Source organism: Bacillota bacterium (assembly GCA_013178125.1).
Classification (GTDB): Bacteria; Bacillota; SHA-98; order Ch115; family JABLXJ01; genus JABLXL01.
Window position 1 is genome coordinate 1 of record JABLXJ010000002.1, and the last position, 115,343, is coordinate 115,343.

96 protein-coding genes, 2 tRNA genes, 2 pseudogenes and 2 riboswitches are annotated in these 115,343 nt (G+C 52.7%); of the genes and pseudogenes, 68 read left to right on the forward strand and 32 right to left on the reverse strand.

Annotated features, from left to right (window positions below; genetic code table 11):
- Positions 1 to 322 precede the first annotated feature (322 nt).
- The 13 genes from HPY71_02305 (at position 323) to disA (ending at position 17,902) form a co-directional block, all read left to right on the forward strand.
- Positions 323 to 1,351, forward strand: coding sequence for an undecaprenyl/decaprenyl-phosphate alpha-N-acetylglucosaminyl 1-phosphate transferase (locus HPY71_02305; GenBank protein NPV52338.1), 1,029 nt, complete (start codon positions 323 to 325; stop codon positions 1,349 to 1,351).
- A gap of 124 nt (positions 1,352 to 1,475) precedes the next feature.
- The gene (gene wecB / locus HPY71_02310) at positions 1,476 to 2,666 is read left to right on the forward strand and encodes a UDP-N-acetylglucosamine 2-epimerase (non-hydrolyzing) (GenBank protein ID NPV52339.1); all 1,191 of its coding nucleotides are present in this window, start codon (positions 1,476 to 1,478) and stop codon (positions 2,664 to 2,666) included.
- On the forward strand, positions 2,666 to 4,027 hold the full coding sequence (locus HPY71_02315) for a radical SAM protein (protein NPV52340.1): 1,362 nt from the start codon (positions 2,666 to 2,668) through the stop codon (positions 4,025 to 4,027). The genes wecB and HPY71_02315 overlap by 1 nt, the downstream gene beginning before the upstream one ends.
- 552 nt (positions 4,028 to 4,579) lie before the next feature.
- Entirely contained in the window at positions 4,580 to 5,956 is a 1,377-nt protein-coding gene (locus tag HPY71_02320) for a TldD/PmbA family protein (GenBank protein NPV52341.1), read from the forward strand.
- Between the two features lie 2 nt (positions 5,957 to 5,958).
- Positions 5,959 to 7,290 (forward strand): TldD/PmbA family protein, encoded by a 1,332-nt coding sequence (locus tag HPY71_02325; protein ID NPV52342.1) that lies wholly within the window; start codon positions 5,959 to 5,961, stop codon positions 7,288 to 7,290.
- 251 nt (positions 7,291 to 7,541) lie between these two features.
- A complete protein-coding gene (locus tag HPY71_02330; protein ID NPV52343.1) occupies positions 7,542 to 8,018 on the forward strand; it encodes a CtsR family transcriptional regulator in 477 nt (158 codons plus the stop codon).
- A gap of 45 nt (positions 8,019 to 8,063) precedes the next feature.
- On the forward strand, positions 8,064 to 8,594 hold the full coding sequence (locus HPY71_02335) for a hypothetical protein (protein NPV52344.1): 531 nt from the start codon (positions 8,064 to 8,066) through the stop codon (positions 8,592 to 8,594).
- 67 nt (positions 8,595 to 8,661) lie between these two features.
- Positions 8,662 to 9,717: a protein arginine kinase gene (locus tag HPY71_02340; protein ID NPV52345.1), complete on the forward strand. Its 1,056-nt coding sequence runs from the start codon at positions 8,662 to 8,664 to the stop codon at positions 9,715 to 9,717.
- 202 nt (positions 9,718 to 9,919) lie between these two features.
- On the forward strand, positions 9,920 to 12,364 hold the full coding sequence (locus tag HPY71_02345) for an ATP-dependent Clp protease ATP-binding subunit (GenBank protein NPV52346.1): 2,445 nt from the start codon (positions 9,920 to 9,922) through the stop codon (positions 12,362 to 12,364).
- 199 nt (positions 12,365 to 12,563) lie between these two features.
- On the forward strand, positions 12,564 to 13,871 hold the full coding sequence (locus HPY71_02350) for a homoserine dehydrogenase (protein NPV52347.1): 1,308 nt from the start codon (positions 12,564 to 12,566) through the stop codon (positions 13,869 to 13,871).
- On the forward strand, positions 13,872 to 15,290 hold the full coding sequence (locus tag HPY71_02355) for a homoserine kinase (protein NPV52348.1): 1,419 nt from the start codon (positions 13,872 to 13,874) through the stop codon (positions 15,288 to 15,290). It begins immediately after the preceding gene.
- Positions 15,277 to 16,656 (forward strand): DNA repair protein RadA, encoded by a 1,380-nt coding sequence (gene radA / locus HPY71_02360; GenBank protein ID NPV52349.1) that lies wholly within the window; start codon positions 15,277 to 15,279, stop codon positions 16,654 to 16,656. Before HPY71_02355 ends, radA begins: the two co-directional genes overlap by 14 nt.
- Before the next feature lie 163 nt (positions 16,657 to 16,819).
- Positions 16,820 to 17,902, forward strand: a complete 1,083-nt coding sequence (disA, locus tag HPY71_02365) for a DNA integrity scanning protein DisA (protein ID NPV52350.1) — start codon at positions 16,820 to 16,822, stop codon at positions 17,900 to 17,902.
- Between the two features lie 119 nt (positions 17,903 to 18,021).
- On the opposite strand, the gene HPY71_02370 is transcribed toward disA, so the two are convergent.
- Entirely contained in the window at positions 18,022 to 18,417 is a 396-nt protein-coding gene (locus tag HPY71_02370) for a DUF1573 domain-containing protein (GenBank protein NPV52351.1), read from the reverse strand.
- Between the two features lie 241 nt (positions 18,418 to 18,658).
- Here HPY71_02370 and HPY71_02375 point away from each other — a divergent pair, with 241 nt between their 5' ends.
- From HPY71_02375 to rlmB, 11 genes are all read left to right on the forward strand, one after another.
- A complete protein-coding gene (locus HPY71_02375; protein NPV52352.1) occupies positions 18,659 to 19,135 on the forward strand; it encodes a CarD family transcriptional regulator in 477 nt (158 codons plus the stop codon).
- A gap of 271 nt (positions 19,136 to 19,406) precedes the next feature.
- Positions 19,407 to 20,477, forward strand: coding sequence for a PIN/TRAM domain-containing protein (locus HPY71_02380; GenBank protein ID NPV52353.1), 1,071 nt, complete (start codon positions 19,407 to 19,409; stop codon positions 20,475 to 20,477).
- 97 nt (positions 20,478 to 20,574) lie between these two features.
- Positions 20,575 to 21,285: a 2-C-methyl-D-erythritol 4-phosphate cytidylyltransferase gene (ispD, locus tag HPY71_02385; GenBank protein NPV52354.1), complete on the forward strand. Its 711-nt coding sequence runs from the start codon at positions 20,575 to 20,577 to the stop codon at positions 21,283 to 21,285.
- Positions 21,263 to 21,748: a 2-C-methyl-D-erythritol 2,4-cyclodiphosphate synthase gene (locus HPY71_02390; protein ID NPV52355.1), complete on the forward strand. Its 486-nt coding sequence runs from the start codon at positions 21,263 to 21,265 to the stop codon at positions 21,746 to 21,748. The genes ispD and HPY71_02390 overlap by 23 nt, the downstream gene beginning before the upstream one ends.
- Positions 21,749 to 22,032: 284 nt before the next feature.
- Positions 22,033 to 23,289 (forward strand): UDP-N-acetylglucosamine 1-carboxyvinyltransferase, encoded by a 1,257-nt coding sequence (gene murA, locus HPY71_02395; GenBank protein ID NPV52356.1) that lies wholly within the window; start codon positions 22,033 to 22,035, stop codon positions 23,287 to 23,289.
- Positions 23,290 to 23,397: 108 nt separating this feature from the next.
- Positions 23,398 to 24,867, forward strand: coding sequence for a glutamate--tRNA ligase (locus HPY71_02400; protein ID NPV52357.1), 1,470 nt, complete (start codon positions 23,398 to 23,400; stop codon positions 24,865 to 24,867).
- A gap of 358 nt (positions 24,868 to 25,225) precedes the next feature.
- Complete coding sequence (gene cysE, locus HPY71_02405; protein ID NPV52358.1) at positions 25,226 to 25,882, forward strand: serine O-acetyltransferase; 657 nt, start codon at positions 25,226 to 25,228, stop codon at positions 25,880 to 25,882.
- The gene (locus tag HPY71_02410) at positions 25,878 to 27,443 is read left to right on the forward strand and encodes a cysteine--tRNA ligase (GenBank protein ID NPV52359.1); all 1,566 of its coding nucleotides are present in this window, start codon (positions 25,878 to 25,880) and stop codon (positions 27,441 to 27,443) included. Before cysE ends, HPY71_02410 begins: the two co-directional genes overlap by 5 nt.
- A gap of 31 nt (positions 27,444 to 27,474) precedes the next feature.
- On the forward strand, positions 27,475 to 27,849 hold the full coding sequence (locus HPY71_02415) for a ribonuclease III (protein ID NPV52360.1): 375 nt from the start codon (positions 27,475 to 27,477) through the stop codon (positions 27,847 to 27,849).
- A 68-nt stretch (positions 27,850 to 27,917) separates the two neighbouring features.
- Positions 27,918 to 28,556 carry an FAD-dependent thymidylate synthase gene (gene thyX / locus HPY71_02420; protein NPV52361.1) on the forward strand — a complete coding sequence of 213 codons (639 nt, stop codon included), beginning with the start codon at positions 27,918 to 27,920 and terminating at the stop codon, positions 28,554 to 28,556.
- A gap of 166 nt (positions 28,557 to 28,722) precedes the next feature.
- Positions 28,723 to 29,520: a 23S rRNA (guanosine(2251)-2'-O)-methyltransferase RlmB gene (gene rlmB / locus HPY71_02425; protein ID NPV52362.1), complete on the forward strand. Its 798-nt coding sequence runs from the start codon at positions 28,723 to 28,725 to the stop codon at positions 29,518 to 29,520.
- A gap of 33 nt (positions 29,521 to 29,553) precedes the next feature.
- Here the strand turns inward: rlmB and HPY71_02430 are convergent, their stop codons facing one another.
- The 5 genes from HPY71_02430 to HPY71_02450 all read right to left on the reverse strand — a co-directional run bounded on the left by HPY71_02430 (position 29,554) and on the right by HPY71_02450 (position 36,053).
- Positions 29,554 to 30,687, reverse strand: coding sequence for an ADP-ribosylglycohydrolase family protein (locus HPY71_02430; protein ID NPV52363.1), 1,134 nt, complete (start codon positions 30,685 to 30,687; stop codon positions 29,554 to 29,556).
- A 359-nt stretch (positions 30,688 to 31,046) separates the two neighbouring features.
- On the reverse strand, positions 31,047 to 31,850 hold the full coding sequence (locus tag HPY71_02435) for a carbohydrate ABC transporter permease (GenBank protein ID NPV52364.1): 804 nt from the start codon (positions 31,848 to 31,850) through the stop codon (positions 31,047 to 31,049).
- Between the two features lie 35 nt (positions 31,851 to 31,885).
- A complete protein-coding gene (locus HPY71_02440) occupies positions 31,886 to 32,797 on the reverse strand; it encodes a sugar ABC transporter permease (protein NPV52365.1) in 912 nt (303 codons plus the stop codon).
- A gap of 117 nt (positions 32,798 to 32,914) precedes the next feature.
- On the reverse strand, positions 32,915 to 34,240 hold the full coding sequence (locus HPY71_02445) for an extracellular solute-binding protein (protein NPV52366.1): 1,326 nt from the start codon (positions 34,238 to 34,240) through the stop codon (positions 32,915 to 32,917).
- Positions 34,241 to 34,406: 166 nt separating this feature from the next.
- Complete coding sequence (locus tag HPY71_02450) at positions 34,407 to 36,053, reverse strand: helix-turn-helix domain-containing protein (protein NPV52367.1); 1,647 nt, start codon at positions 36,051 to 36,053, stop codon at positions 34,407 to 34,409.
- Positions 36,054 to 36,644: 591 nt separating this feature from the next.
- Here HPY71_02450 and sigH point away from each other — a divergent pair.
- Together sigH and HPY71_02460 are read left to right on the forward strand one after the other, a co-directional pair.
- Positions 36,645 to 37,295: an RNA polymerase sporulation sigma factor SigH gene (gene sigH, locus HPY71_02455; GenBank protein ID NPV52368.1), complete on the forward strand. Its 651-nt coding sequence runs from the start codon at positions 36,645 to 36,647 to the stop codon at positions 37,293 to 37,295.
- 204 nt (positions 37,296 to 37,499) lie between these two features.
- Positions 37,500 to 37,575 (forward strand) — tRNA-Thr (locus tag HPY71_02460).
- A 43-nt stretch (positions 37,576 to 37,618) separates the two neighbouring features.
- Here the strand turns inward: HPY71_02460 and HPY71_02465 are convergent.
- Entirely contained in the window at positions 37,619 to 37,966 is a 348-nt protein-coding gene (locus HPY71_02465) for a hypothetical protein (protein NPV52369.1), read from the reverse strand.
- Positions 37,967 to 38,474: 508 nt separating this feature from the next.
- Between HPY71_02465 and HPY71_02470 the strand changes: the two are divergent.
- A pseudogene (locus tag HPY71_02470) lies at positions 38,475 to 38,570 on the forward strand (PadR family transcriptional regulator).
- A gap of 11 nt (positions 38,571 to 38,581) precedes the next feature.
- On the opposite strand, the gene HPY71_02475 reads toward HPY71_02470, so the two are convergent.
- Positions 38,582 to 39,055: a DUF134 domain-containing protein gene (locus HPY71_02475; protein NPV52370.1), complete on the reverse strand. Its 474-nt coding sequence runs from the start codon at positions 39,053 to 39,055 to the stop codon at positions 38,582 to 38,584.
- Between the two features lie 454 nt (positions 39,056 to 39,509).
- Here HPY71_02475 and HPY71_02480 point away from each other — a divergent pair, with 454 nt between their 5' ends.
- The 8 genes from HPY71_02480 to dhaL all read left to right on the forward strand — a co-directional run bounded on the left by HPY71_02480 (position 39,510) and on the right by dhaL (position 48,267).
- The gene (locus HPY71_02480) at positions 39,510 to 40,337 is read left to right on the forward strand and encodes an IclR family transcriptional regulator (GenBank protein NPV52371.1); all 828 of its coding nucleotides are present in this window, start codon (positions 39,510 to 39,512) and stop codon (positions 40,335 to 40,337) included.
- 182 nt (positions 40,338 to 40,519) lie between these two features.
- On the forward strand, positions 40,520 to 41,602 hold the full coding sequence (locus tag HPY71_02485; protein NPV52372.1) for an ABC transporter substrate-binding protein: 1,083 nt from the start codon (positions 40,520 to 40,522) through the stop codon (positions 41,600 to 41,602).
- A 125-nt stretch (positions 41,603 to 41,727) separates the two neighbouring features.
- A complete protein-coding gene (locus HPY71_02490; protein NPV52373.1) occupies positions 41,728 to 43,209 on the forward strand; it encodes a sugar ABC transporter ATP-binding protein in 1,482 nt (493 codons plus the stop codon).
- Positions 43,210 to 43,280: 71 nt separating this feature from the next.
- A complete protein-coding gene (locus tag HPY71_02495; GenBank protein NPV52374.1) occupies positions 43,281 to 44,282 on the forward strand; it encodes an ABC transporter permease in 1,002 nt (333 codons plus the stop codon).
- Between the two features lie 31 nt (positions 44,283 to 44,313).
- Positions 44,314 to 45,747, forward strand: coding sequence for an L-fucose/L-arabinose isomerase family protein (locus HPY71_02500; protein ID NPV52375.1), 1,434 nt, complete (start codon positions 44,314 to 44,316; stop codon positions 45,745 to 45,747).
- 192 nt (positions 45,748 to 45,939) lie between these two features.
- Positions 45,940 to 46,401 (forward strand): ribose 5-phosphate isomerase B, encoded by a 462-nt coding sequence (gene rpiB / locus HPY71_02505; protein NPV52376.1) that lies wholly within the window; start codon positions 45,940 to 45,942, stop codon positions 46,399 to 46,401.
- Positions 46,402 to 46,559: 158 nt separating this feature from the next.
- A complete protein-coding gene (gene dhaK / locus HPY71_02510; GenBank protein ID NPV52377.1) occupies positions 46,560 to 47,564 on the forward strand; it encodes a dihydroxyacetone kinase subunit DhaK in 1,005 nt (334 codons plus the stop codon).
- A 55-nt stretch (positions 47,565 to 47,619) separates the two neighbouring features.
- Positions 47,620 to 48,267 carry a dihydroxyacetone kinase subunit L gene (dhaL, locus tag HPY71_02515; protein ID NPV52378.1) on the forward strand — a complete coding sequence of 216 codons (648 nt, stop codon included), beginning with the start codon at positions 47,620 to 47,622 and terminating at the stop codon, positions 48,265 to 48,267.
- Between the two features lie 348 nt (positions 48,268 to 48,615).
- On the opposite strand, the gene HPY71_02520 is transcribed toward dhaL, so the two are convergent.
- The 11 genes from HPY71_02520 to HPY71_02570 form a co-directional block, all read right to left on the reverse strand.
- Positions 48,616 to 48,975, reverse strand: coding sequence for a DUF192 domain-containing protein (locus HPY71_02520; GenBank protein NPV52379.1), 360 nt, complete (start codon positions 48,973 to 48,975; stop codon positions 48,616 to 48,618).
- Positions 48,976 to 49,021: 46 nt separating this feature from the next.
- The gene (locus HPY71_02525) at positions 49,022 to 49,969 is read right to left on the reverse strand and encodes a type II secretion system F family protein (protein ID NPV52380.1); all 948 of its coding nucleotides are present in this window, start codon (positions 49,967 to 49,969) and stop codon (positions 49,022 to 49,024) included.
- A 63-nt stretch (positions 49,970 to 50,032) separates the two neighbouring features.
- A complete protein-coding gene (locus HPY71_02530; GenBank protein ID NPV52381.1) occupies positions 50,033 to 50,995 on the reverse strand; it encodes a secretion system protein in 963 nt (320 codons plus the stop codon).
- Positions 50,996 to 51,015: 20 nt separating this feature from the next.
- Entirely contained in the window at positions 51,016 to 52,296 is a 1,281-nt protein-coding gene (locus tag HPY71_02535) for a CpaF family protein (GenBank protein ID NPV52382.1), read from the reverse strand.
- Between the two features lie 161 nt (positions 52,297 to 52,457).
- Complete coding sequence (locus tag HPY71_02540) at positions 52,458 to 53,651, reverse strand: response regulator (GenBank protein ID NPV52383.1); 1,194 nt, start codon at positions 53,649 to 53,651, stop codon at positions 52,458 to 52,460.
- Between the two features lie 10 nt (positions 53,652 to 53,661).
- Positions 53,662 to 56,247 carry a BON domain-containing protein gene (locus HPY71_02545; GenBank protein ID NPV52384.1) on the reverse strand — a complete coding sequence of 862 codons (2,586 nt, stop codon included), beginning with the start codon at positions 56,245 to 56,247 and terminating at the stop codon, positions 53,662 to 53,664.
- On the reverse strand, positions 56,244 to 57,194 hold the full coding sequence (gene cpaB, locus HPY71_02550; GenBank protein ID NPV52385.1) for a Flp pilus assembly protein CpaB: 951 nt from the start codon (positions 57,192 to 57,194) through the stop codon (positions 56,244 to 56,246). The genes HPY71_02545 and cpaB overlap by 4 nt, the downstream gene beginning before the upstream one ends.
- Positions 57,195 to 57,265: 71 nt before the next feature.
- Entirely contained in the window at positions 57,266 to 58,198 is a 933-nt protein-coding gene (locus HPY71_02555; protein NPV52386.1) for a Tad domain-containing protein, read from the reverse strand.
- 26 nt (positions 58,199 to 58,224) lie between these two features.
- Positions 58,225 to 58,650, reverse strand: a complete 426-nt coding sequence (locus HPY71_02560; protein NPV52387.1) for a pilus assembly protein — start codon at positions 58,648 to 58,650, stop codon at positions 58,225 to 58,227.
- Between the two features lie 81 nt (positions 58,651 to 58,731).
- Entirely contained in the window at positions 58,732 to 59,274 is a 543-nt protein-coding gene (locus HPY71_02565; GenBank protein ID NPV52388.1) for a peptidase A24, read from the reverse strand.
- 235 nt (positions 59,275 to 59,509) lie between these two features.
- On the reverse strand, positions 59,510 to 59,692 hold the full coding sequence (locus HPY71_02570; protein ID NPV52389.1) for a Flp family type IVb pilin: 183 nt from the start codon (positions 59,690 to 59,692) through the stop codon (positions 59,510 to 59,512).
- A 109-nt stretch (positions 59,693 to 59,801) separates the two neighbouring features.
- Positions 59,802 to 59,899, reverse strand: a riboswitch (cyclic di-GMP riboswitch).
- 178 nt (positions 59,900 to 60,077) lie between these two features.
- Here HPY71_02570 and HPY71_02575 point away from each other — a divergent pair.
- The 3 genes from HPY71_02575 to HPY71_02585 all read left to right on the forward strand — a co-directional run bounded on the left by HPY71_02575 (position 60,078) and on the right by HPY71_02585 (position 63,580).
- Positions 60,078 to 60,611, forward strand: coding sequence for a phosphatase PAP2 family protein (locus HPY71_02575; GenBank protein NPV52390.1), 534 nt, complete (start codon positions 60,078 to 60,080; stop codon positions 60,609 to 60,611).
- 417 nt (positions 60,612 to 61,028) lie between these two features.
- On the forward strand, positions 61,029 to 62,375 hold the full coding sequence (locus HPY71_02580; GenBank protein NPV52391.1) for an FAD-dependent oxidoreductase: 1,347 nt from the start codon (positions 61,029 to 61,031) through the stop codon (positions 62,373 to 62,375).
- A 224-nt stretch (positions 62,376 to 62,599) separates the two neighbouring features.
- A complete protein-coding gene (locus HPY71_02585; GenBank protein NPV52392.1) occupies positions 62,600 to 63,580 on the forward strand; it encodes a radical SAM protein in 981 nt (326 codons plus the stop codon).
- Positions 63,581 to 63,633: 53 nt separating this feature from the next.
- Here HPY71_02585 and HPY71_02590 read toward each other — a convergent pair whose 3' ends face one another.
- Positions 63,634 to 63,819: a hypothetical protein gene (locus tag HPY71_02590; GenBank protein NPV52393.1), complete on the reverse strand. Its 186-nt coding sequence runs from the start codon at positions 63,817 to 63,819 to the stop codon at positions 63,634 to 63,636.
- A gap of 237 nt (positions 63,820 to 64,056) precedes the next feature.
- Here HPY71_02590 and HPY71_02595 point away from each other — a divergent pair, with 237 nt between their 5' ends.
- From HPY71_02595 to HPY71_02635, 9 genes are all read left to right on the forward strand, one after another.
- Positions 64,057 to 64,506 (forward strand): ADP-ribosylglycohydrolase family protein, encoded by a 450-nt coding sequence (locus HPY71_02595; GenBank protein ID NPV52394.1) that lies wholly within the window; start codon positions 64,057 to 64,059, stop codon positions 64,504 to 64,506.
- 284 nt (positions 64,507 to 64,790) lie between these two features.
- Positions 64,791 to 65,021 carry a helix-turn-helix domain-containing protein gene (locus tag HPY71_02600; protein ID NPV52395.1) on the forward strand — a complete coding sequence of 77 codons (231 nt, stop codon included), beginning with the start codon at positions 64,791 to 64,793 and terminating at the stop codon, positions 65,019 to 65,021.
- Complete coding sequence (locus HPY71_02605) at positions 65,008 to 65,358, forward strand: hypothetical protein (GenBank protein ID NPV52396.1); 351 nt, start codon at positions 65,008 to 65,010, stop codon at positions 65,356 to 65,358. Before HPY71_02600 ends, HPY71_02605 begins: the two co-directional genes overlap by 14 nt.
- Positions 65,359 to 65,564: 206 nt before the next feature.
- A complete protein-coding gene (locus HPY71_02610; protein NPV52397.1) occupies positions 65,565 to 67,820 on the forward strand; it encodes a DUF4185 domain-containing protein in 2,256 nt (751 codons plus the stop codon).
- A gap of 63 nt (positions 67,821 to 67,883) precedes the next feature.
- Positions 67,884 to 68,936: a DUF2961 domain-containing protein gene (locus tag HPY71_02615; protein ID NPV52398.1), complete on the forward strand. Its 1,053-nt coding sequence runs from the start codon at positions 67,884 to 67,886 to the stop codon at positions 68,934 to 68,936.
- Positions 68,937 to 68,948: 12 nt separating this feature from the next.
- The gene (locus HPY71_02620; protein NPV52399.1) at positions 68,949 to 69,986 is read left to right on the forward strand and encodes a LacI family DNA-binding transcriptional regulator; all 1,038 of its coding nucleotides are present in this window, start codon (positions 68,949 to 68,951) and stop codon (positions 69,984 to 69,986) included.
- A gap of 224 nt (positions 69,987 to 70,210) precedes the next feature.
- Positions 70,211 to 71,473 (forward strand): sugar ABC transporter substrate-binding protein, encoded by a 1,263-nt coding sequence (locus tag HPY71_02625; GenBank protein ID NPV52400.1) that lies wholly within the window; start codon positions 70,211 to 70,213, stop codon positions 71,471 to 71,473.
- A gap of 179 nt (positions 71,474 to 71,652) precedes the next feature.
- Positions 71,653 to 72,543, forward strand: coding sequence for a sugar ABC transporter permease (locus tag HPY71_02630; GenBank protein NPV52401.1), 891 nt, complete (start codon positions 71,653 to 71,655; stop codon positions 72,541 to 72,543).
- A gap of 32 nt (positions 72,544 to 72,575) precedes the next feature.
- On the forward strand, positions 72,576 to 73,400 hold the full coding sequence (locus tag HPY71_02635) for a carbohydrate ABC transporter permease (protein ID NPV52402.1): 825 nt from the start codon (positions 72,576 to 72,578) through the stop codon (positions 73,398 to 73,400).
- A gap of 191 nt (positions 73,401 to 73,591) precedes the next feature.
- Here HPY71_02635 and HPY71_02640 read toward each other — a convergent pair whose 3' ends face one another.
- Positions 73,592 to 73,936: a P-II family nitrogen regulator gene (locus tag HPY71_02640; GenBank protein NPV52403.1), complete on the reverse strand. Its 345-nt coding sequence runs from the start codon at positions 73,934 to 73,936 to the stop codon at positions 73,592 to 73,594.
- 34 nt (positions 73,937 to 73,970) lie between these two features.
- Positions 73,971 to 75,185 (reverse strand): ammonium transporter, encoded by a 1,215-nt coding sequence (locus HPY71_02645; protein ID NPV52404.1) that lies wholly within the window; start codon positions 75,183 to 75,185, stop codon positions 73,971 to 73,973.
- A gap of 294 nt (positions 75,186 to 75,479) precedes the next feature.
- Here HPY71_02645 and HPY71_02650 point away from each other — a divergent pair, with 294 nt between their 5' ends.
- Entirely contained in the window at positions 75,480 to 75,860 is a 381-nt protein-coding gene (locus tag HPY71_02650) for a MerR family transcriptional regulator (protein NPV52405.1), read from the forward strand.
- Positions 75,861 to 76,037: 177 nt separating this feature from the next.
- On the opposite strand, the gene HPY71_02655 is transcribed toward HPY71_02650, so the two are convergent.
- From HPY71_02655 to HPY71_02670, 4 genes are all read right to left on the reverse strand, one after another.
- Positions 76,038 to 76,113: transfer RNA gene (locus tag HPY71_02655), tRNA-Arg, on the reverse strand.
- A 473-nt stretch (positions 76,114 to 76,586) separates the two neighbouring features.
- On the reverse strand, positions 76,587 to 77,600 hold the full coding sequence (locus HPY71_02660; protein ID NPV52406.1) for an aldose 1-epimerase: 1,014 nt from the start codon (positions 77,598 to 77,600) through the stop codon (positions 76,587 to 76,589).
- Positions 77,601 to 77,668: 68 nt separating this feature from the next.
- Entirely contained in the window at positions 77,669 to 79,480 is a 1,812-nt protein-coding gene (locus tag HPY71_02665) for a PIG-L family deacetylase (protein NPV52407.1), read from the reverse strand.
- 184 nt (positions 79,481 to 79,664) lie between these two features.
- A complete protein-coding gene (locus tag HPY71_02670; GenBank protein ID NPV52408.1) occupies positions 79,665 to 80,321 on the reverse strand; it encodes a GNAT family N-acetyltransferase in 657 nt (218 codons plus the stop codon).
- A gap of 336 nt (positions 80,322 to 80,657) precedes the next feature.
- On the opposite strand from HPY71_02670, the gene HPY71_02675 reads away from it, so the two are divergent.
- The 14 genes from HPY71_02675 to HPY71_02740 all read left to right on the forward strand — a co-directional run bounded on the left by HPY71_02675 (position 80,658) and on the right by HPY71_02740 (position 99,433).
- Positions 80,658 to 81,884 (forward strand): ROK family transcriptional regulator, encoded by a 1,227-nt coding sequence (locus tag HPY71_02675; protein NPV52409.1) that lies wholly within the window; start codon positions 80,658 to 80,660, stop codon positions 81,882 to 81,884.
- A gap of 319 nt (positions 81,885 to 82,203) precedes the next feature.
- On the forward strand, positions 82,204 to 83,226 hold the full coding sequence (locus HPY71_02680) for a Gfo/Idh/MocA family oxidoreductase (protein ID NPV52410.1): 1,023 nt from the start codon (positions 82,204 to 82,206) through the stop codon (positions 83,224 to 83,226).
- 168 nt (positions 83,227 to 83,394) lie between these two features.
- Complete coding sequence (locus tag HPY71_02685; GenBank protein ID NPV52411.1) at positions 83,395 to 84,753, forward strand: sugar ABC transporter substrate-binding protein; 1,359 nt, start codon at positions 83,395 to 83,397, stop codon at positions 84,751 to 84,753.
- Between the two features lie 426 nt (positions 84,754 to 85,179).
- Positions 85,180 to 86,088, forward strand: coding sequence for a sugar ABC transporter permease (locus HPY71_02690; protein NPV52412.1), 909 nt, complete (start codon positions 85,180 to 85,182; stop codon positions 86,086 to 86,088).
- 154 nt (positions 86,089 to 86,242) lie between these two features.
- Entirely contained in the window at positions 86,243 to 87,046 is an 804-nt protein-coding gene (locus HPY71_02695; protein ID NPV52413.1) for a carbohydrate ABC transporter permease, read from the forward strand.
- 411 nt (positions 87,047 to 87,457) lie between these two features.
- On the forward strand, positions 87,458 to 88,495 hold the full coding sequence (locus HPY71_02700; protein ID NPV52414.1) for a LacI family DNA-binding transcriptional regulator: 1,038 nt from the start codon (positions 87,458 to 87,460) through the stop codon (positions 88,493 to 88,495).
- 62 nt (positions 88,496 to 88,557) lie between these two features.
- Positions 88,558 to 90,087: a hypothetical protein gene (locus HPY71_02705; GenBank protein NPV52415.1), complete on the forward strand. Its 1,530-nt coding sequence runs from the start codon at positions 88,558 to 88,560 to the stop codon at positions 90,085 to 90,087.
- Positions 90,088 to 90,531: 444 nt separating this feature from the next.
- A complete protein-coding gene (locus HPY71_02710; GenBank protein NPV52416.1) occupies positions 90,532 to 91,842 on the forward strand; it encodes an extracellular solute-binding protein in 1,311 nt (436 codons plus the stop codon).
- A gap of 83 nt (positions 91,843 to 91,925) precedes the next feature.
- Positions 91,926 to 92,795, forward strand: coding sequence for a sugar ABC transporter permease (locus HPY71_02715; GenBank protein NPV52417.1), 870 nt, complete (start codon positions 91,926 to 91,928; stop codon positions 92,793 to 92,795).
- Between the two features lie 20 nt (positions 92,796 to 92,815).
- The gene (locus HPY71_02720) at positions 92,816 to 93,673 is read left to right on the forward strand and encodes a carbohydrate ABC transporter permease (GenBank protein NPV52418.1); all 858 of its coding nucleotides are present in this window, start codon (positions 92,816 to 92,818) and stop codon (positions 93,671 to 93,673) included.
- Between the two features lie 42 nt (positions 93,674 to 93,715).
- Positions 93,716 to 94,702, forward strand: coding sequence for a hypothetical protein (locus HPY71_02725; protein NPV52419.1), 987 nt, complete (start codon positions 93,716 to 93,718; stop codon positions 94,700 to 94,702).
- A 15-nt stretch (positions 94,703 to 94,717) separates the two neighbouring features.
- Positions 94,718 to 95,851, forward strand: a complete 1,134-nt coding sequence (locus HPY71_02730; protein ID NPV52420.1) for a hypothetical protein — start codon at positions 94,718 to 94,720, stop codon at positions 95,849 to 95,851.
- Between the two features lie 55 nt (positions 95,852 to 95,906).
- The gene (locus HPY71_02735) at positions 95,907 to 98,552 is read left to right on the forward strand and encodes a hypothetical protein (protein ID NPV52421.1); all 2,646 of its coding nucleotides are present in this window, start codon (positions 95,907 to 95,909) and stop codon (positions 98,550 to 98,552) included.
- Between the two features lie 200 nt (positions 98,553 to 98,752).
- Positions 98,753 to 99,433, forward strand: a complete 681-nt coding sequence (locus tag HPY71_02740) for a D-lyxose/D-mannose family sugar isomerase (protein NPV52422.1) — start codon at positions 98,753 to 98,755, stop codon at positions 99,431 to 99,433.
- A gap of 220 nt (positions 99,434 to 99,653) precedes the next feature.
- On the opposite strand, the pseudogene HPY71_02745 reads toward HPY71_02740, so the two are convergent.
- Positions 99,654 to 99,836, reverse strand: a pseudogene (locus HPY71_02745) (PhoH family protein).
- A 517-nt stretch (positions 99,837 to 100,353) separates the two neighbouring features.
- A riboswitch (SAM riboswitch) is annotated at positions 100,354 to 100,483 on the forward strand.
- Between the two features lie 161 nt (positions 100,484 to 100,644).
- Between HPY71_02745 and HPY71_02750 the strand changes: the two are divergent.
- From HPY71_02750 to HPY71_02760, 3 genes are all read left to right on the forward strand, one after another.
- Positions 100,645 to 101,706, forward strand: coding sequence for a methionine ABC transporter ATP-binding protein (locus tag HPY71_02750; protein NPV52423.1), 1,062 nt, complete (start codon positions 100,645 to 100,647; stop codon positions 101,704 to 101,706).
- The gene (locus tag HPY71_02755; protein ID NPV52424.1) at positions 101,669 to 102,328 is read left to right on the forward strand and encodes an ABC transporter permease; all 660 of its coding nucleotides are present in this window, start codon (positions 101,669 to 101,671) and stop codon (positions 102,326 to 102,328) included. Before HPY71_02750 ends, HPY71_02755 begins: the two co-directional genes overlap by 38 nt.
- A 158-nt stretch (positions 102,329 to 102,486) precedes the next feature.
- Complete coding sequence (locus HPY71_02760) at positions 102,487 to 103,299, forward strand: ABC transporter substrate-binding protein (protein NPV52425.1); 813 nt, start codon at positions 102,487 to 102,489, stop codon at positions 103,297 to 103,299.
- Positions 103,300 to 103,599: 300 nt separating this feature from the next.
- Here the strand turns inward: HPY71_02760 and HPY71_02765 are convergent, their stop codons facing one another.
- The 5 genes from HPY71_02765 to HPY71_02785 form a co-directional block, all read right to left on the reverse strand.
- On the reverse strand, positions 103,600 to 104,469 hold the full coding sequence (locus tag HPY71_02765; protein NPV52426.1) for a carbohydrate ABC transporter permease: 870 nt from the start codon (positions 104,467 to 104,469) through the stop codon (positions 103,600 to 103,602).
- A gap of 75 nt (positions 104,470 to 104,544) precedes the next feature.
- Positions 104,545 to 105,447 (reverse strand): sugar ABC transporter permease, encoded by a 903-nt coding sequence (locus HPY71_02770; protein NPV52427.1) that lies wholly within the window; start codon positions 105,445 to 105,447, stop codon positions 104,545 to 104,547.
- A gap of 170 nt (positions 105,448 to 105,617) precedes the next feature.
- Positions 105,618 to 106,814 carry an extracellular solute-binding protein gene (locus HPY71_02775; GenBank protein ID NPV52428.1) on the reverse strand — a complete coding sequence of 399 codons (1,197 nt, stop codon included), beginning with the start codon at positions 106,812 to 106,814 and terminating at the stop codon, positions 105,618 to 105,620.
- A 315-nt stretch (positions 106,815 to 107,129) separates the two neighbouring features.
- Positions 107,130 to 109,397 (reverse strand): hypothetical protein, encoded by a 2,268-nt coding sequence (locus HPY71_02780; protein ID NPV52429.1) that lies wholly within the window; start codon positions 109,395 to 109,397, stop codon positions 107,130 to 107,132.
- 5 nt (positions 109,398 to 109,402) lie between these two features.
- Positions 109,403 to 110,470 (reverse strand): LacI family DNA-binding transcriptional regulator, encoded by a 1,068-nt coding sequence (locus HPY71_02785; protein NPV52430.1) that lies wholly within the window; start codon positions 110,468 to 110,470, stop codon positions 109,403 to 109,405.
- 363 nt (positions 110,471 to 110,833) lie between these two features.
- Between HPY71_02785 and HPY71_02790 the strand changes: the two genes are divergently transcribed.
- The 3 genes from HPY71_02790 (at position 110,834) to HPY71_02800 (ending at position 115,154) form a co-directional block, all read left to right on the forward strand.
- A complete protein-coding gene (locus HPY71_02790; protein NPV52431.1) occupies positions 110,834 to 111,988 on the forward strand; it encodes a laccase domain-containing protein in 1,155 nt (384 codons plus the stop codon).
- A gap of 213 nt (positions 111,989 to 112,201) precedes the next feature.
- Complete coding sequence (locus HPY71_02795; GenBank protein ID NPV52432.1) at positions 112,202 to 112,645, forward strand: C_GCAxxG_C_C family protein; 444 nt, start codon at positions 112,202 to 112,204, stop codon at positions 112,643 to 112,645.
- Positions 112,646 to 113,804: 1,159 nt separating this feature from the next.
- Positions 113,805 to 115,154 carry a hypothetical protein gene (locus HPY71_02800; GenBank protein ID NPV52433.1) on the forward strand — a complete coding sequence of 450 codons (1,350 nt, stop codon included), beginning with the start codon at positions 113,805 to 113,807 and terminating at the stop codon, positions 115,152 to 115,154.
- The last annotated feature ends 189 nt before the right edge of the window (positions 115,155 to 115,343 follow it).

A 115,343-nucleotide genomic window follows, 5' to 3' on the forward strand; every position in this document is an offset into this window, starting at 1 on the left:
AACAACTAGGGAAGCCAACTCTGAATTGCTCATACACTAATGATACACTATGACGGCGGGAAAAGCCAGATCCAAATTTTGCAGCCAGTTGGAGCCAGATATTGGTGGAACTTTGACGGAACCCTGGAGTAGGAGGGAGTTGGCATTGACAAGCAGGTGTCGCTTGTCTAAAATGGTTTGTGGTGTCGCCGTGACGTCCCGGGATTAAGCCTTGTCAGTTGTTTGACGCGAGCGATAGTTTGATGCGGATGCGCGGCAAGTGAGGTGCGGCATAGTGGAATGGCATGAACAATACCTGATTACGTTCATAGAGGCCTTCGCCATGTGTTATATATTGACGCCCATCGTGAGGAGCGTGGCTCTACGTTTGGGTTTTGTGGATAAGCCTGGTGGCAGGCATATTCACAAGATACCGATACCGCTTCTCGGGGGCGTCGCCATCTATCTCGCTTTTATCCTGACATCCCTGCACCGGGTGACCATGGATAGCGACCTGCTCGGGCTGCTTGTTGGGTCAACCGTGATCGTGGTGGTCGGCATCATCGATGATATTATGGAGCTCCCGGCGAAGCTCAAATTCCTAGGGCAGATAATCGCCGCGGTCATTGTCGTGCTCTATGGCATCCGGATAGAATTTGTGACGAACCCCTTTGGGGGGATGATTTACCTCGGGGCCTGGAGCATCCCTGTTACTATTCTATGGATCGTCAGTATCACGAATGTCATAAACTTCGTAGATGGCCTCGATGGGCTCGCCGCGGGGGTATCATCCATTGCCGCCTTTTCCCTTTTTGTGGTGGCGGCCGAGAAGGGGCAGGCGGCGATCGCGCTCCTGACCATCGCCCTGGCCGCGAGCGGCGTGGGGTTTCTCCGCTATAATTTCAACCCGGCGCGCATATTCATGGGCGATACAGGGGCAATGTTCCTGGGGTTCAGCCTCGCCACGATATCCGTGATTGGTGCCCTGAAAGGCGCCACGACTATAGCACTCGCCATCCCGGTGCTCGCCCTGGGCCTGCCGATACTTGATACCGCCTTCGCCATAGTGCGCAGGGTCGAGAATGGCCAGCCTTTTTATGTCGCGGACAAGGGGCACATCCATCACAGGTTGCTGGCGCTCGGGCTGACGCAGAGGCAGGCAGTCCTTTTGATATACTTTATCACATCGCTCCTTGGCGTGAGCGCCGTTATTGTTGCACAGCTGGGCATCCTTTTTGGGTATACGGCCGTTGTGTTGATAATAGCCCTGCTTGCATTCGGCGTGAAGCGGGCGGGCATCGTGGACACTGGCTCGCACAAGGGTATGCATAAGATCATGCAAAAGGGGGGGCCTCCTGCGGTGTCGATGTAAATCCGAGAGATTGCCAAATCAGGCTCTGAGGTCGTTTAAAGCTTAGGGTTTAGGGTTTAAGGTCGCTTGCTGAAGGTCTGATGGAAGGGTATTGGGTTATTGAAAGTCATGGTGATTGCGGTTAATGCAGAGAATCAAGATAGTGGCAATATTCGGCACAAGGCCCGAGGCCATAAAGATGGCACCGCTGATCAAGGAACTGGAGCGGCACGATGATGTTTTAGAGACGATCGTTGCTGTGACTGCCCAACATAGGGCCATGCTTGATCAAGTGCTTAATTTATTTAATATAGTGCCCAAATATGACCTGGGGATCATGCGGGAGGGACAATCCCTATCCGACGTAATAACCCGGAGCGTTCTGGGGCTCGAGGGCCCGCTAACTCGCGAAAGGCCGGATATGACCCTCGTTCACGGGGATACGGCAACCACATTCGGCGGCGCCCTCATTTCTTTTTATCATAGGATCCCGGTGGGCCATGTGGAGGCAGGCCTCAGGACTCGAGATAAGTATAATCCATTCCCGGAGGAGATGAACCGGCGGCTCACGGGCGTCGTCGCCGACCTGCACTTCGCCCCGACCAGAAATCACAAGGCCAACCTCCTCGCAGAGAAGGTCGAGGAGGAACGCATCTTTGTTACGGGCAACACTGTAATTGATGCCCTGCTTGACGTGGCCAAGCGCGATGCGGAGCCGCCAGGCATGGAGCGCTCCATCTCCAGCCTCCTTGCCGCTGTTGGCGCCGGAGCCAGGCGCATCCTGCTGGTTACCGCCCATCGCCGCGAAAACCTCGGGGGGCCAATGGAGGATATCTGTCTTGCCCTCCGCGATATCCTGAGAAGTCATGGGGATGTCGAGATAGTGTTCCCCGTCCACAAGAATCCTGCGGTGCGCCGCACGGTGTTCGAGATTCTGGGGGGTGAGGAGCGAGCCAACCTCATCGAGCCGGTGGATTACTGGACCATGGTTTACTTAATGAAGCATAGCTATTTCATATTGACTGATTCCGGGGGGCTCCAGGAGGAGGCACCATCTCTGGGGAAGCCCGTGCTCGTGCTGAGGGAGGTTACGGAGCGGCCCGAAGGGGTGGAGGCCGGGACGCTCCGGGTTGTCGGGACCCAGAGGGAGCGTGTGGTTGCCGAGGCAAGGCGCCTCCTCGATGATCCTGCAAGCTACGCCAGGATGGCTGGTGCTGTAAACCCGTACGGGGATGGGAGGGCGTCCGCCCGGATAGTCCAGGCTATCCTCTATTATTTTGGTATTTCCAGGACGCGCCCGGAGCCGTGGGAGCCGGAGGCGGTGGTTCAGACTTGATAAGGCTTCTGGTCGCTGACGAAGAAGGCCGGATTTCCGTGGATGAGGAATTAGCCTGCGCCGGCAGGACGGGGGACATTCTCGTCGAGGTCCAGCCGGCTGATGTAATCCCCATGCCGCCCGGCGCAACCTTGATGTTCCTCCCGGGGCGCGAGGCGATCGGCGTCGATGTGCGGTCCGGGGAGTTTACCATGGCCGGGCATGGCCTCAATGCCGTGAGCGCCATACTCCCCCAGGGGTATACCAGGACCTTGCTCCCGGCCTACACCACCTGTGGGCCCTGGGCCGGGGGAAGGTATGCTAGAGGCAGGTATGCCAGAGGTGGGCGTGTCGCGCATGCCAGTGGAGGGCATACCGGGGGCGTCCGCCACCAGATCCTCCCGCTTTTCGGCTATACCATGGTGGGGATGGGCGATGACGGCCTTGTTGTTGCAGCGGTGCAGACGGACGAGGATTTCAAGTGGAGCCCCGATAACTATAATACCGGCGACCTTCCGGACCGGGTGGCCGCTGTACTCGAGGAACTTCCAGGGAACAGGATCCTGAGGCAGCTCTCGAAATGCGCGCTCGAGTATGGGTGTTTTACAGCGCAGAATATCTTCTACCGCCGCTGGGAGGGCGGCATTCCCGTGGCGGAGGCATGCAACGCGCGGTGTCTCGGCTGCATCTCCATCCAACCCTCTGAATGCTGCCCCGCGCCCCAGGAACGTATAAGGTTTACACCATCGGTTGCTGAGATCGTGGAGGTCGCCCTGCCTCACCTCGAGGAGGCGGAGGATGCCATAATCAGCTTCGGCCAGGGATGCGAGGGCGAGCCGCTGACCAGGAGCGAACTCCTGGTTGAGGCCGTTCGATCCCTGCGTCAGGCAACGGGGCGGGGAACGATTAATATAAACACAAACGCCGGCGACACGCGCGGCTTTAAGGCCCTGTGCGAGGCCGGGCTCGATTCGGCGCGGGTGAGCCTCATCAGCGCCAGGCCGGAGATGTATGATTCTTATCACAGGCCACATGGCTATTCGCTTGAGGATGTGATCGCCTCCCTCAAGATCGCGAAGGGTTACGGGGTTTTTACATCGGTGAACCTTCTCGCGTTCCCCGGCGTCACGGACAGGGAGAAGGATATCGAAGCCCTTGCGGGGCTTATAGGGGCCACCGGCCTTGATATGATCCAGCTCAGGAACCTGAATATAGACCCGGACTTTTTCATTGAGGTCGTGCGCCGGTCTGGCGCTGGCGCGTCGGGTGAGGGCGAAGTCATTGGGGGCGAAGCCATCGGCATGGTGAATTTCATCGAAGCGCTCAAATCGTCATTTCCTTCGCTCGAGATTGGCAGCTACTCACGCCCGGTGAGGCCCTAGTCAGTCAGGCCCAACCGGTCGGGCCTTGAAAAGGAGAGAGCCCGTAGTAACCTTTGCTCCGGCTACTGCAGATCCCTGCATAGCCCACGGCAACCTTTCGGCTACCATAGACCATTACGGAACCTACAATAACCTTGACTCGACCTATCACGAGTCCCTAAGCAGCCCACGGCAATCTTTCGACTGCCGTGAACCACTGGGTTTGTCGAAACAAAACCATCATCGGAACCCGTGATGATCTTAGCTCGACCACCATGCATCCCTTTTGAGCCTGCGACAGTCTCAATTCACTTCAACTGCCGCAGACCCTTACAGGACGCCATGGCGATCTGCGCGCCGGCTGTCACAGACCCCTCGGAGCCTGTGACAACCTTTGCCCGACCGTTACAGACCCCATCAGGATAGAGCCTGTAACGGTCTTGGCTCAGCTACTACGGACCCTCACGGTCTATAGGATAACCTGCAGACCAGAAAATATAACATCGCACGGGAAGAATATTAATGGAAAATCATAGAACAATATTAGCATAATACCTAAGGAGGGCTTGAGCTTTGCGCAACCTTGTTGAGGACGCCCTCAAGGCGACAGGCGCGGATTATGCAGAGATAAGAATAGAGGAGCGCCAGACTACGCGGATTGCGTTCCGGGGCCGGACGCTCGAGGAGATAGGAACGTCCGTAACCCTCGGGGGCAGTGCGCGCGCGCTGGTGCGGGGCGGCTGGGGCTTCGTTTCCTTCGACGGCGTCGATGGGCTGAAAGAGCGGGTGGGGCTGGCGGTGAGCCAGGCAAGGCTGGCGACGGCCGGAGATGGCCACGTGTCACGGCTTTCGCCGGTCGAACCTGTGATTGATAGCGTAAAGGCGGGGCTTATAAAGGATCCTCGCTACATCCCGCTATCCGTCAAGAAGCGCCTCCTGGAGGAGTACAACGAGATCATTCTCGGCTCCGGGCCGAGGATCCAGACGTCGAGCATTCTTTATGTAGAAACGTTCACGCGGAAGTATTTTGCCAACACCGAGGGGACCTATGTCGACCAGGAATCGAGCGACATAGGCATGAATATAACGGCAATCGCCAGGGATGGCGACAACGTGCAGCAGTGTTTCCTACCCGCGGGCGGCACAACGGGGTTCCAGACCGTGGAGGGGCATCATGAAAAGGTTAAGGATATCGCCTCCAGAGCCGTTGAGATGCTGGATGCAGATCCTGTGAAGGCCGGCGAATACACGGTGGTTATCGACCCCGGTCTCACAGGGGTATTTATTCATGAAGCCTTTGGTCACCTCAGCGAGTCGGATTTCGTTTACGAAAACGAGAGGCTGCAGGAGATCATGACCATGGGCGCGCGCTTCGGCCCGGATATCCTGAACGTTGTCGATGGGGCGGCGGTCGAGGGCCATCGCGGGTCATACAGGTATGACGATGAGGGGGTCCCGAGCAGGATGACTCATCTTATACGGAACGGGATCCTCGTTGGCAGGCTTCACTCTCGCGAGACCGCGGCTAAAATGGGGGAGCTCCCGACCGGCAACGCGCGGGCTATAAACTACCGCCACAGGCCGATAGTGCGAATGACGAATACCTTCATAGAGAACGGGACGACGAGCTTTGAGGATATGATCTCGGATATCGAGGAGGGTGTCTATGCCATAGAAGCCTACGGGGGCGAGACCGCGATGGAGATGTTCACCTTCTCGGCAGGCGAGGCCTTCATGATAAGGAATGGCAAGATAGCCGAGCGGGTGAGGGATGTGGTCCTGACCGGCAACCTCTTCGATACGTTGAAGAATATCGAATGCATCGGCAATGACTTCGAATGGCACGACGGAGGCGCCGGCGGGTGCGGCAAGGGTGGGCAGTTCCCGTTGCCTGTAGGTGATGGCGGACCGCACGTGAGGATACGCAAGGTTGTTATAGGGGGAAGATGACTTTGGAGAGGCTATTGAATCTCGCATCGAAAGAGGCCGACGCGGCTGAGGTATTCTTCATAAAGAGCACGGAGACCCCCGTTTCCTTTGAAGCGAACCGGCTCAAATTCATCGAAACGAGGATGGTCGAGGGGGCAGCGCTCCGGATCATAAGAAACGGGCGCATTGGCTTCTCGACCTCCAGCAAGCTTGATGAGCCCGATGTCCTGGTCCGGAACGCCGTCGCAGCGAGCGAGTTCGGGGCCGAGGCGGCCTTCGGATTCCCCGCGACGTCCCATGCGACGCTTCCCACCCCGAGGGTTTATGATGCCGGGATCGTAGACCTCGACCCCGGCTATATGATCAAACTTGGCTCAGAGATGACCGCCCGGGTGCTGGATGCGGAGCCTCGCGCCAAATGCGATGTCACGTTTACCAGGGACGTAGAGGAGATTTCCGTGGGGCACGCGGGAGATGGACCCCTCGTGTCGTACCAGCGGACCTTGTTTGAGGGTGGCATGGAGGTGACCGTGGTTTCTGAGGAGGATATCCTGATGATCTCAGATTACAGCGCGTCGAGCGCGATGAATATCGATTTCAGGCAGCTAACCGACGGGATCATCCAGCGGTTAATATGGGCGAGGAGGATAGCCCCCATTGCCACCGGCCGGTACCCTGTAGTTTTTACTTCGAGGGCCATGGTTGACCTCCTCCTGGCGTTGAAGGTCGCCCTGAATGGCAGGATGGTGTTGCAGGGGGCCTCGCCCCTTGCCGATAAATTAGGTACCAGGGTGATGGATGAACGTATCTCCCTTTACGACGACGGGACGGTCAACCACGCCCCGAGAAGCGCCCCCTTTGATGACGAGGGCGTGCCGTGCCGGCGGACGCCGCTCATAGAGGGCGGCGTGGTCCGCAACTTCTATTATGACCTCCAGACTGCCGGGCGCTCGGGGAGGGAGAGCACTGGTAACGGCTGGCGCGTTTTGCGCACGGGGGAGCGGTCCTTTGAGGGCCAGCCCACGACGGTGCAGACTAACATTGTGGTGCCGCCGGGAGATATGAGCCTCGAGAGGATGATAGAAGGCATGGGTGAAGGCCTTGTTGTTGAACAGCTCATGGGGGCGGGCCAGGGGAATATCTTGAGCGGCGCCTTTTCCATGAATGTTCACCTGGGCTACAAGGTGGAGGGCGGCAAGATAGTGGGCCGGGTCAAGAATGCTATGGTGGCAGGGAATGCCTTTGAGGCGTTCAATGATGTGGTGGGGCTCGGCGATAAGGCTGAGTGGGTTATGGGCCCTTATTCGGTGCCGGCTTTCTTCTTCAGGTCGATGTCGGTATCGACGAAGAGCTAGCGCGCCTCGCAGGCCTTAATGCTGACATCAGGCAAGATATGACGCAAAATTCGTAGATTTCCAGAGATAATTTATCATACCTACCCATTCCATCCAGACATTCCATAATGTGACCAAATATCGCGTGTGCATATTTGGTCACAAAGTATATTATAATAAAGTTGAAGGTCAAAGAAGGTCAAAAATCTAGTAATTAAATCACCGACCTGGCGAAGGAGCCCAGGAAATACAGAAAACATTAGACTTAGAAAATGGGAAGTGATATGGTGGGCAGCCTTGCCGATTACATCGAACGTTATCTAAAGAGCCTGGTCGATGAGGCGGCCCAGGGTATTATTGAAATCCAGCGCCGGGAGCTGGCTGAAAAGTTCAATTGCGTCCCTTCGCAGATAAATTATGTTTTGAGTACCCGTTTCACAGTGGAGCACGGCTATATCGTTGAGACCAGACGGGGAGGCGGTGGGTATATCCGGATCGTCAGGGTCCGAAGGGAGCCCAGGAGCGAGCTCGCGAAATCACTAGAGGAAGCGATTGGCCGTGCGATAAGCCCGAGGGATGCCGAGAACCTGCTCCAGCGCCTGGAGGATATCGGTGCTATTGATGAGGCGCAGAGGTTGCTCGTAAAGGCCGTCCTTTACCAGGAAACCTTCGGCGTCGATCCTGTAATCGAGGATGCCCTTAGGGCGCGGATACTCAAGGCCATCCTGGTGGTTCTCCTGCGTGGTTAATGAGTTAACAAGACAATTCCCATAATATTTATGGAGGTGGGGCATATGCTTTGTGACGAGTGCAAAAAGCGCCCGGCCAATGTTCACCTGACAAAGATCATCAATGGGCACAAGACTGAAATGCACCTCTGTGAGGAGTGTGCCAGGGCAAAGGGAGAGCTTGATTTCTTCAATGCCCCGGAATTCTCGTTCCATAACCTTCTCGCAGGGCTTATTCACCCCGAACCGGCGGGCATCGGAATGCCTGTGCCTTCTTCGCCATACAGGGCGCCGCGTAAATGTGAAACGTGCGGCCTCGATTATACGGATTTTACGCAGTCAGGGTTCCTGGGATGCAGCAACTGTTATGCGGATTTTCGCCAACAGCTCGAGCCCCTGCTTCGGAGGATCCACGGCAGCACGAGGCATGTTGGAAAGGTGCCCGGCCGGACAGGCGGGGTTCTCAAGATACGGAAGGATATTGAATCGTTGCGGGCCGAGCTGCAGAAGCACATCGCAAGTGAGGAGTACGAGAAGGCCGCGGAGATAAGAGATAGGATTCGCGCTCTGGAAGGCAAGCTCAATGAGTCGGCATAAGGCGGCTGGTGACGGTCAGGCAGGGGACCAGCCAATAACGGCCGAGGACAATGGGGTGGTGAAGAGCATGTCGCTTAAGGACATAATAGAAAAAACGTTGAGTTCATGGATGAGGGATGGTGGGCCGGAGGCGGATGTGGTCTTGAGCACCCGGACACGGGTGGCGAGGAATCTAAATAACGTTCCTTTCCCGCACGTGGCCTCAGATGCTGATCTTAAAGGCGTCGTGGATACTGTCAGGGACGCCCTCAAACGTTCGCCTGCCCTCGCCGGCCTTTATATGCTTGATCTCGCCGAGGTTTCGCTGCTGGACCGGCAGATCCTTGTCGAGAAGCACCTGGTCAGCCCCCAGCATATAGGCCAGGTGAAGAACAGGGCCGTGGTCCTCCGCAAGGATGAGGTTGTGAGCATAATGATCAACGAGGAGGATCATATCCGCATCCAGACCATCTTTCCCGGGTTCCAGCTTGAGAGGGCGTGGGAGCTTTGCAGCGAGATTGATGACGGCCTGGAACGGGGCCTCGATTATGCCTTTGATGAAAAGATAGGCTATCTTACAGCCTGTCCCACCAATGTTGGTACAGGCCTCAGGGCATCCATTATGATGCACCTTCCAGCTCTGGCCATGACCAACCAGGTTGGTCGGGTCCTCTCGAGCGTATCGCACCTCGGGATAGCCGTGAGGGGCCTCTACGGGGAGGGTACGGAGTCTTCAGGGAATATATATCAGCTCTCGAACCAGGTCACCCTCGGGAGAACGGAGCAGGATATCCTTGAGAATATCAAGGGAGTGGCGCGACAGATCATCGACCAGGAGCGCGGGGCGCGGGGCTACCTCCTGCGGGAGACAAGGAAGCAACTGGAGGATAGGGTCTACAGGGCTTACGGGATCCTGGCCAACGCGAGGATGATAACCTCGGAGGAGGCCCTGCGGCTCCTCTCTGATGTTAGGCTCGGGATCGATACGAATCTCATACCAGGTATAGACAGGAAGATATTCAATGAGCTTATGGTCCTGACGCGCCCTGCCTATCTGCAAAAACTGATGGGGAGGGAGCTCAGCCCTCCTGAACGAGATGTTGAGAGGGCCTCCTTCATAAGAGAGAGGGTCAAGGAAGGCTAGAGTAGAGCTTGTAGCTTGAGGGCGCGGGATGGACGAGGATGCCTTTGCGGCATCTGCCTGCCTACCGTGTCCGTATCAGGGATAAGAGTTTAAGGATAAGAATCAAGGATTGCGAATCAAGAGTTGGGAATTTCGGGGTTTACTCCAGGGTTCAAGGATAAGGGATGATAGAGATTACCTTTGGAAGGAAGTGATACAAATGATGTTTGGTGGGCTTACAGAGAGGGCGCAGAGGGTTTTACAGCTCTCTCAGGAGGAAGCCAGGAGGCTTGGACATGACGTAGTCGGGACAGAACATATCTTGCTGGGGCTTGTAGCCGAGGGCCAGGGGGTTGCTGCACGGGCCCTCCAGAACCTCGGGATAAGCTTGGAAAACGTTCGCAGCCAGGTCGAGAAGCTAATCGGAACAAGCGAGCCCACGCGGGCCAATGTCATAGCCCTGACGCCGCGGGCCAAGAGGGTTCTTGAGCTTGCAATGGATGAGGCGCGAAGGCTCGGCCATGGCTATATTGGGACCGAGCATATCCTTCTCGGCCTCATAAGGGAGGGCGAGGGCGTGGCGGCCCAGGTGCTTTCGAATCTCGGCGCCGACCTCGACAAGGTGCGCAAGGAGGTTATGTCGCTTCTCGGCGCGGGCGGGGCGGTTGCCCCTGCCGGGAAGGCCGGTTCCACCCGCACGCCGACCCTTGACCAGTTTGGCAGGGACCTCACCGAGCTGGCGAGGGAGGGCAAACTCGACCCCGTTATCGGCCGCGGGAAGGAGATAGAGCGGGTCATCCAGGTTCTGAGCCGGAGGACGAAGAATAACCCCGTGCTCATCGGAGACCCTGGCGTCGGGAAGACCGCGATCGCCGAGGGGCTGGCCCAGAAGATAGTTAAGGGCGACGTGCCCGAGGTGCTTGCAGATAAGCGCGTTGTCACGCTTGATATGGGCTCAATCGTCGCGGGGACCAAATTCCGCGGGGAATTCGAGGAGCGGCTGAAGCGAGTCATCGATGAGATCAGGGCGGCCGGGAACATCGTCCTCTTTATCGACGAGCTCCACACGATAGTTGGAGCGGGGGCTGCGGAGGGCGCAATCGATGCTGCGAATATCCTGAAGCCCGCTCTTGCCAGGGGCGAGCTCCAGTGCATCGGCGCGACCACCCTCGATGAATACCGCAAGCATGTGGAGAAGGACGCAGCCCTGGAGCGGAGATTCCAGCCGATCCAGGTCGGCGAGCCTACAGTGGATGAGACGATCGCCATACTTGAAGGCCTGCGTGATCGCTACGAGGCCCATCACAGGGTCAAGATCATGGATGAGGCCCTGAAGGCCGCGGCAAGGCTGTCGGACCGCTACATCACCGACAGGTTCCTGCCGGATAAGGCTATCGACCTCATAGACGAGGCGTCTTCGAGGGTGCGGCTCCAGACCCAGGTAGCCCCGCCCGATTTGAAGAAGCTCGAGGATGAGATGAACCGGATAAAGGCGGAGAAGGAGTCGGCCATCCAGAATGAGGAGTTCGAGAAGGCAGCCGATCTGCGGGACAAGGAGCAGAAGCTCCGCGAGGATATCGAAGCCAGGAAGGCGGAGTGGCAGAGCAAGCGAGGAAGGCTCGACGCGACCGTAACCGAGGAGGATATAGCCTATGTCGTTTCGAGCTGGACTGGAATCCCCGTGAGCAAACTCGCGCAGGAGGAGACGGAGCGCCTCCTCAAACTGGAGGAGATTCTGCATGAGCGGGTTATAGGCCAGGATGAGGCTGTATCCGTGGTTGCAAAGGCGGTGCGCAGAGCGCGGGCGGGTCTCAAGGATCCCAAGCGGCCTGTAGGGTCCTTTATATTCCTCGGCCCGACGGGCGTGGGTAAGACTGAGCTGGCGCGTGCCCTCGCCGAGGCGCTATTTGGCGATGAGGATGCCATGATCGCGCTGGATATGTCCGAATACATGGAGCGCCATACTGTATCGAGGCTAATCGGCGCGCCTCCAGGTTATGTGGGCTATGAGGAGGCCGGGCAGCTCACCGAGAAGGTCCGGCGCCGGCCATATTCGGTCGTGCTATTTGATGAGATCGAAAAGGCCCATCCCGAGGTATTTAACGTGCTGTTGCAGGTGCTCGAGGATGGTCGCCTGACCGACGGCAAGGGTCGGACTGTGGATTTCCGTAACACAGTCATAATCATGACATCCAACGTGGGGGCTAACCTTATTGAACGCGCGATCACCCTTGGTTTCCGAGCCGAGAAAGACGAAGATATGGCATCATATGAGCAAATGAAGGACAGGGTTTTGAGCGAGCTCAGGAGGACTTTCAGGCCCGAGTTCCTCAACAGGATCGACGAGGTCATTGTGTTCCACGCGCTCAACGAGGAGCAAATTCGCAGGATACTCGACCTCAGGCTGAAGGACCTGGAGAAGCAGCTCGCCGACCATGATATCAAGTTGGATGTGACCGACGCGGCGAAGGATCTCCTGGTTAAGGAGGGTTTCAGCAAGGAATACGGCGCCCGGCCCTTGAGAAGGGCGATCCAGAGAATGGTCGAAAACCGTGTCTCTGAGGAGATGCTCGAGGGCAAGATTAAGGACGGGGATACCGTAAGGGTTGATGTCAGGGATAACACTTTGACATTTGAGGCTGTGAGAGCTACAGCGCCTGTTTCCTAGGAGCTCCCGGGCACCCGGGCATCCCCCGCAGTTCCCCGGTTCCCCGGGCATTTACCTGGCAGGTAGTAGTTGCTATGCCGGAGGCCGCTATGCTATAATGCTGGTAATACTGTATAGACATGCGATATGCGCGCCTCCGGCTTCGCCTTGCGCGGGCCGCACATGGTGGATGTCGCCGGGTCTGAAGGGATGATCTTACGTGAGCGAGAGCGAGATAGGAATCGGGCTGCTTGGTTGTGGAACAGTCGGCACGGGTGTGCTTGATATTCTCCAGCGCAACGCTGGGGCGATCACCGGGCATGCGGGCGTGCCCCTCCGCGTCAGGAAGGTCCTCGTGAGGGATAAGTCCAAACCGCGAAGGGTCGCCTTGAACCAGGATATACTGACCACCAGTTTTCAAGATATCCTCAATGACAATAGCATACAAGTCGTGGTTGAGGTCATGGGGGGGCTCGAGCCGGCGGGTCCCTATATCCTGGAAGCCTTCCGGCGCGGCAAGCATGTGGTTACGGCCAACAAGGAGCTTCTCGCCAAGCGTGGCCCGGAAATATTCAAGTCATCCCGGGAGCACGGGGTGATATTGCGTTTTGAGGGGAGCGTCGCGGGCGGGATCCCCATCATAAAGCCGCTCGAGGAGTGCCTCGCAGCCAACAGGATTCAGGAGATAATGGGGATAATCAATGGGACGACCAACTACATACTAGCGAAGATGACCTCCGAGGGGCGGCAGTTCGGCGAGGTGCTGCGCGAGGCCCAGGAGAAGGGGTTTGCCGAGGCGGACCCATCCGACGATATCGAGGGAAGGGACGCGGCGTACAAGCTATCAATCCTTGCTTCGATAGCATTTGGCACGGAAGTAAGCCCTGACAATGTCTACACGGAGGGCATAACGAAAATAACACCACTTGATATTGAATACGCGAGGGAGCTCGGGTTCGTGATAAAGCTCCTGGCGATCGGCAAGGAGGTTGATGGGGCGATCGAGGCCCGCGTCCACCCGACCTTCGTCCCGTCCCGGCACCCGCTCGCGAGCGTCGACGATGCCTTCAACGCTATATTTGTAAGGGGCAACGCAGTCGGAGACCTGATGTTTTACGGCCGCGGCGCCGGGGACCTGCCGACGGGAAGCGCCGTGGTGGCTGACGTCATCGACGTCGCGAGGTCAATATTGTCCGGCGTGCCAGCCGGGGCCACGGGCCCGGGTTTTGTGCCATGGAATGGCGGCCGGAGAATATCTGATATAGAATCCGTGAGCACGAGGTATTATATTCACCTCAAGGTCATCGACCGTCCCGGTGTGCTTGCCAGCATCGCCAGGGCGTTCGGGGATCATGATGTGAGCCTGGAATCGGTAATCCAGAAGGGCAGGGGACAAAACCCCGTTGGGCTTGTCTTCGTGACCCACAAGGTGCTCGAGAGGAATGCCCGCGCCGCGCTCGAGGTGATCAAGGATTTGCCCGTGGTAATGGACGTCTCCAATGTCATACGCGTGGAGGGCGAGGCGTAGATGATGGCTGAAGCGGCCAGAAAGGTGGCCAGGGTTGTGGTCCCGGCGACGTGCGCAAACCTCGGGCCGGGTTTTGACGTCCTTGGGATGGCTATAGGGATTTTTAACGAGGTTGAGATAGAGGAGTTTGGCGAGGCGGGGGGGACGGAGGGGAGGGTAAGCATCCGGGTAATCGGGGAGGGCGCGGCCTCCCTCCCAGGGGACGAGACCAACCTGGTTTACCGCGCCGCGGAGGCCGTATACGACGCGACCGGCAGGGAGATGCCCCCCGTGCGATTGACCCTTGTGAACAGGATCCCTCTTTCTCGCGGGCTGGGTAGCAGCTCGGCGGCCATAGTCGGGGGGGTGCTTGCTGCCAACGCAATCCTCGGCCAGCCACTCGGCGTTGATGACATTTTTGAACTGGCTGTCAGGCTGGAAGGGCACCCGGACAATGTGGCGCCGGCCCTCTTCGGCGGCGTGGTCGCGAGCCTCATGGGCGATTCCGGGCTGCGGCACATTGAGATCAGCCTTCCGGCTGATTTCGAGGCTGGTATGAATATCGTGGTCTGCGTTCCCTCGTTTGATGTATCCACGACTCATGCACGCTCTATCCTCCCCAAGACGGTGGGCCTCTCGGACGCGGTTTTCAACATAGGGAGGGTAGCGCTCCTGGTGGCTTCGCTTTCCCAGGGGCGGTGGGATCTCCTGGGAGAGGCGATGAGCGACCGCCTCCACCAACTCCACCGGATAGCGCTCGTGCCCGGCCTGGGTGATGTGATCAGGGATGCCGTGAGCTCGGGGGCGGCGGGCGCGGCCTTAAGCGGGTCTGGGCCTTCGGTGGTGGCATTTGTGCGCGGTGATGTAGCTGGTGCATCGATGATCTCCGGAGCCATGAAGCGGGCTTTCGGCCGCCACGACGTGGAGGCTGTGTCATATATTACGAAAATCTCGGCGGTCGGGGCGAGGGTAGTCCCGGAAGGCAACCTCCGCGACATGGCAGTTGCCTCCGAGCAGCTTGTGGCCGGGAATCTCGGGCTGGCCGTGGTTAGGGGCGGGGATGTCATATTCACCTCCCGTGAGAGTGGGATACGCCCGTTGCTCGATGCTGTGCTGCAGTTCGATGGCGAGCTCGAGGGCTCTGTCATAGCCGACAAGATCGTGGGCAGGGCATCTGCGCTCCTGTGTATAGGGGCCGGAGCTCGCGCGGTTTACGCGCCAGTTATGGCCCATGGGGCTGTAGGAGAATTAGCCCGGCACGGGATCGACTTTACGGCCGGCCTAGTCGTGCCGCGTATCCTTAATCACGCCGGGGATGATTCGTGCCCGTTCGAGAAGCTTACGGCGGGCATCACGGACCCGGGGGAGGCTTTACGCGCAATCCAATCATTTGCGCTTAGTCATTTACAGCGGGAGAAATCTAAAAATGCCAAAGGCTAAAACAAGATATATTTGTCAGGAATGCGGCTACGGCGCCCCTAAGTGGCTCGGGCGGTGCCCCGGTTGCGGGGCATGGAACTCCATGGTGGAGGAGGCCGTTCAGGGGACCGGGGCAGGAGGTTCCGGCGCATCGCGCCTGGGGTCGCTTGCGATGGGAGACAACCCACGGCCTATAACGGAGGTTGAGGCGCGCGAAGAAGAGAGGCTTTCTACAGGTATAGGTGAGCTTGATAGAGCCCTTGGTGGGGGGGTTGTCCCGGGCTCTTTTATATTGGTGGCGGGCGACCCGGGGATAGGTAAATCCACCCTCATGCTGCAGATGTCAAACAGTATAGGCCTGACAGGGAGGACGGTGCTCTACGTATCCGGGGAGGAGTCTTCAAGGCAGATACGGCTCAGGGCCGACAGATTGGGGCCGCTCTCGGGCGCCCTATTTGTCGTCGCCGAGACAAATATCAGGGTCATTGAGGATCATATAGCTTCCGTGGCCCCTTCCCTCGTCATTATTGACTCTATTCAGACAGCATATGACCCGGAGCTTGAGTCCGCGCCCGGGAGCGTGGGCCAGGTCCGTGAGGCCGCTGCCCGACTCATGAGGGTTGCCAAGGTATCTGGGGTGCCAATATTCATTGTAGGGCATGTTACGAAGACCGGCACTATAGCGGGGCCCCGCGTCCTGGAGCATATGGTTGATACCGTGCTCTACCTCGAGGGGGAGAGGAATCACGCTTTCAGGATCCTCCGCGCGGTAAAGAACAGATTCGGGTCAACCAACGAGATCGGCGTGTTTGAGATGCAGCAGGGCGGCCTTATCGACGTCAAAAACCCTTCGCAGATTTTTCTATCCGAGAAGCCCGTGGGCGTCTCCGGGTCCTGCGTCGTCGCCAGCCTCGAGGGAACACGGCCGATCCTGGTCGAGCTCCAGGCGCTTGTGAGTTCCATGAATTTTGGGGCTCCCCGGCGGACCACAATGGGTGTTGATTACAACCGGGTGGCCATAATCCTCGCTGTCCTCGAGAAGAGGGTGGGCCTGTCCCTTGCGACGGAGGATGTCTACGTCAACGTTGTGGGCGGCATAAGGCTCGACGATCCCGCCGCCGACCTCGGGATCGCAACAGCGATAGCTTCAAGCCATAAAGGCAAGGCCGTGGATGCGGACAGCATAGTGCTTGGCGAGATCGGCCTGTCGGGCGAAGTCAGGTCCGTTAGCCGCCTCGAGGCCAGGTTATCGGAGGCGGCCAAACTCGGTTTCAAACGGTGCATTATCCCGAGGCGGAATCTACCCCAGGGCGAAGAGATGCGGCTTGGCATGGAGATCGAAGGGGTCGCCACGTTGAGGGAGGCGCTTGAGGCGGTCATAGGGTAGGATAGGGTAGGGGCTGTAGGGTCATGGGCATAGGGTGCGGTAGTGTAAGGTAATGTGGTGTGGTGTAGGGTAGGGTAGAACGGGTCAGGGGATGTAACGAGGTAGGATATGGCAGGGGCATGGTGGAGCAGGATGGGGACAGGATGGGGAGATGAAGGAAACGATGCTGGGTGAGCAGAAATCACTGGAGGAACGTTTTCTTAAGACGCTTAGGCTGGTTGCGCCGGGCACGGATTTATATGAAGGGCTCGAGAGCATAATCAGGGCCAGAACCGGGGCCTTGATCGTCATTGGGGATTCGCCCGAGGTTATGGCCCTCGTCGATGGCGGGTTCCGGTTGAATTGCGAGTTTACCCCCTCAAGACTATATGAGCTTTCCAAGATGGATGGTGCGGTTGTATTGAACGAGGATGCCGGGCAGATACTCGTCGCCAACGCGCAGCTGCTCCCGGACCCGCAGGTTGAGTCGAAGGAAACCGGCACGCGACATAGAACCGCCGAACGCGTGGCTAAGCAAACCGGCAAGCTCGTAATAGCCATATCGCAGCGGCGAAATGTGATTACCCTCTATGAAGGTAATTTCAAATATATAATCCGCGAGATCGGCGTGACCCTCGCCAAGGCGAACCAGGCGCTCCAGACCCTTGAGAAATATCGCAGCGTCCTAGATCATGCCCTGACGAACCTCAGCGCCTTGGAATTCGAGGGCCTCGCCACCTTATCGGACGTGGCCACAGCGATCCAGCGAACGGAGATGGTCAGCCGCGTGGCCCGGGAAATCGAGAAATACATCTGTGAGCTCGGGACCGAAGGGCGTCTCATCAGCATGCAGCTGGAGGAGCTGATGGTGGACGTCGAAGATGAGGGGCTCATGGTTATAAAGGATTACCTCGTGGTCCAGGAGTCCAAGTCGGCGGAATCTATAAGGAATCAGATAGCGAGCTGGGATTCCGAGGATTTGCTGGATCTCGGGACGATTTGCCGCGCCCTGGGTTACTCAGGGACGGCGAATATACTTGACCAGGCTGTCTCGCCAAGGGGGTATCGCGTCCTCTCCAAGATACCGAGGCTTCCGATGCCTGTTATAACGAACATCGTCGTGACGTTCAAGACTCTCCAGGGGGTGCTCAATGCATCCATAGATGAGCTGGACGGGGTCGAAGGCATTGGAGAAGTGAGGGCGCACGCTATCAAGGAGGGTCTGAGGCGCCTCAGGGAGCACGTCTTACTTGAGCGACATATGTAAGGGTCTCTGTAATGATCGTTACTATTAATGATCGTTACTATTAATTTATTTAATGATAATGATCACTGAGAAATTGCCTGGTAAAATCCGTTGCTGGAGCCCGTGCGCACGAAGGAGCGTCAAGTCAGGCTGAATATCCCCAGCGTCGTGATGGTGCGGTATTCCCTTTCAAGGACTTCGTCTAGGTCCAGGTTGAGGAGATTACAGAGGGCCGCCAGGTAAAAGAGCACCATGCCGAGCTCGCTCTCGATAGCATCCTTGCATTCGGGACATAAGGAGCCGGCCAGGTGGGTATCCACGTAGTTCTTTATCTCCGACAGGCTTATGTCGCAGGGGAGCTGTTGGCGGCTTGCGTTGATCTTGAGGCACCCGCAGTTTGTAACCGCCTTGACTATAGCACGGTTTGCGCGCGCATTTGACTCCTGGAATTTCGAGAGACAGTCAAGAACGCTCCGATGCCTGATAAGGTGCTCAGATACAGCTCCCTGAAACCTCTCGAAATGCTTTCCCTCCATCGTCCGTCCCCCCAAACCTCTTATTCTCTTTCTCCCTATGTTTTCTATTGTTACATGTTTCGTCGCCTTGGTGACCCCGGTAACCATGATTTTATTATATGTTTACATGCTGACTTTGTCAATGAAGGCCGGGGTGCGAGGAGGCTGGAATGCGCGAAAAACGGGCATTTCTTGACATCTCTAGTTTGACATGTTAGAATCAAAATCAGGGAACTTATGGTATCGCTGGGGGGTATATCAGGTGTTTAACGTTGGGGATAAGGTCGTTTACCCAATGCACGGCGCGGGCGTCATAGAGGCGATCGAGGAGCGCGAGGTGCTTGGGGAGCGACAAAAGTATTATGTTATGCGAATCCCTCTGGGTGAGATGAAAGTCATGGTACCCACAAGAAATGTCGAGGAGGTGGGCCTCAGGGGAGTCATAGATCGGGAGGATGTCAAGAAGGTCTTTGAGGTCCTGAGAGGCGCGAAGACTAAGATGTCCTCCAACTGGAACCGGAGATATAAGGCTAACCTCGAGAAGATCAAGAGTGGCAATGTATTTGAGGTTGCGGAGGTTGTGCGCAACCTCTCGCAGCGCGATCGCGAGAAGGGGCTTTCTACAGGGGAGAAGAGGATGCTCGAGAGCGCGCGCCAGATTCTCATAAGCGAGCTCGTGCTCGCCCAGGGGCGCGACAAGGATGAGGTGGTTGAGGAGCTAGATAGCATCCTGAGCTGACATGGTTCGACATGCATATCCTTGAAGACATGGATAGAAGTAGTGTATCATAAGAATACTAAGGTAAGGATGTCGGCCGGCGGTGACCGCCGGTGCCTGGCCAGGTCCCTAGACCCGTATCATGATAACATGATAATATGTATGTGTTTCGCAAATGAGGATTAATGAATGAAGGAGAACGAGGGAGGTGGGATGTTTCGTGTTTGATAGGTTGGTTCGGGTTTTTTTTATTGTTGCCGGTGCCGTGGTCGGGATAACCATCAACAGGACGATGGGTATAAGACCACCAGGCCCAGGCGGTCTGGGGATCAGCATATCAATCCTCGTGCTGATGGCCCTCGGCGGTGCCATCGCCGGTCTGCTGGTTGCCCCCGCTTTCATCTGGATTCTTAGGCGTCTGGTCGTATGGGTCGAAAACGGGCTACGCAAAACACCCACGCAGGACATCGTCGCCGGGGCCCTTGGTGGAATCGTCGGTTTGCTTATAGCCGTTCTTCTTACCCTCCCCTTCGTCCAGCTGCCTCTAATTGGGCGGTATATCCCGCTGCCGGTCACCCTCATGTCCGGGTACCTTGGCGCGCATATTGCCATAAGGAAGAAAGAAGAACTATTTAGCTTATTCTTATCAGTTCCCCGGTCGGTTGAACGCGTTGTCGGGGGGAGCGCTGACCGGACCGCAGCCGCCGGAAGGGATAGGCGCAATAGATCCGGCAGTCCGGGAAGCAGGGTCCCCTACAAGATCCTGGATACAAGCGTAATAATTGATGGTCGCATAGCCGATATCTGTAAAACCGGATTCATAGAGGGCGTTCTCATAGTGCCCGGCTTCGTTTTAGAGGAGCTTCAACGCATTGCGGACTCATCTGATGTATTAAAGAGGAATAGGGGCCGGCGAGGCCTGGATATTCTGAATAAGCTCCAGAAGGAACAGAATGTCGTTGTCCAGGTGCATGAGACCAATGTCGACGATTCCCTGGAAGTGGATAGCCGGCTTGTCAAGCTTGCCAGGGCGCTGGGCGCCAAGATAGTCACCAATGACTTCAACCTTAATAAGGTGGCGGAGTTCAGAGGCGTCCAGGTGCTGAACATCAACGAGCTCGCAAATGCTCTGAAGCCTGTAGTCCTGCCGGGGGAAGAAATGATCGTACATGTAATCAAAGATGGGAAGGAATCTGGCCAGGGAGTAGCGTATTTAGATGATGGGACGATGATCGTCGTCGATGGAGGCAAGAGGTACATAGGGGAGCAGGTTCCGGTGATGGTCACCAGTGTTCTCCAGACCGCTGCAGGCCGGATGATATTCGCCAAGCCTAAACCCATGGAGCGTGTATCAAGCGTGTAATGCCCACATTTGTGCAATGTGTAGCTTGAACCGGCTATATGCCTGAAACCGGCCATATACCTGCCGGTCACGGCGGGGGAGGAGTTGAGGAATTGAGATGGTTGTTTCATGCGTTGTTCCTGCTGCGGGGCAGGGAAGGCGCATGGGTGGTGATACCGGGAAGCTCTTTATGTGCCTGAATGGGAAACCGATACTATCATATGCACTGGATGTCTTTGAAAAATGCCCGCTTATCTCCGAAATCATCCTGGTCGTCAGGGAAGATGAGATCCATCATGCATCTCGACTCTTCGCGAAGGAATCGGGGTTCACGAAGGTTAAGCGGATCGTTCCGGGTGGGGTCGAGCGACAGATGTCCGTCTATCATGGACTTATTGCTACCGATGCCGCGAGTGATATCGTCATGGTTCATGACGGCGCGCGGCCTTTAATTACTCTTGATGTGGTAGCGTCTGTGGTAAATGAGGCGGTCGCCTGCGGCGCCGCGGTGGTGGCCACTCCAGTTAAGGATACTATAAAGCTGTCGGACTCGCAGGGCTTTATCAAGTCCACTCTTGATCGTTCAATGCTGTGGGCGGTCCAGACGCCCCAGGCGTTCCGGCGTGAGCTCCTGCTGTGTGCGCATGAAAAGGCTTACAGCGATGGTTTTCTTGGCACAGATGATAGTGTGCTGGTGGAGCGATTGGGATGGAAGGTCAGGCTGGTGCCTGGCTCGTATGAGAATATAAAGATCACCACCCCTGAAGATGTTTTAATCGCTGAGGCTATACTAAGGAGGAAGACCCTTGAGGGTAGGGATCGGGTATGATGTGCACCGGCTCGTCGCGGGTTTGCCGCTGTGGCTCGGTGGCGTTGAGGTTCCGTATCACTCCGGGCTCCAGGGGCATTCCGATGGCGATGTGATTCTCCACGCAATAGCCGATGCGCTCCTTGGAGCGGCCGGCGAATCGGATATCGGGAGCCATTTCCCCTCTGATGACCCTGCATATAAAGGGGCGGCGAGCGCCTCACTGCTCGCGAGGGTCCGGGAGATCGTTTCCGAGCGAGGCTTTGCTGTAAACAATGTGGACGCTGTTCTCCTGGCGGAGCGCCCCAGGATTGCGCCCTATGTTGATGCCATGCGCAGCAGGATAGCCGGGATATTGCACATCGGCCCCGGGGATGTGAGCATCAAGGCCACGACAAACGAGGGCCTGGGCTTCATTGGGAGGGGCGAAGGCATGGCGGCATACGCGGTCGCGAGCCTGGTGAGCCTGGCCCAGGCCCCATGACCTTTTGCGACCTGTGGTGACGTGTTATAACCTGCTGCGCCCTGCTGCAAGCTGCTGCGACCCGCTGAGACCTATTATGATCTGCGTGTGATCGTGGCCGTGGCCCGGGGCTCAGGCCCCGGAAGAAGCTGGCCAGACTCATTGCTGGCAGTAGCTGCGTAGAATACAGCGTGGAACACGACTGGGGATAGGTGATGATACAACGGGGCAACTTACTTGGAAGGGTCGCTTGCCTGGAAAGAAGCAAGATAGATGGTATGGCGGGCGGGCCGGGGGTGACGGAGATGGGAAAACTTATCATAACCGGGGGTGAAAGGCTTTCCGGCAGGGTCCGGCTCAGCGGGAGCAAGAATAGTTCTTTGGCGATACTGGTGGGTGCTGCCATGGGCACCGGCAGGACGAGGCTCGAGAATGTCCCGGATTACCTTGACATCCACGTCCTCTGCGGTATCCTCCGCGAGCTCGGGGCGCATGTCCAGCCTGCCGGCCCCGGTGTTCTTGAAATAGATGGGTCCGGTTTGAGTTGTCACACACCATCATACGAGGCTGTCCGCAGACTGAGGGCCTCATTTTATACAGCGGGCGTCCTTCTTGCCCGCCTTGGTAGAGCCGTTGTGCCGTTTCCAGGCGGTGATGTAATAGGCGCACGAGGGATAGACTTCCACCTCGAGGGATTCAGGGCCCTTGGCGCGGAGGTCGCAATCGAGCACGGCTATGTGAAGCTATCCGCGCCGGATCTGGTCGGCGCCAATTTTTATATCGGGCGCGCAAGCCACGGCACGACGGTTAATATGATGTTTGCGGCGTGTCTCGCAAGGGGAATGACCACACTGGAAAACGCGGCCAGGGATCCCGAGATCGTTGACCTGGCTGTCTTTTTGAATAGCATGGGGGCCAAGATCAGGGGCGCCGGCACGAGCACGATCAAGATAGAAGGCGTAAGGGAGCTTTCGGCGACGTCCTATGAGATAATGCCCGATCGACTGGAGGCCGGCACATTTGCTATAGCATCGGCCATTACGGGTGGGGCTATATTGATTGAAAATGCGGTGCCCGAGCACCTGCGGACCGTGATAATCAAACTGCGCGAGGCTGGCGCCGATATAGAGGAGTCGTCCAATATGATGCGCGTGGTGGGGCCCGCCCGCCCGCGCGCCGTTAATATCGAGACCCTGCCGTACCCGGGCTTCCCGACGGATCTCCAGCCCCAGTTTACAGCGTTGATGACCGTAGCAAGCGGCATCGCGTCCATAACAGAGACGAGGTTCGAAAACAGATTCACATATGCCGACGAATTAAGAAGAATGGGCGCGGATCTGCGTGTGGACCGGGATACCATTATAGTCCGGGGGGTAGACAGGCTCACAGGAGCCCCCGTTGAATCCCCGCGGGATATAAGGGGGGGCGCCGCGCTGGTCATTGCGGCGCTCGCTGCTCTCGGCGAGACGGAGTTGAACGGTGTTGAGCATATAGACAGGGGCTACGATCATATAGAGAGAAAGCTTGCGCTGCTGGGGGCGAAGGTAATGCGGGTGGATTGAACCTAGCCTGGATCGGTCTAGTGGACATACTAATGCAGACATACTAACATAGACATGCATAGACATGTAATAGGCATGTAGGCAAGGTAATGGGGGAAAGGGAAAGAAATGCCGGAGAATGTGCGCGTTAGATTCGCTCCAAGCCCCACGGGGCACCTGCATATCGGAAACGCTCATACAGGGCTGTTTAACTGGCTTTTTGCCCGTCACAACGGGGGGAAGTTCATCCTGAGAATCGAGGACACGGACCTCGAACGTTCATGCGCGGAGTCTGAAAGGCTAATACTCGAGGATCTAAGATGGCTGGGTCTTGACTGGGATGAGGGCGTGGATGTGGGAGGGCCTTATGGTCCCTATAGGCAGACCGAGCGGCTCGAGCTATACAGGCAGTATGCCCAGAGGCTCCTTGACGAAGGCCACGCCTATTACTGTTACTGCACACCTGAAGAGCTCGAGGTGGAACGCAAGGCCGCCCTGAACCGCGGGGAGGCCCCGAGATATGGCGGTAAGTGTCGTGAATTGACCAGTGACGGGCGGGCAAAGCTGGAGCGCCAGGGGAGGAAACCCGCGGTGCGCTTCCACGTGCCTGATGAGGTCATTGTAGTGAATGACCTTATACGGGGCCCCATCGAATTTGATAGCAAGAGCATTGGCGACTTTGTCATAATGAAGTGCGACGGCGTGCCAACCTATAATTTCGCGGTGGTGGTCGATGATGTACACATGAAGATCACGCACATCATCAGGGCTGACGAGCATGTGGCTAATACGCCTCGCCAGATCTTGCTTTACGAGGCCCTCGGCCTCCCCCTGCCAAGGTTTGCTCATATTTCCATGATTCTAGGTCCGGACCGCACGAAGCTCAGCAAGCGCCATGGGGCAACATCTGTATTTCACTATAGGCAGGCGGGGTACATCCCTGATGCGGTCGTAAACTACCTGGCGCTCCTTGGGTGGTCGCCTGAAAGTGGGGAGGAGGTTCTCACCAGGGAGGAGATGGTTCAGCAGTTTTCCCTGGACCGGGTTGGGAAGAGCCCTGCGGTGTTTGACATCGCGAAACTCAACTGGATGAATGGCCTGTATATACGGCAGGCTGACCTGAGGAGCCTGACGGGGATGGCCATACCCTATCTCAAGGACGCCGGGCTGGTAGATGGGCCCCTCACAGGTAGGAGCTTTGACTGGCTGATGGAGGTGGTTGACTCTGTCCGGGGGTATCTCGATAATCTGTCGCAGCTACCGGAGCATGCGCGCACGTTTTTCGGGGACCGCGTTCAGGCCTATGATGATAAGGCTCGCAAGGTCCTTTCAGACCCCCAGACTTCGCGCATTCTGGACCTGTTCATCGGCGAGCTGGGGGGCCTTGAGCCTTTCGACCGTGAGGCGATTCACACCATGCTCCTGAAAATGCCCACGAAGCTCGGACTCAGCGTGCGCAGAACGCTCCTGCCTGTTCGTGCTGCCCTGACCGGCACAACAGCTGGACCCGAGCTTCCAAACGTCATTCTCATTTTGGGGAGGGACAGGTCGATCAGCCGGGCGAGGCAGGCTTTCCAGGCCGGGCGCGGCGTTTATTGACAAGAACTACATGATAGTATATAATCGTGGCAAACAATCAGGTAACATCCAATCAGGTAACATCGGACATAGCCCGGATACAGCCGGGATAACAGCGCAGGGCTGGCTGTGACACGAGTAGGACAAGGACAGGCTGAGCAGGACCCCAGTCTCTGGCAGCAACATGCAGAGGCAGGGGTCTTGACTTGAATCGCGAGTTTGCATGTAATCGTGGATTTGTGTAGGCTTTATGTGGGGCTTGTGCTTGTATAAGAACTGTGCGGGCTGGGAAGTTACGAAGTTACGAAGTTACGTGGTTGCGAAGCTGCGGGGTTGCGAGGTTCACACCGAGGTTTGCACGAGGGGGATGTGATCAACAATGTTCAGGACGATCCGCAGGGACATCCAGGCCGTGTTTGAACGGGATCCTGCCGCAAAGAGTCTTCTTGAGGTCCTCCTCTGTTACCCCGGCCTTCATGCGATTATATCCCACAGGATCGCCCACTTTTTTTACAGGAAGCGGCTTTTCTTGATTGCCCGCCTCATTTCGCATATTAGCCGCTTTTTCACGGGTATAGAGATTCACCCTGGCGCCAAAATAGGTTCAGGGTTTTTTATAGACCACGGTTCAGGGGTTGTAATAGGGGAGACCGCGGAAGTAGGCGACAACGTGACCCTTTACCAGGGTGTGACCCTGGGCGGGACAGGGAAGGAGAAGGGTAAGAGGCACCCGACGATCGGCAACAACGTAGTCATATCAGCGGGTGCCAAGGTGCTGGGCTCGTTCAGGGTCGGCGATGGAGCGAAGATCGGGGCCGGGGCGGTTGTGCTCAAACCGGTCCCTCCTTGCAGCACCGTCGTCGGCGTGCCGGGCAGAGTGGTGGTCCAGGATGGCAAGCGCGTCCCGGGCATCGACCTCGAGCACGGGAATCTACCTGACCCGGTGCAGGCGGCATTCGAAGCCATGCAGAAGAGGATTGCCATGCTCGAGGACAGGATCAAACATCTTGAGGAGGAGCGCGACCGTGGGAATTAGGGTGTTCAACACATTAACGCGTAAGAAGGAAGATTTCAGGCCGAGGGACCCTGACAAGGTGTCTATCTACCAGTGCGGCGTTACACCCTATGACTACACGCATATGGGGCACGCGCGGCAATACGTCCTGTGGGATGTTATCCGTCGCTATTTGAAATACAAGGGCTACAAGGTATTCTGTGTCCAGAATGTCACAGATATTGATGACAAGATAATCGCAAAGGCCAACAAGGCCGGTAAAACGATCGGCCAGGTAGCAGAGGAATTCAACGAGGAATTCCTAAGTTCGATGGATGCCCTGGGCGTTGTGAGGCCCGATGTCTACCCCAGGGTGACGGATCATATCGACGAGATAATAGAGGTGATAAGCGGGCTGGTCGAGAAGGGGCACGCCTACGAGACTGAGGCTGGTGTATACTTTGACGTGTCGAGCTTTCCCTCATACGGCAAGCTTTCGAAGCGGAGCCTGGATGAAATGCAGGCGGGCGCCCGCGTCGAGGTGGATGAGCGGAAGGACGATCCCATGGATTTTGCGCTGTGGAAGAAGGCCAAGCCCGGGGAGCCTTCCTGGAATAGCCCGTGGGGCCCGGGCCGCCCTGGCTGGCATATTGAGTGCTCGACCATGGCCCTTAAGTACCTGGGTTTTGGGTTCGATATGCACGGGGGCGGGACCGATTTAATATTCCCACATCATGAAAATGAGATCGCCCAGTCCGAGGCATATGTAGGCAGGGAGCCATTCGCCAGGTACTGGCTCCACCACGAGATGCTCAATGTGGGCAAGCAGAAGATGTCGAAGTCCCTTGGCAACTTTTTTGTGGTGAGGGATGTATTAAAGAGGTACCGCCCGGAAGTGGTGCGGTATTTTCTCCTCTCGGTGCACTATAGGAGCCCTGCCAATTTCGGCGAGGCTGAGCTCGAGGCGGCGAAGAGCGGGTGGGAGCGGCTCCAAAACGTAATTTACGCTGTTGAGCATCTTTTGAAGCGTTTCTCGGAGCGTCTCCCGTGCTCGGCACTGGATGAGGCACTGGACGAGGGTGCACCCTCGGCAATTGCGCCCGCGGCAGCCGCGGCAGCCGCGAGGCTCGAGAATGCCATCGAGGGTGCGCGGTCCAGGTTCCTCGAGGGGATGGACGACGATTTCAATACAGCGCTGGCCTTGGCAGCCCTTCACGACCTGGCAACGGAGGCTAATATCTTTATCAACCGGGATGACCTGGTCCCCACGCCGGCAACGGTTGATCTCCTTCGGAGACTCTTGGGCGCCTTCAGGGAGCTCGGTGGCATACTTGGCCTGGTTCCCGGGGAAGATGCCGGCTTTGCCTTTTCACCTTCCATGGCGGTTGCGACGCCGGGCATGGCGGCGGGCGGCGGGTGCGCGGACCCTGGCCTGGTTGCGAAGCTTGTTGACCTCTTGATCGATATGCGCCAGGCTGCGAGGGAGCGGAAGGACTGGGCGACCGCGGACGAGATAAGGGGTAGGCTCGCGGCCCTGGGGATCGCCCTGGAGGATACCCCTCAGGGGACGCGATGGAAGATGACTGATGAGGATAACCGATGACTAATGTTTAGAGGGAGGTGTTTGCGGGGACATGGAGGAAGAGGTGCCGATGCTCGCGCTAGCGTACATCGGTGATGCAGTCTATGAGCTTTATATCCGGGCAAGCCTCGTCTACAAGGGTTTCACCGATGTGGATCTCCTACATCATAAGGCCGTTGCGCGCGTCAAGGCTGAAGCCCAGGCGAGAGCCCTGGAGATGCTCGAGCCCTTTTTGACCGATGAGGAGAAGGACATTGTGCGGCGGGGACGAAATGCCAAGGGAGGTCGCGGGCCCAGGAGGCAGGGGGTTATAGATTATAGGCACAGCACGGGATTTGAAGCCCTGCTGGGCCACCTTTTCCTTGCCGGGAATATAGACCGTCTCACTGAACTCCTGCGTAAAGTCGAGCTCCGCGAGGGTTGCTAGAAGTTTCACGGGTTGGAGATTGATAGAGTCAAGGAGATTGGCAGAGCCAAGATGAGGGGTGGCCGAGATTGCAGGTAGATATCTTACATATGACCCCAAATCCCCTGAAGGTAATCTGGACGGCTGCGCGCACGTGTTATAGCCATCTTCCCCCACAGGAATTGTGGGCTTCGGACCCATCAACCGATGATATGCTCAGGATAGCGCGGAGGGTCTTTACCTCCGGGCATCTCAGCGTTGTGGAGCATTGCTCTATCACCTATGCTGTGAGCGGCGTGTCGAGGACCCTGCTTGCCCAGTACAGCCGCCACCGGATCGGAGTGAGCCTCTCCGTCCAGTCGCAGCGCCATGTTTCGGAGGCATCGGCCAGGAACGACGGGCAGTTTGAGTATGTCACCCCGCCGGGCGTGCAGGCGCATGCCGGGGCTAGCAGGGTATTTGAGGACGGCATGAAGATGCTACAGGACCTCTATGACAGGCTTTGCGCCTTCGGCATCCGCGTTGAGGATGCCAGGTTCGTCCTGCCCGGCGCCGCCATGACTAACTTCGTTACTACAGTGAACCTGAGGTCATTGCTGGATTTATATACCAAGCGAGTCGGAGAGCCGGGCGCCCAGTGGGAAATAAAGGAGCTTATCGAGAGAATGGCCAGGCTCGCCGTTGAGAGAGAGCCATGGCTGGGCGAGTTTATATATAGGAAGGTCTGATTGTCCATTGAGTGGCAGGGCGCAGAGGGGCCTCAACGTGAGGCGCGGGCAGCGCGGGCGGGATGGAGGGCAGGATGCGGGGCAGGGCCGGCGAGGAGACAGTGGGCGGGTGCGAGTGCAGGTGCGGGGACAGGGAAAAGGAAAGGGTAAGGGCGAGGGGCCGGGACTGCCGGGGCAGCCTGCACAGGGGGGTAGCTGGCTCATAGCGGGCAGGAATCCAGTTATCGAGTCTCTGAGGGCTGGCAGGCGGATTTCGAGGATATTGATCGCTGAGGGCTCCCGTGGAAAGCCTATAGACCAGATCGCTGAGCTCGCCTCCGCCAGGGGGATGGCGCTGGAATACGTCTCGCGCGAGACGCTTGACAGGCTTGCGGGTTCTGAGGCGGAATCACACCAGGGCGTTGTGGCCTTCGCCCGGCCGAAGGAGTATGTGACTCTCGATCACATCCTGGAAGCGGCGGGGAAGGGTGATGCGCCGCCCCTTATAGTCGCCCTCGATGGGATCGAGGATCCGCGCAATTTCGGCGCCATTCTGAGGACCTGCGATGCCTGCGGGGTGCATGGCGTCATAATCCGCGAGAGGAGGGCGGTTGGCCTGACTCCTGCGGTGGCGAAGGCATCCGCGGGCGCCATTGAGAGCGTGCCGGTGGCGCGCGTCACCAATCTTGCGCAGGCTATCGAGAGGTTGAAACAGCATGGCATTTGGATAGCAGGGGCCCACGGCGGCGAGGCCCGCGATGAAGGCCACTCTCAGACCCTCTCGATCTGGGATGCCGACTTCACCGTGCCGCTCGCGGTTATCGTCGGTGGCGAGGGGCGCGGTGTTGGGCGCCTGCTCCTGGAATCTTGCGACTTTGTGGTGAGTATCCCCATGATGGGGCGGGTTAGCTCCCTCAATGCTTCAGTTGCCCTTGCTGTGGTGCTTTACGAGGTGTTAAGGCAGCGTCAGCGGCAGGGTAGCTAGCCCTTGTATATATCATGTGACTGGGATTATAGGCTATTGCTCCTCCGTCGATATCCTCGCCAGATTTGCCTTGGCTAACCTGGCTGTGCGCCTAGCGAGCTCAGAGATCGAAACCTTGTGGTAGCCTGCAACAACGCTTTCAACTGTATCATTTAACGGCTCAGCCCAGGACTTGGGAAGCCCCCGTGCGCCCAGGATAGCACCCAGGATCGATCCTGTTGTCGCACCGTTACAGTCGGTATCAAGGCCACCCATTACCGCTATCCCGATCGATTTGCCGAAGTCCCCCTCCCCATGAAGGAGTGCCATGATAACGATAGAGGCATTGTTAATTGTATGAACCCAGTTATAATGCCCATATGCTGCCATGATTTCATTCCAGGTTCCCTGCCAGGTGGGGAACTGCTGGCTCCACCTGACCACGTTTCTGATAGCCTCCGCCAGCCGTGATTTCTCGGGAATCTCGGACAAGCCGATTTCAACGACCTCTTTCACGCTGCTCGTCTTGAATGCAGCCGCCAGCATCGCTGAGACGAACATCTCGCCGTAGACCCCGTTTTTGACATGGGATAGCGTTGCGTCACGGTAGGCAAGCTCTGCAGCACGTTCGGGCTGCCCTGGATTTACATAACCCCATATATCCGCCCTGATTTGGGCGCCTATCCATTCTCTATATGGGTTCTGATGGGTGGCGGAGCGGGGCGGCGTGATGCGATTAACCAGGTTTTTGTAGGCGACCCGTTCCGCTGTATAAGTTAAGAGGTACGGGAGCCTTGCGAGCCACTCCTGGGCGATGTGATCCGTAGTGAAATCGAAGCCGTAGGTATCCAGGATATGCAAGCCAAGAATAGTATAGTCTATGTCATCGTCGCGGAGCATATGCTCGAAAGAGCCTTTCAGAGCTTTAGGCTCCCGGATGGTGGGCAAGTTATCGCGATTGCACAAGCCCGGGGGCATTGGCGGAAAGAAGTCCTCGAGCGGATACGCGCCTACAGCCCTGAGGTAAGTCTCGATATCCTTCTTTGTCCACCCCTCTACCGGCTTCCCGAGCAGGCATCCGGCGCAGCGCCCGAGCCAGGCACCATATATCTTGTCAAATAAAGCCTCATCTGATAGGGCCTCATCTAACGGTCCAAAATCTAGCGCCTCCCCAGCCTCTCCGGCCACTTTACGACCATTGAGTTGGCCCTTCTTCTTTGGTCGAGAGGCCTTGATATCACCGAGCGATAATGGCTCGTAATACGGAAAGCGTGGCTTCACCGAGAGGCATTCAGATGTTGGGGTTGGGTACAGGTCGTCCAGGTTTTTCTCTGGCAGAGCATTTCCTGCTCCTTCCGACAGCTCACTGGCCGGTGGTATACCAGATATATCATTGAATGATCTTCGTAAATCCCCGGTTTCATAGCCTTCCTCTTCTAACTGGATGAGTTCATGGTTTAGCAGGATTCTTATATTAGTATAGTCTATCAAATTCAGTCTCCCTTTCTGTGTAGTTTTCTACGGAAAATGCTTCCATAGCTTGCAGCTTAGATCTTCAGGCCCCCTGCTGTCATGCCTTCGATGAATCGACGTTGAAGCAGCAGGAATATACTTACAATTGGAGCCGCCAGAATGGTAGCGCCAGCCATCATCAGCCCCCATTCAGCCGTGTATCTCCCGCTGAATGTAAAGAAACGGATAGTTGCGGTCTGAAGCGCCTCATTATGTAAGAACGTGACCGCCAGTATGAATTCGTTCCAACTCCACATACCCACTACAAGGATAACGGTGAAGAAAGCCGGCATCGCAAGCGGAGCCATAATGAGCCAGAATATCTGCCAGTCGGATGCTCCATCTACGCGCGCTGCGTCCTCGAAGTCCTGGGGAATCCCCAGGAAATAGGATCGCAGCAGGAAAATCGAGAATGGTGTATATATGGCCCAGTAAATCACCACGAGTCCAAAAATACTGTTGGTTAAACCTATTCGCTCGAATAGAAAGAAGAGCGGTATGATGAAAAGCTGGACAGGTATAGTAGTGCATGCCAGGAAATATAAAGTCAAGAGTTCCCATCCGGGCACTTTTACGCGTGCTAGGGCATATGCGGCGAGCCCTGCGATGATACATACGCCGCCGACCGTTAACCCAACTATAATCGAGGTATTCAATAAAGCATGGCCGAGCCCTCCCTGGTTCCAGGCGTTCAGGTAGTTTTCGAAATGGGGAATTGTAGGGAGGCCTACTGGATTCCTGGCCATCTCGGATCGCGTTTTCAGGGAGTTAAGGAGCATTATTATAAGCGGCCCGAGGGAAAAGGACGCCAGGACAATCAAGACAAGGTGGCTTAGCACATCATATGTAGCAGGTTTGGGTTCGGAGGGGTATTTCAAATTTCCCACCCCTTTCGCTGCAAGTAAATGTAAAAGGCGATGGCTATTCCCCCGATCAGACTCATTGTAAGCCCAACAGCGGATGCCTGGCCAGCCTGAAACGTATAGAACGCACGTTTGTAGGTTAGAGTTGCCAGGACTTCCGTGGAGTAGCCAGGACCACCTCTTGTCAATATGTAAATGAAGTCGAACACCAGGAATGACCAGATGATAGTCATTAGGAGCATAAAGACCAGCGTGGGACGTATGAGAGGGAAGCTGATATAGCGAAACTGTTGCCATCGATTAGCCCCCTCGACGCGCGCGGCTTGATACAAGATGGGATCGATCTGCTGCATGGCGACGAGGAAGACGACTGCAAGGAAACCCCACCAATGCCAGTTATCAACAAAAGCGATGGAGTAGAGGGCAATCTTGGGATTACCGAGGAAGTCAGCCGACATAAATGGCAGGCCATGATTTGCGAGCCATGCCGCAACACCAGCGATGGGGTGAAAAATGCTCTGTTGCCAGATCCTCGCGCTTACCGCGGTAGCGACGACTACAGGTATAAAGTAGGTGGTCCTGTAGACTGTGGCTCCTCTTTTCACCATGAACATCAGGTTCGCGGCGATCAGACCCATTATTACTGGAACTGTCAGGAAGATCAACGTCCAACGGGCATTATTGTATATGGCGCTCCAAAATACCTCGTCTTTCAATAACGAAGCGAAATTAGAAACGCCAATGAATTTGGGAGTCGCGAGGCCGTTCCAATCCATAAAGGCGAGAACCACCGTGGCGATGGAAGGACCGAGGATAACCAATACATTCACCGAAAGCGCTGGAAGCAAGAAAAGCCATGCTGTTCTTTTGAGGTGACGCACCCCGTGGTTGCCATGCGATGATTCGATTCCACGTCTTGCCATAATAATAGATACCCCCGTAGGCGGGGGTCAAGGGACGCGAGCATACCCCTTGACCCGCAGTGTCAATCTTGGCGATCTGCTGCTAGGTTAGGTTGGCTATCTAGATAACTCACATATTTATTTTGCTCGCTTGGGTATGGGAGGGACGCTGCCCGCGGCGCGCTCCTCAGCGAAGAGTGTTTGGACCTTCTGCATATATTGAGCTGGGGTGATTTTGCCAAGCCAGACTTGCTCAATTCCTTCTATAATCCACTGTTCGGTTTTTACGGGCCAAAACGTCCAGGTCGTGTAACCGTAGTTGCCACTAGCTGCGGCCTTTGCGACCGTTTCCACATGTCTTGCGTACCGCGGGTCTGCCTCCTTCGGGAAGTCACTCATTGTCGTTGTGGTAATAGGTTGGTTCCATTCGCCTTGCCAGGTAACGTTCATACGGGCAGCTCGTTTAGGATCGGCAAAGAGCCAGTTGATTGCCTCGGCGGCCGCGTCGGAGTTTTTGGATGACGCATTTATTGATAAAGTTGTTCCGATCCCAAGGTCGTAAAACTCCGCAGGGACTCCTGAGCGCAGAGCAGGGAATGGAGCCCAATCCCAATCGTTACCCGTACCTTTGAAGTACTCGTTCATCCATTGGAATCCCCAGGTGCCTATCATGCTCATACCAGCCTTGCCGGTGGCAAGCAATGTTACGAAATCTTCATTCGCGAGCGAGAAATAATTTGAACCGCCGATCCAGCCTTTTTGGTAAAAATCATTTAACATTTTTACGGCGTCAATAAAGATCGGGTCGTCCCACCGCAGCTGACCAGTAAGGGCTTTATAGACGTTTTCAGGGCCGGCGTAGTGGTTTAAGAATAGACCTACATAATGCTCGTTGTTGCCGCGCCAGCTTGAATTCCCCTGGGCGAATGGGATTATGCCCTTCGCTTGCATCTTCTTGCACACGTCGAGGAGTTCGCTGATATTTGTGGGGACCTTCCAGCTGTTTTTCTGGAACAGGGTCTTGTTATAGAAGAGAACCATCGCCTCATAAGTTTTTGGCACCGAGTAGACCTTGCCTTCCACGGAAGATATATCTAACATCATCGGGATGAACATCTTGTCCCACTTATAGAGCTTTATGTATTTGTTGAGTGGTAAGAGGTGCCCTGCCTTAGCATATTCCTGAGCGTAGGTCGGCCCCGGTGTCATGACGATGTCGGGCCCCGAATTTGCCAGTACCGCCGTGCGTAGAACTCTATCCAGATCCGGCTCGATTGTGAGCTCCAAGCGGATATCAGGGTGGGCCTTGTTAAAGGGGTCGATCATAATCTCACGTAGAGCCTTCTCATATTGGGGTTCAGCGTTCTCGTACCACCAGCTTATCTTGGTTTGCGCCTGCGCTACAACGCCAATAGTAAAGAACATGCATACAATAAGTGAAATCGTAATAAAGTGCCTTTTCATAACATATAGCCTCCTTATCTTTCTTAGCTTGATCCGCACATGACTTATGCATCTCTCTCGTTAGTAGACTACAGGTTTCCCGAATTCATCACAGGATTACCGTGAGCAATCAGACACTTAACGACCATTCTAGCCCGCTGGTTCCGTGGCAACTGGCTCCAAACGGTTAAATGGCGGTCACCTCCTCAGCCGGTCCGTGATCGGTCGTTCTCTTGCTTAATACCTCCTTCCCGATTCCGAGCGTCCATTTTGAAATGTCGGAAATATGAAGATGTTCAAAGCCGATAACCTCACTGTCGAGCCGGTCGCCGATCGGAGCTTTCCATTTGGCGGGGATCTGGCCGGCACCAATGATTGTGCCCACTATGGCGCCTGCCTGGCCGGCGGTGCAGTCGGTATCTAGGCCGCACATCGTGGTGATACAGATTGTTCTCTCGAAATCCCCTTCACCAAACCACAGCCCGATAACTACGGCGGCGATATTGGGGAAAGTATGGACCCAATGGTAATCAGCGAGGTAGCTTTGCTCCGCTTTGTTCCACGCCTCGCGCCAATCTTTTGATGTTCGTGACCATTCGATGGCGTCGCGCACGACCTTGGCAAACCTGCTCCTGGGAGGGACGAACCCCAGCCCTATCTTGAGAACTCGCCTCACGTCTTTCTCCACGAAGGCGAGGCTTATAAGTGCGGCGTCGTACATTTCGCCATAGACGCCCTCACGCTCGTGGGAAATGATCGCGTCCTTGTATGCATATTCGATGGCGATCTCAGGGCGCCCCGGCGCGATAAATCCGCATACCTCGCCGCGCATTTGGGCTCCGATCCACTCACTGTAGGGGTTGTCGGTGGTTGCGGAGAGAGGGGGCATGAGGCCCTTCCTCAAATTATCCAGGGCAACCTTCTCGGCGGTGTAACCGATAGGGATATGTTCAAGCCATTCCAGGGCTAGGTCCTCGCTGGTCAAGTCTATCCCGTGTTCTTTCAAAGCATGTATGAAGACTATTTCGTAAGAGGTATCATCGTTGACGGTGCACGGGGTTGAAAGATAATTTGAGATCTCGCCGTAGGTCCCCGATATCTTTGCTGAAGGCCATCCCTCTACAGGCATCCCGAGGGCCCCGCCGATGCACTTTCCGAGCCACCCGCCGTAGATTTTATCGTAGTAGATTTGGGCGGCGGGTTCGAAGTCGGAGCGAATCTGATCTGTGCCTGGCGCAACAGTGGAAGGCAGAGAGGCCCTTATCTCCTCAAAGGTGGCTGGCGAATAGAAATCCGGGTCAGCGACCCTCGGCGCGTCATGCAGGGCTTTCCTGATCACCGCTATGTGCTTCAAGAGTTTCTCTGTTTCACCGGCTGCATAGAGATCATGACCTTTTGGTATAAGCGCCTCGGCCCTGCTTACATCGTAGCCTTTATGTTTTACTGCCTTGATTTCTTCAATGATGGGAAACTCAACGAGCCCATTTGAATAGTTGTGCTTCCACATCTGGAGGATATCCTGACGGCGTCTATCCATAAACGTACCCCCCACATGTTCCCTCAGGAGCACCGGCGCCTCGGCCGGGTTTTCAACTAATATTCTCCTGAGATCCGAAGGTATCTTTTCAGCTGAGAGAAGTAATTCGTCAACATTCTGGAGGTTGAAAACCTCGGCAATCCTCTTAATGAGGTTTTCAGAGGGTTTTTCGATTCCGCGTTCCAATTGACTTATGTAAACGTAGTGGACATCTAGGGAAGCCGCGAGTTTCCGTAAACTAAGATTCCTGGACTTCCTCAGCTCGCGCAATCGTTGTCCAAAGGCATTAGATGACAAGAGTCGTTATCCCCCCGGTGGTAATGTAGTGTAAGGTTCCTTCCCTTACATAATATATTTCTACATCCTTTGCGAAATTCCTCCTCAAACGTAATAAATTCTTCTAATTCGTTCCCAAAGATAACTACATTGTCGGGATCTGCCGATGACGGTTCTGGTGATCCCTCCTGACTCGTGTGATATCGGGGATGTCCTATGACGAGGCCCGGAGTTTATGTGCCGATTTGAGGAGATCTATTGATCATTGACATCTTATGACACGCTCGAGGTACGCCCAAGGCGAATAGGCGAAGTGGAACAAGAGGCGGAGGAGGCGAAGGGAGGCGAAGTAGACATTGACTTGTCTGCTGCGCGTGTTGTATAATACTGTTAAAGTGAGCAGGCCTCCACGAGAGGCTTTGAGAGGCTTTTCGTTTTATCATTCTCTCCCGCGCCAGGAATCGCGGCGCTGGCCCTCAGCGTGGCATAATGGTTCTATGAGTCAAGCCTTGCAGGTAATGAGATCAAAACGCGATCATGCATGGATCGTCGCGCTATATCGCTAGTATATTTGATTAATATTCTTCACTAGTGGGAGTGGAGGCGATACGGGTGGGCGCTAACGCTCAAGAAGCGTCCTTTGACGGGTATGACCTGATGCTTGACGAGCAAGTCGTCGAAAGCGCGCGTAAGGGCGACCGGGCGGCGGAGGAATACCTCATAAACAAGTATAAGAACTTTGTCCGGGCTAAGGCGCGTTCCTATTTTCTAATAGGAGCGGATCGCGAGGATATAATCCAGGAGGGAATGATCGGGCTATTCAAGGCGATAAGGGATTTTCGCAGCGATAAGCTTGCTTCCTTCAGGGCCTTTGCGGAACTCTGTATCACCCGGCAGATTATTACGGCGATCAAGACAGCCACAAGGCAGAAACATATCCCTTTAAACTCGTATGTCTCGCTCAACAAGCCGATTTACGATGAGGAATCAGACAGGACGCTGCTTGACGTGCTATCCGGGACAAAGGTGACGGATCCCGAGGAGCTTGTCATAAGCAGGGAGGAATTCGTAGACATCGAAGTGAAGATGGGCGAGTTCCTGAGCGACCTTGAATGGAAGGTCCTTATATCCTACCTAGACGGGAAATCCTATCAGGAGATCGCCCTCGAGCTCCACCGGCACGTTAAATCGATCGATAACGCCCTTCAGCGTGTCAAACGCAAAATCGAGCGGTACATAGAAAAGAGGAACGGATCATCATAGCATCATAGGTTTATTTTATGGCTGAGATAACCGGTCGTCAGGCCATGGTGGCTATGGGCCAAGCGAGCGGCGGGGCCAGCAGGGCTCCGTTAAAGTTCCCCTCCATATCACAGAGCCACAGCGAGGCCCGCCCGTTGACGTAAGCCGGCCTCTGGGATATAATAAAAGCGTCAAGGTTATACCATAGAATATTATCTTTCTGGTGCCGACGTAGCTCAACTGGCAGAGCGGCTGACTTGTAATCAGCAGGTTGCGGGTTCGAGTCCCATCGTCGGCTCCATTTTGACATCCTCCGGAAAGAATTCCGTGGCTTTTGCCCCCATCTAACCACGCGGGTCAGCCAGCCTGCCCATGAACAAGATGCTTCCTGAACGGAGATCGCGAATTAGGAAAACGAACGGTCGGTCTGCGCGGAAAACAGGCGGTTCATCGAGCATGATTGATTTGCCTTCCATTATAACTGCTGTGGCGGCAGCTGCCTCGGTGCCTTCTTCATTGACTTCGACGAATGCCTGATGAATTACCTTGCTTATGTATAAATCTCGACCAGGAGTCATGCCGGAAAAGTCGGCCGCATTTTCGTCGAATGCATCTATCATCCCTAAGTCCTGCAGTCCCTCGTTTAACAGAAATCTCTTTTCCAGCTTGAACCGCGGCAGGAAAACCTCCACTTTCTCCCTGGAACTTTATGGTTTCGCCATCCCATGGTCTATTTCCTTCACTGCTCGGTTGCTATTGGGCAATACTTTATGACGATTTTTCCACAAAATGCCTTAACCTCATATCCATTGACGGGTCTCTAAAGCATGTGAGAGGTAAACCACTATACTCCCAGTCCAAAGAACATGTTATTATTGAACATGTTATTATTGAATCAGAACCCATGTGTGGCCGACCTCGCTATCGCCCCACCCGAATCGAACACATTCATTTATAGAAGCTCCCATTTAACAGGATGTAGTACCCTCTCATCCTCGTCAATCGACCACAGGTATGATATTGCATAATGCATATCTTAAGGGGACCTTTGTATGGCAATGAGGTGTTATCATCCGTAGGGGTGATATTGAGGGTGACGGTAAGTGGGCAGAAGACAGAGCGGATAGCCTTGGAAGCTTACCCTAGTTATTGTGTTCCGAATCGGTGACAAGAAAATGTGTGAAGCGAAGTAGATCACCTTCAGCAGTAACCCAGGTGGTCAGCTGGCGCGAGCGCAAGACTTATACCTTTACGGATAAGGGCCGGGAGGCCTTTGGAGTGGCAGTGGAGGCCTGGAAGGAAGAAATTTAATCCTTCCATCCCCGGCCGTGGCGACCCCAGGGCATGTTTCCGAAGCCATGCCCACCCTGGTCAATGCGGTGTACCTGGTGGGCGCCACATTGGGGACACATCATTTCAATCCCCCGCTCCCCGGTGCCAAAGGGCACTTCGAATTCATGGCTACAGGCCCTGCATTGGAATCGTCGTGCAGCCACCCGGTAATTCCCGCCCTCCACCCGGATGGCCTTGCCTTCAACCAGGGCCCTTGCAACCTTACCCCTTGCTGATACAAGCACCCTCTGAAAAGTGGGCCGGGAGACCTGCATCCTCTCCGCGCAGTCTTCCTGTTCGAGACCTTCAAGGTCCTTGAGGCGGAGGGCTTCGAGTTCCTCGATAGTCAGCACTTCTTCGTCTAGCTCCCGTAGTGGAACTCCTGCCGGCTTAAATACTGTTACTTGTGGCAGAAATTCCACGCGCCTGAATTTAGGCGGCCTTGGCATGTTATCAACTCCCGATTATTCTGGCGAGTCTATTCTATTATCTTTATTCCCGGCCAGTCTTTCAATTCACGAATTGTACCTTTCATTAACATTAGATAAATATTAATCATATGTTCATAACTATTGTAGCTTTTTTACGACTGGTCGTCAATATAAAAATCAAAGAGTCGACGAAAATCAAAGAGTCGACGACTCGGATTTGCGGGACCGCTATTCCCAGCGATTTTTTCGGGAGACTCCTAGATCAGCCATTTATGTCCTCCCACAACAAGTCGGAAATTTTAGGCGAAGCTATTGACATCTTAATAATCCTTTGCTATAATTCATATAAGAAACAAAAATTTCATATATGAAATAGATCAAGCGGGCCATCTACCTTATTGGGTTAGGATTATGACCAGGATTATAACAAGGAGCAGGGTTAATAAAGAACAGGATAGATTTCATTGGTCAAATGAAATCCACGATGATAGAGGATAGTATGAGAACGGCAGATAATGGGAATCAGATAGCAGTGCCAGCTGTAGAGCGGGCTTTGAACATACTCGAGTATCTAGGGGAAAAGGGTGCGCCAGCCACCCTTAAAGAGATTTCCTCTACATTGGGAATCCCTGCAGCTTCTACCTTTCGAATCGTTAGATACCTTTGCAGTCGTGGTTACATCGAGGAGGATGCGAACATACAAGGTCGATATGAGTTGGGATTGCAGTTGCTACGTTTAGCGCACCTCTTGGATAGGCGGCTGGATCTTAGAACTATAGCAGTATACCCTATGCGGAGGCTGGCCGAGGAGAGCGGCCAGACTGCCCAGTTAGGTATTCTACAAGGGTATGGGGTCATGTATATTGATCAAGCCGAGCCACGCGAACCAGTTAGTATTATAGCCGCCCTCAGAACGATACTTCCCGTCAATGTGAGTGCTGCAGGCAAGGTCCTGGTTGCATATCTACCGCCCAAGGAACAGGAAGAATTCCTAGAGAGAGCAGAGCTTCGTGCCCAGACCCCGAAGAGCATCACCGATAAGGCCAGCTTCAAAGCGGAGCTGGAAAGGGTGCGAGAGATGGGATTCGCCATTGATGACGAGGAATATGCCAGAGGGATCGGGTGTCTGGCTGTTCCCATCTTCGATCATACCGGCACGAACGTAGCGGCGGTGGGGATTACCGGGCATATCATAGATTATCGGGATAAAGATAGGCTGGGTTGTCTGATACAGCTAGTTCAGGAGGCTGCCGGGGAGATATCTGCTAAGATGGGATATGCCGGCGAGGTCCGGGCCTGATTCGATTACCATTGATTAGTGGTTCCAAGATGGAGGCTCGAGATGGAGGTGATGCTCTGGTCGGTAAGGGCGAATGGGTGCACTGCGTCTATGTTGGACAGGTCTGCGGGTCTACGGTATGAGCGCTGAGTTTTAGATTAAACACTGAGTCCCAGCTAGATCAAAAGTAGGGGGGTTATTACATGTCTAGACTAGCAAGAATATCCAAACTAGTCTTGCTAATATCCTGTTTCGCGTTATTGGTCGTAACGCTGTCATGCTTTGCAGCCACCAAACCGCGAAAGCTGACGATCGGTGCCATCGTGCCTACATTGAATCATGAATTCTGGAAGCGCTACGTCGAATTCATGAAAAAGGGTGCTCAAGAGCTGGGGGTTAATCTCATTGTATTAAATGCCGAGGATAGCGGGGATAAGTTGGTACAGTATATTGAGGATCTTGTCTCCCGCGGGGTGGACGGGTTGATCTATGTCCCATATTTTAATACCGGGCGCAAAGGGATCATGGAAGCAGCGCGTGCTAATATCCCAGTCATATGCACAGATACCTATCCGGAGAATCTGACCCCCGGGAAGGAATTCAAGAATTACATATCGTTCATAGGCCCGAGCGACGAGAGCGCAGGCTATCAGATGGCGCTCGCCCTTTTTAAACATACACCCGCAGCCAAAGATGGCAAGAAATACATAGGCGTGGTCAATGGGACTCCGGGAACGTCGGTTGCGATCAACAGGAGAAAGGGCTTGGAGAAGGCACTTAAGGAACACCCGGAAGTTGTTGTCGTCGGGGAGGTAGTAGGTTATTTCGTACGAGATAAGTCGCAGTCAGCGACCGAAGACCTGTATCAGGGCCATCCGGAAATCAAGGGGATTTGGGCCGCGAATGGCGGGACAGCTACGGGGGTTATAGCTGCACTGAAGAGCTTTGGTAAGAAACCAGGCAAGGATGTAATGGTAGTCGGCATGGATTTGAATCCTGAGAATGTAGAGGCCGTAAAGGACGGAGAACTTCTTTTCGATATTGGAGGACACTGGCTGCAAGGGGGATTCGCCCTTGTAATAATGTATGACTATCTACACGGCTACAAGGTGCGTCCCGAAGAGACCAGTGTTGAATTGAGTCTGTTGCCGGTTATGAAAGACACATATGACCGGTATATGAAGGATTATCCCAATGGAATGCTTAAATATGATTTCAAATCACATTCTCGTGTATATAACCCTTCAGCATCTCGCGCCATCGTCGAGTTAAAGTACAGTGAGTGACCAACTATTGAGTTGACTATCTGAGGTGATTACTGCGGTAACCTGAGGTAGCGATCTCGTATTGACCGGGCAGGGGTACCAGCAAGGTACCCCTGCCTGTCGGGGCGGTTTAGGGGGGAGTCCGTGTGGAATTGATCGCGCACAATATCTGCAAATCCTTTGGCCCCATCAAGGCCCTCGATAACGTCACGATAGCCTTCAAAGCAGGAGAGGTAAAGGCCGTAGTTGGTGAGAACGGCGCCGGGAAATCTACTCTGGTAAAGATATTGGCAGGACTATACCGGCCGGACTCGGGTACAGTGACCCTGGATGGAAGGTCCTATAACCCAGCCAGCTTAAATGATGCAGTGAAGAGCGGCGTTGCCATAGTCCTTCAGGAGACGACCATAAATCCCTGCCTTACCATAGCGGAGAATATATTTATAGATCGCCTTCGGGACTTTGTCAAGCCGAGTGGGCTAATTGATTGGGGCAAACTGAAGGCCGAAGCTCAAAACGTGCTCGATAGCCTTAACGCTGGCATTGATGTGAATTCAAATATCGAGGGTTTGGATCTGGGTCAATGGAAAATCATCGAGTTGGCCAGGGCTATTTCTCATAAACCCAAGGTTCTATTTCTAGATGAGGTAACAGCATTCCTGGGAGCTCGTGAGGTGCCCGCTCTTCTAGGCATTGTTGCGGAGCTGAGAAAGCGGGGGATAGCCATCGGCTACATATCCCATCATATGGGCGAGGTCTTCAAGATAGCCGATACGATAACCGTAATGAAGGATGGCAAATGGGTTGCAGACCGGAAGGTGTATGAAGTAACACGCCAGGAAATCGAGGCGATGATGGTCGGCAGGGACATAGGCGAGGAAATGTACCCGAAGCGGGATAACGAGCCTTCCACAGATATGGTTTTATCCGTAGATAATCTCAAGGTCCCGGGTTCAGTAAACGGTATAAGCTTCGATTTGCACAGGGGAGAGGTGCTTGGGATCGGTGGATTGAAGGGTAGCGGCGGCGAGAGCATCCTTCGCGCGATCTATGGTGACATGCCTTTTGGTTCAGGCAAGATGGTCTTGGAGGGGGAACCTTTTTGTCCACGAGGCCCCTACGATGCTGTGAAACATGGAATTGCCCTTGTCCCCGGGGAGAGGACCTTAGAGGGCTTGATTACAATCCTTTCAGTCATGTTCAATATGTCCCTCATAGCCATGCCTAAGAGGGGCCTTTTGCTGGATAGGGCCGCTGAAGCAAGACTTGCTAAAGCATATGTTGCGGAACTAATGATCAAAACGCCCGACGCCATGACTGCCTGCGCCAATTTGAGCGGTGGCAACGCCCAGAAGGTTGTTCTTGGCAAGTGCCTGGCCAGTAGACCCAGGGTGCTGCTCCTAAACAATCCAACCAGGGGAATAGACGTAGGCGCCCGGTATGAGATATATCACCTTATCAATAGACTAGCTTCTCAAGGGTTGTCGATTATACTTCTCAGTGAAGACCTCCCTGAACTCCTGTCAATGAGTGACCGCATCCTGATAATGCGTCAAGGGCATATTAATAGGTCTTTTGGTCGAGAGGATAAGCCCTCTGAAGAGGAAGTCATAAGCTATATGTTATAGCAGGCGCTATCGGAGGGGAAAACACCCCTTATTTATTCCCGTATAGAGGCGAATGACAGAGGTGAGTCTTTATGGAGGACAAGGTGAGCGGTGTATATGTGACAGCGGGGGAAGCTCCAACAGGAGTAAGGAAGGTGACGAAGATCCGATTCACTGCACGAAACTACTTCCCCCTTCTTGCTCTAGTTGTATTATGCATAGTCTTCACCATCATGTCTCCGCGATTCCTGACGTTCAGAAATATGATCATCATCTTACAACAAGCTGTCATATTGCTTGTTGCCGGCCTGGGGATGACATTTGTCATATTGGGTGGTTCCATTGATTTGTCTGTCGGTTCCATTGTAGGAGTAACCGCTTTGACAGCGGCAATTTTCGCAGACAAGATCGGTGCGGCCGCCATTATCCCTGCGGGCCTGGTCGGCCTGATTTGCGGGACGATCAACGGCACCATCTTCGCCAAGGGTAAGGTGCCTTCCTTCATAGTCACTCTGGGGGGACTGGTAGCTTACAGAGGCATTGTATTGGCCATTACCATGGGGACACCGGTTCAAATCCTGAATGATACCTTTTTGACGGTGTTCAGCGGGCGGATCGCCGGGATTCCGAATTCCGTTATCATCGGGGCTGTTGTCACGGTCCTGGCATATTTTGCACTCAATAACCTTCCGTTTGGAAGAGAGGTCAGGGCTGTAGGAGGGGGTGAGAGAGTCGCGATCCTTAGCGGTATCAAGGTGGATAGGGTCAAGATATTGATGTTTTCCCTCTGTGGGGTCCTTAGTGGTCTGGCGGGGGCCTTGCAAGCTGGGAGGACATTAGCTGCGACTGCGACACTTGGCGATGGAATGGAACTGGATGTCATCGCCTCCGTGGTTGTTGGCGGAACCCCGCTTACCGGAGGAATCGGAAGCATTCAAGGAACGGTCTTGGGCACGCTGATCATCACTGCCTTGAGCAATGGTTTGAACATGGCCGGCGTATCGCCCTATATACAATATATTGTTAAGGGGCTTGTGCTGGTATCGGCGGTCTTTGTAACGATAGATAGATCAAAAATTGGAATCATCAAATGAAATGAATATGCTAAGAAATGGGGAAAGAAATATGAACAATACGAGCAATACGAGCGATAAGATGAGAATTGGTATCCTGGGCTTTTCTGATGGGGAGCCTGCAGTGCATGAGCAATTAAAGGATATTGTACAAAAGCAGATGGATGCAATTGCAGCTGCGCTCGAGAAGACAGGTAAGGTTGAGGTCGTGCGCGGCAGGGGTTTGGTCAATTCGGCCCGCATGGCCAAGGATGAGGCATTGAGAATGGTGGCGGAGGATGTCGATGGGGTCATCTTCTCCTACGGGGTGTTCAGCTTCCCGAACTTCTCCGCAATCGCTGCCAGGAATAGCAGGAGCCCCATTCTTCTCGCCGCCAATCTGAACCCCGATTGGCCCGGCATGGTTGCGATGTTGGCTGGCGGTGGGGCTCTAAACCACCTCGGCATCAAGCATTTCAGGGTTGCGGGGGATATAGACGACCCGGAGGTGCTGGAAAAGGTGATGGCATTCTGCCGTTGCGCCAGGGTTGTTTCCAGGCTGAACGGGCAAACCTACGGCCTCATAGGCGGCAGGAGTCTCGGAATGTATAGTGCTACAGTTGATATGCAGACATGGCAGAGGATATTTGGTGTCGATATCGAACATATAGATGAATCCGAAATCTTGCGCTTAGCAGATACTATCCCGGCTGAGAAGGTCGAGTCCGCTTTTAGATGGCTTACGGAGAAAGTTGGGGATATAAGATACGACGGGGCGAAATTGACTCCGGAAAAGCTGAAGACACAGATCCGGCATTATGAAGCGACCAAGAGGCTCATCAGGGAGAGGAATCTGGATTTCGTCGGCGTCAAGTGCCATTATGAAATGAGCCGCAATTATTGCACTCAATGCCTCTCGGCTGCGTTTTGCAATGATCCTTATGACTGGGATGGGCCTAAGGAACCGGTCGTTTTTGCCTGCGAGGCTGATTCTGATGCTGCGCTGACCATGCAGATATTGAAGGAATTGACCGGTGGCCCGGTTATCTTTATGGATGTCCGGCATTATGATGCCGACGAGGATGTAATGGTTTTCTGCAATTGCGGCTCCCAGTCCACATACTTTGCCAATAAGTCGATGGATCCTAGAGAGAACCTCAAATATGTGACCCTTTATCCTGCATTGGATATCTACTCTGGGGGTGGAGCCCATGTAAACCTGATGACCAGGGCTGGCAAGGCCACTATCGCCAGGTTGAACAGGACAGAAGGCAAATACAGGATGACGATCACCCCGGCGGAATTCGTGGAGTTGCCTCGGGAGAAGATGAAAGAGACTACAGAGGAATGGCCTCATGTTTTCGCGAAGCTCCCGTTCGACCATGAGCTTTTCATCCAACAGTTTGATGCCAACCATTGTCATAGCGTATATGGGGACCATGTAGAGGATTTGAAGATGATTTGTAGCATGCTGGGTATTGAAGTGGAGATTCTAGGTGAGCGGTAAGCGGTAGCGGTGGGAACGGTAGGAATTGTACTTAAATTTTAATTGCCGCGTTCGCTTGCTTTATCGTATTCATCGCTCGTTTGCCTTGCTGCATTCACCTGCAGCGAAGGCTTGTCCAACCAAATACAACCAAATATAAATGTTTATCCAAATGCCTGCGTAAAGGCTACCTGTGAGTTGGAGGCGATTCCCTTGCTCATAGCTATTGGTTGCGATGATGCGGGGTTTAAACTCAAGGAGATAATAAAGGGTTATCTGGTGGAGTCGGGATATGAGGTCGAGGATTATGGCTGCTATACCGAGGATCCCGTCGATTACCCGGATATAGGCTATGCTGTGGCGGAGGGCGTGGCCTCTGGCAAACATGACCGCGGCATACTGATATGCGGTACCGGGATAGGCATGGCCATCACGGCAAACAAGGTTGCGGGGATCCGGGCGGCGGTCTGTCATGACGTTTATTCAGCGGAGCGCGCCAGGAAGAGCAACGACGCCCAGATCATGACCCTTGGAGCGCGAGTTATTGGGCCTGAGCTTGCAAAGAAGCTGGTGTCCATATGGCTTGAATCCGAGTTTGCCGGGGGCAATTCCAAGAGAAAGGTCGACAAGATAATGCAGGTGGAGGCCAGGTACTTGCGGAGGGATGTGGGCTGAGCATAGCAAATTCCGGCCGTAATATCCCTGCGAGCTTATCTAAGCTCGTTTTAGGCACTTTCAAGGAGAGCGTAGCGCAGGTTAGTGTAGCATAGGTTATTTGGAAGACATATCTCCAAGGCCAATTCAGTAGAGATTTAGAACTGGGGTGGTAGATCTTGAAGAAGTTCATAAATAACCCTGATGTGGTTGTTGACGAAATGGTCGAGGGGTTTCTTTATGCGCACGGGGATCGCATAAGGAAGCTTGATGAGGCGAGGACCCTTGTGAGGGCCGATGCGCCGGTCAAGGGGAAGGTTGGGATAGTCACGGGCGGGGGCTCGGGCCATAAACCCTCGTTTATCGGGTATATAGGCAAGGGCATGCTGGACGCCGTCGCAGTCGGGGAGATATTCACCTCGCCACCCCCTGGTGCGGTATATGAGGCCATCAAGGCCACCGACGGTGGCAAGGGGGTGCTCCTCCTGCTCGGCAACTACGCAGGGGATGTCATGAATTTTGACATGGCCGCGGAGCTTGCGAGGGGCGAGGGAATAGAGGTTGAGCAATCCATAGCAACAGACGATGTGGGCTCGGGATTCAAGGATGATAAATCAAAGAGGAGGGGCGTAGTAGGGGAGTTTCTGATCTGGAAGATGACCGGGGCGATGGCTGAGCGCGGGGAGGGCTTATCTGAGGTTAAGAGGATAGCGGATAAGGTCAACCAGAACACCCGGACGATGGGGGTTGCGATATCCCCGTGCACTGTGCCCGCCGCAGGGAGGCCAACCTTTACGCTTGCAGATGATGAGATGGAGGTTGGGGTCGGCCACCACGGGGAGCCGGGGCTTAAGAGGGAGGAGCTAAGACCCGTGGATGAGATAGTGGATATGCTTTGTGCCGAGGTCATTCCCGATCTTCCATTTGAGGCTGGCGACGAGGTTGTAACGTTGATCAACGGCCTTGGAGCAACGCCCCAGCTCGAGCTCTACATAGCAAATAGGCGGCTCTTCAAGAACGTAACGGATAAGGGGATAAGGATATACAGGGCGCTTGTAGGGGAGTTTTTCACCGCCCTCGAGATGGCGGGATTCTCCATCACCCTGTGCAGGCTCGATGATGAACTGAAGGAGCTGCTTGATGCTGAGGCATATACCCCGTATTTCACTCAGGCCGGGAGATAAGGTTCAGGGGATCGGGAGAAAAATGAGCATGGAGGCGCAAATGGGAGAGATGTGCATGGGCAACACGGGTGAGGTCGCGAAGATTACGAGTAAAGATGTGCTAGCCGCAATTTACAGGATATGCGATGCGGTTGAGGAGAATAAGGCATATCTCTGTGAGCTCGATGCCGCCCTGGGTGACGGGGATCACGGGGTGAGCATGTCCAAGAGCTTCCGGGCCGTGAGGGATAAGCTCCCGTCCCTTGAGGGGAAGGATGTGGGGGCCATCCTGAAGGCGGTGGGCATGGCGCTCATCTCTACAGTGGGAGGGGCCATGGGCCCGCTTTTCGGGAGCGCGTTCTTGAAGGCTGGGGAGAGGGCGGCCGGCAAGCAAGAGATAGGGCTGGATGACATAGTTGATATGTTCATTGCGGGTGAGGAGGCCATAGTAGCGCGGGGCAAGGCGAAGGTGGGGGATAAGACTCTTCTCGATACGGTGCATCCGGCGGTTGAGGCTATAAAGGAAGCGAGGGCGCGTGGATTATCGCTTGTTGAGGCCTTGAGAGAGGCTACTAAGGCTGCGGAGCTGGGCATGAAATCAACCGTAGGCATGATAGCCAGGGTGGGGCGGGCGAGCAGGCTGGGGGAGAGGACGATAGGCCACCAGGACCCCGGTGCAACGTCCGCGTATATCATCATAAAAGCCGCGATGGAAGGACTTTAAGATCATGTGTTAAAACCCTTCAGGGTTGTCGATGAACCCGATATCGTTCACGATGACAAGGAGGTCGTCAAGAAGGCCTGCGGAATCAAGAATCAAGAGTGTGGATCGAATCGATCTCCTCCTCTTGGGTTAGATCAGCAATTCCTGAGAATATAAAATAAATATAAGTAGGTGCATTCATTGCACCGATATCCTCCTCGGATACCCCTAGTCACAGGCCGTTTTCGAGGAGGATATCGCTTTGGTTTTGAATAGTCGGTAGTCACACAAATCGGCTCGATCAAATAAGATTAAGATAATGAAGCCATCTGTGGCACCGAAGTCTAAAACAGGCGTGTTACTACACCTTCAAGTTACATGCACCCTAGCCTCAATGTTCAGACGATCGCCTTTTTCTGTTTTTGTATCCCTTATGGTCCCTGAAGGAAGCTCCGCGACACAACATGCCTCATGCACCACAGGGGTTATCCTGAAGGGCTTAACTCCTTCCGCAAGCCAAATTACACGAAAACTCCTATCCAAAAAGAGAATATCTATGGGGAAGCGCATAAAAAAAGTATGAACGCATCTACACGGAATTAATACTATTCCTTCACCGACGGGAAGGCTCGCCCGCCCGAGAAGCCCCACGAGCCGTCCCACAAACGTTGAAGATATCAAGGTTTTCTCTACAAGGATAGTTCCTTTTGTTATATTCGTGATCGTCATGGCTACCTCGATGCATAGGATACATTTAAAAAATCCAAAGTACATCTCACTGGGCCCAGTTCCCCATCTTCATGAAGGTCATGACTATCTGGATTGCTGCCGGCCCGAGAAGCACGATAAAGATAGTCGGGAATATGAAAAATACCAAGGGAATAAGCATTTTAATCGGGGCCTTCATTGCTGCCTCTTCAGCTTGTTGGCGCCTTGACATTCGCAATTGAGCTGCCTGTATTCTAAGCGTATTCGCGATGCCTACCCCGAGTTGGTCGGCCTGAATAATGGCAGCAATCAACGAAGAAACCTCTTGAATCTTTACACGCTCGGCAAGGGCTCGTAATGCTTCACGTCTAGATTTGCCCACCCTGATTTCCTGAAGCAGTATACCAAATTCGTCTGAAAGTGGCCCCTTCTTTCTCTCTATTACCTTTGCAAGTGCACTATCGAAACCCAATCCTGCTTCTACGCTTACAGTAAGAAGGTCAAGCACGTCAGGAAGGGCCTTCCTTATTTCCTTTTCCCGGCCGCGTTTCTTGCGCTTTATCATTATATCCGGGAGAAGAAGACCTATAACAAACCCAGAGATTCCCAAAATAATTGCCTTTAAAACTTCCACCTCACAAGCCAGCGAAAGGAGCAAAGTACCCAAAGGCAATGCAAATCCTGTAATCAGTTTTAGAACCAGGTACTCATTAGGGTTCATACTCCCCGTATTCCCTGCGCCCTCAAGCCTCTTTCGCACTGACTCTTTGACAGTTTTTGGCGCGATACCTGCAATAGCCTTAACAACCCTACGCAAAACCGGAAATACTACCCGTTCATTTATGGATTCCGCGAGCTCTTTCTCGCGTTCCGAGGCCACACAAGAAGCTAATATCCTCCCCAATCTCCTTCTAACCCGGTTTTTGTCGGCCTCCAAATGAGACACAATCCCTAGCGTGACCAATGTCACACTTGCAAAGACAAAGAAGGATATGACGTAAATGCCGTTTTGCATACTTCTTCACTTCCGTAAAGACTTATATAAAGCCGCTTTAGCATACGGCCTTAAACTTCGATCTTAAACTTCGATCGCCACAATCCTCCGGATTATGAGAGCACCGAGGATTTCATTTAGCACAGCATATGCTAACATTAACTTACCAAGAGGATGGGAGAAAAGCACACTCATATATTGCGGATTGACGACAAACACAAAGGCCCCGATCCCTAAAGGTAACATACCAATTATCAAGCCTGATAATCGTCCCTGAGCCGTCAGTGTTCTTATTTCCCCTTTGATTCTTACCCTTTCTCGTATAGTGGTAGCGATATTATCAAGTATCTCTGAGAGATTCCCGCCAACCTGGCGCTGGATCAATATAGCTGTTACTACCAAATCCAGATCATCACTCTTGATCCGCTTTGCGAGACTGGACAGGGAATCTTCAGTCGTCGCGCCCAGATTCATATCCTTTAAGGTACGAGAGAATTCTTCCGAAATCGGCGGAGGCATCTCTCTTGATACTACATCCATAGCCTGGAGAAAACTGTACCCTGCGCGTAAAGAGTTAGACATCGCAGTAAGAGTATCAGCTATCTGTCCGTTAAAGGCTGCGAACCTCTTCACCCGGCGAATATGAACGAAAATCCAGGGGCTAAATGCTCCTACTGCCGCCATAAAGAGAGAAAGGAAGAGACTTTCTGTAAAGATAAAGGTCCCACCTGCGAAACTTACTATCATGAAGAGATTAAGGACTACAAATTCCGAGCCGCGTAATGGCAAATTTGCCTGCTCTAATCCTTCTTCCAGCTTCTGCGCATAACTCTTGGTTTCAAATACCCTTCCCATCCTGCGAAGAGCCTTCCTGAAGCCTATAAAGGTCTCCGTGTTTCTCCCGGCCGGGCTGGTGGGATTCTTCGTCACATACTTATCCAGCCTGCTCCGCATCAAATGGGTGCCGTCACTCGAAGCGCTCATTATTCCTATCACTGCCAGGGCAATCGTCAAAAACGCAAGGATCGTTATAACAATCAGCATCATGAAACTCCTCCTCATAATCCCTACCCGAAAATCCCGGGAGGGAGGTGAATTCCATGAACCTCAAACTTCTCAGCAAACTTGGGTCTTATCCCTGTGCCGCGGAATCTCCCCATTACTTTTCCACTTTCATCAAGACCTTGCTGTTCAAAAACAAATATATCCTGGCTGGTGATAATCTCCCCTTCCATTCCTTGGACCTCGGTAACCTGCGTAACCTTTCTGGTTCCATCACGCAAACGAGACTGATGGACTACAAGATCGATAGCCGAGGCTATCTGTTCCCTTATGGCTCGCACGGGTAAATCCATCCCTGCCATCAATACCATTGTCTCCACCCTTGCAAGCAGGTCACGTGGGGAATTAGCATGAGCAGTGGTAAGAGAACCATCATGCCCCGTATTCATGGCTTGGAGCATGTCGAGAGCTTCACCACCCCTGACTTCTCCCACCACTATCCTGTCCGGTCGCATTCTCAGGGCGTTTCGGACAAGGTCCCTGATCGTTATCGCACCCTTTCCTTCTATATTAGGCGGACGAGATTCAAGCGTGACCACATGATCCTGTCTCAGTTGAAGCTCTGCGGCATCTTCTATTGTAACTATCCTCTCATCCTCAGGTATAAAGGAAGAAAGCACATTCAGAGTTGTAGTCTTACCACTCCCCGTTCCCCCTGAAACAACAATATTCAGGCGGGCTCTGACGCAGGCTTCCAGGAAATCTGCCATTTCTCGGGTAAGGGTCCCAAAGGAAATCAAGTCCTCCATCGTAAAGGGATCCTTCGAAAACTTCCTAATGGTGATACAGGGCCCCACAAGGGAGAGCGGGGGAATTATGGCATTTACGCGCGATCCGTCGGGCAGCCTGGCATCTACCATAGGACTTGCCTCATCAATGCGCCTGCCAAGAGGGGCTACTATCCTTTCAATAACATGCATTACATGGTTAGAATCCCTAAAGCTTACGTCCGCGAGCTCCAATTTGCCGTTACGCTCAACATAAACCTGATAAGGTCCGTTAACCATGATTTCGGTAATAGCAGGGTCTTGAAGAAGAGAGTTGATAGGACCGTACCCTATCACGTCGTCGAGGACTTCGAGAATGACTCTCTGGCGGTCACTGGGAAGAAGGGTAGGCTCCTCCTCGGCGAGGACACCAGTAACAACCGCTTCTACTTTCTCTCTTAGCTTTGCCTGTTCATCAGGACTATTGCCTTTTTCCAGTAGTTCTCTGTCTACTTCTTTCACAAGGCGACCGTGGATTTTCTCTTTTACGGCACTCAAGGGATCTTCCTGTCTTGACATTCTGGATTCCTGTCTTGTCGGCTTGCGATGAAGACGCCTGACGAGTTCATTTTTCTCACTTTTAAGCCTTTGGAGATCCTTTTCTCCTGTCTTGGATTCTCTATTACCCTTAGCGTGCACAGGCCTCGTATGCTCAAGCCGCGTAAGTAGTGACACATTTCTCACCTCTCATTCGAATCAACTTGTGTGAAGATCTCTATTAGCATTTTTGCAAGGCTCCTCACGCTTTGGGAGATTTTAGATGAAGGATTGCCAGTCACGAATGGTACCCCCCTGTTCACGGAGGGTATCACGATCTTGCCGTCGCTGGGAATATGGGCATCTACGGAATGTCCGAGCGTTTTTTCCATTTCTTCCGGTTTTATCCCTATCTCCCGCGAAGAGCGATTAAGAATTATCCTTGTCTTTCTCTCAGGATAATGTAAAGAACTCATTAAATCGAGACATAGCTTCGTATTCTTAATCGCTGGAATTTCCAGGGTGGTTACGAGGAGAATTAAATCAGCTATATCCAAAGCTGAAAGCACATTTTCCGAAAAGGACTGGGATGTGTCAACCACGATATAGTCGAACATCTTTTTGAGGATGTTGAGGACTTCCCGAACGTGTCCGGGTTCAACCAGCTCTGCCTCCTCGGGCCTCATTGGGGCTGCAAGGACTTTGAGCCCAGACCTATGAGTAACCAAACATAATTCCACAAGTTCTCTATTGATTTCTTCCTTCTTTGCAATATCCGCCATAGTATGTACAGGCACAACATCAAGTAATATCGCCACATCACCAAACTCAAGATCGAGATCCACAATAGCAACTCGCCCCTTGGCTTCTTGAGCTAAACTAACAGCAAGATTTACACCAATTGTAGTCTTACCGACCCCACCTTTTGTGCTGAAGACAGTAATGACCTTGCCATCCTTCTCATGGGGCTTTCTGGATGAATTTGTTATGCCCAAATCCCCTTGATGTTCTCTTCGCTTCCTGTCGACCTCGTAAGCCCGTCTTACCCTATCTAGAAGCTCTTTCGCAGTGAAAGGCTTAATGAGGTACTCCCGCGCGCCAGCTACCATAGCCTCTCGCAAGTACTCCGGCTCACTATGGGCCGAGATAGCAATTATAGTGGCCATGGGGACCTCCAAAGCAATGGTCTCAATGGCACTTATCCCGCCCGCAATCGGGATATTCATCTCTATAAGGATCACATCAGGCCAAAAGCGCTTGGCCAATGAGAGAGCTTCTTCCCCAGTTTTAGCCTCTCCAACAACCTCAAAATCATCTTCCAGACTTAGGAACTTCTTTATATTCTCCCGTGTTTCAATTGCATCATCGGCTATAAGCACCTTCATTTTCTCTGCCACACTTACCGCCTCACTTATTCATAAACTCTCTCGGAAGTCCCTCCGGCTTGGCAGGACTTGTGATCCTTTCAGGAGGAATGGTTTCCCCGAGTTTCACGATCCGAGGGGTTACGAATATAAGAAGCTCCGTTTCCTGCTTCTGAAACTTCTCGCTACGGAAAAGTGCCCCTATGATTGGGATATCCCCGAGAATGGGTATTTTGTCCTGAGTCTTTACATCTTCTGATTGAATAAGACCGCCAAGAGCTATCGTGCTTCCATCTCTTACTGTCAGATGAGCCTCTGCCCGCCTTGTCTTAAACGCTGGTATCTTCCAGCCGCTTATTAAGAGGGCGTTCTCCCAGTCAAAGCTGCTTACTTCAGGAGAAACCTTCACGTCTATGTTTCCTAACTGATCAACGGTTGGGGTGATATTGAGTTGGACGCCATAGGGCTTCCATTCGAACCTGATGTTCCCATTTTCTTGTCCCAGAAAGATTGGGATTTCACCTCCAACCAGGAACTTTGCTTCATTCCCGCTGAGGGTGAGCATACTTGGAGCCGCCAGAAGCTTGACCAAACCCTGTTGAGCGGCAGCCTCAAGCTTAGCCCGAAAAAGGCTCAAGCGTTCCAGGGCTGAACCCGCAAAGATTTCCCCTATCAACCCAATCTGGGGAGAAAGAAGTTCAGTTTCAGGGGTAAGCGAAGGCACCATTTTTGTGCTCGGTAATTCAATGTCGCCTTGACCTGTAACACCTCCCCACCGGATGCCCAGATCTCGGCCCACGTTACGCCTTGCCTCGATAACTTGGACCTGAAGTAAAACCTGTATTGGGTTTTTAACCTGCAAAAGATTTACGACCTTCTTACCAAATAGATCCGCAATTGTCCGCGCACGCGCTACGTCGTTTTGGGTAGGAACCTCCCCTTCGAGTAGGAGCGCCCCTTCTATGGAGGAAACTTTTACCCCTTCTATACCTATCAGGTTTTGAACGAGTTCCTCTATGGGGGGAGATTTAGGAGGCAGCTTTTCCTTGGGTTCCGCTGGCTCTTGCGTGGAAGCTGGCGGCTCGCCACCCGATTTCTGGGCTGGGATCGGAATTTCACTAGCCTTTTTTGCTACCTCGATCAGGTTGGTTACGCGGTCCGAGTAGAGTCTTGCTATGGCTTCGGCGCGCGTCCTCTCCTTTTCCTCTTCAACGCTCCCCTCGAGAAGAACAGCGCCGTTCACAGCAAGTAGCTTTATCCTCGGATCGTTAATCTCTCTTGATATGATTAGAGCAAGAGAAGGAGGCTCGGGCTTAGGCGCTGGCTTGGGCTCTGTCGCCGGCTTAGGCTTTTCCTCAACTTGAATAAAGTTTAAGACTTTATCAACATATGCCTTGGCTACTTCTTCGGCCCTTCTAGCTTCATCTTCATTTCTAACGTTACCCTCTAAGATAGCTGTCTTGTTCGCTATCCTCACGTCAACCTCAGGAAAACCTATTGTTTCCTTTATCTGGGAAGCAAGCTTAACCCCTTCAGGGAGTTCAGCCTTCGCGGGAGGTTCCTTTACCAATATTAAATTTACAACCTTGTCAGAGTATGCCCTTGCAATTTTCTCAGCGCGCTCCAACTCCCTCGGGCTATCCACTACCCCCTCCAGGATGAGCGTCCCTCTCGCAATCTTTATCTTTACCTCCGAAAGCCCAATCATCTGCTTTATTTCTGGGATAAGTTGTTCCAGAGTAGGCTGAATCTCTGGAGCCTGGGCTGGGGACTTGGGTTCTAAGGATTTAGATTGAACTTTTTCTACACTTTCTGTAACCTCAATCAGGTTTGTAACCCTCTCAGAATATAGCCTTGCTATGGCTTCGGCGCGCGTCCTCTCCTTTTCCCGCTCAACACTGCCCTCGAGAAGAACAGCACCGTTCACAGCGGATACCTTTATCCTAGGATCGTCGATCGCCTTTGATATTATTGGAGCAAGGGGAGGAGGCTCCTGCTTTGGCTTTAGCTCTGGCTCTGGTTTAGGTTTGGGCTTTTCCTCTACCTGGTGCTCGGTTACTGAGATGAAGTTTAGAACCTTGTCAGAATAAGCCCTCGCGATCCCCTCAGCTCGTGCCTTATCCTCAGCCTTATCCACCCGGCCCTCAAGTAAAATAGTTTCATTAGCAATCTTGACCGTTACCCCGGGAAGGTCAAGAAGCTCGCTCACTTTCCTCGCGAGAGATGTCTTATCGCGGTGCACCTGGACACAATACACCTTCACTCCGTTTTTATCCCAAACGTGAAGGGTCGTTTGGCCTGGAGACTTCGCATTTACTATAAGCTCTTTCTCAGATACTACAACCACATCAGCAACATTCGGATCTCCCACTGCGGCCCTTGAGAGCCCATCGAAGTTAAGCAATCTGGACCCTCCCACAAGGATGGGAAGGATTTCTCCGCTATCCTCATTTAACACCCTATTGTTTTGGGAACTTTGAGCCGAAGCACCAAAGTTCGAAGCCCCCCATACATGCTCGGGGGGAAAGATAACAACGATGATGAGGGTAGACACGACAACGAGTTGTGATACTAGACCCCATAAACATAAAACCTTAAGGGAATGCTTGGTGAGCATATGCCTCTTCATTCTGTTTCTCTGGCCTCCCGAAGTGTTACATAACTCCTCTCAGTACCTCTTATAACTTCCACCACTTTCGGCGCTACAACTATCCTTTTTGAGGCTGTAGCCTTAGGTGGTGTAAGATTAGTCATGGTAATCTTGGCTTTTTCCGGGGTTCGGACCTCGATTCGTGGGCTCCCAGGTGGTTTTGGGGCCTCACCCAGGATTTCTTTAGGTGTTATACCTGATATCCTGGTGCCCACATTCATAACTTTTAAGACACCCGTGTGAGAGCCTGCTCCCGAAGGATAATTTGTAGGGGAAATAGGGCATAACGCCAACCTAAGGCTACCTATTTCTTCAGCAAGTGTAACCCTTTCCGCTTCATCTGGAGTAACTGCCAGGGTTATACTTGTAGGAACTTTTGCCTTCCCTTTATCCCGATCCTCCATTTCCTGGGCAACGGCAAGGACCTCAACATTTCGAAGAACTGTTACGGTAGTGTCTACTCCCGCCCTGTCTGCACTGAATGTTCCCAGGACATCCACATGGTCTTTGGGTTTAACAAATCCACCGACCCCTATGACCTCATTTACCTTTACAGTCACGGCACGTTTCCCGGGGGGGATAGAAAGCACGAGCCCAACCGCCTCTCCCTTCTTCAAGAGCCTCGACCGAAGCACCTGCTCACCGGGGAGTATTTCTGACCTCGTGATGATCCCCAGAGCATCCTCGAGTCTTGTTACGGCATCCGGGTTAATACTCTCCTCGGGCAATTCCTTGAGATAGATCATTTCAGAAGTTATTAGAGTGCGCGAAGGAATTGCATTTTTTGCGACCACTACCTTTGCCATCTTAGGCATCGGTGTCGCCGGTATAGACGTGGTGAGACTTTTAACATAATAGTAGCTTGCGACCGCGGCAAAACCCCCAAGGATAACAGCCATTATAAGAGCTACTTTGCCGCCCCTCATATCCCCTACACCCCTATTCCTGGTTTTCTTGCATAATTAACTACCTTGGTTAGGTCCATTCGAAAGATGCTTTATTCCACAAGCTTGTATGACCGTAGCCCAAAGTCTTCGCCCTCTCCGATTTCGCCATCAGCAGTCGCCTTTATGAACCGACCGATAACGGAACTATGACCTCCGTGTCCTTCTACACCCTCCAGGAAGAAAGCGGCGAATCCTACTATGCGCACCTTACTTCTTCCATGAACATCCAAAGAATCAATTATGGGGACATAAACGAGCCGGGGACACCCAAGAACAAAGTTATCATATGTGCACTTAGGAGTGTGGTTACACTTGGCTATGCGCTCTTCTATTCCACTTGTGGGGCCTACCATGTTGCCTGGCTCCGTTTCTACCTCGTCACCTACATGAAGCATGTCCTGGTAGCCTTCCACTAGATTACGTCGATAATTGGCTGCACCCCTTCCCCCGAGGGCAAGACAGCCAAAGTTCCCGGAATGCGGCCACTCCGGTTCACCTGAACCATATTTAAGGATATATCGTTCCCCATACTCAAAAGCTTGTTTCTCAACCCCAAGCGGGACCACCCCTCGTATGCCGGTGACCACTCCGACTCGCGCCCGTGACTTCGCCCCCACCTTTGCTTTAGAAAGGCCAAATATCCTGGCGAAATTTAAGTCTACCCCTTGGGAAGCCTCAACCATGATCTCTCGTTTGTCTTCTGAAACACTAACCGCCAAGTGAGTGTCAGGTACCCCGTTTCTATGGGCGAACTCCCATGCAAGACTCTCAGCTTTCTGAGGATCTTCCGGCAAAGCCTGAACACCGGCAAGGGCAGCAGCATCAACACCGTTGACAAGCCGAACGCGTACCAAATAAAGAAGCCCTGCGTCTACCACAAACGCCATAAAGGAAAGGAGCACGATCATGGCTAAAGCGATAACCACAATAGCGCTTCCTCTCTCATCTTTGAGCCACTCAATATTTATAAATCTCCAAAACATGCTAAGCGCCTCTTCGGCGGAAGAGTTCACTCGATCCTCATTGTGGTACGGCCCGACACTAGAAACGGGTTCGGGATAATGTGATTAATAAGCGGAACAATAATATGGACGGGATATTGGACCTCTACAGTAAGCTCCTGGCCACTTTTGCGTTCCCCTTCCGATGGAACAATAGATATAGTAAGTTTTGTGGGGTCAAGGAAGCCAGATGCACTTTTTGCCGCATTTATAATTTCTTCATCAGTCTTTCCAAGAATCCCCACGCGTGCCGCCTCCCGTGAAGCATGCACAACAGTCAGAGAAGCATTAAAGATGCGTCCAAACTCTACAATCCCGGTAAGCAGAAGGAGGAGGACCGTCATGACAATAGCCATCTCTACAAGAGCCTGGCCCCCTTCATTTCGGATAAAGAACCGCCAAAACCGCAATCGCGCCTTATTTTCAAAAGGCATAAATCTGCTAATAGATATCAGACCTGGCCTCCTCATCTTCCTCACCACATCTTCCTCACCACGTAACCTTTTGAATACGGTTTAGGTTCCCAGAAGATTAAGATAGTTCAAAATAATATTTAATGCCACGCCGGAACCGATAGCGAGGGAGTATGGGAAAACGGCGGGGTTTTTACCTATCTCCTGGAGAAAATCCCTAAAGTAAACTGCGCTCATGCCTGGCAAAAAAAGGCTAATAAAGCCGAAGACGATTGCCCTCAAAGTTATCAAAAATCTCCCCTGTATTACAAGAATTACGCTTGCTATAATACCCCCCGCAATGGCCCCACAAAGTGCAGTAGAGAATACCTCCCTCGGGCCTATCAATGCCCCCAACGCCCCGAGAAGCTTCACATCCCCTGCACCGATCCCTCCTAGGGTAAAAGGGACAAAAAGAAGTACTATCCCGACCAGAATCCCCTCGATACTAAAAACAAGACCCGGGAAGCCTTTTCCCCAGAGGTTTATGGAAATGCCTGACACCATGCCGGCGAAGGTTAGCCAATTGGAAATCCTTCGGGTTTTTAGATCAGTATAAGCTGCGATACTCGCAACTAGCAAGGCAATAGAATACCGCACCAGCATCTCTTTGCTCCTCCATTAGGCCCACATCTACCATCTCAACTTAACTTCGCCCCTAGGCTTCCATTAACCAGGGCTGGGGCCTGGCCCTCCACCCCGAACATGCACCAAACTATGTAACAAGATCATATATATCTTACTTCCTGGACATTCTCGCAATTCATGCCGGTACTCATAGGGTGAGGCCAGGCTCCATACCCCAGACCCCAGAAAACCCTTCTACATCTTCTATTCGCTACTAACTGGAAGGAACGGTTGTCTCAATCTCGCCTTTCAATTTGTTGAAGAGATCCTTAAGCTTTCCTCCGAGAAGAGTCAATGCAGCAATTACCACCACAGCAACAAGCGCCAAAATCAAACCGTACTCGACCATTCCTTGTCCGCTCTCCTCATGAAGGAGCCTCTTCAAGAGCCTTTTCATTCCTTTTCACCTCCAATTCAAAAAATTCGCCCCAAAGGCTTCTTCTAGAACAAAATAAACCTGTTTCCTGCCGCGTTACCACGGAGAAAACAGGTCATCATTCGTTCTCTTCGGCAACCCGGCGATCATAACTGAAAACTTCACGTTCCCAGTTTTAGACCCGTAGCTTTGCGTCCTTGCCTTTCGGCAAGTTTGCCTTTATCGGGGAATAACCTATTTACAATCCTCGAATTTAAATATATTATAACACCAATAGATAGAGAATTATATAGGTCAAAAGTCCTATTTGGCTCGTTTTCGGGAAGACGAGCCAAAGATCGCAGTCTTCATCAGTTAGTAGAGGGATCGGGGGATGCTTCGCCACTATATTGACCTCGCGCTCGGGATGGATTCCCGACTGCTTATGGCTCTTCGCTCCTATACCCATTGCAGATTCCTAGACCTGACCATGCCATGGGTCACCTACTTAGGAGATGGCCTTGTGCTGTTTATCCTCTGTTTGGCGACATACCTTCTGGGAGATAAGCATGGCAAAAGCGCGGCGGTCAGAGCAATCAAGGCACTGGTCCTTTCTGGTGTGGCTGTTCAAGTTGTTAAGCATATAGTAGAAAGGCCCCGGCCTTTCGGCGGTTCACTTGACTCATTCCCGTCCGGCCACGCCACCGTAATTTTCGCCCTGGCACAAGTGTACGGACTTGAATATAGAAGGCTTAGGCTGCTTTTCCTAGCGCTTGCGGCACTCGTAGGGTTTTCTCGTCTCTATGTAGGGATGCATTATCCCATCGATGTCCTGGCGGGCGGGGCCATGGGACTCATCGTGGCTACAGTTCTACTGAATCACGAGAAAGCCATTAGACAAAGAGAGCAACACCCCCCAAAAGATGGATGTCGATCATGGTTTATGATTTCCCGATTTTGACACCCGATTTTGACATAAAAATGAACATGCATAAGTCCGCTACATCATTGACATACAGACGGAAGAGAGCTATGATAGTTATGAGCATATGATTAATATTTCCATAAAATGCTTATGGGAGGCGGAAGAAATGCCCAGAGGCGATAGTACAGGTCCTCCAGAACAGGGTCCTGGCACTGGACATGGTCTTGGGATGGGTATTGGCAAAGGCAGGGGAAGAATGGGCGGCTCCAGGCCTGGAGCGGGACCAGTGGGGGAGTGCATCTGTCCAGTTTGCGGCACAGTTGTACCGCACCAGCGGGGGGTTCCTTGTTATCAGATAAGGTGTCCTCAGTGCGGGGCCGAAATGATAAGGAAATAGGTACTTGCGAGGTACCCTGAGAGAAACTTCAAGGGAAGGAGTTCGGGCGCAAGACGATGAGAGGCTTTGATGTAGTGGTTATTGGTGGGAGCGCGGCAGGAGTATCTGCGGCATTGACCTGTCGCAGGCATTATTCTGAAAAGAGGGTTTTATTGATTAGAAAAGAGAACCATGTGGTGATTCCCTGTGGTATACCTTACATTTTTGGTACTGTAGGAAGCCCCGAGAAAAACCTGATCCCTGATTCCATGCTCAATAAAAATAATGTTGATCTCATGGTGAATGAGGTTACGGGAATTGACCGCGAGAGCCACACTATCTCTATGTCTGATGGGGAAAGAGTTGAATACCGGAAACTCATTCTCGCAACCGGATCCTTGCCAGTAGTACCCCCAATCCCCGGCGTAAACAAAAAGAATATCTTTGCAGTAAAGAAAGAGGTCTCTTATCTTCAGCAGATGCTGGATGCTTTAAAGACCGCTTCCAACCTTGTAATTGTAGGATGCGGTTTCATCGGGGTGGAGTTTGCTGAGGAATGCAAGAAAAGGCGGCCAGACATCAATATCACGATTGTTGAAATGATGAGGCACTGTCTGATGCTCACTTACGATGAGGAGTTTTGCATAAAGGCAGAAGAGGTTCTTAAGAATTCGGGTATAGAGATACTTGGGGCGGAGAAGGTGGAAGGATTTCTGGGTGAGGAGAAGGTAGAGAGAGTGAAGCTTTCCAGCGGAATAGAGCTTGCGGCTGATATGGTTATCCTCGGCATCGGGGCCGCGGCGAATGTGAAACTTGCTCAAGAGGCAGGGCTTGAGTTGGGGCCTACCAGGGGAATCCAGGTCAACCGATACATGCAAACAAGTGACGAGGATATCTTCGCCTGTGGGGACTGTGCTGAGAAGGTGTCCTTTTTTGATGGGAAGCCATCCCCCCTGAAGCTTGCGTCGATAGCAACTATGGAGGCGCGGATAGCAGGGGCGAATGTGTTTGGTACACGCCGAATGAATATGGGTGTGATCGGCGTTTTCTCCACCATACTTGGGGGGACTGCGTTCGCTGCCGCAGGGCTTACTGAAACAACGGCGAAGAATATGGGATATAATGTCGTGGTCGGAGAGGCTGAGTCCGTCAATCGCCATCCAGGGGGTATGCCGGGAGCTGAAAATCTAAAGGTCAAATTAGTATTCGAGAGAGGGACTGGTGTGCTTCTTGGAGGTCAGGTTTCAGGTGCCGAAAGTGGCGGGGAGCTTATTAACGCCATCAGTGCCTGCATTCATCAAAAGATGACTGCTGATGATATGGCCACTTTTCAGACGGGGACTCACCCCGCGCTTACGGCCTCACCGATTGCATATCAATTAGTCAACGCGGCGGAAATGGCTATCATGGCAATAAAATCTTAAATATGGCCTTTTAAATATGGCCTCACGAAGGCAGGCAGTAGGAGGCAGGCACTACCGGTTAGCTGCACGCCGGTTCCAATGTAGGGCCTGTGGCCATGAATTCGAAGTGCCCTTTGGCACCAGGAGCGGGGGATTGAAATGAGGTATCCCCAATGTGGCGCCCACCAGGTACACCGCATTGACCAGAGCGGGCAATGGTTTTGGAAATATGCCCTGGGGTCGTCATGGCCGGGGATGGAATCGAGGGAGTGATTCTAGTGCGATATATCTTTGGTCCCGTGCCTTCGAGGAGGCTCGGCCTTTCTCTTGGGGTGGATATCGTACCCTTCAAAACCTGCTCGTTCGACTGTATATATTGCCAACTTGGGAGGACCACCTGCAAGACGATAATACGTGATAGTTTCGTGAGTTTTGAGACAATAGTTAATGAATTGAAGGGAGTATTGCCGAAAGTAACGGCCAACTACATTACCTTCTCAGGATCAGGTGAGCCTACACTCAACCTTGATCTTGGTAGGCTCATCAGGGAGGCCAAGGAGCTTACCTCGATTCCGGTCGCAGTTCTAACGAATAGTTCGTTATTTGGCTATCCAGAGGTCAGAAGGGAACTACTGGACGCAGATCTGGTCGTTCCTTCTCTTGATGCGGCAAGTCAGGAGGTCTTTGGGGGGATCAATCGGCCGTACCCTGGGCTGAAGGTAAATGATATTATTCACGGCATTAAGGCATTTTCATCGGATTTCGGCGGTAAGCTTTGGATAGAGGTTATGCTGGTTAAGGGTGTAAACGATGATGAAAGAGAACTAGCTAGAATATCCTCCGCTCTCAAGGGTATAAATGCGGAAAAGATACAGTTGAATACAGTGGAAAGGCCTCCTGCTGAATCCTTTGCCAAGCCGTTGACCGAAGATGAGATGGAGAGGATTAAGAGTTACTTCGATGAACGCGTGGAGGTGATTACTGCGCCAAACAACCGGCAAACCTCTATTGGGCAACCCACAGCCGAGGAAGAGGAAAAGGATATGAAAGCTGAGTATGATCGGATACTTAACCTTCTGAAACGGAGACCTTGCACACTTGCAGATGTGGCAAGCGGTTTGGGACTTAATATGAATGAAGCCTCTAAGTACCTTGGGATACTTCTAAGGCTCGGCCTTATCAATGTCGATAATTCCGCAAGTGGGAAGACGTATTTCCATGGTTGACATGGCCGATAGATTCTGGGTTAGTAGACCTGGAATATATTTTTTTGACATAGTTATTGACATATGGAATAGCGGGTATAGTAGGTTACATTGAAGGTCAAGAGTTCATAGCCGTGGAGCAAGCACGTTGCCGCGATTCCTGCATCTGCAAAATCCACTGTTATCCCTTTCCACCGGTTTTCCCTTATTATCTTTCCAGCTAGATTGGCTTCAGCCTCCCCAAGGGCAATGACATTCAATGTATCAAGTAGTTGGTTTGTCTTTTCTTCCTCGCCCTTGTGGACCCCCAGCAGTAAACTGAGAATCCCAACCCGCCTTTGAGTGGATGACCCCCTTAATCCCGTTTTGGGTGAGCTTGGGAGAGACCATCTTTCTAGCGGAAGGACCGTCTCTGGCTAGTTATTCCCAGATTAGGTTCATCTTAACAGACCGACATCTTTAACCAGGTCTAAGGGGCGGGGCAGATACCTGTGCCTATGTTCTATGCATTGAACCCTCTGGAGGCGATCAACAAAGCCGGTGAGAGTTCGCGAACAACTCACCAAGCTCCCGCGGCAATTGACGCCTGTCGATACTTTGGAGGCCTGCTTGTGGGTGCACTCAATGGGGAATCCAAGGATAGGCTGCTTTCAGAACATTATTCTCCTATCCCTGGGCTTTGGGAGAATAAGCCGCTTGCGCCTGAGGTCGACAAGGTTGCTTCAGGTTCTTTTAAGCGTCGAAGTCCTCCTCAGATACACGGTACAGGTTACGCTGTAGAATCGCTTGAAGCGGTTCTTTGGGCTTTCTGCAGCAGCGATTCTTTTGAAGAAGGGTGCCTTCTAGCGGTTAACCTCGGTAACGACGCAGACACCACAGGTGCGGTCTATGGGCAACTCGTCGGGGCGTTTTATGGAGAACAAAACATTCTAAGTATAAGGCCATAAATTTACACCGGTTTACCAACACGTCCCAGGGGTTACCGGTGTTGCGTTCCGGGGACGGCGCGCTTGCGGCGCGCCTCCGTTGAAATTTGGCGCGAGGGCATTGCCAAATTTCAAAGGCCCCGTCACGCAAGCACCGGTAACCCCTGGAAAAGTAGCGATGATTTTTGGACTTATACTTAGAAGCATGGCGCATGAAAATCGCCCACCGGGATTTAATTGTTACCGAGGACAGGCTCAAGTTACAAACCTTCTGGCAGCGGTTATATGAGGGAGGGTGATGCAGAGTGGCAGAAGCAACTGAATGGGTGACCATACAGGAGGCGGCGGATCGGCTGAAAGTAAGCAAGGTGACTATTTATCGCTGGGCGCAGGAAGGCCTGCTGGCTATCTATAAATTCGGTCCAAAGGTGTCCCGGGTACGATGGCAAGATGTAGAGGCTATGGCACAAGCAAGGTACGCGCCTATGGGTGTGGTATTCACTGAGAATGGGGGTCAGGACAATGAGCGTTCATGAAGAATTGCTGAAGTTGATAGAGGCCCTACCGGAAAGCGAAATTCCTGTAGTCAAGAGTTTCGTGGAGTTTGTGTTAAGTAGGACCGCGGGCAAGGATTCAAAGGCCTTTTTAGACCCTGTTCTTCATGCCCTGGAGACTGCTCCAGAAGATGATGAGCTCGCCAAAGCCGGACTCGAAGCCAGCGTGAAGCTGAATCCGTTTTCGGTCAGGGTTGGATATCACGTACCGGCTGGCAGGCTCCCCGGGGAGAATAATGTTGGAGCATACCCGCTTTACTTACCCCCTGTCTCATCCCGTACCTTATGCGCGCTACGAAATATTTTGACGTATCTGTAGCATTAAAGCAGGATATCTGAAGTTCATGTAGTATATCTATATATGCTATAACGTTATATCAATGAGCATATAAAATCTCTCACGTTTCTTCCTCAAAAAATATAGGTGTCGCACATTAAATATTGAAGCGTTGCTGCTTGGAATTTATCTTAATGTTGCTTGAACGTTATATCATTTCTTTTCTCACGGGGGGAAAGATAAAGATAATGAGGGCGGTAGTTATAATGATAGTGGTTTGTATATTATCCGCGTTGGTCATCATGGTGGCCGTAGTTTCCTCTATTGCTATCGCCTCTGATGAATTCTCCGGAACGTCACTAGATAACTCATGGAAGTGGGTTAATCCCAAGGGTGACGGCAGTTACAGTCTGAACGCAGGACGTTTCAACTTGAACGTGGCACTGGGAGATGATCAGTGGCTTGAGGTGAATGGGGCGCCGCGGATTCTAAAGATGCCCCTGCCCGGGGACTGGGTAATTGATACAAACATCGTGGCCAACACCGCACCAGTCGGCGGGACTAACTTCACAGGTCTGGTGGTATTCAAAGATGCCGCAAACTGGATTCTCTGGGGTCAACTTGGGAACAACAATATGGAGGCTAGTGGATTAATCAACAATGCCTTCACGGGCCTGTTGGTTTCGATAGCCGGCGAGAAATATGATTTTCTGCGTATTCGGAAGCGTTCCACTGATTCCGGCCATACTCGATATTATTTTGACTATAGCGCCGACCGACTTAAGTGGACAAATGCGGGTTGCTTTGAAGACACAGGCGGCAAGCTTACGGGCGCGCACTATGGGATTATAGGTAAGGAATGGGGTTCGTCCCCGTATACGGTATCTTATGACTATTTCGCAGAGTGTGTTCCCGCAGGCAATACGGATAACTTCGACACGAATTCACTGGACCGTGTATGGAACTGGGAGAATCCGAGCTTGAACGCTTCTTATAATCTGAGCAGGGGCAGCTTCAGTTTGAATATTGCCCTCGATGATGACCAGTGGATAGAAATTAATAAAGCCCCTCGTATTCTCCGTTCTGCAATGGTCAGTGACTGGATCATCGACACACTAATCCTTGACAATAATGCCCCGGTTAGTGGACACAACCTTGCCGGCCTTGTGATCTTCAAGGATGCCGCAAACTGGTTTCTCTGGGGACAACTTGGCAACGACAGCATGGAGGCCAGTGGGATCATTGATAATGTCTTTACCGGCGTGGTCGCTTCCCACGCGACCAAATTTAGTTGGCTGCGTATCAAGAAAAATTCTACGGACTTTGCCTGCCCGCGATATTACTTCGAGGGAAGTAATGATGGAGTGAATTGGACCGGCGTTGGCTACTATGATGACAAATCAGGTGCCCTAAATGAAGCGCGTTATGGAGTTATGGGCAAGGAATGGGGCACCGCACCCTACACCGTAAGTTTTAGTCATTTCCGCGAAAGGAGACGCCCAACGGGTACGGCACTCAAGGATGTAAGCGGACTCACCGAGGTGGCCAAGCTTACAGGGCCGGACGGCATTAATGCAACTGACAGGGTAGATGTAATAGGCACCGACCTCGGGAGCATGGTCGAAGTTAATGGGACGACCTATATGATGTTTGGCGACACCTTCAGCTACAACCATTCGAATTGGCGTTCAAATACCATGGCCTATACGACCGACCCAGACCCCGCCGATGGACTAAGCTTCTCTGGGTGGATTACGGACGAAGCTGGCAAGGCTAAGGAGCTCATTCCCTCTATCAAGCAGGATTACAACGAGATGACATGTATTCCAACAAATCTGACTAACTACGACAACCGTCTCTATGCACATTTCATGTCCGTCTATCACTGGGGCGCCCCCGGCCACTGGGATGCCAATTTTGCCGGATGGGCTTATTCCGATGATGGCGGTAAGAAGTGGGCAAAGAGTGCAAATGCGCAGTGGACGGGTGGGAGTAATTTCATCCAGGTGGCCGCCTACAAGGTGGATAGCGTGAATTACCCTGGTACCAAGGATATCCTCCTGTCTGGGATCCCGACTGGCCGTTTTGGCGGCGTGAAGCTCGCCAGGGTAAACGAGCAGTTTGTCCTGGCTGCGGACAAATATGAATACTTCGCAGGGACCGATGGGGCATCGCCCGTCTGGTCCGGCGATCAGAGAGCGGCTGTTGACGTGGTTCCGGCTCCTGTGGGTGAACTCTCGGTCCTTTACAATAACTACCTTGGACGCTGGATCATAACCTACCTGAATGAATATACAGGGGATATTGAAGTTCGCGAGGCCGCGAACCCATGGGGACCCTGGAGCGATCCGGAGATACTGGTGGACCATATTCTTTACGGTGGAATTTACGCACCGTTCATGGTGCCGGCTTACGTCGGTGATGACGGCCGGATTGTATACTTCACTATGTCAATGTGGGGTCCATACAACGTATTCTGGATGAAAGCGACGATGGTAAAGTAGATTTTAACATGTGCCCTTGAGAGTACTTTATGGGGAAATTTCAACTAGGAAAGGCGGAATTCTATGATGATAGGCAGTTCACTAAGGGACTTGGCCAGGCTACGCGATGGAAGGCGCAAGCGAGTTTCTAGTTATGACCGTTCGGGCGGCAATGTAGACAGCATTAAGATCATGCCAGGCGAGACAGCGGTCTTGACAGATATATGTGGCGCCGGATGTATTACGCACATATGGGCCACACTCGCCTGCGATGAGATTCATTTCTTGCGGAAGGTAGTTTTGGAGATGTTTTGGGACGATGAGGATTCGCCGAGTGTTGAGGTGCCGATCGGAGATTTCTTCGGCATGGGCCACGGAATTTGTAGGAATTTCACCTCGCTTCCGTTGACCATGAGCCCCCAGGATGGCCGGGCCTTTAACTGTTACTTCCCGATGCCTTTTGCAAAAAGGGCTTATATTAGAGTCAAAAGCGAGTGCAGCGATTCACCTTTAACGCTTTATTACTACATAGATTACGAGGAATATGGCAAGCCTGGCCTTGCCAGCGACTACGCCCGATTCCATGCCACCTGGAACAGACAGAATCCGTGCGATGGGATCCCCGATGAAGGTATGACCAATGAAGAATATGAATTTGGCGGCGTAAATCTTACTGGTGAGGGCAACTACGTCATCCTGGAGGCCGAGGGCCGCGGGCACTACGTCGGTTGTAACCTGAACATCCATAACCTCCGGGCGACCGATAGGTGGAACTGGTATGGCGAAGGCGACGACATGATATTTATCGACGGCGAGCCTTTCCCGCCGTCCCTGCACGGAACGGGGACAGAAGATTACTTTAACACCGCTTGGTGCCCTAATCAGGAAATTTGCACGCCATACCACGGAATAATCATGGGCGGCGGACCCAACTGGTCGGGCAAGGTCACACTTTACAGATTCCATATTGAGGATCCCATAATGTTCAACAAATCTATAAAAGTTACAATTGAACATGGTCACGCGAATCACAGATCAGATGATTACTCGAGCACGGCATACTGGTATCAAATTGAGCCTCACAAGCGTTATTCTAACATCTTGCCCGTCGAGAAGCGGTTGCCGAGGCCGTGGTGAGGAGGCATTGAGATGCCGGTTACGATAAAGGATGTAGCTAAACACGCGAATGTTTCACAATCCGCAGCAGCCATGGCCATAGGTAACTATGGCCGGATTAGCGAGAAGACGAGGCAGAGAGTGTTGGAGGTTGCGAAGGAACTCGGATACCAACCAAATGCCATCGCTCGGAGCATGATAAAGAAGAGGACAAACGTAATCGGCATTGTCATTCCCGACATATGTAACTCTGTTTTTACGGAAATAGTTCGGGGAGTCGCCGATGTAGCCAAGCAAAGCGGATACGTCACGACGGTATGCAATACTGATGAGGATATAAAAGTCGAAGAATATTACCTGCAAGATATGATAGAGCGACGCGTGGATGGTATAATCCTGGCAAGCTCAGCGTCTACTGCACGCGAGGTGAAATATCGTGACCATACGCCGCCGATAGTGCTCGTGGACAGACACCTGACGGGATTCAAGCATGATGTTGTGGCGGTCGATAATGTGTCAGGGGCTCTCGAGGCGGTGAACTATCTGGTATCTCTTGGTCATAAACGTATAGGAATCGTTATCGCTCCGCTCTCCGTGGTCACCAGCATGGAAAGATTTGAAGGTTACAAGAGGGCGCTGACGAACCACGGGATCGATATCGACAAGGATTTGATATGCGTGAGCGATCTAAAGCAGCGCGGGCAGAATGTTATCGACATGTTCGGCAGACTTGCATCTCCTCCCACTGCATTATTTACCGCGAACAACGTTGTGACGGTGGGGACCTTGCTCGAGCTCAAAGCCCACGGGATACGCGTCCCACAGGACGTCTCTGTTATAGCTTTTGACGATCTTCAGGTGGGGCCTCTTTTGAATCCACCACTCACGGTTGTGAGCCACCCAGCCTATATGGTGGGGAGCACGGCAGCTCAACTGCTATTGCAGCGTATAAATGGAACCAGGAGGAATGGTGTCGATGCTCAAACGATAACCCTAAAACCTCAGCTTATAGTGAGGGAGTCATGCTCTGTGCCTAGTGAAGGAGCTTTGTGGTTGAATCATACTACCTAGCCTCACCTGGGGCGCTAGTAATGGCGGGACCTTGGGATTTCCGAGAGGGTTCTATCATGCGAAAGGAGGGAGCAGCGGATATATATCGTGATAAGACAGCATCAATTGTCGATCGCTAAATCAATGATGATGATTAATGATGAATCAAGAAGGTATTGGCTTAAAATGATAATCAGTAGGTCAAAGGGTCCAAAATAACAAAATCTGGGGGAGATGAACTGTCAATGCTTAAGAAGCAAATGTTCCCTGTTGTTAGCATCTTTCTCTCGGCAGTGGTTCTTGCGTTACTTTTGGTTGGTCAGATTTGTGCGGCGTCTCCTAAATTAACCTTAAAGTTTTGGAAGTTTGCTGCATCCAATGATGATGGCGATCTGGCGAAAATGGTGGATCAGTGGAATAAGGAAAACCCCGATATCAAGGTGGTCTTCGAGACGTTCCCGTGGGATCAGTACGTAAATGAGAAACTCACTGTGGGATTCGCATCGCGTCAGGGTCCGGATGTATTTTGGATAAGCCCGGGGGAGTTTATGAAATATGTTGAAAACGGCATAGCGCTTCCTCTAAATCAATATTTCCCCGAGGATCTTAAACAAGATCTCGTGCCAGCCGCGCTCGATGCCGTAACGGTAAAGGGGAAAATTTATGCTGTGCCGCATGAGATGGAGCCAGTTGCTCTATATTATAACAAGAATCTGTTTAAACAGTCAGGCGTGGAACCGCCAACCACATGGGATGAATTGATTTCAACAGCCAAAAAGTTGAAGACATCCAACAGGTGGGGGGTTATGATTCCAACTGCTGGCGACTACTATCAGAATTTCGTCTTCTATCCTTTCCTGTGGATGGCGGGAGGAGATGTACTTGATAAAGAGTGGACCCAGTGTACGTTTAATAGCCCTGCGACTGCAAAGGCACTGGACTTTTGGGGAGATCTCATTAACAAATACAAGGTGGCTCCACCGACGGGTGGCAATCCTGGCGACGAGTCGCTAGCTAATGGCCTGACCTCCATGTTTGTTGTGGGCTACTGGTACGCAGGTATTCTAAAAAATAATTATCCGAAGTTCGAGTATGGCGTGGTGCCCATACCGAAACCAACCAACGGTAAGTTTGTTACTGTATATGGCGGTTGGACCACTATGGTTAGCTCGCAGTCGAAGCACCCCAAGGAGGCGGCGGAGTTTGCAGTCTGGCTGTTTGGTAAGGATCCGGGCCGTCCGCTCATATGGATCGAGGCTCCAAGGACAAAGCTATCGCCACGCTTGTCCGTCATGGAAAAGGCAAAGGATTACTTTGATAAATTCCCTCACAATGTCTTCAGAGATCAGATATTGAAAATAGCTCGAGCTGAGCCTGCATATCCACCCGAGATTGCGAAGGCCGTAACTGATGCAATCCAGGAAGTCCTGTTCAAAGGCAAGTCTGGAGCTCAGGCCGCTGAGAAAGCCAGCAAGACCATCGAGGCATATCTGAAGCGCATTAAGTAGCCAGCGTCCATTACAGAAGCGTCCAATATGGGCCCGGCCGCGGCTCCGTTCGTCTCGGTTCTATCCATTCCGATAGGGTCAATGCTCAGCCGCGGCCGGCCCCCGTCCGGCGTTCATTCTATTCGCCGGGGACAACTTATTGCAAAATGGGTCAAGTTATTGCGAGGAGAGGGTGTGCGATGAGCTCCATTCTTCAGTGGTATCGCAGGCACGAGAGGGCTGTTGTCGGTTACCTTTTTCTAGCACCTGACGTAATAGGATTATTGATATTCGTCATCGGACCGATGATTTATGCTTTTTATCTCAGCCTTCATGAATGGAGCGGGTTTGGCCCGACAAATTATGTGGGTTGGGGTAATTATAGAGATCTGCTAGTCGATTCACGGTTTTGGGGATCTCTTCGGACTACTTTGTATTATGTTGTACTTTATGTCCCATCGCTTTTTATCTCCTCCTTAGCGCTGGCTGTCTTAGTAAATCGGCGTTTACCCGCACTGGGTTTTTTTAAGACTACATATTTCATTCCAGTAGTAACGTCTATGGTGGTCGTATCCATTGTTTGGGGGTACATGTTTGAATCGTCATACGGCTTTTTGAACTACCTTTTGAGGTGTGCGGGCCTCGAATCGCGGCGATGGATTGGAAGCGCGAAGGAAGCAATGCCTTCGGTGGTTTTAGTAAGCACGTGGAAGGCGATAGGGTATTATATGGTCATTTTCTTGGCGGGGCTCCAGGATATCCCACAGGAGTATTATGACGCGGCAAAGGTAGATGGCGCATCCGCTTGGCAGAGCTTTGCGAATGTCACCTGGCCTCTTCTCAAGCCGACCAGCTTCTTCGTTATTGTTATTATAGTGATATCTTCCTTCCAGGTATTTGACCAGATATATGTCATGACGCGGGGAGGCCCAGCCTACGCTACCTATGTCATTCTAATGTATATTTATGAATCGGGTTTCAGGTTCATGAAGCTCGGATACGCTTCAGCGCTGGCCTTCGTCCTTTTCGGTATAATCTTCGCGTTGACGCTTATACAGGCAAAGTATCTCAGATCGGGGCGTATAGATTGAACTCCGAGAAAGGAACGCTTGGAGGGGTGTTTATGCCACGCAAGCTGTTGCGTGATGTAGCGCTATATTTGGTATATACAATACTTACGTTGGTCATGGTCTTTCCTTTTGTGTGGATGGCATCAAGTGCTATAAAGACCCCTGACTTGATTTTTAGATATCCCCCCATCATAATACCACCTAACCCTACATTCGAAAACATTAGGCAGGTCTTTGTCCTAGCACCCTTTGCAAGGTATATGTTTAACTCGTTTTTCGTGTCGGCGACAGTTACGATCGTCGCTCTGCTATTCCATTCCATGGCAGGCTATTCTTTAGCAAGGCTCTCGTACCCAGGGCGAGAATATATATTTACGGGCATCTTGAGCACCCTTATGATCCCTTTTTATGCAATAATGATTCCTCTATTTATCTTGATAAGAAACCTCGGCTGGTTGGATACCTACTATGCCTTGATTATTCCAGCAATCCCGCACGCTTTTGGAATATTCATGTTGAGACAATTCTTCCTTGGGTTACCCAGAGAGCTCGAGGAGGCTGCAGTAATGGACGGGTGTTCGCTGGTCGGGGTATATGCGAAGGTCGCCGTGCCGCTTGCGAAGCCGGTTATGTCAGCGTTGGCTATTTTTTTCTTCATCGCCAACTGGGACTCGTTTTTATGGCCCTTGATAGTGACCAACTCTCCGCAAATGCGGGTTGTGCAGATAGGTATCGTTCAATTTATCGGCGAGCATGGTCGATCATGGAACCTTGTAATGGCCGCAGCTACGGTCGCTGTGATACCCAGCATAATTCTATTTTTCACCTTGCAAAGGCACCTCGTCCAGGGGATTAAGCTTACAGGGCTAAAATCATAGGTAAGGTAGGTAAGGAGCCTGAGGAAGTAGCCAGGCAGCGAGGCTTGAGCATGCGGGAAGTACGCCAGTTTGAATGGGTAGCCAAACGTTTTGAGGAGTTAGCCCAGACGTTCAGTGGTAAGGTGAACCGCTGGGTGGTTAACATCCGTGCGGGGGTTCGAATCTCACCCTCTCCGCCATTTTGTTTCAAGTTACAATGCTTCTGCGCCAACTTTGCCCGTTCGGATGCGGATCACCTCATCGACCGTTGATACAAAGATTTTACCATCCCCTGGGCGTCCAGAGTTGCTGGCCTGGATGATTGCTTCGATCGCCCTCGGATAGTCTTCATCCTTCACCACGAGTATCACTAAGATTTTGGGCAAAAATTCGATGCGGAATGCGCCCTTGCGGCCCGGAAGGGCAAGCCCCTTTTGGTCGCCCCGTCCTTTGGCCTCGACAACGCTCATGCCAGTAAATCCAGCCTGCTCTAATGCGGACCGCACATTGTCCAATCTTTCCTCACGAATATACGCCTCGATCTTTCTTAATCTCATCGTATAATACCCCCCTGGCTCACATATAAGCTACCTACATATGTGTCGCTTCCCCGTGTTGGGCGATATCCAGCCCCACGTACTCTTCCACTTCGCTCACTGCCAGGCCATGGAAACGGTCGATCACCTTAGCCAGCGCCCAAGTCACCCCAAAGGAGTAGGCCCAAACGACGAGCACAGCCAGAAGTTGCACGCCGGCCAGGGACCAATTCCCATAGAATAGGCCATTGGCACCAGCCCCGTTAATCGCCTTGCTGGCAAACAGGCCAGTGGCAATAGCTCCCCACGTACCAGCCATCCCATGACAGGCCCAGACGTCGAGTGATTCATCTATCCCCAATCGTTGGCGGGGGATGGTCAACGTGTGGGAAATGACTGCCGCTATAGCCCCAATTAGGATCGCCGCGAATGGCGTCACATACCCTGCTGCCGGAGTGATGGCCACTAGGCCGACTATCCCACCAATTGCCGCCCCGAGTACGCTTGGACGGTGTAGGGCCCACCTGATGGTCAACCAGGCCAGGGAAGCAGCAGCGGCGGCGGTATTGGTCACCAGGAAGGCGTGTGCCGCTAATGCATTGGCGCCAAGAGCGCTACCGGCATTGAAGCCAAACCAACCCATCCATAGGAAGACGGCCCCAAGAATCGTTAAAGGGATGTTGCCTGGCTCCATCCTGATCTCACCAAATCCCTGGCGCCTCCGGATGACGAGTGCGACGGCCAGGGCGGAGATACCGGAAGCGATGTGAACGACGGTTCCGCCGGCAAAATCGAGCACGCCAAGGCTATGCAGCCATCCACCCGCGCCCCAGACCCAGTGGGCGATGGGGTCGTAAACGATCGTGGCCCAAAGGATTGTGAAAAGGAGAAATGAGGAAAACTTTATCCGTTCTACAAATGCTCCGGTGATGAGGGCTGGGGTGATGACGGCGAACATCATCTGAAAGATAAGGAAGGCAACATGAGGGATGTTACTGGCATAAATAGGGTTGGGGGTGTCACCAATACCCCTCAATCCCAGCCAACTCAGGTCGCCGATCAGGCCGAAATGATCGGGCCCAAAAGCCAGGCTGTAGCCAAAGAGCACCCATTGTAAGCTGATGACGGCCAAGATCGTTAAGGAAAACATTATAGTGGAAAGGAGGTTTTTGCGGCGCACCATGCCACCGTAGAATAGCCCCACCGCCGGTGTCATCAACATGACCAGTGCCGATGAGATAAGAACCCAAGCAGTATCTCCGGTATTCATGGGTATTCACTCCATCCGCCATTTGACGTGAGTATGCAGCTCTCACCGTCGTTGCTACAATTTCATTGGACTACATCATAACAATGTGTCATGGGTACGTCAAGTATCTTGTCAGGTTTTTGTTAGATATGGCCTGCATATTACCAGCACGGCGGGCGGACGATATGACACGGGCTTGACACGCGTCTTAAACTGGCTTAATCTAAAATTGTGTTGGAATCGCGTCGCGTTTTCGGCACAACTAAGATGGAGATTTGGACTGTTCCAGGTGCGGGAGGTTTGGACAAGCGCATGGTGAGAGAGTATGGAAAGGATGTCCCTGTATATCCAATCGGGTATGTGGAGCGAGCTACGGGGCTCTCAGCTCGCAGGGTTAGGTACTATGAAAACCTTGGCCTCGTGGCCCCCCATCGTACAAAGGGAAATCAGCGTCTTTACTCGAGAGAGCAGATTGAGTTGTTGAAATTGATCAAGTCTCTATTTGGCCGGGGGTTGAATGCGCAAGGCATCAGGGCTGCCCTGGCCAACACGACCAGGGGTGCAGTGGCAGTGCCTGATGGCCAGGACGACACGGATCGTGTTGGAGATATGAATCGCATCATGAGCAAAAAACCATTATCGTCAGTGTATCCAGTAAATGACCAGGCCGGTCTGGAGAGGCTGCTGGTAAGATAATTGCGTCTTCCCGAGCTCGGCTTGAGCGAAGTTGGTGACATTCAACATCTTCCAGCGTGATGCCGGAAAAGAGAGAGGCCCCGGGCGAGTGCCGGGACCTCTTTATGTTTTGCTGTCATTTTGCTGTCAAACTGCTTTTTTGAACTACTCCCGAAACCCTAAACCCCTTGAAAATACTGGTGGGCCTGAGAGGAGTCGAACCTCCGGCACGCGGTTTAGGAAACCGCTGCTCTATCCACTGAGCTACAGGCCCGCACACTAATTGTAACATCAATATCGTCTTTAGCATTATTAAGTATAACAGGGACACCGCGAAAATACAAGATGCATTTTTCGGCATTTTCGGCTTTTCGGCAGGCTAGTCCGGGGCGCATAACTCCTTTATGACCTAATACCAGCCGGATAATTCTAGCCATTGCCACTATCCCCGCCAGATAGTTTAAACCGATAGCACTATCCTAGCTGGAGAGTTTAAACCATTAGCACTATTCCCGCTGAATAGTTTAAACCACCGACACTATCGCACCAAGATAGTGCTAATCATTGACACTGTTCGGGTTGGATAGTTTAAACTACCAACACTATCCCAACCAGACAGTATCAACCAGTGATACTGTCCCTGTCGAATAGTGCTAACGGTGGGCACCTCGGGAGCGGGATAGGAAGACCATATCTCTCCTGCCCCCCAGTTCTTCACTTAAACTTTATGCGCCCCTTCGGTAGCAGTTAGCAATAAGGGGTCAATACCATCCTTCCCTTAAACGGCTCACTTGGCATCAAGGCTCGCGCGCCCGTAAGCTCTGCGGGCAGGTTTACATTGGGGGCATTGGGGATCCAGGTATAGGGCTCGAGACATATAAAGTTAGTATCGGTCGTTCTCCCTGTATATACTACCCAGTGTGGGAATTCCACCCCCGCCTCAAAGATAATGCCGGCACCGGCCATTTCATCCCTGTATTCACATTTCACCATATTGCCATGGAGGTGGGGGCCTGGCTCAGCTTCAACTTCGGTGAATACATCATCCAGGACAAGACCCTCGAGCCCGCGTCCCGCCCGCAGGTCATACTTTCCTTCCACGGGGAGGATCTTCCCTGTCGGGAGGAGGTCCACTAGCTCCCACCTCTTTGACGCCGGCAGTTTTATAAAACAGGAGGCTTTGGAGCTATCATCGGCGAGGGGAACCTTGAAATAGGGGTGAAATCCGAGCCCGAAAGGCATAGGATCAGGTCCCCTGTTAGTGGCTGCGACATCGATAGTGAGTGCGCCATCCTTCAATTGAAAGCTGAGCTCCAATTCAAACGAGTGCGGCAGGGACCGCAGGATCTCCGGATGGTCATCCGAGGATATTCTGGTCTGAACGAACACCCCATCATCGCCAGCGCAGGCCCTGGTGATCCTCCAGGGGCGGTTACATACCAGCCCGTGGATGTGGTTCTTCCCCCCTTCATTTCTTTCGAAGGTATAGCGCCGGCCCATGAATTCGAAAGTCCCGTTTGCAATCCTGCTCGGCGGCATGAGGACTGGAAACCCTGATCCGACCGGCCGCTCGCGGAGTTGAGCCATGGTCCCAGGGCCCTTGATGAAATCAATCCCCTTCCTCGTATTCCTCAGCGAGATGAGGTTGCTCCCAAAACCCGGTATGAGCGTTGCCTCGAGCCCGGCCGCGCCGTCCACGAGTTCATAGGCTTTTTCTGAGCCGAAGAATGTCTCGCGAATGAGATAACGATAACCTTTCATTGGCTTGTCATTCCTCCATAATGTGAGATCAATACGGGATCAATGTGAGATCAATTATGAAGTCGCTGTCAGAGCTTGAGGACCCACCATGTTGTTCGATCGATCATAATGCCCTGGAACCTGCTCTCCACCCCAAGGAATAATCTCTGAGGGTTGCCCAGGAGCCTGAGCGGTATGGCCATTTCGATGGTTTTGTCCCAGCTTGCAGCCTTGATCTCCTCAAACCTGGCGTCCTTATGGGTTGGAGCGACGATGGAAACCGCCCCTCTTTTATCAGGTCTAAAGGTGAAGTCTATATCTCCCTCCGGCCCTTCATGGCCGTAGATGCCCACAGAATGAAGGTGCAGGCGGTACAGGATCTCGCGTGATGCCCGGGTCCTTAGATTCAACGCAAGGTAGAGATTTGTCCCATCTTTTCCCACAAGCATACCTGCGAAATCGCCACCGCCCTCGACCTTTCTAACCATGCTATCCTTGACAGGCTCCTCCATCGGCCTTATATCGGCAGGCCAGTCGTCAAGCCTCCCATCGACAAGGGGGCCCGGCCAGGGGATATTGGGGACAGGAACCACAGTGGCCTCGGCAAATAATTCATTGGCGCGCGCGAAACTCAAGAGGTAACGCGCCATGATGGACACCTGGCTCCTGTACATGCGGATTGCCTCGCCTTTCGATACGACCGCTCTGCTCGAGAGTGGATATAGGAACCAGTTAAACCCGGCGGGATAGAGTCCTTTTGGAGGCAAGAGCCAGGCACCCGGGCGGAACCCTTTGGGATAAGGCCATTCCCCCCTGTGAACCAGGTACCACAGTACCCGCGGCCTCGGAGCCGGCAACAGTCCCTTCTGGTCGAGGTATTCGACCGTGTAAAGGGTGAAATTGTATGTTGCCCAGTGGTCAGGGTGCATATCGACCGGTGACGCAGTCAGGATGATAGTGGGTCGGACCTTTAATATGATGTCTTTAAGGTCCCTGACCACGTCCTCGCCGGAGTAGAAGGTATCGGGCCGGTAACTGTTGAAGTAGGGGCTCTTGAAGGTTCTCGTAAATCTGGATAAATAGGGACTGGATGCCGACCAGTGCTCGTGCCACATGAGCGCAAGGCCCTTATCAGGATAGCCGAGGAAAAAGACATTCTTTTCCGGCACGCCGAGCGTCCTGAGCGCCTCGAGGGATTCCCCCTGCCGCTTGTATCCAAGCTCGATGAATCGCATTGAAGTAGCCCGGAGGGTGTGGAACTCCCTGTCAGCCGCAAGGGGAAACCCATCTCCGTTTGTCATCAGGACCACGTAAGCAGTAGCACCGCATCGCACAGCATCGTAGAGGAACCCGCCGGCGCCCAGGGTCTCGTCGTCGCTGTGAGGTGCGATCACGAGTATCCGGTCTCCGGAGGATGGGGATATGCTCTTAAACCCGTTAAACCCGCTGAATCCATTGAATCCCCCGCTAAATCCATTGGATCCATTGAGCCCGCCAGACCCACCAGACCCGCTGGGCACGCTGGACCTGCCGGGTCCGCTCGGTCCATTGAGTCCGCTGGAACCGCTGGAACCGATTGACCCACTTGACCCCTGGGCAACCGCCTGGGCGCTGGCAGGCTCGGAGATAACCCGGGCATGGCTGACCGGACTTCCGAATATATGCACGTATAGTAACAGGAGAAGCGCCACTCCTACTATAGTAATCCGGATGGCGCGCGGCGCGCCCTTGCTTGGCGGGCCTTTCCTCAGTACGCCTTTGCTTGGTATGCCCCTACCTTGCGCGCTCTCAGCAGACGTCTCACCAGGCGCACTTTCCCTATACATGCGCCTGCTGCCGATGGTGCACTTATACAGCTCAACGGGCTTAGCGGGCTTCCTTGCACGTTGAAAGGATTTCATAGAGGCTGGCTCCAACTCCCCATAGCAATGCCTCATACTCATAACAGTGATAGATGCCCCTAAATCTTATTTAACGTAGATGCCTTCTTCCAAGTTCCATTCCAGGTTCATTTTCTTGCTCGTTCACCTCGTCCACCTGCTCGTCACCCATAGCCGGGTCCTTAGCAATAGCCTCATGCCAGCCTCATGCCAGTATCTTGACCATTCTGTGAAAACCTTCGCAGCCGGTGCACTGGCTCAGCCTCCTCACCCTGACGGTTTTCGCGACTCGATAGCCGAGGCGCTCATAGAGACCGCGAGCCCGGGTATTCCCTATCTCGACATTCAGGGAACACTTATTGAGCCCTCCCGCTCTGGCCATATCCTCTGCATATGACAGTAGGCGTGTGCCGACACCTCGCCCCTGGAACTCGGGCAGGACGGCAACAATATGGATGAAATATTCATCCCTCTTCGCCTCCTCTATACCGGCGAGCGGGAGGGCGTGCTGCAGGAAGCGAAACATCCTTGGCAATCCATATATAGACAGCAGGTGCCCCGCCATGGGGAATGCCAGGCGCATCAGGATTTCCCCTGGATAGGAGAGCAACAGCCCGACCACGTGGCCGCCGGCGACCTGATCGCTTATTTCAGCCACGCAGGCAAACTGGTAGCTGAATCTGTTGTTTTTTCGCATAAAGAGGCCCTCCAGCACCTCCCTGGCCCTTGTTGGCTCCTTTAGATCCAGTCCAAGCAGGAAATCCGCCAACCGCCCCATTGAGATATGCGCAAGGTGTGCCCCGACCCGGGCATCCGCAAAGCCAGCCGGGCGAATATCCACCTCGAGAGTCATCCCGTTCACCTCTCCCGGCCCCCTGGCCGCAGTATCTTGCCGTGTTTGTCTGGCGATGCACATGCATGACTGAGGGTCACGACAACATTATATACTAAATTGTTCTGAATACGAAGTATGAACCATGAACTTATGAAAAAGGGCCCGCAAGGCCTGGCGAGGCTCGGGGGGATGGGGCGGAGGGTGGTGCGCGAAATTTTTATTGTCATGGGCTCCCCTTAAGAAGGAATTACGGAGACCACGACGAATAATAAAATTATAGTTTGTTGTCAATACGAACAAAGTAGCGAGTAGAAACAAAGCGGTTGTCGTAATTCAGGGACTTTCTAAGGAGCCTTCAAAGATATGCCCGGGATAAGAAGGAAAGGAAGCCACGATCTCCTGAAAGAGATCAATACCCGGCTCATTTTCAACTTGATCAAGCAACGTTCCCCGATTTCGCGTATCGAGATAAGCAAGGAAACCGGGCTCAGCAAGTCGACAGTCTCGGAAATCGTTGACTCCCTGATCCAGAAGGACATTGTCAGGGAGGGTGGCAGCGGCGATTCGATTGGCGGGCGGCGTCCTATATTGCTCTACCCCAATTCGAGAGGGCGCCTCAGCATCGGGATCCAGGTTGATGACTATGGCGAGCTGCGTGGGGTTCTGTGTGACCTGGAAAGCAATATTATCGCTGAGAAACGGGATTTCTGCCTCGAGCAGGAGGGACTGGTGGACCGGATCTGCGGGCTGATCGACATCCTCGCGGGCGGGACCGGATCAAACGTCATGGGGGTAGGTCTCGCGGTTCCCGGCGTCATAGACTATGAGGCCGGTTCCATAGTCTCGGCCGTGAACCCCGGTTGGGTGGATGTCCCGCTGGCGGCGCAGCTCAGGACCAGGTACGACATTCCCATATACATTGAAAATGCCACCGGGGCCGCCGCCCTCGGGGAAAACTGGTTCGGGGCGGGCGCTGATTCCGATGACATGGTCTATGTATGGCTGGGGTCCGTTGTCGGCGCTGCCATTATCATCGATGGGGCTTTATACCACGGGAGCAGGGGTAGCGCGGGTGAACTCGGCCATACTGTAATCACTGGCGAGAAGATCAAATGCAGGTGCGGGCGCTATGGATGCGTGGAGAGTCTGATATCCAAGCCCGCAGTATATCGAGGGTTAACCCAGGAAAAGGCACTATCCGGGGCTATATCCCGGGTCAGCCCCTCTGATGTATTCAAGTGGCTGGTGGATTCGGAGAGGAATGGCGATACCGCGGAAAGGGGATTCAGCAAGAATCTTCTCCGCGAGATAGCGACTCACCTGGCGACTGCTGTGGCCAACCTTGTAAACCTCCTGGGCCCTCAGGCCATTGTTATCAGGAGTGATTTAACGGAATCGCATTACTTCATGGCAACCCTGATAGACAGAGTCCAGTCCGAGATTCTCCCCAGGCCCGGGGGGAAGGTGGAGGTCCGGAAATCCATACTTGGCGAGAACGCTGTCATCATCGGCGCAGCGGCGCTTGTGCTTCAATCTGCATTCAGCGTTTCAGAGGCAAATAGCGGGAGATTGTCGGTTCAGAGCATCTAACGCCCAAAAGGGATGGGTAAGAGTAGGTAAAAGGGTGGGAATCCAGGTTATACGGGCTCGGGTTACATATGGCCACGGGTTATATAGGTATAGTCAGTCTTATCTATAACCTCAGATATAGTCTAGTATAGTCTAGATATGGCCAGTATATAGCCAGTCGAGGGGGAATGTTTTGCTAATATGTAAGTTGCGTGCTAGCTTAATTAACCTGTATATTGCGCTTTTATTGACTCCTTACATTACATTTACATTACATTTCAGGGGCTAATATTAGGCCAGGTTTCCTGGACCGTCTCGGGGAAGGTGGAGGAAATATTCCATGGAGAAAATCGGATTTGCATTGATCGGGGCCGGGTTATGGGGGCAGGCACATGCGAATGTCTACGCTACCCATCCTTACGCCAGGCTGGTGGCAGTCTGCGATGTGGTTGAGGAGAAGGCGAAGGGGCTTGCCCAGCAATATGGGGTTCCCTGGTATGTTGACTACAGGGAAATGCTCAAGGATCCTGAGATCAAGGCCGTCGGGATCGCTACACCTGATTTTGCCCATTGTGACCCCCTTGTGGAATGTGTGAAGGCAGGGAAGGCTGTCCTCGTTGAGAAGCCGCTCGCGACGACCAGGGAAGATGTGGACAGGATAATGGAGGCTATAACGAGGTATTCGGGCAGGGTCATGGTCGACTTCCACGCCCGCTGGAGCCCGCCCTTTGCAGTGGCCAAGGACTGTATCGACCGGGGTGAGCTGGGGCAGATAATATCAGCATATTACCGGTTAAATGATACGATCTCAGTCCCAATGAGCATGCTTTCATGGGCGGCGGCCTCATCTATCCTCTGGTTTTTGGGGAGCCACTCAGTAGATACCCTGAGGTTCCTGCTGAATGATGAGGTCAAAAGGGTTTATTCGGTGTCACGGTCGGAGGTTCTCGTGAAGAAGGGCATAGATGCCCCGGACATCTTCCAGACAACGCTTGAATTCAAGAGCGGGGTCATCGCGCAGATAGAGAATAACTGGATCGTCCCCAATACCAATCCCAATGTCAATGATACTAAGCTAAACATCCTGGGGAGCAAGGGCATGATCAATATGGACCTCACGCATAACCAGGCGGTTGAGCGCTACCTCGAGGATAAGTCGGATCATCCGGATATCCTGGTCAAGCCCCTGATACACGGGAAATATATGGGGTTTGCCTACGAATCCATCCGGGATTTTGTGGAGCGCGTTGCAACAGGCCGGGATTTTCTCGTTACGGCTGAAGATGGCGCGAAAGTCACCTCTGTCATTCTCTCGATCATGGAATCGGCCAAAAAGAGAGAACCTGTTGAAGTGGCCTACTAGCGAGGCCAGTTCCAGCTGGTTCGGCGGAGGATGATAGAAGGCGATGGTGAAGGAAGAGCCAGGGGGGGTGGTTGATTACTGTCGACCGCACAACACTCGTGACTTTAGTCGTGGAGAGGTTCGACTCAGTTTACCTGGAGAGCGCATTTTGTCCGGAGCCATACTTTCATGTGGGGAGATGATATTGTGAAAAAGCCTGTGTTCCTGGTCCTTACTCTTGCCCTCCTCGTGAGCCTGGTTTCCTTGACGGCCTTCGCATATAGCGAAAGCGTCACCCAGTGGGCTTCGCTGGTGAAATCCAAATATGGTGGAATGACGATAACCGCTGCTTTCGCCACCCATCCCGTCACGGACGCTATGCAAGAGATGACCGCCGAGTTTACAAAGCTGACGGGCATCAAGGTTAGATGGGATGTGATGGAAGAGGGTTATTTGCGTAATAAGCTGCTGATCGAGCACCAAGGCAAGACCGGGGTCTATGATGTACTGCTGATAGATGCCTTCTCCCTATCAGAGTATGCCCCTGCAGGGGTTGCCATCGACCTGCAGCCCTTCCTCCAGAATAAGGAACTTACGCCATCATGGTATGATTATGCCGATATCATGCCAGCCTACCGTGATGGCATTGGCAGGTACAAGGGAGTGATCTACGGCATCCCCGTGGCCGGCGAGACGAGGTATGTAGGCTACAGGAAGGATCTCTTCAAGAAATACGGTAAGGAACCCCCTAAGACCATGGAGGAGTTCCTGGAGTTGGCTAAATTCTTCAACGGTAGAGAGCCAAAACTCTACGGGATTGCGATGAGGGCCCAAAAGGGGATTCATTTCTCCTCCGGTTTCATGACGACCATGTATAATAACGGCGGCCAGATACTGGACCAGAAGACGTGGAAGGTCCTGATCGACAGCCCGAAGACGGTCAAGGCTTTCAAATACCATATAGAACTCCTTAAACAGGGCCCGCCCGACATCAGCGTATACACACACGAGGAGGCAGTATCTGCCTTTACATCGGGACGAACCGCCATGTGGTTCGATTCGACGGCGCTGACACCGTGGATTCTTGATCCATCTAAATCGGCAGTGGCCGATAAGGTCGGATTTGTCCCGCCTCCAAAAGGGGAGGGCGGTGCATATGGCGCCCTTGCTGGCTGGGATGTTGGCATCTCCTCGGATATCAGCCAGAAGCGACGCGAGGCTGCATGGGCATTTATAGTGTGGATGACCAGCAAGCTCAAGGCAGAGGAGTTTGTCAACCTTGGCGGCACTCCTGTCCGCAAGTCTATATTCACCAACAAGGCCATGATAGCCAAAGACTGGACTCTCCCGATCCAGCTCGAGTCCTTGGAGCGCGCTGGCAACATGGTTGCGGACGGCATAATGTGGTTGCCTCCGCACCCCAAATTCCTCAAGGTGATTGAGAGCCTTGGCTCCTATGGTTCGCAAGTTTTGGGTGGACAGCTCGAGGCTGAGGAAGCGCTCAAGCTGGCCCAGAAGGAATGCGAGCGTATAATGGCCGAGAAGTAAGTTAAGTAAGGTAATAAGTAGGCCTCTATAGACCCCTATGCCGCGGTGCGGCGCCACTAGGGAGGCACCACCGATGCAACGCTATCCGGAGAGGCGCTACCAGAACCAGAATCGGATCAGATTTTGGGATTTTGGGATGTGGCATATGTTCCGGGAGGGACTGGCTCTCAGCTCTCCCGGAACATATGCGGGGGTCGGGAATTAACCAGTTGCGGCTGACAGGCGCCAAAAGGCTTGCCGGGCAGACCGGCATGCCGCATAAGCGGCGCCATCAGAGAATGAAAATGGGTTTAGCTGGGATAACATCTATCTTCGGGATAGACGAGCCGGAATTAGGCAGAATCAGACAAAATCAGGTCGAATCAGGCAAACTAGGCGAACCGGGCAAACCGGGCGTTAACTGTGGTGTTGCTCATAGGAAAGGTGATGGGCTTGAAGTCTGCAGACTACTGGAGCTCGAGGAGATATCTATACTTGTTTGTCGGGCCGGCTATCCTCTCCCTTGTTTTAATCGTCATCCTGCCTACAATTTTCCTCTGGTATGTGAGCTTCACCTCATACGATCTGGGCATGGGGTGGGAGAAAAGGGCTTTCGTCGGTCTGAGGAATTTCTACTTTCTCATCTCAGGGCAGGACCGGGAGTTTTGGCCCTCGGTCGTTGTCAGCCTTAAATACATGGTGATCAGCACCATCATAGAGTTCATCCTGGGTTTCGCTATCGCGATCCTTTTCAATAGAAAGATGATAGGTAAGAGGTTATGGATGTCATGCCTTCTGGTCCCGCTTACGGTGACCCCTGCTGTAGTCGCTTTGATGTGGAAACTCATGTATAATACGGAGTACGGCGTAATCAATTATATCCTGGGTTTCCTGGGGATAAGTGTAAACTGGTTGAGTTCAAGCATGGCACTAATATCTGTTATTATTGTTGACGTCTGGCAGTGGACCCCGTTCGTGGCGCTTATCCTTTATGCCGGCCTCCAGGCGCTTCCCCAGGAGCCGTATGAGGCAAGCATGGTGGACGGAGCGAGCAGTTTGCAGGTTTTCCGCTACATCACTCTGCCGATGATGCGGCCCATGATCACCATCGCTATTCTCTTGCGTTCCATAGATGCCCTTAAGGTATTTGATACAGTATACGGGCTCACCCAGGGGGGGCCGGGGAACGCAACTGAATTATTGAGCCTCCATATCTACCGGCTTGGATTTCAACATACAGGGTGGATCGGTCGTTCCTCGGCAGCAGCGATTGTCCTGCTGTTACTTACAACTGCTTTGAGCACCTATTTATTGAAGGCGCTCAGGCGGGATTATAAAGCGGGGGAGGGGATCTGACTTGAGATCGAGCGAGAAGGGTGGCGAGAAGGCCTGGTCGGGGCCCCTGCCGAGGGCGCAGTCGGGGGGGCAGTCGGGAGCGAAATTGGGGGCACGATCAGGGATGATGCAGCCAAATATCCGCGCCGGCGCCAGGAGGCGCAGCGAGCTCGGGATGCGGATGTTAATAGCATTCCTGGTTGCCCTTACAGTCATCTTTTGCCTCTTCCCTTTTATTTGGATGGTGATGACATCATTCAAGACGCGAATCCTCGCCATTGATCCGAGTGTGTGGATATTTAAGCCTACCTTCGAGAATTACCTGGCTGTCTTCACGCGGCGGAACCTGGCTATGTATATAAAAAACAGTGTAGTTGTGGTTGTATTCACCACGTTGCTGTCGATGCTCCTTGCGGTTTTCGCCGCCTACGGGTTCGCGCGATTCCGGTTTAAACGAAAGGAAGACCTGGCGTTTTGGGTCCTGAGCCTGAGGATGTTGCCGGCCATGTCTGTGGTAATTCCTTTCTTCCTGCTGGGAAGGTTCCTTCATTTGTTGGATACCCATATTTTGTTGATAATAGTCTACATGAGTTTCAATATACCCTTTGCCATCTGGATGATGAGGGGCTTCATCGAGGAAATCCCGCGAGAGTTGGAAGAGGCGGCGTGGGTCGATGGCTGCACCCTGTTTCAAGGGGTAGTAAAGGTGGTTTTCCCGCTTGTAATGCCGGGTTTAGCGGCCACTGCCATCTTTATAGTGATACAATCGTGGAATGAGTTTGCGTTGGCGCTCTTTTTAACGAGCTTTGCAGCACGCACGGTTCCTACCACCATAACATTCTTCTTGTCGGTAATGGGCGTGATCTGGGGCGAAATGGCCTCTGTGGGGGTGATCACGACGTTGCCGGTCCTGCTGTTCGCCCTGTTCGTACAGAAATACCTGATACGGGGCCTGACATTTGGCGCGATAAAGTCTTGAGCAGCGTCTCGAGCGAGCCGAAGTTAAGTAGTGACGAGTCAACCAGCGCGATAGAATTAGAACCTTGAGTTAACCACCAGAGGTTGATGCGCTCGAGTCAACTTTGTTGGGCTGGCCTTGGCCCTCTCGAGCGCGTCTCGCGCCCGGTGAGGGTGGATGGAAGAATATTTGTTTTTTAAGGAGGAATAGTTGTCGCGATGTCTAATATATTAAGTGTAAATGTGCTAAAACGATAGACAACCAATTAGGTATAGATAGTGATATTCCATATTATATCTGCACTTCTTGTGGATCTTGTAATGATAAAACCTTTTGGCAAATCGGCATAAATAGCTGGGTGATTTAGCAAAATAGCGAGGCGGTTCAATAAACGGTCCTGCGTGGCCAAATGCTATCAGACTACTATTTAGAATGATTCGGGGGATGAAGGTGCCGGTAACTCTCACTGATGTAGCTAGGTTAGCTAAGGTCTCTGTCTCAACAGCATCTTTAGCTCTCAACAATAAATCCCGGGTAGGTAAGGATACCCGTGAACGCGTGCTCGAGGCCGCTCGCAAGCTTAATTACTACCCGAATGCAATGGCCAGAGGGCTTATCACCCAGAAGAGCGGCACGATAGGCCTTGTAGTAACTGATGTCGCCAACCCATACTTTGGGAGCATGACTCATTTTATTGAGCAGGCTGTCCGAGAGCGGGGTTATAATCTCATACTCGGTGTTTCAAATGACGATATGGAACTCGAGAAGAGGATTGTCCGCCAGTTCATAGGCCAGCGGGTAGATGGGATACTGCTGGTGCCTGTGCATAAAGAGAACGTTGATATAGGGCACGTCTTCGAGCTTCAACGCCTTGGTGTACCTTTCGTGTTTACCTCATGTTATTACCCCGGCGTGAACGCTAGCTGGGTTATGTGCGACCTCGAGAAGGGTTCCTATATGCTGACGCGATACCTCCTTGATACAGGGCATAGGAGAATCATGTTCCTATCAGGGGCCCTGGGTGCTGTTAGTTTTGATCTCCGGAGAAGGGGGTTTCGCACAGCCTTACGAGAGGCAGGACTATCCCTCGATGAACGGCTAATAGGAATATGTAGGTCTCCTTCATTTGACGGGGGCTACGAGAGGACGAAACAGCAGCTCAATGACGGTCTCCACCCCGATGCCATAACAGCAATCAACGACGTTATGGCGCTGGGGAGTCTTAAGGCCGTCCTGGAAAAAGGCTTCAAGGTCCCTTCTGATATCTCCATAGCTGGATATGATGATGTGATCTTCTCATCCATTTCAGAGGTACCGCTCACGACGGTGCGGCAACCAATCAGGGAGATCGGAGAAAAGTCCGTTGAAATACTCACAGACATGATTGCTGGCAGGCAGGGTGAGGTAATGCATGTGTCACTTGAGCCCGAGTTAGTTATCCGGCAGTCGACCCGGTGCGTGCAGCGCTAGGGTGCGCCCGGCCAGGGTGGCTATACCCGCATTTTGCACTGAAAACGAGGTGTGAGGCCAGGATGAGTCTGATGGGTATTGACATCGGCACCTCAGGGTGCAAGGTAGCGATCTTTTCCGAATTGGGTGATTTATTGGCTCAGACCTATAGGGAGTATGACATTATAGTCAGGCGTCCCGGGTGGAATGAGCTTGACAGCGTTGATGTCTGGAACAAGGTAAAGTCGGCAATTAGGGAAGCGGCGTTTAACCTGAGAGATAAATACCCTAAAGATCCCGTCAAGGCTTTCTCTGTCTCTTCATTTGGCGAGGCTATGACTCCCGTCTCGGAGGACAGGAGTATACTCGATAACTGCATCCTGGGCCTTGATTGCCGGGGCCAGGAGTATGTGGAGCCGTTCGCGGAGAAGGTCGGCATCCAGCATTTCTTCGAGATCAACGGGAATATCCTGGGGCATATGTATTCCATGCCCAAGCTACAGTGGATCAGGGATAACAAGCCAGATCTCTTTGATAGAGCGTATAAGTTTCTACTCTGGCAGGATTTGATATACTTCCTCATGGGGTGCGACCCGGTTACCGATTGTTCGCTTGCTGGCAGGACACTGCTATATGACATCAAGGGTAAGGGTTGGTCTGATGAGCTTGCAAAGGCTGCCTCCATCCCTGTGGGAAAGCTACCTCGTATCGCTCCTGCTGGCACCGATCTCGGACCCATCAGCGAGGCGGTAGCAGACGAACTGGGGTTGCCTAGGGGCACAAGGGCTGTGGTCGGGGGACATGACCAGTGCTGTAATGCGCTGGGCGCCGGGGTCGTAAGACCCCGAGTGGCGGTTTATGGAATTGGAACTTTCGCCTGTATTACGCCAGCATTCTCTATTCTACCGGATAGCACGCTGATGATGAGAAACAAGATGGGGATCGAAGCCCACGTGGTGCCCGGTCTTTATGTAAGCTTTCTTTACAATGGGACCGGCGGTTCGATCTTGAAATGGTTCAGGGATAGGCTAGCCGGGGTTGAGAAGGCGCAGGCTGAGGCGGCAGGCGTTGATGTCTATGATAAGCTTATGGCAGAGCTTCCTGAGAGCCCAAGCCGCATAATGGTCCTCCCGCATTTTACCGTCACCGGCCCGCCGCTGCTGGAGAGCCGGACGTCAGGGGTTATTGCTGGGCTCACCCTGGAGACGACCCGCGGCGAGCTTGTGAAGGGGCTCCTTGAGGGCGTGACCTATTATCTTAGAGAGGAAGTAGTGCTATTGGAGGGCGCTGGTATCAATATTGACGAATACAGGCCAACCGGTGGAGGGGCTAAGTCTCAGGCCTGGCTCCAGATAGCGGCTGATATCATGGGGAAGCCCTTTGCGAAGCCGAGGGTGGTTGAGGCGGGAGCCTTTGGCGCGGCTATTTTGGCTGGCATGGGTGTCGGCATATTCGATTCTGCGATCGGGGCTGCAGATGAGCTAGTAAAGATAGAGCGGGTCTATGAGCCTGATGCCGCGAGATGCGAGATCTACCGTAGGAGGATGGACCTCTATAGGAGGATGTACCCGGCGTTGCGGGAGTTCCTGCGAGATCTATCGGTCCTTGATTGAACCTTGATTGAATAAAGAGGGTCTTGCGTAGGGCGCCAACAGTTTTATTCGGAGAATTGAATAGAAAACATGTTTAGAATATCTATTCCGTATAGGAGGAATAGAGAGTGAAGCATCGAATATATAATTACAGCATATTCGAAACGATGGACTAAAATATAATGATTTATTAGCAAAAATCCAGCTAAACCCCAATAAATTTATACGATTATATAATGTAAAACCTTTCGACCAATGATAAAGGATTACCTCGTGTTTAGAGACTATATTGGCAACCATCACTCACGGCACGAGTAGCGTCCGTATAATGGTGTAAAAAGGAGGTGATAGAGAAACTGCAACGTGCAAGGAGAAGTCTTTCTTGGTTAGGACGGGCGAGTAGACAGGTCATCACTTTGAAGAGGGTCATTGACCCGGGAAGATTACGGAAAGGAGAGGCTTGGTATGAAAAGGCATGCGATACTGTGGGGTTCACTTCTATGCGTTATCCTGCTGGCAGGTTTAATATGGCCCGTCGCTGCTGCACCTAAAAAGGTGACTCTGACCCTCTGGTGTCTCTCTTTTGAGCTCCATAAGAACGGTTTCGAGAGGGTCGCGAAGGCTTTTATCGAGAAGCACCCAAACATTACCATTAAAGTGCAGCCCCAGGCCGACCTCCCTACACAAATAAAGGCGGCCCTGGCGGCCAAGAACGCGCCGGATATGTTCACACCACGGGCTGAGGATATGATGGAAATGGTGCTTGCCAGGGCGATAGAGCCTTTCCCGGCGGATGTGCTCTCGGTCGAAGAGCTCAAGGCCAAGCACTGGCCGGAATACTACCTGCAGGCTCCGTTCGATAAGGTATACGCTGTCGGGATTCCGGATCCAATAGGAGATGCTGGTTTGGTGGTTAATGTGGACTTCCTGAAGGAAGCTGGATTGGCTATCCCGGAAGAATTCGAGAGCCTGGACCAGATGCTGGACTATGCTAAGAAGCTTACAAAGATCGATGCTTCTGGCAAGTTAATTCGAGCTGGCTTGAGCTGCAGGGAATATAACAACAGCGTCTTCGCCTGGGACTTCATCGCCGAACAGGGCGGGAAGTTTTACGACAACGCAACCGGCAAGTTCGATTTTACAATCCCGGAGTCCAAGAAGGCGATCGAGTTCTTCTATGATCTCCACCATAAATATAAAGTCGACAGTTTGGATCTACCCGACAGTTTTGATGCTCTGTCGCAGAAGGTTGCGGCTATGGCTTTCATGTGGGCCGAATACGTTCGATTCGCGAAGACTATTTATCCTGATTTAAACTTCACATTAGTTGTTAAGCCCTCTTTCGTTAAAGGACGTCAACCGATTTTCACCCATATTGACACCTGGAACCTGGCCGTTTGGGCGGGAAGCAAGCATAAAGCAGAGGCCCTGGAGTTTATCAAGTTCCTGAAGACGAAAGAGGCCCAGATGCTTTTCTTGGAGGAGAATCCCGGTATATCGCCATTACGAGAGCTTGCAAAGCCTGAGTATTATAAGAATCCTGAGCGTAGCTTTTTGATGCCTCTCCTGAAGCACTTACCGAACATGCGCTTCTGGGGTCCCTTTGGCAATGACAGCATGATCAAGGATAGCTTCTACCGGACGATGGATGCAATTGAGCACAAAAGCCTAGGCCTCGATGAGGGACTCGCGAAGATGACGAAGGATGCTAACGAGGCTGTTGCTCGCTTCCGCGACCGTTACCCCAATGCCCCGAAGCCGAAACTTCAATGGTAGTGTTCTCATCCGTCGTATGGGAGGCCAGGGGGTAACTGCCATCGGCGGTTACCCCCGATACCCAAATCACGGGAGGTTTAGAAATGCGTAGCCGATCATTTCCTTTTCTTATATTAGTGCCAATTGCCTGCTGGTACGTTGTCTTTCTGGTTTGGCCGGTAATCAACTCATTCAGGACCAGCTTCTATGAGTGGAATGTAATCGACCCGTCTTTTAGCCCATTCATAGGTTTACGCAATTATATAAAGCTTCTAAATGACTATGTCTTTATCAAATCCTTCTGGAATACCATTATCTATGTTTTTTTTAAAACCGCGATCGGGGTCCCCCTCAGTCTTGCCGTGGCGGTCTTACTTATGAGATTGAAGAGGGGGCGCGACCTGCATCTGTTTTTCATCTTCCTTCCTGCAGTATGCGCTGTAGCTGCCATGAGCGTGCTGTTTAGGTGGCTTTACCAGCCGACCTTTGGGCTTTTTAATACCATTTTGAAGATGCTAGGGTTACCTCCCCAGGGATTCTTGAGCGATCCGGCACAGGCCATTTATGCAATAGTAGCTACTGATATTTGGCAGGGGTTGGGTTATGGAACAGTTATTTTCCTGGCGGGACTTATGGATATTCCTGTGGATTTCGAAGAAGCGGCTAAGATCGACGGGGCGACTGGCTGGCAGAGTTTTTTCAAAGTTACACTGCCCCTTTTGGGCAATGTGACGTTATTTGTGGTTGTTACCACACTAATCGGAGCATTCCAGGTATTTGATAGAATTGCTGTAATGACAAACCAGGGCGGGCCGGGTACGAGCTCTTACGTGATCGCTTATTTCATTTATAGGTACGGTATTTTTCACATGCGAGTCGGTTACGCCACTGCGGCGGCCGTTATCATGTTTTTCATGATTATCGGCCTCACCCTTTTACAGATGCGTGCACTAAAGCCGCAGTGGCGCTACTGATTTGACGTGGGGGTGATGAAATGAGAGGCCTTTCATTTAACAAGAACGGATATAATAGCAAGTTCCGTTTCTGGGATGCAGTCTGGCAGCTTGTGGCTATACTTGTTAGCCTACTTATGTTAATCCCCTTCCTATGGCTTTTTCTATCATCTTTTAAATCGGCGACTGAGATTATTCAGATTCCATTGACCTTTTTCCCCCGTAGGTTTACTCTGGCTACCTATCAGGAACTACTTGATAAACTCGATTTTGGGAGATATTTCTTAAACAGTGTGATAGTATCAACCGCAACTACCCTGCTCATCCTGTTTACGAGTTCTCTGGCAGGTTTTGTGTTCGCCAAATACCGGTTCCGGTGGAAGGAGGTCTATTTCCTTTTGATATTGAGCTCCATGATGATTCCTTTCGCCGTGATCGTAATCCCCCTTTATATGCTAATGTCGGATTTGGGTTGGATTGATACATATGCCGGGCTAATAGTTCCCATGTGCGTGAGTGCCTTTGGCATATTTCTGATGCGCCAGTTTATGGAGGGAATTCCTGATGCCTTGTTGGAAGCCGCAAGGATAGATGGCGCAAGCGACTGGTGGATCTACTATCGTGTAATCCTCCCTCTTTCCAAGTCGGCCGCGTCCGCGCTAGGGATTTTCAGCTTTATGTGGTCATGGAATAACTTATTTTGGCCGCTAATGGTTACCATGAGTCCCGAGATGCGCACATTGACCCTGGGCGTTGCCACGTTACAGTGGGAGTATGGGATTCGTTATGATGCGGTGATAACTGGCGCTGCCATTGCCACAATACCCGTGATAATCGTATATGCCTTTGCCCGAAGGAATTTCATTCAGGGCTTGACGCTGACCGGATTGAAATACTAGGAACGATGCGACCAAAAGACCGGATTGGGGGCTGGGACGCTCATGACAGGACGCGAACGGATTATAGCAGCTTTGACTGGAAAGGCATGCGATTGTGTCCCTTATTATGAGTCTCAAATCGACGAGCAGATCGTAGCGACACTATTTGGTTCGTGTTCATCTGAGGTGGAAGTCTCGCTACAATGCGGCCGGGATCACGTTCCGCTTTTTATGTTCGCCCCGATTCCGGTCAAGCGCGAGGCAACTGCCGCCGGGCAGGCTTTTTTGGGCCACCGTATAGCTTCATTTAACGAGATTCAGGAATTTAAGCTTCCTGATGTTGAGGAGGTGAATTTTCTGCAGCCTTTGCAGGAGTTGGTTGCCTCAGCTCATGCGAATGGCCTGGCGGTTAACATTCTACTGGGTTTCGGGGTTGATGCTGTAATCAATAGCGTCGGTCTTGATAAGTTTGCTTTTGCTTTATATGATTGTCCCCAAGTCGTTTGTGCTACAATCGAGAAATACGCGACCTGGGCTAAGAGCGTCATTCAGAAGGCTATTGACCTTGGAGTCGATTTCATCTGGGTGGGCGACGATATAGCGTGGAAAGGCGGGCCCTTCTTTTCACCGGACCTATTTCGCCGTTGGATACTGCCGGTCATCCGACCGGTAGCGGCGGCCATCACGGTTCCATGGATTTTCCATAGCGATGGCAATATATTGCCTTTGGTTGAAGACCTTCTTTCTCTAGGGATGAACGCCATCCATCCGTTAGAGCCGGAGTCGGTTGACATCGTTGAGTTTAAAAAGAGGTATGGCCATCGTATCACCGTAGTGGGCAACGTAGCAGTGGACAAACTGGCACGCGGAACCCCATCCGAGGTGGCAGATGAAGTCAAGCTTCGTTTGTCTCAATTGGCCCCGGGTGGGCGTTATATCATTTCCAGTAGTAATAGCATCCCTAATTATGTTAAGCCTGAAAACTACCGGGCCATGATTGATACGATCGCTAAATATCGTAAATGTGTAGGATTTGGCGTTATAGATTAGGAGGCAGAGAGAATAATGGGCGGAAACGAGATGACGCCTAAGGAACGTGTTATGTCCGTCTACCGGGGGGAAAAACCGGATCGCATCCCGGTTATGCCTTGCTTCTGGTACCTGATCCCGGCCCGGATGAGTGGCCGTCCATTTTATGATATAGAGGAGCCATTCTGGTACTGGCAGTGGCAGGTAGGTAGGTACTATGGCATCGATCAACGCGTTGCGCCCAAGCTTACATGGAAGAATGAGAATGTCAGGAAGGTGGAAGAACGCCATCTAAATGGAGAGGGGTGGCTTAGCATATGCACCACTTATTATACCGAATATGGGACCTTGACCAGCCGGTGCTTACATCCGCCGGATGGGGCGGCGTGGGATATTGAGCGGCCTGTGAAGGATATCGAACGCGATTGGCGCGCCTACGAAGAAGTGTTTTTTTGCGATCCCTCAGGGTTGGACACCTCGGATTTTGACCAATGTCTGGAAACGGTCGGGGAGGATGCGGTGGTTCCAGCGGTGATTGGTGGGTTATTCACGGATATGTTAGCTGACGCGCGAGAGGGCGGCATGGAACAGGCCATCTACGATCTTTATGATTACCCGGATTTCTTCGCTCAGGTTAGAGAGCGCTATGCTCGCCATCGAGCCGAATTAACCGAAGCCATCCTGAAGAAGACAGCTCCTGACTTTATCTTCATAGCTACCGGTGCCACAACCGCAAATGTAGTTGGGCCAGATATGTGGCGAACCTGGAACCTTCCTGCAGTAAAGGCCATTACCGATGTTGCGCACTCTCACGGCAAACCGGTCCACATTCATCTACATGGCCATTGCCGGGCGCTGCTCCCAGATATAGCGAACCTAGGGATCGAAATGGTCTGTCCTTTGGAGCGTCCTCCAGGGGGAGACATCGAAGACCTCCGCCAGGTGCGCGAGGAGATTAAGCCCTCTCTTGGTTTCATGGGCAATATATCGACTACTGCTACTTTGCTCACAGGTACGCCCGAAGATGTAGAGCGGGAAGTACGTGAATGTATCGAGGCTGCTAGCAATTACCCATTTATTCTCAGCACGGGGGATCAGGTTTCACCGCTTACCCCAGAGGAGAATATTAAGACTCTGGTCGCTGCCGGCAAGAAATATGGGATTAAATAGCGGAGCCCGGTGATTGATGAGCAATTTACAAAAACTAGGTAGGAGGTGCGCCATTATGTCTAAAATCGATCACATCATGGTTATCTCTCAGACCCACTGGGATCCTGAATGGTACTCTACCTTTGAGGAGTATCGCATGCGCCTCGTGGATCTCATGGACAAACTGCTGGACATCCTCGAGAACGTGTCAGGATATCATTCGTTCATGTTTGACGGCCAAGTAAGTCCCCTGGAATCATATCTCGAGCTTTTCCCGGAGAATCGGGAGAGGATAAAGCGGTTGGTAAAGGCAGGTAAGCTTCTTGTTGGGCCCTGGTTTATCATGCCCGATGAATATATGGTTGGACCGGAGGCCCACATCCGCAACTTGCTGTTAGGTACCAGGATAGCCCAGGAATATGGAGGAGTTATGAGAGTCGGATACCTGCCGGATATGGCTGGGCATATCTCCCAAATGCCCCAGATTCTTAGAGGGTTTGGGATCGATAGTGCCGTTGTATGGCGCGGGGTGGCCGGATATCCGGAGACAGCTAAGACCGAGTTTTTATGGGAGAGCCCGGACGGCTCTCAGGTATTAGCTTTACACTTACCATGGGCCTATGGGACTCATCTTTTCCTGTTTGACGATGCCGAGTACACATTCCGAAAGATCCAGGAACTCAAAGCAAGACAGGAAAGCAGGAATGCTACGAGGTTTATGTTATTGATGAATGGCGGCGACCATGAGGAGCCACATCGACAGCTCCCGGCTATTATAGAGGAGATCAAGAATAGGCAGCCCGGCTTTGAGCTAGAGCACTCTAACATCTTAGAGTATATAAAGGCTGTTAGGGGAGAGCTAAGCAATCCGGATGTGCATGTGGGAGAGATGAGGCGTACTGAGACGTCTCTACTCATGCCAGGCATTCAATCGACGCGTGTACCTATCAAACAGGAAAATGTCAAAACCGAGGTGTTACTCGAAAAATATGCGGAGCCCCTTTGCACTAGCGCGTGGCTTATTGGCGATAAATATCCTCAGCGTTTACTCCAGGCCGCGTGGAGATACGACCTGCAAAATAACTTTCACGATGATATCTATGGTGCCCACGTTGATGAAGTGACAGTTGATGTACTAAATCGTTATAAACACGCCCAGGAAATCGGCGAGCGGCTGGTGGCAATCGCCTCGCATAGCTTGGCCAGTCACATTGATGCCCCTGAATGGAGAAGGGCCTTTATCGTTTTCAACCCCTGTAGCTGGAACCGGACTGGCGTGGTGGATGCCACCATAGATTTCGCCGAGGCTGATAACATAATGGCCTTCCATATAACGCGCGACGGTAAGGATGTCCCCTTCCAGATCACGGGATCCGTAGATTTCGTCAAGTATCAAAGCGAGCGTGGCATTATGGATGGGCAGCAACCAACCGGTCCTGTCCGCCGTTATCATCTAGATATGCTGGCAGAAGATATCCCGGCTTTTGGGTACAGGGCATATAAGGTAGAGCCCGTCCCTATAGACCAAAAGCCGACCTTTACCAGTCTCGTTACGGTCAGGGGCCGGACTCTCGAGAATGAGTTTTTGAGGGTAGATATTCATGATGGTGGCCATTTCACCCTCACAGATAAGATAACCGGTCAGGTATACGGGAACTGTAATATCCTAGAGGATGGTGGGGATGTTGGCGATAACTATACTTACCAAGCCCCTGCGGCCGATCGCCTGGTTACTAATCTAGGTAGCGCGGGCCGTTATACCATAGTGGAGAGCGGCCCTGTCAGGGCTACGGTCCGCGTTGATGTGGACTTCATGTTGCCTGCATTTGCGTCACCTGATGACCGCTCTCGTGCATCTGAGGATGTGCTCTGTCCTCTATCGATCTACATTTCCTTGAATGCCGGGGCTCATTATGTTACGGTGAGAACTGAATTCGATAACAGGGCTAAGGACCATCGTTTACGAGCAATCTTCCGGCCAGAAATTGCCGCCAGGCAGGTTTATGTGGATGGTCACTTCGATATTCTCGCGCGGGATGTGGAGGTGCCGGTCAGACCGGGTTGGCTTGAGAAGCCAAGTCCAACTCATCCTCAGCGCAACTTCGTAGCTCTACGCGGGCAGGGTCGCGGTCTCGCCATTTTGAATAAAGGCCTCATACAATATGAAGCAACAGATGAACCCGAGCCTGCTCTCTGTGTAACTCTCCTGCGCTGCATTGGTTATTTATCTAAGGAGGGCCTGGATGAGAGGAATGGGTGTCCCTGCGGCCCCGGGTTGCCTACCCCTACTGCTCAATGCCTGGGCAAGCATGCTTTCGAATATGCTGTTTATCCCCACGATCCAATGGCTGTCTCTCTTCCCGAAATCCATAGAGCAGGCCAGGAGTTTAGCGCTCCCATGCGTGCTGTGGATGCGACGACCAATAAAGGAGGCGCTCTACCCACGGAGTTATCTTTTTGCCGTGTCAAAGGGGCACTGGCGAGCGCCTATAAGAAGGCGGAAGATGGCGATTATGTAATCCTGAGAGTATATAATATCTCTGATGAGGCGAGTCCTGTTGAGATAGAATGTTTCTGGCCAGTCTATGATGTTGAGGAGGTTAGTCTAGCCGAGATCCCGGTTGAGCAGACCATTGCTCTATCGAAAATTGACAACAAGGCATATCTGACCGTCCCGGCCAAGAAGATAATCACCTTACGGTTTCAGCTTGGCCAAGTATGACTTAACTTCAGCCAAGGCTTAGACTCACCTATTCATCCGGTTTTCCGAGCCTTCAAGGAATGGGTCTGTAGGTGCGGCCTTGAAGCTAGAAAGGGATAGAGATAGCGTTGTAAACCAATCTATTTTATATGGCGCTACTACTCTATGAGGCACTACTACCGATACCGAAAAATAGGGTAAGGTAAGAGGGGGAATTGCTGGTGAAGCGTTCAGAGCTAAATAAGATCATGCGAGAAGGGGTAGCATTTATCAAAAAGATGAACTTCGCCCTGCCGCCGTTTGCCTACTGGACCCCGGAGGACTGGAAGGATAAGGGCCACGAGTATGACGAGATCAGGGACAATATGCTGGGATGGGATATAACCGACTTCGGGAGCGGGGATTACCATAGGGTGGGCCTCTTGATGTTTACACTCCGTAACGGGAATTTCAACATGGAGAAGTATATTAAGCCATATGCTGAAAAACTCTTGATAGTAGAAGAAGAGCAGGTGACCCCTTTCCATTTCCATTGGAGAAAGATGGAGGATATCATAAACCGTGGAGGCGGGAACCTGCTGGTGCAGCTGTATAATTCAACTGAGAATGATGAGCTCGCCGATACACCAGTCTTGATCTCGCAGGATGGGAGGAACTATACCGACCCGGCCGGCACGATCGTCCGGCTCACCCCTGGTGAAAGCATTACGTTCGCTCCCCGTGTATACCACAAGTTCTGGGGCGAGAAAGGTACGGGCATGGTCCTGCTCGGCGAGGTGTCAAAGATGAATGATGACAGGGTTGATAACCGCTTTCTCGAGAGGGTCGGGAGATTTCCAAGCATCGAGGAGGATGAGCCACCGTTATATCTTCTCTCGAATGAGTACCCGGAGGCTGAGTAAGCCCGCAAAATAAAGGTTTAGAAGTAAATTCGTATGCCAGCATGCCGGGCGACTTTTAAGCGTTTCGAGCAAAAGTAGTAGCGGCAAGACTAGCGGGGTTAGGCCGGGCATGGTTAGGCCGCCTGCGTCCCGATTTTGACCATGGGGGCAGGCGGCATCTCTCATTTTGCGGAACATGGCGAATTCTTACTCTTATGTGTGGTGTATGTGGCGCGGTTGGTTAGAGCACCCTCGCTGCTATATCTGCAAGCTCCGAGCGTTCACCCTTGACCAGGGTCACATGCCCGTCTATGGGCTGGTCCTTGAACCCTTCCACCACATGGACCAGCCCGTTGCTGGAGGAATCAAGATAGGGGCTATTAATCTGGTAAGGGTCTCCAGTCAGGACCAGCTTCGATCCCTCTTCGATCTCCTGCGAGAGGCTTCCTCTTGGACGCCGGTTATCAAGTAGCCGGGAAATCTTTCGCGCGTTCCGGGCCCACCTCGTCTTCCCGTCGTTTCAGGCCATCGATCTATAGAACAGGAATTGGAGAACAGTAATTGGGGACCAGGCTTGCTTGCCCTTTGAAGCAGGTCTAAGGGGGTTTAACGGAGAGCCTGAGTGACACAGCTTCCCGTTGCATCATGGAAAAATGCATATCGCGCATAAGACAGGGGATATATAGATGGACCTGGAGCAACGATGACGACCGAGGTTTCAATCCAGCCATTCCCAAGGCGTGGTATCGTGGATTGAGGTGGCATCTCCATCCCTGGGCTTATGCACGTTATGAAAAAATGTGCTTAGATGGTCTGAAAGGCTTGAAGGACCTGGAAGGAACTTGAAGGGGCTCGAAAGACTCATTGATAGGTGAAGACCCGTCGTGTAATATTTATATCAACCCAATAAAATGCCTTACTAAAACCTTGCTAAACCGGTCTTCTTATCTAGAGAAGGGGAGGGACGGGCCCGATGAGCCTTCGGCAACAACCGGCGTCCGGCACCGTGCCGCGCCCGGCGCTGGGAATGTGCCAATTCCTGCAGGATGGGTGCATCCTGGGAGATAAGAGGAGGGACCGTACTAACCTCTTCTTGTCGAAGAGGTTTTTTGCTGCTAGGAGGGGTTTTTTACTGCGCGGCGAGGGGAAGATGCTGCACGACGGTAGAACATGACGATAGGGAAAGGCAAAGAGAGGCGGCAGGATCCTGGATGGCAGATACAAGAGATATGATGATTCGGTTGGATAACGTCACCAAGATTTACGGGCACGGTGACGGGCAGGTTGTCGCCCTGCGTGACGTCAGCCTGGAGGTTAAGAAGGGTGAGATTTTTGGGATTATCGGGTTGAGCGGGGCGGGCAAGAGCACCCTCATCCGGTGCATCAATAGACTGGAGGTGCCACAGCGCGGGACCATAGAGATCGGAGGCCGTGACATTACGAAGCTAAATGGCCGGGAACTGCGGGAAGCCAGGCGGGGAATCGGCATGATCTTTCAGCATTTTAACCTTCTTTCATCACGCACAGTCTTTGGTAATGTGGCCTTTCCCCTGGAGGTGGCAGGAGTGGACCGGGCCGAGCTGCGGAAACGGGTCAAGGAGCTGGTCGACCTGGTTGGTCTCTCCGATAAGCTTTACGCTTATCCTTCACAGCTAAGTGGTGGGCAAAAGCAGCGGGTGGGGATTGCCAGGGCGCTGGCTAATCGCCCCGGGGTCCTCCTTTGCGACGAGGCGACCTCGGCCCTCGACCCTGAGACGACCAAATCCATCCTGAATCTGCTGCGGGACGTCAACCGGCGTTTGGAGTTAACCATCGTGCTGATCACCCACGAGATGAATGTAATCAAAGAGATCTGTGACACGGTGGCGGTAATCGAAAACGGGCAGATCGTCGAGAATGGCCCCGTGGTCGAGGTGTTCGCTAACCCGCGCACTAGCACGGCCCGGCGGTTCATCAAGGGCGTCTTGCACACCGAGGTCCCGGAAGAGATCAGGCAGCGGAAGCTGATCGTGCATCGCGAGGGATGTGTCGGTAAGACGGTCCGGATCTCGTTTATCGGCCAGTCGGCCGGCGAGCCGGTCATTTCTTCGCTGATCCGCCGGTTTGATGTTGATGTCAATATCATTTATGCTAACCTCGACCTCATCAAGGAGACGCCTTTTGGTTCGCTGATCATAGAGATAGTTGGACCAGATGATAATGTTGAGGGGTCATTGCAGTATCTTGCCGACCAGGGGTTAAAGATCGAGGTGTTGAATGGTGTGGGACCCACGGGTTTGGAGTCTGCTGGTTGAAGCACTGTGGGAAACACTTTATATGGTGGGGGTTTCTCTGGCGCTTTCTGCCCTTTTCGGGATGCCTCTTGGTGTCCTGCTTGTAATTACGGGCCCGCGACATATTCGCCCGAACGCGGCCTTACATAATATCCTATCGGTGACCATCAATGCCGGGCGTTCGATCCCATTCATCATCCTGCTGGTAGCCATCGTCCCATTTACGCGCCTGCTGGTAGGGACGTCTATTGGAACCACCGGTGCCATGGTGCCTCTGACGGTGGGCGCAATCCCCTTTGTTGCGCGGGTGGTGGAATCGGCGATCCTGGAGGTGGAGTGGGGTGTGATCGAGGCCGCCCAGGCTATGGGGGCTACCACATGGCAGATTATCGCTAAGGTCCTGGTCCCGGAGGCCATGTCCGGACTGGTCCTGGGTCTGACTATTACCGCGGTTAGCCTGGTCAGCTACTCTGCCATGGCAGGGGCGGTCGGGGGAGGTGGGCTGGGCGATTTGGCCGTTCGCTACGGGTACCAGCGGTTCCGTGGCGACATCATGTTGGCCACGGTTCTCGTTTTGGTGATATTAGTCCAGGGCATTCAATCCCTGGGAGACTGGCTTGCAAGACGTCTGAGTCGTCGATAACCTGACAGACAAGATAGGCAAGGTGGGTAAATCTACCGGAGTCTATAACTTACCGCACCGGGGTCTACCAGAATCTATTTACTGGGCGATCTACTTATTGGATGACCTACTTACGGGATAAGCTTGACGATTCAAGAAACAGAGGAGGCAGATCTTCGATGAAAAAGACGTTGTTCTTCACACTATTATTGGCGCTGGTGGTAGGGTTACTGGCAGGGGTAGGTGGTCAGGCCCCGGCCCCGGTGATGGCTTCAACCGTGTTGAAGGTTGGGGCTTCGCCGACGCCGCATGCTCAGATCCTGGAGTTGATTAAACCCATATTAGCAAAGGAAGGCATTACCCTGCAAATCATCGAGTTTCAGGATTACGTCCAGCCCAATCTTGCCCTGGCAGAAGGGGAGCTGGATGCAAACTACTTCCAACACATCCCTTACCTCGAGCAGTTCAGCAAGGACCATAACTTGGACCTTACCTATATCGCCAAGGTGCATATTGAACCAATGGGTATTTATTCCCGTAAAACTAAATCCCTGAAGGACTTGAGAAACAGGGCTATAGTGGCCATCCCCAACGATCCCACCAACGGTGGCAGGGCTCTCCTTCTCCTGCAGCGCGCCGGGCTGATCGAGCTTCGCAAGGGTGCGGGGCTCTCTGCGACCGAGCTAGACATCGCCAAGAACCCCAAGGGCTTGCAGATCAGACCCCTGGAGGCGGCCCAGCTGCCGAGGGCGCTCGCGGATGTGGATATCGCAGTGATCAATACCAATTACGCCCTGCCGGCGAAGCTGGTCCCGACTAAGGACGCCCTGTTTATGGAGGATAGCGAATCCCCATACGTAAATATCCTGGCAGTGCGTGCGAAGGATAAGAACAACCCGGCTCTGCAGAAGCTCGCCAGGGCCCTGACAAGTACTACGGTCAGGGAGTATATCCTCAAGAACTATAAAGGGGATATTGTCCCGGCCTTTTAGCTGGTATCCTGAGCGGCGTCCCGTGCGGTGTCCCGAGCAATCTCGAGCGGCCCCGGGCGGCCCCGAGGGGTTCCGGCCCGGTCCCGGCCGTACTCGTGCTCTTTAACCCTCAACCCTATCAGGGTGGAGGGGCCTGACGGTGGCCTCCCGGTTCCCGGTGCTAGCGTAGAATGGAGGTATCCTGCTACCCTGCTACGCTGGAGGAAATCATGCCGGATGACCCTGTTGTACTTTTCAATATTTACGGTGCGGGCGTAACACCCGGGCTGGTCATCATTTCTGATGCCCCAACCACCCGTCTTATTTGATAGCCCCCCTTGTAAGGCCGCTAACGATATACTTGCGGGCGAAAATGCCGAAGACTAGCCCGGGTAGGAGCATGACGGTAGCGGCTGCGGAGAGCTCGCCCCAGGCTATGCCCCTGGCGCTTATGAATCCCGTCACCGCTACGGGCATGGTTTGCGCTTCCGGCGAGAAGGTGAGGTTCAATGCGAAGAGAAATTCATTCCATGACAACAAAAACGTAAACATGGCTGTGGCAATGATGCCCGGGGTTGACAGCGGGGCGATAACCTTGCGGATGGCGAGCAACCTGCTGGCCCCGTCGATCATGGCAGCTTCTTCAAGCTCCCTGGGTATGCTTGCAAGATAGCTTCTCAATATCCACACGACGAAGGGCAGGTTGAACGCTGTGTGGGCGATGATGAGGGCCGTCCTGGTGTTGGTCAGCTTGAACCTCTGCATAAGCAGATAAAGCGGGATAACCAGGACGACGCCGGGTAGCATACGTGACGCGAGGATGGTAAAAGCCAAAAAGGAATTTCCGGCGAACCGGAACCTGGCCAGGCTATATGCCCCCAATCCTCCGATGATCAACGAGACTGCGACGGTTAGCGTTGCTACTATCAAACTGTTGAGGAAGTACTTTTCAAGGAAGCCCATTTTTATGATATACCTGTAGGCCTGGAACGTCGGCTGGAAAACCAGAACCGGCGGCCTTGCAAAGATGTCTATTTCATTCTTGAGCGATGTCATAAAGAGCCAGATAAGGGGGAAAAGCGCAATGAACGTCAGGATTATAAGTATAGAATAGCGGAGCGCCCCGATGAATGAGGAGCGGGATGGCGGCTTTAACATCTTTCCGGGGTTTCCGGAGCTTTTCATGATCACTTTGCTCTACGCCTCCTATCAACGCAGCTGTTGGCAGTGGATTATTGTCCTGCGTTTCATCATAGTTCCAAGGCTTCATAGCTCCGAGGCTTCAATCTTGAATCCCTTAATCATCAGGTAGCTCATGACAGCGATTATAATAAAGACTACATAGGCCAGGGCGGACGCGTAACCGGTGTTGAAATACTGGAATGCCGTCCGGACTGTGAATGTACTCACGGATTCTGTTGCAGATCCCGGGCCCCCGCCTGTCAGGATATAAATTGTATCGAAAACGCGAAATGCGTCCATGACGCGGATAAGCAAGACTACGACAATAACGGGTTTGAGCAGGGGTAAGGTAACGTAGAAGAAACGCTGCGAGCTGGTCGCACCGTCGATCAGCGCCGCCTCATACGGCTCAGATGGGAGGGATGATAAACCTGCCAGGATTAACGTGAAGGCAAAGGGGGTTGTCTGCCATATATCGACAAATATGACCGCCACCATAGCGAGAACAGGGGAGCTAAGGAACGTAACCCTCTCAAACCCGGCCAACTGGAATAGGTAAGGTATGAGTCCGACATCTGTAAGGAACAATATCCGCCATATGATGCCTACAGCGACAGGGGTGGTGACGACAGGTAAGAACAGGGCGGTTTGAAAGAATGTCTTCCCCTTGAAATTCCCCTGGAGGAGCAGGGCGACCGCAATCCCTAAAATGAGCTCCACCGCTACCGCGAAGAAGGTAAATACAAAGGTATTGCGAATGGCCACCAAAAAGGCCGGATCCGTCAGCGCTTTCGAATAGTTTTGGAAGAACACAAACGTTTTCCCCAAAAACGGCCTGGCCACGCTCCACCGGTAGAAGCTGATCGTCAGCGAATAAAGAAGGGGAAAGAACAGGACCAAGCCCAGGGTTATGATGGTTGGCATTATGAATAATATGACGATCCTCTTTTCCGCGAAGCCTGATGATCTCTTTACCGCATCTCTCATCGTCGCGGTTCCCTCCTCTGCCGGGTCGACCGAAGGAAACGATTAGCGGCCCAGGCCCGTTCCGGCGTTCCGGCCTCTCATGATACGGTCACGCAGACGAGAACGGGCCTGCTGCTGTATTTACCTCTCCCTCGCCAATGATTTATCCCTCATCGATGGTATATCCGCCTTTACTTGACATAACCCGCCTGCTGGAGAGCCTCTCTCAGTTTCTTATCAGCCTGCACCAGAGCCTCCTGAGGCGATAACCTCCCGAAAATCCCATCGGTCAGGGCAAAGTTGACGATATCCGTTAATTCAGGCCATACTGCGACATCGGGTGCGGCAGCGAAGATGTTAATTCCACCTTCGAGACCCTCGAGCAGAGCCTGCGCAAAGGGATAGGCCTTCTTAAATGCAGGATCCAGGATAACCGATTTTCTTACGGGGCCGTTGCCGAATTCGAGGGCGAGCTTCAAGTTATTCTCCTTATTGGTCAGGAACTTGATGAACTCGAAAGCCTCCTTGGGGTGTTTAGTAGTTCCAACTATTGAGACGGTCCATCCCCCTGATATAGCCTTTCCGCCCGGCATAGCCGCATACCCGATTTTGCCGCTCACTCTCGACTCTGAGGGATCTTCGAGCGACTTTACACAGGAGAGCATCCACTGGGTCATATGAGCAGCTCTGCCTTGTGCTATAGCGGTATTCTTTTCGGCATAGCGATACTCCTCAACTCCTGGCGGGGTTGCTTTGTGTTTGTTGACCAAGTCATAGAGTATCTTGAGAGCCTCCAGGTTTCCAGGTGTGTTCATTCTGGGGCTATATTCGTCGTTTATAGGGAGGGCGCCGCCGAGGTTTAAAGCTATGTTGTAGAAGTCAAAGATAGCATGACTGTTATCGGTCCGGGCCCCGGAAAAGACGAAACCGTAGACGCCCTTTTCGGAGCCATTTATCTTTAATATGTTGTTGACCGCCTGTTTCCAGTCTTTCGGCACGCCGAGCCCATATTTTTTGTACAGGTCTGCACGGTAAATGAACATCATAACATCTGAGTTGTAGGGTAGCCCGTAGATAGAACCTTTGGGATTGATTTTCGAGGCCTTTCCGGCCAGCGTGGTCTGGTCAGCCATTGATTTAACAAAATCGCCGAAGTCCATATTGCTTTCCTTAATGAATTTGTCCAGGGGCAGCAGCAGATCACCCGCGACAAAGGGCACATTCATGAGGAAATGCGATTCGATGATGTCATAAGCTCCGGATTTAGCCGTTAACTCGGTCATGACCTTTTGTTGCATGGTCGTGTAGGGTAGCGGGACGACATTCACTCTTATGTCCGGGTAGAGCTTCTCGAACTCGGGAACAACCGACTTGGCAGCATCAGCCATGCGCCCAGCCTCCATAGCCACATTGAGGGTGACCCTGGCTGCTGCAAACGCGGTTATAGTCAGGCCTAGGGTTAGAATCGTCACCATAATAATAACAAGGGAAGCTATAGGCTTTACGATCCTGTTCTTAGCGGTTTTATTCATTTTTCTACACCTCCGCAGTTTCACCTTTTATCCTGCCTTTCCCTGTCTGGGCATCAGGGAATCATCTTTAACATGCATGTCGGCGTCTGACATTTGATCACATCATGCAGGCCGGCTATTGTCTTTATTTTGTCCCATCTACCACCTCCATACCTGTTGATGACCCGAGCATCACCTCCGATCCCTCTTTTCGACCCCGGGATCCACCTTGAATTCATACGCGTTTGTTGATAGGGTTCCATTTTCATCCTTCAAGGTTAGTTCGAGCTTATAGAAACCCACCTCATTGAGCTTTTCCATATGGAATTTTTGACCCAGAATTATGGAGTTTTCTGCAACATCCAGGAGGAAACTCCGGGATGCCACCAGAATACCCTCACCTTGTTCCTTATCCGATCCCCTGTAAAGAAGGCGACATTCGACTATGAGCCCCGGAAAAGGCCGCAAATAATCATTCACTATATAGATACCGAGATCCAGCGGCTCTCCGGGAGCAAGATCGGACGGCCAGTCGGCCATGACGTGAATGGGGGAAAACGCCTGCTTCAGCGCATAGTAGCCGGGCTTCGGCTTGCGATAGTAATCTACAACGGACCATGTAATCGCCGGCCAGCAGTCATTGAAACAGAACTGAAGCGCCCCATTGCAGGGCTGGAACTTCATTTTCCGGTAAAACTCCGTATGATACTTCAGAAAGAACGCCTGGTAGCGCTGGCTGTCTTCGATGAATTGGTCCAGGCTCTCCGGCTTTTGTATCCACCTCAGCTGAAGATCCTCCTGGAAACAATGATGCTTATAGGTGCGCCACTTGGGAGGCCATAGAACCTCTTCCGGTATAAAACGCTCCAGTGATTCTTTGCAGGGGAGAGCCTGGGCCCCGTATTCTGTAACAACCTCAAACCAGGCTTTATCGAAGCTGTGGAGCTCCTCCACGGGGCCCCAGTACCAGCCGCTGTAATAATGGAAGTCAATATCCCATTTGTACTTATCCTTGAGGGCGAGTATATCCCAGTGGTTCGGGTATTCATTCGCCTGCTGAACGAGCCGCGTTTGATCATAGCGGCGGCACTCGGTGGCAAGCGCCATGCCCAGCTTCTCGAAGTTCTCCCTGCCGGGCTCGCTCCCGAAGCACCAGATGGCGACAGATGGGTGGTTATAGAGCAGATCCACCATGTCACGCATCTGGGGGATGGCCCGCCTGACGAGGTCGCTGCCCCTGGCCATGCGCCACTGCATGGGAAAGTCCTGGTATACGAGGATCCCGAGCTCATCGCAGAGGTCGTAGAACTCCGGCTTTTCAACCACGCAGAAGGTCCTGAGCATGTTCATGTTAGCCTCTCGCGCCAGCCTGACATCTCGTTCGTAGCGTGCACGGTCCATATTTGAGAGGAGCTGATCCGAAAGGTAGTTCGAGCCGCGCCAGAATATCCTCTTCCCATTTAGAAATGTCGCCCAGCCCTCACCCTTTGAGAGCTTCCGTATTCCGAAGCGAGTTTTAAATCTATCGAGAACAGTATCAGCCCGGCTGATTGTAACTTCAATGTCATAGAGATTGGGCGTGCCGAGATCCCAGGTCCACCATAGCTTCGGGTTTGGAAGCTCTATTGTGATAGTGTGTCTGGATTTGGCTGCTGGCACACTCAGCGTTGTCTTATGGACTGTGGGCTCGCCCTGGAAGTTCGCAGGTTGGATCTTGATCTCGCAGCATACGGTCCCTGACCTTCCTTCGGCGCTAAACACATCGATTGTGGCGAGGATCGTTGCCACATCTGGATCAGATACCCCTGGATCAGGCTCCGCCATCTCAAATCCCGTATCGACCCGCGCCTTCTCAAGGTAGATATCATTGCTGACGATCAGCTCCACGTCATTCCAAATGCCGCCCGGGTTGACCTCCAGGTTATTGACATCCCAATCCTGAAGGGCGCCCTTTATGAGGGTTTTTTGCTCATGGTCCATCGAATGCTTTACTCGTATGTCGTTGGGCGAATCCACCCTGACCACGAGCAGGTTGTCTTGCGGTTTAATGAACTCGGTCACATCGAATTCGAATGGCGCGAAGTAACCTTCGTGCGAGCCCAGGTAAAACCCGTTAATCCACACATCCGCGAAATAATCGACCCCTGAAAAGCGTAGTCTGAAGCGTTTACCAGCTACTCCCTTTTTAGAGGCTGAGTCCCTTGATTCGATTGAAACCGGGAGGTCGAACCTTTTGCGGTACCAGGCCGCCCCGTTATATTGAAACCCCTGGGCCTGCCAGCAGGCGGGCACGGATATATCAATCCAGTCGCTATCGTCGTAGTTCTCATCCATGTAACGGCAATCGAGGTTGAAAAACCTCACTAACTCCTCGGGGTAGCACTCGCCAAGATTTTCGGGATCGGTCTTGAATTTCCACGTACCGTTTAGAGGGATGCTTAAAGATATTGTTTCAGGCACCTCTTTCACCTCGCAGGTATCTCGATTAGATGCATCCCGCATGATTCGCGGATAACTAGCTTAGTATAGAGGACAGTCCGGCTTGCGCAGGACAGGTCGCCGCGCACGAGGCTCAGAAGCTTCTGGACGGCGAGCTGCCCCATTTCCTTTTTGGCGACGCGGACGGTCGTGAGCGGCGGGTTTTGGATTTGAGCCTCCGCTATGTCATCGAAGCTAACCAGGGCGATGTCCTGAGGCACTCGCAGGCCCCGGTCCTTGATGGCTTGAAGCGCGTTTATGGCCGTCTTGTCGCTCACAACGAATACGGCTGTAGGCGGCTCGGGGAGATCGAGAAGCGCGCACATCTCATCATAGCCCTTTCTTAAACCATGGGATAACCTGGGCGGGATCAATTCAGGCTGCACCGGGATCCCGTTTTCATGAAGGGCGAGCAAGTAGCCCTGATAGCGCTCCATGAGGGGCTTATACTTTTTGGGCCCTCGTATCATTCCGATGCGCCGGTGACCCAGCTCAATCAGGTGTTTGGTTGCTTGATATCCCCCGCTGATGTTATCACTGAGAACGCAGTTCAGCTCCTCGCCCTCCACGTAATTATCTACGAGAATTAAAGGTAGGCCGCGGTCTTTAAGCTGCTTAATATACTCGTCATCGAGGTCTCCCCCGCCTATTACGATCAGACCGAGGATTTCATCAGGATTCAAGATGGGAGGAAGCTCCAACCTATCATCCTCGCGCCTTATCACGGATAGCAGCAACCGAAAACCCATTTCATTTGCGGCCGTCTCAACGCCGTGGATTATCTCGCTGCAGAATCCATCGGCAAATACAGGAATGGGAAGCTCTTCGATCAGGAGCTCAATATAACGGCGGTGATCCGGAATTGCACTCCGACGCCGTTTAGGCTTATAATTCAGCTCCTCGGCGATTTTCAGGATGTGCCGTCGCGTATCGTCGGCTACCTTGCCCTTATTATTAAGGACAAGCGATACGGTAGCCGGCGAAACTCCAGCCCTTTGCGCCAGGATGTCGATCGTAGGGGGTGTTTTAATTTGTTTCGTTCTAGATTGTTTCATATTAAGATATCACATACCTTAAAATCTTGATTTACCGCATCTGATACTTTATCTATTCGGTACCTTAACTAAAATTCCTTCAATGTTAACTAAAATTTTTACTAAAACACTGGACTACATTTATTAAATACATGTGGTGTTACTCCATGCCGGCGAAGTTGATCATAGCATGTACAAGGCACGATGTACAAGGCACGTACATAAGGCTGGAGATGGGTAACCCGTATATCCTTGCCCGACCTAGCGCGCATATTTTGTTGTGCATGGTTTGTTCGATTTGGCCGCGCATATGTGATAAGATAACATTGATAATAATCTCCCGGTCAGCGGATTTAAGAGGTGGGGGACTAGGGGGTCATTAAATTGGAGTTGCGAGAAAGAAACGGTGTGGAATTTTACGTCTTCCCGCAACTGGAGGAGCTCGGGATCGTCGCTCACGCGTTTACAACGAGGCGCGGCGGCGTGAGCCGCGGACCTTATTCGACGCTGAATATGGCGTGCCATGTTGGTGACGCCCCTGCGGCGGTCGCTGAGAATCGAAGGCGGGCCCTTGCGGCCCTCGGTCTCGAAAGCCGGGATCAGGCCCGCATCAGTCAGGGACCGGGTCAAAGACCCGACTTAAGGCTCGGCTCGGAAAGGCGGCCATATGCGGGCCGCCCTGCGCGCCCCGTATGTCCCCGCCTCACGCACCCCACGTCCTGCCTGGTCGCGGGGGAGCAGGTGCATGGCGATAGGATCGCGCTGGTTACCGATGCTGATCGCGGAAAGGAGTGGGCGCCTTGGGCCCCCGCAATCCCTCGCTCGGATGGGCTCATAACGAAGTCCCGCGGCGGACCCGGAGGGGTGGTGCTCATAGCCTATTTCGCAGATTGCGTGCCGGTCTACCTGGTTGACCCTGTAGAAAGGGCGATAGGATTGATGCACGCCGGATGGAGAGGCACGGCTCTGGGGATAGCGCGAAAGGGCGTTCAGGCGATGAGGGATGCTTTCGGCACGGACCCGCGAAATGTGTATGCGGGCATAGGGCCCTCGATAGGCCCATGCTGTTACCGGGTGGGGCAGGATGTAGCGCGGGCAGTGGCTGATGCAGTGACCGGTGTAATGACCGGTGCGATGATGAGTGTAGGGATAGCTGATGCGAGCTTCGTGATCCCCCGCGCAATCCGCTGTGCAGACCATGAAGACCATGGCGGCGACTGCAACCATAGCGGCGGCCATAGTAGAGAGTGTGGTGGAGGAGGCCCGGATCAAGAGGATGAGCGGGAAGACCGGGGAGATCAGGGGGATCGGGAAGATCAGGAAGACCGGGAGGATCAGGAAAACCGGGAACAGTGGTACCTCAACCTCTGGGAGGCAAACAGGCTTCAGCTCCTGGCCGCCGGAGTGCCACATGAACACATTTTTGTATCGGGAATATGCACGTGCTGCCACCGGGATGTCTTCTTCTCCTACCGCAGGGATGGGCCGGAGATGGGTAGGATGGCGGCGATCCTGACCTTAGCCCAGTATCGAGGATGATGGCTGAATCTACAAATCTATAACTAAACCCAATTGCTTCACCACTGAATCTAACTGTAAACGGCAAATCTAGCTGCCAATGACAGTATAAACTTTTGGCATAAGTTGGAATAGAGTGATCGGCGTAAAACGCCTGGCATAAAGCGACCGGTGCAAAACGACTGGTGTAAAGCGATTGATGTGAAGCAATAAACGGGATGGGAGGGCGTCAAATTGAGGTCATTTGAGAAGGAAGTGCAGGAGGCCATAAGGGTATTTGATGCGGGATTCAGTTGCGCGGAGGCCGTGACACTGACGGGGATGAAGGCCCTGGGGATCGAGAGCGATCTGATACCGAAGATCGCTACGGGGTTTGGCGGAGGGGTATCCTATACAAAGTCCCTATGCGGCGCTGTGGCGGGAGGGATATTGATCCTGGGCGCCAGGTTCGGGCGGCAGAATATCTCCGATGACAGGAGTGCGCTGCTCTCCTCCGTCCAGCAGCTCATCAAGGGGTTCCGCGAAACCTTTGGCTCAGAGAACTGCTATGATCTCATAGGCGTGGATTTTACCACGCCGGAGGGCAAGGCCGAATACAAGAACCGCCTTCATAAGGAGAAATGCTGCAATTATGTGGAGTTTGTCCTGCGGACGGCCCTCGAGCTGGCTCGGCCCTAATTCGAGGTATTATTCTAGGCTGTTGGTTTTTTCCGGCTTTTGGCGACGTCGATTTTCTCTAGCTTCTGGCAGCTCAGTTTAGTAAAGTCCTAGCAAATTGTCGTTGGGCGTGGGTAAATTGGTAGCCGGTTGGAGGAAGTCAACAGTCTCAGTATTCGAGTGGATAAACAGGCATAGCTCTCGTCGCCTGTCTCCACCCTCAAGCCGGGGTCCGCAAACCCTGTGACGAGGTGCTTTCGCACGGTCTCATTTGCGGTATTTATGGGAATGTTTATGGTTATGTTAATTCAGGGGCCCTCAGATAGAATCCATCGGCTAGGTAAACCCCCGGCTAGGCAAGTCCTCGGCCAGGCGTGCGGGCTTTCCGTAGGCTTTCTATGGACTTCCATTGTTAAAGGACTTCCATTTGCGGCTGTGACGCTAGGCAATAGGTTGGGGCGGGGCAGACCGTCCCCACCCTGCAAAGAAACTTGGCAGTCTAATTCCCATCCTACCTAGAAAATAGACATTACCCCAGCTAAGGCCATTTTCATTCCCTGCTGGTGCCGCCCAAGGCGGCATGGGCGTCTGCCAAGAAATTTGGCAGGCTGACCCCTGAGCGCGGCAAAACTGCAAAGAATCTTGGCACCTTTACGCGCGACCTGCCAAGAAAGTTGGCACTTTCACCTTTGACTAGGGCAAACTGCCAAGAATATTGGCAGGAAGGGCGAGCAGTTGCCCAGAATCTTGGCATCTTCACCTTCAACCTGCCAAGAAGGTTGCCACATTCACCTCTTTACCGGGACATCCTGCCAAGATTCTTGGCAGGATGGACGAATGACTGCCCATAAATTTGGCACCCCTGCACGTAGCCTGCCAAGAAAGTTGGCATTGCGCATGATTTACGCATGATTGACGCATGATTAGGCTTGGACGCATGCTTGGGGAGTAAAAACTATCAGAACTTACGAAACGCACTACTGAGACCGTCGGTTATTACCCCTGACTGGCATGGTATATTGCGGGTATAACGAAACCGTGCAAGCTTAAAAGAATCGAGCCGCACCACTATGTGAATGATTTGCACAGCAGCTGGAGAAAACCGACGGTCCCAGTACTAGTCAGTACTAGGTGGAGGCAGCGGCAAGTATGAAGACAGAAAGTATGGAGGAAAGGATAGATGCAGGAAAAGATAGATGCCCTGGTTGAGAAGGGGTCACGGTACCTAAAAGATGGGCAATTTGAAAGGGCTGAGCGGGCGTTCAAGAAGGCAGCTGCCCTGGGCGCGGGGGCGAGCGTAGTCAACAACTGGGCCGTCTCCCGTTTTTACCGCGGCGATTATGAGGAGACCTTAAGGATCCTCGAGCCCAACCTGGCATCCCCGATGCCAAATCCGTTCGCGCATGCAGTAGCGGCACAGTGCCTTGTGGAACTGGGTCGGAAGGATGAAGCACGGGTTCACCTTGACCGGGCCATCCGGGATTTTGATAAGGGTCTACACGACCCATTTATCCAGACGATTTTCACCCGGAAGGCATGGGGCGAATACACCGTGATGATCGAGCGCGCCGCAGGCGCCCTGGGTGAGCACCGTCTGGTCCTGGATCTCTACCGGCGTTGGGAGCAATATCATGTCCTGCCTGAAGACCGTTTCCTAGCGGGCGTCGCTGCATTCAATTTGAGGAGATATAGGCAGGCCATATCACATTGGCGGCACTTGCCCATGCCTGATTGGGAATTCATTGGGGATTATGTGCGTGTTGCCGGGCTATTGGAAGAGGGAATAATTCCCGCGTTTCCTCTCGAGTATCACCCCCCGGGGGCGCTTAGCCATGGTGAAAAAGCATCCATAAAGTCTGATGAGGACGCCGAGCAGCTTGCCCAGCTGGGCACGACACGCATCTTAGTGCTGGCACAGGTATTTGATGAAGAATCTGATGAAAGAGAATCGGCTTTTAAGTTGAGAGGACTCATTCTCCTCGGCGGGGAATGGGGTGTGCAACTGGGGCGCCAACTCCTATCGGTGGCAAGTATCTCGAGGGGACTCAAAGGTGCTATTATACACACCCTAGTTGAGCTAGGGGCTTATAAGGAGGGCGAGGCGATTCCCATACTCGAAGGCGGCGAGATGCATGAGGTGAAATACCGGCGCACTCAAGTAATAGATATACTTAGATCTGAATGGGAGTGCCGGGTCAGGGAGGTCAGGAGGCAGCGTGAAGCAGGCCGGATCGATGAGGCCATCAAGGTTGTATCGGATCTTGTCAACTCTGAGGTGTTTTATCCACCTGCAGCGCTCGTGCTCGCCACCCTGCTGCGGATGAAGGGCGAACTCGATGCTGCCTACGATCTTCTTTCTACACTAGAGGAGATGATGCCGGGCCACCCTGTTATCCTTTTTAATATAGCGGCGTTGTGGCTTCAACGCGGGGATAAAGAGCGGGCGCGGTCTTACGCCTCGCGCATCGACCCGTCGGGGCAAGGCCAGGAATTTCGGGAGAAGCTCCGTGAACTTCAGTCGTACCTCTAAGTCCTTTATTTGTGGGTATGGACCAACACTATAGCCCCGTTTACCTCCCTCTGCCTAATATTTCTCAACTTATGATATAAATTCTTATATTGCTGCTAGGATTTGAGTACACCTCATCTCCCATCCCTCAGCCCCTATCCCTCATCATCCTCATCATGCTGCAGCTTGTAGCATACTTTTTGAAAACAT

What these genes read in the sequence shown, in the direction of transcription:
- HPY71_02305 (NPV52338.1), top strand. Translation starts at nt 323, where the DNA reads ATGTGTTATATATTGACGCCCATCGTGAGGAGCGTGGCTCTACGTTTG.
- wecB (NPV52339.1), top strand. Translation starts at nt 1,476, where the DNA reads ATGCAGAGAATCAAGATAGTGGCAATATTCGGCACAAGGCCCGAGGCC.
- HPY71_02330 (NPV52343.1), top strand. Translation starts at nt 7,542, where the DNA reads ATGGGAAGTGATATGGTGGGCAGCCTTGCCGATTACATCGAACGTTAT.
- HPY71_02335 (NPV52344.1), top strand. Translation starts at nt 8,064, where the DNA reads ATGCTTTGTGACGAGTGCAAAAAGCGCCCGGCCAATGTTCACCTGACA.
- HPY71_02340 (NPV52345.1), top strand. Translation starts at nt 8,662, where the DNA reads ATGTCGCTTAAGGACATAATAGAAAAAACGTTGAGTTCATGGATGAGG.
- HPY71_02345 (NPV52346.1), top strand. Translation starts at nt 9,920, where the DNA reads ATGTTTGGTGGGCTTACAGAGAGGGCGCAGAGGGTTTTACAGCTCTCT.
- HPY71_02355 (NPV52348.1), top strand. Translation starts at nt 13,872, where the DNA reads ATGATGGCTGAAGCGGCCAGAAAGGTGGCCAGGGTTGTGGTCCCGGCG.
- radA (NPV52349.1), top strand. Translation starts at nt 15,277, where the DNA reads ATGCCAAAGGCTAAAACAAGATATATTTGTCAGGAATGCGGCTACGGC.
- disA (NPV52350.1), top strand. Translation starts at nt 16,820, where the DNA reads ATGCTGGGTGAGCAGAAATCACTGGAGGAACGTTTTCTTAAGACGCTT.
- HPY71_02370 (NPV52351.1), bottom strand. Translation starts at nt 18,417, where the DNA reads ATGGAGGGAAAGCATTTCGAGAGGTTTCAGGGAGCTGTATCTGAGCAC.
- HPY71_02380 (NPV52353.1), top strand. Translation starts at nt 19,407, where the DNA reads ATGGGTATAAGACCACCAGGCCCAGGCGGTCTGGGGATCAGCATATCA.
- ispD (NPV52354.1), top strand. Translation starts at nt 20,575, where the DNA reads ATGGTTGTTTCATGCGTTGTTCCTGCTGCGGGGCAGGGAAGGCGCATG.
- murA (NPV52356.1), top strand. Translation starts at nt 22,033, where the DNA reads ATGGGAAAACTTATCATAACCGGGGGTGAAAGGCTTTCCGGCAGGGTC.
- HPY71_02400 (NPV52357.1), top strand. Translation starts at nt 23,398, where the DNA reads ATGCCGGAGAATGTGCGCGTTAGATTCGCTCCAAGCCCCACGGGGCAC.
- cysE (NPV52358.1), top strand. Translation starts at nt 25,226, where the DNA reads ATGTTCAGGACGATCCGCAGGGACATCCAGGCCGTGTTTGAACGGGAT.
- HPY71_02415 (NPV52360.1), top strand. Translation starts at nt 27,475, where the DNA reads ATGGAGGAAGAGGTGCCGATGCTCGCGCTAGCGTACATCGGTGATGCA.
- HPY71_02440 (NPV52365.1), bottom strand. Translation starts at nt 32,797, where the DNA reads ATGGCAAGACGTGGAATCGAATCATCGCATGGCAACCACGGGGTGCGT.
- HPY71_02445 (NPV52366.1), bottom strand. Translation starts at nt 34,240, where the DNA reads ATGAAAAGGCACTTTATTACGATTTCACTTATTGTATGCATGTTCTTT.
- HPY71_02475 (NPV52370.1), bottom strand. Translation starts at nt 39,055, where the DNA reads ATGCCAAGGCCGCCTAAATTCAGGCGCGTGGAATTTCTGCCACAAGTA.
- HPY71_02480 (NPV52371.1), top strand. Translation starts at nt 39,510, where the DNA reads ATGAAATCCACGATGATAGAGGATAGTATGAGAACGGCAGATAATGGG.
- HPY71_02485 (NPV52372.1), top strand. Translation starts at nt 40,520, where the DNA reads ATGTCTAGACTAGCAAGAATATCCAAACTAGTCTTGCTAATATCCTGT.
- HPY71_02495 (NPV52374.1), top strand. Translation starts at nt 43,281, where the DNA reads ATGGAGGACAAGGTGAGCGGTGTATATGTGACAGCGGGGGAAGCTCCA.
- HPY71_02500 (NPV52375.1), top strand. Translation starts at nt 44,314, where the DNA reads ATGAACAATACGAGCAATACGAGCGATAAGATGAGAATTGGTATCCTG.
- dhaL (NPV52378.1), top strand. Translation starts at nt 47,620, where the DNA reads ATGGGCAACACGGGTGAGGTCGCGAAGATTACGAGTAAAGATGTGCTA.
- HPY71_02520 (NPV52379.1), bottom strand. Translation starts at nt 48,975, where the DNA reads ATGACGATCACGAATATAACAAAAGGAACTATCCTTGTAGAGAAAACC.
- HPY71_02525 (NPV52380.1), bottom strand. Translation starts at nt 49,969, where the DNA reads ATGCAAAACGGCATTTACGTCATATCCTTCTTTGTCTTTGCAAGTGTG.
- HPY71_02530 (NPV52381.1), bottom strand. Translation starts at nt 50,995, where the DNA reads ATGATGCTGATTGTTATAACGATCCTTGCGTTTTTGACGATTGCCCTG.
- HPY71_02535 (NPV52382.1), bottom strand. Translation starts at nt 52,296, where the DNA reads ATGTCAAGACAGGAAGATCCCTTGAGTGCCGTAAAAGAGAAAATCCAC.
- HPY71_02545 (NPV52384.1), bottom strand. Translation starts at nt 56,247, where the DNA reads ATGAAGAGGCATATGCTCACCAAGCATTCCCTTAAGGTTTTATGTTTA.
- cpaB (NPV52385.1), bottom strand. Translation starts at nt 57,194, where the DNA reads ATGAGGGGCGGCAAAGTAGCTCTTATAATGGCTGTTATCCTTGGGGGT.
- HPY71_02555 (NPV52386.1), bottom strand. Translation starts at nt 58,198, where the DNA reads ATGTTTTGGAGATTTATAAATATTGAGTGGCTCAAAGATGAGAGAGGA.
- HPY71_02560 (NPV52387.1), bottom strand. Translation starts at nt 58,650, where the DNA reads ATGCCTTTTGAAAATAAGGCGCGATTGCGGTTTTGGCGGTTCTTTATC.
- HPY71_02565 (NPV52388.1), bottom strand. Translation starts at nt 59,274, where the DNA reads ATGCTGGTGCGGTATTCTATTGCCTTGCTAGTTGCGAGTATCGCAGCT.
- HPY71_02570 (NPV52389.1), bottom strand. Translation starts at nt 59,692, where the DNA reads ATGAAAAGGCTCTTGAAGAGGCTCCTTCATGAGGAGAGCGGACAAGGA.
- HPY71_02575 (NPV52390.1), top strand. Translation starts at nt 60,078, where the DNA reads ATGGATTCCCGACTGCTTATGGCTCTTCGCTCCTATACCCATTGCAGA.
- HPY71_02580 (NPV52391.1), top strand. Translation starts at nt 61,029, where the DNA reads ATGAGAGGCTTTGATGTAGTGGTTATTGGTGGGAGCGCGGCAGGAGTA.
- HPY71_02585 (NPV52392.1), top strand. Translation starts at nt 62,600, where the DNA reads ATGGCCGGGGATGGAATCGAGGGAGTGATTCTAGTGCGATATATCTTT.
- HPY71_02595 (NPV52394.1), top strand. Translation starts at nt 64,057, where the DNA reads ATGTTCTATGCATTGAACCCTCTGGAGGCGATCAACAAAGCCGGTGAG.
- HPY71_02605 (NPV52396.1), top strand. Translation starts at nt 65,008, where the DNA reads ATGAGCGTTCATGAAGAATTGCTGAAGTTGATAGAGGCCCTACCGGAA.
- HPY71_02610 (NPV52397.1), top strand. Translation starts at nt 65,565, where the DNA reads ATGAGGGCGGTAGTTATAATGATAGTGGTTTGTATATTATCCGCGTTG.
- HPY71_02615 (NPV52398.1), top strand. Translation starts at nt 67,884, where the DNA reads ATGATGATAGGCAGTTCACTAAGGGACTTGGCCAGGCTACGCGATGGA.
- HPY71_02620 (NPV52399.1), top strand. Translation starts at nt 68,949, where the DNA reads ATGCCGGTTACGATAAAGGATGTAGCTAAACACGCGAATGTTTCACAA.
- HPY71_02625 (NPV52400.1), top strand. Translation starts at nt 70,211, where the DNA reads ATGCTTAAGAAGCAAATGTTCCCTGTTGTTAGCATCTTTCTCTCGGCA.
- HPY71_02630 (NPV52401.1), top strand. Translation starts at nt 71,653, where the DNA reads ATGAGCTCCATTCTTCAGTGGTATCGCAGGCACGAGAGGGCTGTTGTC.
- HPY71_02635 (NPV52402.1), top strand. Translation starts at nt 72,576, where the DNA reads ATGCCACGCAAGCTGTTGCGTGATGTAGCGCTATATTTGGTATATACA.
- HPY71_02640 (NPV52403.1), bottom strand. Translation starts at nt 73,936, where the DNA reads ATGAGATTAAGAAAGATCGAGGCGTATATTCGTGAGGAAAGATTGGAC.
- HPY71_02645 (NPV52404.1), bottom strand. Translation starts at nt 75,185, where the DNA reads ATGAATACCGGAGATACTGCTTGGGTTCTTATCTCATCGGCACTGGTC.
- HPY71_02660 (NPV52406.1), bottom strand. Translation starts at nt 77,600, where the DNA reads ATGAAAGGTTATCGTTATCTCATTCGCGAGACATTCTTCGGCTCAGAA.
- HPY71_02665 (NPV52407.1), bottom strand. Translation starts at nt 79,480, where the DNA reads ATGAAATCCTTTCAACGTGCAAGGAAGCCCGCTAAGCCCGTTGAGCTG.
- HPY71_02675 (NPV52409.1), top strand. Translation starts at nt 80,658, where the DNA reads ATGCCCGGGATAAGAAGGAAAGGAAGCCACGATCTCCTGAAAGAGATC.
- HPY71_02680 (NPV52410.1), top strand. Translation starts at nt 82,204, where the DNA reads ATGGAGAAAATCGGATTTGCATTGATCGGGGCCGGGTTATGGGGGCAG.
- HPY71_02685 (NPV52411.1), top strand. Translation starts at nt 83,395, where the DNA reads ATGTGGGGAGATGATATTGTGAAAAAGCCTGTGTTCCTGGTCCTTACT.
- HPY71_02690 (NPV52412.1), top strand. Translation starts at nt 85,180, where the DNA reads ATGGGCTTGAAGTCTGCAGACTACTGGAGCTCGAGGAGATATCTATAC.
- HPY71_02695 (NPV52413.1), top strand. Translation starts at nt 86,243, where the DNA reads ATGCGGATGTTAATAGCATTCCTGGTTGCCCTTACAGTCATCTTTTGC.
- HPY71_02700 (NPV52414.1), top strand. Translation starts at nt 87,458, where the DNA reads ATGATTCGGGGGATGAAGGTGCCGGTAACTCTCACTGATGTAGCTAGG.
- HPY71_02705 (NPV52415.1), top strand. Translation starts at nt 88,558, where the DNA reads ATGAGTCTGATGGGTATTGACATCGGCACCTCAGGGTGCAAGGTAGCG.
- HPY71_02710 (NPV52416.1), top strand. Translation starts at nt 90,532, where the DNA reads ATGAAAAGGCATGCGATACTGTGGGGTTCACTTCTATGCGTTATCCTG.
- HPY71_02715 (NPV52417.1), top strand. Translation starts at nt 91,926, where the DNA reads ATGCGTAGCCGATCATTTCCTTTTCTTATATTAGTGCCAATTGCCTGC.
- HPY71_02720 (NPV52418.1), top strand. Translation starts at nt 92,816, where the DNA reads ATGAGAGGCCTTTCATTTAACAAGAACGGATATAATAGCAAGTTCCGT.
- HPY71_02725 (NPV52419.1), top strand. Translation starts at nt 93,716, where the DNA reads ATGACAGGACGCGAACGGATTATAGCAGCTTTGACTGGAAAGGCATGC.
- HPY71_02730 (NPV52420.1), top strand. Translation starts at nt 94,718, where the DNA reads ATGGGCGGAAACGAGATGACGCCTAAGGAACGTGTTATGTCCGTCTAC.
- HPY71_02735 (NPV52421.1), top strand. Translation starts at nt 95,907, where the DNA reads ATGTCTAAAATCGATCACATCATGGTTATCTCTCAGACCCACTGGGAT.
- HPY71_02750 (NPV52423.1), top strand. Translation starts at nt 100,645, where the DNA reads ATGATTCGGTTGGATAACGTCACCAAGATTTACGGGCACGGTGACGGG.
- HPY71_02755 (NPV52424.1), top strand. Translation starts at nt 101,669, where the DNA reads ATGGTGTGGGACCCACGGGTTTGGAGTCTGCTGGTTGAAGCACTGTGG.
- HPY71_02760 (NPV52425.1), top strand. Translation starts at nt 102,487, where the DNA reads ATGAAAAAGACGTTGTTCTTCACACTATTATTGGCGCTGGTGGTAGGG.
- HPY71_02770 (NPV52427.1), bottom strand. Translation starts at nt 105,447, where the DNA reads ATGAGAGATGCGGTAAAGAGATCATCAGGCTTCGCGGAAAAGAGGATC.
- HPY71_02775 (NPV52428.1), bottom strand. Translation starts at nt 106,814, where the DNA reads ATGGCTGATGCTGCCAAGTCGGTTGTTCCCGAGTTCGAGAAGCTCTAC.
- HPY71_02785 (NPV52430.1), bottom strand. Translation starts at nt 110,470, where the DNA reads ATGAAACAATCTAGAACGAAACAAATTAAAACACCCCCTACGATCGAC.
- HPY71_02800 (NPV52433.1), top strand. Translation starts at nt 113,805, where the DNA reads ATGCAGGAAAAGATAGATGCCCTGGTTGAGAAGGGGTCACGGTACCTA.